Genomic DNA, 115,343 nt, shown 5'->3' with positions numbered 1-115,343 from the left:
GCTCTTGTAATCAAAGAGTTAAGTAAATTAACGACTGGAGCCTCACTTGCAAGCTCCCTTATTTTATCTTCTTCTAAGTCACTTAATTCATTTATGTCATTGGATAAATTATCAAAGTCTGAATCGATTCGATTTTGTAGTTGTTGTATTTCTGGTTCATGTGCAAGACATATTGAATAAAGTACTTTATTTTGCTGTAAATATTGCCTCACATCCATATCATATGGAGCACTAGTAACAAAATAAAGCTTTTCAACATCAGTTAAGATAAACCACTTTCTTTCTTTTAAAAAGTCTGTATCTAATGAGTATAAATCTGTTTCTAAAATAGCTAAATCGGTGTCTTCTTGTGTACAAATATTTACTCCCAGTAATTTAGAGTAAATATCAATAACAACATCTTCAGAAAGAGCACCCATATTTACTAATAACTGCTCTAACCTACCGCCATATTTTTTTTGATAAGTCACTGCTTTATCAATGTCAGAATCTTTTAGATTCGCTTCTGATAAAAGTGTTTTCAATTTATTCATCTATGAAAAATATCCGCATCATCACCTTCACCGCCTTCTTGACCGTCTCGACCATAAGAAGATAAAGAAAAAGGCTCACCACTGTTAGAGCTTCTAGAGTAATTATATGAATTACCCCAAGGATCTAATGGCACTTCTCTTGGTAAATAAGGGCCATCCCAACCACGTTTATTGGATGTTCTCAATTCTGAAAGTGATTCTGGATAGCTACCAATATCTAATCTGTAGGTATCTAACGACGTTTGTAACATTTGCATTTGAGCTTCAGCTGTTTTTATTTTTGAAGAGTCAACTTTTGAAAACATTGTAGGAGCAACTAAGGACATTAACAAACCTAATATTACAATCACAATCAATAGCTCAATCAGGGTGAATCCAGATTCTCGACTCTCCCTTTTCACTTTTCTAACTAAAAACATATATTCTCCAAAATACTTTGATAACATAAAAACCTTTGCAAAATAATAAAAAGCAACCTCCAATAAGTTACTTTTTATTTACATTGAAAGCTTACTTTAAAGCGGGATATAGCGCATTCTAACTTTAAAAAACTATAAATTAACACAGTCTTAAAATTAAAAATAAGTCTAGATAAAATTTGTATCTTATTTATAAGTTCTACAAATCTTCTGTTCAGTTAACCTATAAGTTAGCAACCGTAGCAAATGCCACTGCTGTATTATAAATAATCTGAGTGACCTGTGTCCAAAGAGTTAAGTTATCTTTGTACTCAGTGTCTAATGGAACAATAATCGTGTCACCTGCATTAAGCGATTCATTACTGTTGAACCAGAAGTTCTGTTTTGGCAACGACACTGAGCCATCAGCTTTAATAATATAAGTTCTATCTATATCACCTCGTTCCCTTGAACCGCCTGACATAGATAAATATTGGTCAAGGGTTAAACCTTCTTTAAATCTGTGACTGGCAGGATACTGAACTTCACCCATAACTGACACAATTTGATTCAAAGTTGGGACATATAACACATCTCTATCTTCAAGTTGAATATCCGCTTCTTCTATACCGACCAGGATGGCATTTATATCAACAACCAAGCGCCCTGAAGCTTGAAGCGTTTCTAAATCAGCCAGCATGAGCTGAGCATCAGCATAATTAATTAAAGTACCGTCTTTTGAAATGCCTCGACTAGCAATATCTCTTCTTAGTTGATCTGCTAATTTTTTGATTTCTAGCTGTTCTTGTTTTTTTATTGAATCTCTCACAAATACAGCCGCTGTAGGAAATGCAAAGTCCGTCAAACCACCCGCACGCTCCATAACATCAGCTAAAGATTCACCGCGACGTATATTGTATAAACCTGGAAATTTTACTTCACCACGAATTTCAATTGATTTTCTCTCTTGCCACTCAGGAGTGGTCAATACGACCAACATATCTCTCCCCTGCAAAGCGATATTATCCAATGGTGATTGACTCATTGCATTTGCAAGGTTTACATGAAGATGTTCAAGTTCTGATAAAGAGTCAGTATTATTTGTTCTAGTTAATTCAGCTCTATTTGTATACGCACCTTCGACTAACCCACCCGAAGCAATAACTAAATCACTAACTGTTCCATTAACTGGTAATGGATAAATCCCTGGGGTTTTTACTTTTCCAGAAACAGCTAAGACTCTAACTTTTTCATATGGACCTGTTTGCTGAGACAACTTACTAACTATTGGGAAGAGTAGCTCTTCACGACTCATAGACCCACTAAATTTGATTAGATCTTTATCTTCAAACAAATTTGATAGCATTTTACTAACTTCATTGCTAATTAGTTGCTCTTGTTCATCTAAATCATCTTTTGAACCAGGTATGACTACGCCACCAATAGAACCATGTTTGATAAGTGAGTTTTGATTGTTAACACTCATAGATTTAAAGCCAGCTTTAAATAGGTCTGAACCAATCAGAGAGTTACCACTTATAGATTTAATTTTGTTAGTACGCATTTTAACTAATTTATTTAATTCGTAGCGACTCACAGAAGAATCATCGAAATTAAATATAATAATTTTATCTCTTGGAGATAATATAAAATTGTGTGTCGGATCTTGTTGTGAAATGGCTTTTCCTGGAGAGAATTGTAATACTTCTATTTTACCTGACTCATTAATATCACGTATAATTAATGCATAACTTAAGTCAGCAGAAATGGCTAAGTCACCCCAAACACTTGGCAATAGGTCATCCACTTTTTGCCCTTGAAACCACTGATATTTACCAGGTCTGACGACAGCTCCCACAAGTGTTATCGCATCTTCATATTGCGTTGAAGCACTTTTAACTTTTATAAAATCACCAGCTTTGGCTATTTCACTCTTTGCTTTAACTGATGTCAGATCTAAATTAATTATTGTTTTTAGACCATTTGCATTATAACGCTCAATGCTACTCCGCTTTGGGTAAGCCCCAGGGTTAACACCGGCAGCCATTTTTACTACATCATCTATACTTTCATTGTTTCTGATTTCATAAATAGCAGGGCGTCTTATTTCACCATTAATACTTACTCGACCTCCAACAGAAGGAATAAACACTACATCTCCAGAACGAAGGTTTATGTCTTTTGATGCATCTCCTTTTAGTAATAAGTCGTATAAATCAAAAGTCCCGACTAATTTACTGTTTCGCCTGACTTGAATGTTTCGAAGACTACCAATTTCATTGACACCGCCACTAACAAATAGCGCCTGAGTTATAGTAGATAAACTTGAAACTGTATACGAACCAGGCTTATATGCGTCCCCTGCTATAAAAATTCGAATTGAACGTAATTCACCTAATGTGATATTGGATTCAATACCAATCATTTGTTTTTTTATTCGTTCACCTAAATATTCTCTTAACTCTGTAAATGTTAGCCCCACAACTGATATGGGACCAAGTTCAGGAAATTGAATATTTCCATCACGTCCAATCGTTAAAGTATATTCACGATTTTCTTTTCCGTATAACTGTACATTGATAGTATCTCCTGGCCCTACCATGTAGTCATTAGGTACTGGTAAGTCAGTTATAGGAGTAAACGTTGTAGGCTCTCCAGAAAATATGTCATAACCAAAATAGCTTAATTCATCATGATTAGCTTCTTCAAAATCTAATTCATTTCTCTGATTTTCTTTTCCTGTTACTTGTCTTTCTTCCATTGAAGTTTCATCAGGTAATTGACTAGTTTCATTCGCAGTTCCAACCAGTTGAGCTGGATCTATTCCATATTGCTTCGCAAGCCGTCCTTGCTCTGATGGTGATAAAGATTTAAATTGTTCTATCATTTGAGGTGAAGGAGTTACAGCTTGAATTGGCAAGCTTATAAATAATGCAGTACAAAAAACTACCAATGCGATTTGTTTTATATGTTGTAACACCTTGAATCTCCGAATAAAATCTTAAATTATCATTTATCTGTATTGTTCAATACTTCAAAATTATTTTTAAAGTGCAAATGCAGTTCAAATTGAGCGGCAATGACATTTAGAAGCAGTTTTAACTACAATGATTGACTCTAGGTTGTTGTCACTAAAGCTCACAATCACTTCAACACTACGTCTACTTCAAATGACTATCACATTGATCCACTTATAAAAACTATAAAAACCTTGACAAGTTCCGAATCAGTTTAGTTCAAAAATCAACCGCAGTTCTTATAGCATAAAAAAACTATCTATAGCCTAATTTAACATAATTTATGAAATTACTAGCCAGCAAAAGTCTCTATTGAAAATTAAATTAAATTAATGTTGTAAACACCCTTAGTTAAAGTGAAAAATAAAAAATCACACCAAGATGCAAGTCTTTCAAAGACTGATTTTTAGTCAGATTTACATTCATAAACTGCTTGCGAAATAATAAATTAAAAACCGACTAATGAACCGTTCTCAAATGCCAGAACAACCTAAACCCAAGGCTGTTAATTTTAACAAAGCTAAGAGAGTAAGTGAAAGGTTTTTAAAACAATAAATTTTAGCGGTTGAAAATAGAGATATTGGAAAAATATGAAGAAATTAATTCAAAAACTTTTTCATTAAAATAGCGGTTAAATAAAAAAAACAAAATCAGTATCTATCAAGATACTGATTTTTATCATTTAAATTTAAAGCTACTTTACTTCAGGCTTTGGTGGAAAGTTAACCATTACTTTTGAAATTGCGTCGTTCACTATTTGAACCCGCTCTTCGGGGGTATTTTTATTACGGATAGTGTCAGCCACACTGCCGCGCCATACTAGATTACCGGTTTTGTTATCCACTAAATCAATAATCAGCGTACCCACTTCATATTCACGCACTGTGGTTTGAGTGTTCATACCAGCTCCACCCCAACCGCCACGGCGGCCATAGTATGGATAGTAGCCATAGCTAGTATTGAAAGTATCGACATTAATTTTTTTGTCTACTTTGGTTAAGTAATTAACTAGCAGGTCTGCCTCAGCAACAGGTGCTTTAGATAAACCTTTCATACCAAGTTGAGAATTAACAGCCTCTCTAACACGTTGATCCATCAGACCATCTAAGTGATAACTTGTATCTTCGTTTTTCTTTTCTACCCATGAATAGGTTTTATATTGATCAAACGAAACAGCAGGATCGTAATCACTATTGGTTTTTAACGAGCTACAGGCACTTAATGCTATAACTGCAACGGCCACGAATAACTTTTTCATAATAACTCCGAATAACAAGCCAACAGGCTGTTTCTATTTAAAATAGTAAATCTAAAGATTTAAGTAGGTTAATAAATAGCTTACATAGCAAACCTCTAATCATCAACTATTTATAGTAACTAGCTGTGTTTATTCATCCTCTAACTAAAAGCATCATCTAACTCAAGAATCAGTAATATAAGCAAAAAGAGTATTTTTATCTTGTTACCCCTGTTCCCTTTAGCCAATAGAGTTAGTTTGCTAAACTGTTTATACTTCCAATTTTTGATAAATATGACTATTTCTATGCGAATCGATCCTAATGTTTCTTTAGTATACAGCACCGATGGTGGCAAAATTGATCAACCAAAGGCGACTGCTGAAATCCCCGAAGGTGATGGTATTGTTAGAATACATAAAGACAGCAAAGGCCGTAAAGGCAAAGGCGTAAGCGTTTTAAAAGGGCTTGGGCTTAATGAAAAAGAGTTAAAAGTATTAGCGCAAAAGCTTAAAAAGCAATGCGGATGTGGTGGGACTGTAAAAGATTTCGCTATAGAAGTGCAGACTGATGACCGCGAAAAAATTAAGTTATTGTTAGAAAAAATGAATTACACAGTAAAATTAGCAGGTGGTTAACCATTGCCTCTGACTACATAATGAATTTACGTTTCAATAAAGCCGATTGATCATTTAAATCTCAGTAATGCTTTAATAAAAGGATAAACAATGGATAGTTTACAAGGTCATCTGTTAATTGCTATGCCGTCTTTAGATGACTCTTTTTTTGAGCGTTCAGTTATTTATATCTGTGAACATAACGAAAAAGGCGCCATGGGTGTCATGATCAATCGCTCTACCAACATCGTTATTGATGAGCTTTTAGAACAAATTGGTTTAGCCAATAAAACGGAATTAAGTCTTGAATTAGAAGAGTCAGTACTTTTGGGTGGACCAGTGGATACCGATAGAGGCTTTGTACTGCATACTCCTCAGCAAGATTGGGTTAATAGTGAGTCAGTGAGTGAGTTTTGTATGTTAACAACCTCAAGGGACGTACTTAATTCTTTAGGCGGTAAAGATTCTCCAAAACAGTTTAAAGTTGCTCTAGGCTACGCAGGTTGGAGTAAGGATCAATTAGAAGATGAGCTTGCTGAAAATACTTGGCTCACCATCGAAGCCACACCTGAATTGGTATTTAATCAAGATATTGAACAGCTTTGGACAGAAGCGACTAAACAGTTAGGCTTTGACATTTGGCAAATATCATCTCAAGTAGGTCATTCATAATCTACCTTTCTTCACTCAAAAGTCTATTATTCACAGGTCTAAGATTCACCAAATTATTAATATTGTTTAGCTGTTTACATAACAGCTTATGCATCTATTCTAAAAATTAACTGAGTTTATAATGCAATCTAAAACAGTTCTGGGATTTGATTTCGGCACCAAGAGTATCGGTGCAGCTGTTGGGCAAGAAATTACAGCAAGCGCGACTCCAATAGGCGCGATTAAAGCGAATGATGGTATTCCGAAGTGGGAAGAAATCGAATCATTAATCAAAGAATGGCAACCCGACTTAGTTGTTGTAGGTCTTCCATTAAATATGGATGGAACCGAACAAGAAATGACTCAGCGCGCTCGAAAGTTTGCTAATCGAATAAGTGGACGCTTTGGCGTTAAGGTCGCTACGCAAGATGAAAGGCTAACAACTGCCGATGCTAAAGCCAGACTATTTGAACTAGGTGGTTTTAAAAAGCTAACAAAAGGTCAAGTTGATGCAGTCTCTGCAGTCCTTATTATCGAAAGCTATTTTGAAAACCAATTTTCATAAAATGCTAGGCAACAGCATCTAGACATAGGCTGTTAAATAGGAAATAGAAAAGGAGCCTAACCAGCTCCTTTTTATTTACTAGATTAACGGATATTTTAATAAACGATGAGTTTAATAACAGTTATACACTAATCATTATAAGTAAGGTTTAACGAGATTCGCCATCATGTTGATGTGGTCATCGTTATCATTCAAACATTCGATATAACGGAATTTTTTACCACCAGCATGTTCAAATACTTCGCGGTTCTCACCTTTAATCTCTTCTAATGTTTCTAAGCAATCGGCACTAAATGCCGGGCATATAACGGCAATATCAGTAATACCTTCACTAGCTAGCGATTCCATTGTGGCATCAGTATATGGTTGCAACCATTTAGCTTTGCCAAAGCGAGATTGGAATGTCATCACATACTCATCTTCTGACAGGCCCAATTTCTCAACCACAAGGCGAGTACTTTTAACGCAGAAGCAATAATACGGATCGCCCAAGTGCAGATTACGCTCTGGCATACCGTGATATGACAGTACCAATTTTTCAGGTTTACCATTGGCATCAAAGTCTGCTTGAATTGAATTAGCTATCGCATCAATAAAATCAGGTTCGTCGTGGTAAGTATTAATAAAATGCAGTGCTGGGATATAACGCCACTTACATAATTCTTTCGCTATTGAATCAAAAGCTGACCCCGTAGTTGGCGCAGCATACTGAGGATATAGCGGCAGAACGATAATTTTATCGATACCGTCTTTATGCATTTTTTGCAAAACACTCGGTGTTGAAGGGTTACCATAACGCATCGATAAATGCACAGAGGCATCAACATCGTGTTCTTTAAACAAGGCATCTAGCTTAGCTTGCTGGCGAAGACTGATGTCCATTAATGGCGAACCATCTTTAGTCCAAACTTCTTTGTACAATGCTGCTGATTTTGCAGGGCGAACTCTAAGAATGATCCCATGTAAAATTAGCATCCATATCAGCTTAGGGATCTCTACCACTCGACCATCAGCTAAGAACTCAGCTAAATAACGTCGTACAGCGGAAGGGGTTGGTTCGTCAGGTGTACCCAAGTTCATTAAAAGCACGCCAGTTTTACCGCGACTTTTATGACCGTCTTCTTTACTTAAACCAGAAAATTTATACAAAGCTGTCTCCGAAAAAGTGAAAAATGATGATGCTTTTACTCAGAAGATTCTAAGTAAGTAACGTCATCAAGTCGGCTGTTATCAGCACGAATCTATTGCAAGCTTATGCTTTATAGCAATATTACATTTATAGAATAGACTCTATCGCTTTTTTCAGTTCTTCGCTATCCGGTTTTACTCGAGAGTTGAATTGCTGCACAGTTTCACCGTCAGCAGTCACTAAGTATTTGTAAAAATTCCATTTAGGTGCTGCAGTTTTCTCACCTAAATAAGAAAATACCGAGTTGGCATCACTGCCTCTAACGGGTGAAGTAGACACCATGGTGAAGGTCACACCATAATTTAAGAAACAGACATCTGCTGTTTTTGCTTCGTCATCTTCTTCTTGAAAGAAATCATCAGATGGAAAACCGATAACCACTAAGTCGTCTTTATATTGTTGATGTAATGATTCAAGCGCTTTGAATTGTGGTGTAAAGCCACAGTTACTGGCAGTATTAACAATTAATACTGGCTTACCCGCAGTTAGCTCGCATAAATCTACAGTTTCTTCTGAATGGAGCTTTCTAGCTTCTACATCAAGATATTCTGGGCAACTATTTGCTAAAGCACTGCTTGAAAATGCACTAACAGTTAATCCAATTAGGCCTGCAGATAATATAAGCTTGTTCATTTTTGATTCCTTTCTAACATGTTTCTAAAAGTAAGTATCAGTTCTAGTTATTCATACTCGTGGCTAAATATTATTTAATCTAGTATTAATCTAGTTTTAATTCTATTGGCCACGAGTGAGAATACGCTGATTAATACTAATTAGATCAACCTGCGATAGCTTTTTTAGAAATAAAAGCCAACATTGATATTCATTCTAGAATGCCAATCAGTATTACCGTTATCAATACCGATGCCTTCTCCACCAGCAAACCACATATTTTTGCCTGCAATCCAATCAAGGTAGGTATAGAATTTTCCTGCTGTAACCATACAACCGGTGACGTTTTGGATTGAGTCATCCAGGCCATCACCTGAAGCCATCACATGACTGTAATCGTTATAACAATTCAACTGACTAACTGGTCCCCAATCAACATCAAATTGACGAGATACGTTTAACGTTACAACATCAGCTTTAGCAGCTATTTCAAATGGCGCGGCAAATGCGGCTAAAGTAATACGATTTGAATTTTCTAGATCATAATCATAATGAATATATTGGGTTTGTAATTGCCATTGTTGCCAATCTAACTGCCAATGTACGCCAGCGGTAACACTGGTAGTATCTTCGCCTTCTACAGCATTCTCAAAGCCTTCAGGCTTGTAATCTAAGTTGGCATATTGAAATGATGCACCAATTTTACTCTTAAATTCTTCACCAAAGCTTTTTTCAATTCGCAGGTTTAACTGCCCAGCTTCTTCATAGGGTGAATCTTCCGTGGTACCCACATCAAATGAATAACGATCGAAGCGGCTACCATCACCATATTCATCATTGGCAAAGTAAGCGGCATCGTAACGCCAGCCATTTCCTTCATATTGGTAATGAATACCTGCACCGTAATCATCTTCTAAACCCAAGTAATATGTCGCACCAAACCAAAAAGAATGCGATGCATAAGGCATGATGCCAAATGGCACTTGTGTAACACCGACTTGGACTTTTTGATTTTCATCAAACTGGTATCCCATGTAGGCATGGTGAACCACATCCATATATTCGTACCAGCGATATTGGGCTGAAGCGAATAATCCACTTTCAGATTTGTAATTTACATCTACTCTGAATAATTCAAACTCAAGGGTGCCGCCATCGTCATTGTAATCTTGCCAACCGTAATTAACTCTTACCGCCCCCCCAATATCGAGCTCATCACTGACACTTACGGCATTGGCCGAAAAAGACATAGCTGAAATGGCCGTTATTAGCGATGTTGCTATTAACGTTTTATTAAAAGAAAACATGATATTCCTAGGGGAAAGGTAGTTGGTCTTAAATTATAGCAAACTATCAGAACTGCGATGGTAAGCATTTGGTTAAAAATAGAAAAGCCAAAGCTTTTGCTTTGGCCTCCCACCAATTGTTACGAGCTAGTTAATATTAATTTAACCCACTGTAGTAAACAGGTTACATTAACTAAAGTTAATCCATATCTAAAGTGACACCATCCATCATGCCAGATGAATTAGCATCATTATTTTGTAATTTAATCATCAAGCGTAAGTCATTTGGCGAGTCAGCATGATGCAATGCATCAGCGTAGCTAATCTCTTTTTCAACGTATAAATCTAATAATGCTTGGTCAAAAGTCTGCATGCCCTGCTCTCGTGATTTACCCATTGTTTCTTTGAGTAAATGCAGTTCATTTTTGGCAATCAAACTGGCGATACGTGGGGTATTAATTAACACTTCAATGGCAGCTCGTCGACCTGAACCATCGGATTTAGGCACCAGTTGCTGCGCCACAATACCGCGAAGGTTTAACGATAAATCGAACAATAACTGGTTATGCTTACTTTCTGGAACAAGATGCATAATACGGTCTAATGCTTGGTTAGCGTTGTTAGCATGCAATGTTGCCATACATAAGTGACCCGTTTCAGCGAACGACAATGCAAACTCCATGGTCTCTTGAGTACGGATCTCACCAATCAAGATAACATCAGGCGCCTGACGTAATGAACTTTTTAGTGCTGCATCAAACGAATCGGTATCAATGCCGACTTCCCGCTGAGTAATAATACTCTTGCGATGATCATGAACAAATTCCACAGGATCTTCAATCGTGAGAATATGGCCACGGGCATGGGCATTTCGATAACCGACTAGTGATGCTAATGAGGTTGATTTACCGGTACCGGTACCACCAACCATGATGATTAAACCACGTTTACTCATCACCAAATCTTTAAGGATAGGCGGCAGTTTTAAGTCATCAACTTCAGGTATTTTGGTTTCAATGCGGCGCATAACACAACCCGGAGATTCGCGCTGCCAAAAGGCACTGACACGAAATCGGCCAAGCTCTTTTGCAGCAAAAGCAAAGTTACATTCACGGGATTCGTGAAATTCTTGCTTTTGAACGTCAGTCATCAATGACTCAACAAACTCTAACGATTGCTCAGGGCTAAAATTATTGTCTGACAACGGACGAAGTTCACCATCGATTTTGGCACTAGGTGGAAAACCTGCGGTGACAAATAAATCTGATGCTTTACGCTCAACCATTACCTTTAAAAAAGGACGAACATCCATCTTACTTTCCTTTAAAAGTTAGCTTGTTTATTTGAGCTTTTTGACATTGCATCATCACGACTAATAAGCCCGCGATTGACTAGATTCTGTAGGCACTGTTCAAGGGTTTGCATGCCATGTGACATACCGGTTTGAATAGCTGAATACATTTGCGCGACTTTATCTTCACGAATAAGGTTACGAATAGCCGGTGTTCCCATCATAATTTCATGTGCTGCAACTCGGCCGCCGCCCACCTTTTTAATCAAGGTCTGTGAAATAACAGCCTGTAAAGATTCAGATAACATGGTGCGAACCATGTCTTTTTCACCAGCTGGGAATACATCGACGATACGGTCAACAGTTTTAGCCGCTGAGGTGGTATGCAAGGTACCAAATACTAAGTGACCTGTTTCTGCCGCTGTCATTGCAAGACGAATAGTCTCAAGGTCACGCATTTCACCAACAAGAATAACGTCGGGATCTTCACGTAACGCACTTCGAAGTGCAGCATCGAAACTGTGAGTATGCTTATGTACTTCACGTTGGTTGACCAGACATTGTTTATTTTGATGGACGAATTCTATTGGGTCTTCAATGGTGAGAATATGGTCATGGCGTTCGTTATTAATATAATCAACCATGGCTGCTAATGTGGTCGACTTACCTGAACCCGTAGGACCTGTTACTAGAACTAAACCACGGGGAAAGCTAGAAATCTTTTTGAATATTTCAGGGGCACCTAATTGCTCAAGTGATAAGATATCACTTGGAATTGTACGAAAAACAGCACCGGCACCACGTGATTGGTTAAAAGCATTCACACGGAATCGAGCTAGATTAGGCACTTCAAACGAGAAATCGATTTCTAGATGTTCTTCGTAGTCCTTACGCTGCTTATCATTCATGATGTCATAGACCAAACCATGAACAGCTTGGTGATCTAACGCGGGTAAATTAATTTTTCTAACTTCACCATCAACTCGAATCATTGGAGAAACACCTGCTGAAAGGTGTAGATCCGATGCTTTATGTTTTACACTAAAGGCAAGTAACTCAGTTATTTCCATGGTTAATGACATCCAATTAAACAAATAAAAACAATATGACAACAATAGCAGACCGAATATCAATCGCCCAGAGCCAAATTGCACAAGCGGCGCATAATTGCTCACGTAACAGTGATGAAATAACCTTACTTGCAGTAAGCAAAACCAAACCTATATCTGCCATGATTGAGGCATATCAGGCTGGACAGCGCTGCTTTGGTGAAAATTACGTGCAAGAAGGTGAAGAAAAAGTTCTTTCATTAAAAGAACACTATTCTGATATTGAATGGCACTTCATTGGCCCATTACAGTCAAACAAGTCACGCATCATTGCAGAACACTTTGATTGGATGCACACTCTCAGTCGAGACAAAATTGCCAAACGTTTAAATGAACAAAGGCCATCAGATAAACAACCTCTACAAGTGTGTATTCAAGTGAATATTAGTGAGGAAGTATCAAAATCAGGGGCTTTGGTTGATGAAGTGGCAGCAATAGCTAAAACAATATCGGCTTTGCCAAATTTAAACCTGAGGGGCTTAATGGCAATACCAACCGCCACAACTGATATTACGATTCAACAGGCTGAATTCGCTAAGTTACAGCGTCTTTACTTGCTATTACAAAGTGATTATCCACAAATGGATACACTCTCCATGGGCATGAGTAATGATCTTAGTGTTGCCATTGAGCATGGTTCGACCATGGTAAGGATTGGTACGGCTATCTTTGGCGCTCGTGATTATCCATAATCTATTCTATTCACAACGACTCTATTGATTATCAAAGTACTAGTAACCTGCACATCGACTGTAATAATAATCATTATGATTTTAGCTTGAATTAACCTAGATTAACCAAGATATATCTAGGTTTACTTGTATAGGCTTACTTGTAAAGTGACCAAAGAGCCCAAATATTAATAGTTAGAAGTAATAGATTTTTAATAAACAAACTAAAAAGCCCCCTACATATCTGCCTGCATTAATAAATTGATGGGCAAAAATAAAAGTGACCCATAAAATGACTCAAGCAAAAGTATGTTTCATCGGTGCAGGCAATATGCCTCGTTCTATTATCAGTGGTTTAGTAGCCCATGGTTACCCAACTCATTTAGTTCATGCTACCAATCCAAGTGTTGGGAAATTAGATGCGTTAAAATCTGATTTTAATATTGGCATTTCACACGATAATATTGCTGCCGCAAATGACGCTGATGTCATCGTCCTGAGTGTTAAACCTCAGCTAATGCAAACAGTATGTGAGCAATTAAGTCACTTAGATTTATCTGATAAGTTATTAATCACTATCGCTGCAGGTATTCCAGTGGCGCGATATCAAGCGTTTTTCAAACAGCCAATAAAGCTTATTCGTACCATGCCAAATACACCGACTCAAATTGGTGTGGGTATGACTGGCATATACGCAGATGATTCAATTTCAGCAGACCATAAGCAAATCTGTGAAACCTTGATGAAAAGCGGCGGTGAAATTGTCTGGGTTAATACTGAAGATGAACTCAACCAAGTCATTGCTTTAGCAGGCAGTTCACCTGCATACTTTTTCTTATTTATTGAGTCAATGATTGCCCATGGTGTTAAAACAGGTATGGATGAGCAAACAGCAAGGGCGCTAGCTCAACAAGCCGCTTTAGGGGCGGCTCAAATGGTTATTCAAAACCCGCAACTTTCATTAGCTGAATTAAGAAACAATGTCACCTCAAAAGGTGGCACAACGGCTCAAGCAGTTGAGACCCTTGAGCAAGGTGATTTACGCGGTTTAGTCGACCAAGCTATGACAAACTGCATAAAACGAGCAGAAGAAATGGCAAAAACATTTTAAACAGACAATATTTAATGGAAAATACCCTGAACGAGTCTACTTTAAGTAATAAGTAAGATTACTGCTTTAAACTCGTTCTTTACTATTTTCGAATGTACTATTTTCACTTGTACTATTTTCACATTCAGACAATACGATAATTTTTGACCAACAAGGCAAACTAAATGAATGCATTATATTTCTTAATCGATACCGTTTTTGGTCTTTACCTCATGGTTGTTTTACTGCGTTTTTGGCTTCAATTAGCAAGAGCTGATTTTTATAATCCATTCAGCCAATTTGTTATCAAGGCGACTCAACCTATTATCGCGCCAATGCGTCGAGTTTTACCTTCGATGGGCAGTGTGGATACGGCCTCAATCGTATTGGCTTTCCTTGTAGTGTTAATCAAGTTCTCAATCTTGACGGCAATCACCCCCAATGGACAATTTGACCCATTAGTTTTAGGTCTGTTCTCTTTAGTTTCAGTGTTAAAAGAAGCTGGTTTTTTACTTTTCATGGTACTTATCCTTCGCGCACTGTTGAGTTGGTTTAACCAAGGTCACAACCCTATTGTCATGGTGTTAGATCAACTCACTGAGCCATTCCTGCGTCCGATACGTAGAATATTACCTCCTATGGGTGGTCTGGATTTATCAGTGATGTTGGTACTAATAGGCATGAACTTTCTCAATATTTTATTAGCGCAATACATTCCGTTTTGGACTCTGGTATAAAAACTTATTCTGTAAATACGTGATCTATACATACCTAGCCTATAAATAACGAGCAAATTAGATGCCTGCCATTATTCAGCAACAGCAAGATCTGTTGCTGAATCTTTATATTCAACCAAAAGCCAGTCGCGATAAGATTATTGGTTTGCATGGCGATGAATTAAAGATAGCCATTACAGCGCCGCCAATTGACGGTAAAGCCAATCTGCATTTAGTCAAATACCTTGCTAAGGCTTTTAAAGTTCCTAAAGCAAATATTGAAGTGCTTAAAGGGCTACAAGGCAGACATAAACACGTTAAGGTAGTATCACCGACCATTATTCCTAGCGAAATTTCAGCTTTGATGACTTAATAATCACCAAAAAATCAAGCTATTCACATCATATATCGTTACATAAAGCCGTTATTAACTTGCTTGATAACGGGTGATTTAACTCAAAATTCTCTATACTTAGCGATACACTCTATTAGTGAATCAACTCTTCAGTAAACTGACACTGATAATGAACGTGATTATCGAATGTTAAATGTCACTTACACTGAGAAGATCAAGGATTTAGATTATGTTTCGCACCCTTATATGTAGTTTTATTATTTTAATGAGTACCCTAACGACCGTTCAGGCAGAACAAAAACAAAAGGTCGGTAATTATGATATTCATTATATGGCGTTAAGCAGCACCTTTATCACACCCGCTATTGCCAAGACGTACGGTATTGAGCGCAGTAATTATAATGGTATTGTCAATATTGCCGTTTTAGATACGAGTCAAGAAGGTAACCCTGCAGTCGCTGTTGATATTTCTGGCGTGGCAAATAACTTACTTGATGCAAGAATGACATTGGACTTTAAAGAAATTCGTGAAGGTAAGTCGATTTATTACATCGCACAAGTACCCTATCGCGATGATCAAGAGATTAACTTTAATTTGACGATAAAGCACAGCAACAAACTAAATACTTCATTAAAGTTTAAGCAAAAGTTCTATGTTGAGTAATCTACTAGGCTACCTAAAACAAGTTATTTAAACTAAAAGACTGCTCCTAAAAAAAGCTAAACTCTTCAGGGTTTAGCTTTTTTGTTTCTACATTGCCCAATGCAGCACTGTTTTTTACTTTTAATCTGTTTATCGATTCTGTGCACAGGTATCATTAAGCCATTAGTTATTCGCTTTCTCTATTTCACTTGCTGTAAATGGCCTTATTTCAGCTATTTTAACAGCACTAATTGGCCGTCAGTGTTACGCCCAATTCAATACAAAAAGGTATTCCATGCAACAGATTGTTTTAGCCAGTGGCAACAAAGGTAAACTTAAAGAATTTGATCAAATGTTAGCCCAGTTTGATATTGAAATTTTACCGCAGAATCAATTTAACGTTCCGGAAGTGGCTGAAACAGGCACAACCTTTATCGAAAATGCCATCATTAAAGCACGCCATGCAGCAGAGATAACGGGTAAAGCAGCCATTGCTGATGACTCAGGATTAGAGGTCGATGCACTACAAGGGGCACCTGGCATATATTCAGCCCGTTATGGCGGAGAAGGCGCGAGCGAGAAAGATAACTATCTTAAACTATTGTCAGCTCTTAACGGTCAAACTGAACGTAAAGCTCGCTTTCAATGTGTTTTGGTTTATATGCGTCATGCAAAAGATCCCACTCCCATTGTTTGCCAAGCAGCTTGGGAAGGCACTATCGCTTTATCTCCTCAAGGTGAACAAGGTCATGGCTACGACCCTATATTTGTTCCGCACGGGTTTGATATCACAGCAGCAAATCTTTCAAGCGAACAGAAGAATCAATTAAGTCATCGTGGTTTAGCGCTCACTTTGCTTGTGGACGCCATGAAAGCCAAAGGGATTATCAAGTAACTATCATGCAATCAGTAAAATTATCACTACCGCCTCTGAGTCTATACATCCATATACCATGGTGCGTACAAAAATGCCCATATTGTGATTTCAACTCCCATGGTCAAAATGGTGAGTTGCCACAGCAGGCTTATGTCGATGCCCTTTTAGAAGATCTTCAACATGACCTGCATTATGTCCAAGGTCGTAAGATTCACAGTATTTTTATCGGTGGCGGCACGCCATCGTTATTTGAAGCCAAACAAATACAGCGAATTTTAGACGGTGCCAGAGCCCAAATAGGGTTTAAAGAAGATATTGAAATCACCATGGAAGCGAACCCTGGTACGTTAGAGCATGATGATTTTGCCGCTTACCGCGCAGCTGGCGTGACACGATTATCCATTGGGGTGCAGAGTTTTTCTAAAGATAAACTCAACCTGCTTGGCCGCATTCATGATCAAAATGAAGCCGTTACAGCAGCACAAACTGCCAGCAAAGCTGGTTATAACAGCTTTAATTTAGATTTGATGCACGGTTTACCTAATCAGTCTTTTGATGAAGCTATGTCAGATATTGATACTGCCGCAGGATTGATGCCACCACATCTATCCTGGTATCAGCTCACCATTGAACCTAATACGCTGTTTCACTCAAAGCCGCCACAATTGCCAGATGACGAAGATTTATGGCATATCTACGAACAAGGGCAAAAGAAACTAGCGGCTTTAGGTTATGTTCAATATGAAATATCTGCCTACGCAAAACCTGGTTATCAGTGTCAACATAACCTCAATTATTGGCAGTTTGGTGATTATTTAGGGATCGGTTGTGGCGCCCATGGCAAAATAACTCAGCCAGAAACGAATAAGATTGTTAGAACGGTAAAAATTAAGCACCCTAAGGGTTATCTAGCAACGTCAGATTACACCAGTGAAACCACTGAAGTGTTAGCTGAAGATCGCGCCCTTGAGTATTTAATGAATCGACTAAGGTTGATGACCCCTATTCCTAAGACTGAATTTGAACAACGCACTGGTTTATCAGTAAATGTACTTAACGATGGCATCGCTAAGTCGATAAAAAGAGGCTTATTAACTGAAAGCGAAACACATTGGCAATTAACCGACAAAGGCCATATGTTCGTAAATGACCTTTTATCGCAATTTTTAGATTAAATTTATTGATCGTTACTTAAAACCGTTGTTACTGAAATTAGCTGTTTTACAGCTAATAAATAAACAAGCCTAATCCGCTAACTTTATTTCCTCTAAAGTTAGTCTTAGGCTTTTTCTTACTCTTTAATAACTGCCCTTCCATATTTTCATCGGTCTTTCAGCAACATTTAATACACAATTGCTAACATTTCACTTTACACATTTATGTGCGTGTCTATTAGGATATCAATCGATATTCTCAACCATTAAATTGTGAGCGGAAAACACCTATGCTACTAAAAACAAAAACGACATTAATAGCCGTTGCATTAACCAGTTTATTATCTACCTCTGCCATTGCGCATGGTACAGATCACCAGCCTTTAAACAGTGCTGCAGAAACCACTAAAAAAGCGACTACAGAATCAGAAAAAGCTAATGAGCTTTTCGAAGCCATGTTCATGGAAAATGTGTTGGCCAGCCCGATTTCGCAAACCTATTTACGCATCAAAACCGATTATGATAAATGGGGTGATTTTAGTGATAAGGCTGATGATGAAGACTTAGCGAGAGCGAAAAAGCATTTAAAACAACTTGAAGGCCTTAATGTCGCTAACTTAGACAAGCAAACTGCACTTAGCTACAAATTAATGAAACAAGGCTTAGAGCAAGATATCGCTGATGATAAATGGCGTTACCATACTTATCCAGTAAACCAAATGTATGGCAGCCATTCATTTATTGCGACCTTTCTTATCAATCAACATCAAGTTGAAAGTGTTAGCGATGCACAAGCTTATATCAGCCGTTTAAACGGTGTAAAGCATGTAACCGAACAAGTGATTGAAGCATTAAAAGTTCGAGCCGATAAGAATATTATCGCCCCTAAATTCGTGTTCCCTTACGTTATTTCTGACAGTGAAAATATCATTGTTGGCGCACCATTTAGTGATACTGAAGAGCAAAGTACACTTTGGGGTGATATCAACCGTAAAGTCGATAAGCTCGATATCCCACAAGCACAAAAAGATACATTGCTTGCTGATGCTAAAAAAGCATTGATTGAAAGTGTAAAACCGGGTTACGAAAACCTGATTAGCTATTTACGTGAACTCGAAACTAAAGCTGACACCCGTGATGGGGTGTGGAAATTGCCTGAAGGTAATACATTTTTCAATATGCGTTTAAATCGCGTTACAACAACTGACATGACTTCTGAAACAATCCATAAGTTAGGTTTAGCTGAAGTCGAGCGTATTCAAAATGAAATGCGCGTCATTATGAAAAAAGTAAATTATAAAGGTAACTTACAAGAATTTATGGCTTTCATGCGTGATGATGAGCAGTTTTACTACCCTTCAACTGATGAAGGTAAAGCAAGATACTTAACTGAAGCTAAAGATTTGATCGACAATATGGAATCACGTTTAGACGAAGTGTTCTATATCAAACCCAAAGCTAAGCTTATCGTTAAGCAAGTTGAATCGTTCCGTGAAAAATCTGCTGGTAAAGCATTCTACGATCAACCAGCGCCAGATGGCTCTCGCCCAGGTACTTATTACGCTAACTTGTACGATATGAAAGCCATGCCAACCTATCAAATGGAAGCACTGGCTTACCATGAAGGTATTCCTGGTCACCATATGCAAATTGCCATAGCTCAAGAGCTTGAGGGCGTGCCTAAGTTTAGAAAATATGGTGGTTATACCGCTTATATTGAAGGCTGGGGTTTATATACTGAATACTTCCCTAAAGAAATGGGATTATATGCAGATCCTTACTCTGACTTTGGTCGTTTGGCGATGGAGTTATGGCGCGCTTGTCGTCTAGTTGTTGATACCGGGATTCATAGCCAAAAGTGGACTCGTGAACAAGGCATTCAATATTACGTAGACAACACGCCTAACGCTGAGTCTGACGCCGTTAAAATGGTAGAGCGTCATATTGTTATGCCAGGTCAAGCAACGGCTTATAAAGTCGGTATGATTAAGATTTTAGAGTTACGTGAAAATGCTAAAAAACAAATGGGTGATAAGTTTGATATCCGCCAATTCCACACACTAGTATTACAAAATGGTCCTGTACCGTTAGATGTACTAGAAGCTGAAATTAATAACTGGATTGAAGAAGCTAAGTAGCTCTCTAAGTAGTTAACCCCATTCAATCATTAACGCAATAAAAAGCCACTATTTTTATAGTGGCTTTTTATTGCTTGATTATTATTACCTATATTTCTTGTCTTAGAGTTAAATGAGTTTGAGGTGTAGGACTTAGAGGCGTAGAGTTTGGAGTTTGGAGTTTGGAGTTTGGAGTTTGGAGTTTGGAGTTTGGAGTTTGGAGTTTAGAGTTTAGAGTTTAGAGTTTAGAAAGTTTAAACAGGTGATTGAGTAATACAAAAAGCCAAACTGCAGATAAAAATAACCCCAGAACAAAGTCTGGGGTAAACCAATTAAAACTAGGATGATGGTTTCAAAGCCGGCATTGTTCTAATTTTAAAACCGTTGCCAGCACTGATTCAAAATTTGCGAAGTTGCTGATTTGCACATAAAGCTGAAAAGGGGTCATTTCTCAACAAGATGCGTGACTCAAATCATTCCGAATCAACTAGGATCTATTGTATTGATTTAAGAACAGAGTTCAAGAAGCATTTAAAGAACTGTTTTAAAAATTGAACAAAACCATGTCGAACAATTTTTAAACACAAACAATTAAATCACTGTTCTAAAACAATAAATAAAAAAGCCGAACATAAAGGTTCGGCTTTGTCTTGTATTTTGAACAATGTTTCCACATTTAGTTACTGATTTGGAAACACTTTTGAATGTTATTTACGTAATTTGTATAAATTATCGTACTTAGCATCCCAATATGGTGTTGTACCAATATGACCTTTAATAAAGTCAATAAAGGCACTCACTTTAGGAGCAAGATGCTTACGTCTTGGGTAAACCGCTTGTAATGGTAAGTTGTTCGTCAATTGCCAATCTGGCAACAACGGCACTAAAGTGCCTTGCTCAATTTCATCTTCCAGTAAGTAACTGGCTAAATATGCAATACCTAACCCGCTAACAGCTGCTGATTTTAATGCAGGTGCATTATCAACGCGGAAGTTACCAGAAACACCGATCTCACAATAGTCTTCGCCTTTCTTGAACTGCCACGTACTGTGCTCATGCCATTCACCTTGATAGACAAGACAGTTATGATCAACAAGTTGTTCGGGACGAGAAATCGTACCTCTTTGGGCAATGTACTCTGGAGAAGCAGCCAATAAGAACTGACACTTCATTAGCGGTCTAGCAACCATGCCTAATGGTAGTTGCTCTGACATCGTTAACAATAAATCTAAACCTTCACTTACCACATCGACTTTATGATCAAGCAGACTAACTTGCAGTTCAAGTTCTGGATGTTTAGCCATAAACTCTGGCAATGCAGGGATAATATGCATAGTACCAAATGACTGTGAAATACCGACTTTTAACACACCGCGAGTGGCATCATTAAGATTGTGCACACTTGCAACAGCTTGCTCTGCATCACGCAGTAACTCTTCACCTTGTATGTAAAGAAGGTTACCCGCTTCAGTTAAACTCAAACTACGTGTTGTACGTTGTATAAGTTGAACCCCAAGTTTATGTTCAAGATCAGCAACCTGAGTACTTACTTTGGACTTAGATATACTCAGTCTTCTTGCAGCAGCACTGAAACTTCCCGCCCTCGCAACATGAGTAAAAATAGCAATAGGTTCTAATAGTTCTAACATTGGAGTCGCCTTAAGCTGTTTACGACATTAAAAATAGTTTTTTAAGGTACAAATGAATGTCTCTTATTCTAGACAATAGATTATAAGAAACAGTCTTTGTGACAATGCCAAATACGTTGCATCGTGCCTCAAAAAAGAAAATAAATTTCGATAGTCCTTTATCCTGAATCGCCAATCAAAACTAAAACAACAAGTTAGTTGATTAAACGCATTCAGATTTATAATTTTAGAAGTATACCAAAATTTAGATAAATGGCTCTATATTTATAATTAACAATTTTTTTATCAGAACAAATCTATTGTTAATTGTCATATTTGCAGTTTTTTCTAAGCCTTAAACGAAAAAGCCCCTGTACAAAGTACAGGGGAAGGTCAGGTGCATTTTGACAATGCTAGGACGTACAAACTTGTTACTCATTAGCGATAAATTACTGTTAAACAAAGGTTAAGCTAAATACAGCCTTTGTTATGAATTTAAAAATATCGCTTTCCTAAAACTTACTCACTATCCGAAAGCGTTGCTAACTCATAAGTCGATAATTCTGGAATTGATTCTCGTAATTCACTCTCAAGTACCATTATCTCTTCAAAATCAGCACATACTTTTTCAGCTTTTGCTTCTATAGCATCTGATTGTTCTGATATCTGCATCTCGATATCTTCCCCGATAGTTTCCATTTTGCTCGAGAATGAAGCCATTTTCTCATCAAAACTTCCGCCCTCAGCTGACATCATCTCGGCGCCTAGCGCCATCATGAAGCTTCCCATCGAGTTTTTAATCATTTGTTCCATTTCTTGTTCAAACTCTTCATTGAATGCATTTTCTAAAGAGTCTTCTGTCGCACCGAGGTAAAACTTATCACCTTGTTGATATGCTGCTTGATCAACACGAGTTTGAATGCCAGCTAAAAGTTCGTCTAGTTTGGCACCAGTAGCATCACCAAATATTGGCGTTAACGCCATGCTCACGGCATCAGTGGCTAGGATTACGGCATCGTTTACCAGATCAATGATTTCAGGTATTTGTTGAGATACTTTTTCAGAGTAGTCAGAAAGTAATTCTGTTTGCTCATCATTTAATTCAACTTGCTTGCCATCAACATAGAGTTTTCCCAACTCAACTCGATATAACTCAGCGCCTTTTTCACTGAACGATAGTTTTTGAGGCTCGACAGTTACGTCATAATTTAACGCTACATTACATTGGTTATCTTCAATTGACAGCTTAGCCATTGCTGGAGACATTGCCCCTGCTGTAAAAATTAAACCTGTTAGTGCGATACTTTTCAATAAACCTTGTGTGTTCATTAGCTCTATCCTTGCTGGTTAAAGTTAAACAGATAATCAATGTATTACAGTCCAAATGATGACAACCTTTGATTACTGACTTTATGATTACTATCTTATTAAGATTCTTGATTAATAGATTGCACAAGCTATGCCATAAATGAATATGTGTTATATAACATAAGCTTAAATAGTTAATTACAATCTACAGTAAAAATAATTGACTCAGCTAATATCAACATTGAGTGAAAAAAACCACAAGTTGGTAATTTTCACCTACAGAGTTTTAACAATACAAACACTGGGACACTGTCGCTACATTTCGCAGGTATTAATCACCTAGGGCAAGAGTGAAACTAAAACAGGAGTAAGTAATGCGGAAGTTGAAGTAGAAGTAGAAGTAGAAGTAGAAGTAAGGAAAAGCCACTAATGATTGTTAGAAAATCAAGCAAGCCAACAGAGCATTGGCTTAATTTAGAATATTGAGCGACCTAATGATTGTGATAAATGTTCTAACATTTGAGTTCCCGCTAATGAATTACCATTATTATCAAGTTCAGGAGACCAAACACAAATAGACATATCGCCTGGGATCACGGCAATAATGCCGCCGCCGACACCACTTTTACCAGGCATACCGACACGATAAGCAAACTCTCCAGCGCCATCATATAAACCTGAAGTAGCCAGCAGTGCATTTAACTGTCTTGTTTGCACCGGGGTAACTATCTCTTCCCCTTCCAAGCTTTTACCGCGATTAGCCAAATAAAACATCGCTTTTGATAAGTCAGCACAATTCATTTTCAGTGAACAATAATGAAAGTAGCTCTTTAAAACAGTATCAACATCACCATTAAAGTTACCAAATGACTTCATCAAATAAGCAATAGAGGCATTACGGGCACTGAATTGAAACTCTGAATTGGCAACGTCATAATCAAAACGGACCTGATGATTTGCACTTAAGTTTCTTACCACTTCTAGCATATGGTGTTTGGGAGCACCCAAACGCGCTTGAATAAGATCGGCAATCACTAATGCACCTGCATTAATAAAAGGATTACGAGGAATACCTCGCTCAAGCTCTACTTGAACTAATGAGTTAAATGATTGGCCAGAAGGCTCTTTACCTACCCTGCTCCAAATCTCATCTTCGGAGTACAAACTTAGCGCTAAAGTCAGACTAAAAACTTTGGAAATACTTTGAATTGAAAACGGTTCTAAATAATCACCCGCGCCGATGGTTTGCCCGTCAGCAGTGGTCACGGCAATGGCTATTTTTTTGGGATCAACTCCTGCCAGTGCAGGAATGTAATCTGCCACTTTCCCAGAACCAATAAGTGGCCGAACTTTGTCGACCACTTCTTCAAGCAATATTTGCTCAGGCATTGGCTAAATTAGCCCCACCAGATGTCATATAAACCACTGATTTCTAGTTGAGGTACTTTCTTGGCTTCCCAGAAAGCTTTAACTGCTGCAACGTCTTCTTCGGTACATTTGCCGATATCTTGAGTTGCAATGATACCTTCCCACATTTTATGACCGCCGCCATGAAAACCAAGGTTACGAGGTTCAATCACTTGTGCAATAAATTCATCAATAGCGATATCGATATCAGCTTCAGAAATTGACTCTTCAAAAGTCCAGTTGATATCAAAACCAAATTCTTGGAATTCATCAACGCGTAGTTTTTTACGTAAACGGCGAGTACGAGTCTTAGCCATGGTTATTTCCTAGTTAGTTGAAAAGCATTTATTATTAACAAATATTTTTAGTAAATCATTTTTAGTGAAAATTATTCAGTACGCTCAAACATTAAATCCCAAACACCATGACCTAAACGATGGCCGCGTGCTTCAAACTTAGTTAAAGGGCGATGTTCTGGTCGTTCAACAACAGTATTGGTTGTTGATTGATTTTTATAACCTTCTGCAGCAGACATGACTTCTAGCATATGTTCACTGTAATTTTCCCAATCCGTTGCCATATGGAAAACACCACCAATCTTTAGCTTACGATGGATCAATTGCGCAAATGCAGCTTGAACGATACGACGCTTATGGTGACGAGTTTTATGCCATGGATCTGGAAAGAATAATTGAACTCTTGAAAGAGATCCATCAGCGATACTGTTCTCTAGTACTTCCATAGCATCATGGTGATATACACGTAAATTGGTAATTTCAGCTTCGCCAGCATCTACTAAACATGCGCCAACACCCGGTTTATGTACTTCAATACCGATGTAATTGAGTTCTGGAGCAGCTTTAGCCATTTCAACTAATGACGCGCCCATACCAAAACCAATCTCTAATACGGTATCAGCTTCACGCTTAAACACTTCTGCTAAATTAATTGCTTCCGGTGTGTAATCTAAACCCATTGCAGGCCAATGTGCTTCAATTGCGTTAGCTTGGCCTTTGGTTAAACGGCCTTCTCTTAATACAAAACTTCTGATTTTACGAATATATTTGCCATCTTCGTTAAATTCAGCGGTGGTAACGTCGCTCATTTCTGCCTCATCATTTGAATAGTGATTTAAATACAAACCATTCAAAGCTTAATCTTTGTTCCAATAATAGTCGGTAAGTATATCTTAAAATCAGAATGACTAAACTAATTATCAGTTAACAAGCTCTCTTGTTTAACGAATATTCTCCATATACACTGCGCTGATGAAAAAAGTTAACCCCTTTTCTGAGCGGATCACCGCTTGGTATGATTTACATGGTCGCAAGACTTTACCTTGGCAAATCAACAAAACCCCATACAGAGTGTGGATTTCAGAGATAATGTTGCAGCAAACTCAGGTTGCGACCGTTATTCCCTATTATGAAAAATTCATGCACAGCTTTCCGAGTATCGAAGCACTTGCCAACGCCAGCGAAGATGATGTATTGCACCATTGGACAGGCTTAGGCTATTACGCTCGCGCTCGAAATCTGCATAAAGCCGCCAAAACTATTTGCGAACAACATGATGGGCTTTTTCCAGAATCAATAGATGAAGTGATTGCTTTACCTGGCATTGGTCGCTCAACTGCTGGGGCCATTTTGTCATTGTCTTTAGGCCAGCATCATTCCATTTTAGATGGCAATGTTAAACGTGTACTGGCACGTCATGGGGCGATTGAAGGTTGGCCAGGACAAAAAGCAGTTGAACAACAGCTATGGCAATTAACAGATCTGTTAACCCCGCAACAAGATGTGGTTAAATTCAACCAAGCAATGATGGATATTGGCTCTGGGGTTTGTACACGCAGTAAACCTAATTGCGCCCAATGTCCTGTGGCAATTGACTGTAAAGCGCAGCTTGCTGGCAGACAAAAAGATTTTCCTGGTAAAAAACCTAAAAAAGCCACTCCAGCTAAAGAAGCATGGATGTTAGTGCTACATAGAAATGGTGAAGTCATTCTGAATAAAAGACCACCAGCAGGTATATGGGGTGGCTTATGGTGCTTTCCTCAATTTGATTCAGAAGATGCACTACAGGAACACATTAATGATGCAGGTATCAGCGATGAAACCAATATTGATAAGCCAGAATGGCTAGCAGGCTTTAGGCACACATTCAGTCACTTTCATTTAGATATTCAACCAATATTGATTAATCTTGCTGATAAGCAAGAATTAGCTCAAATTGACTCGAGTGTAATGGAACAAAATCAGACACTCTGGTATAACATACATCATCCCGCGAAAGTTGGATTAGCCGCAGCGACAGAGCGGATTTTATCTAACCTAGCCGCTCTTTTAGCAGCAGATCCCGTCAAGGAATCCCTTTAAGGAATAATCATGGCTCGTAATGTTAATTGCGTATATTTGAATAAAGAAGCTCCAGGTTTAGATTTTCAACTTTATCCTGGTGATCTTGGTAAGCGTATTTTTGATTCCGTCAGCAAAGAAGCTTGGACGCTTTGGCAGAAAAAGCAAACTATGCTGATCAATGAAAACAAGCTTAGTATGATGAATGTTGATGATCGTAAACTGCTTGAAGATAATATGGTGAACTTCTTATTTGAAGGTAAAGATGTTGTCGTTGAAGGTTACGTACCGCCAGCTGAAGACGAATAACCCCCTTTAGCGTTATTTAAAATTAGCCCACATAAAAATCACTCCTTCAACTGAGTTGGTTATCTAAAGTGGGCTTTTTTGTGTCTCAAATTCAAACCTAATTGAGAGGATTAATACAAGAATCCCTTAACTAAAGAGCTTCCTAACTACCGACCAATTCATTACAAGAATAAAGACTCAATAAAGTTCCCTTAACTTCAGCTAAATCTGTAATTCGTGAGCTATAAATCAAAAACAAAATATATCTATATTTCTGCTAGTTAGCTTATTTTTTTATCTTTTTTCAACTCGTATAATTCAAGCATATTTTATCATTGAGTGTAATTATGCTTAAGCCACTTATTTATTCAACTTTCGCCATCTCATTATTGCTTTCGAGCACTGTGGTTACAGCAGATCCTATGGGGATGAAACCTCAACCCGTCGCTGATGCGCCCTTAGGTTATATCATTCACAACCCATATGAGAATGCGCCACTTACTGCGCTAGTAACCTTAAATGGACATACCATTTCTAATGTAGATGTGACCGTTCACGCAAATGATGAAAACGGTGTCAGCATCAATTATCAAGTCGATGATATGAGAGTGATGAATGAAGGTGGCGTGCCTATCTTTGGGCTTTACCCAGCGTTCATGAATACCTTTACCGTAAAATGGACTGAAGACGGTAAACAGCAAAGCCACGACTATAAAATGTTAACCCCAGACATTGATATGGGCTTTTCAGAAAGTCAGTGGGCTAAAGCGCCTATTGTAGAAGTTGAACATGTGGATGCTGATTTCAAAGACCGATTATATTTTGTTAACTGGACTAATCCAGATGGAAAAACAGGCCAATTAGCCCACAACAATATAGAGGCTCCAGGGGCATTTTCATGGGACGGTAAACCGGGGTTTTTCATCATAGATACGGCGGGAGACATACGTTGGTATCTCAACCCTTATACCACCCATGATTCAAAAAGCTTTGATAACGCAGGCTATGCCATGGGCATGAACGTCACCAAAGACGGCAATATGGTGTGGGTACAAGGCCAAGGTTGGAAAAAAATGTCACTCATGGGAAGAATGATTTCTGAACATAGCCTGCCAGGTAATTTCATCGATGCTTCCCATGAAGGTATTGAAGGCGCTAATGGCAATGTATTTATCCGCGCCGCGGCAAAAGACTATCGACGAGCAGATGGAAAACTAGTGAATACCATTAGAGACCAAATCATTGAAGTCGATGATACTGGTAAGCTAGTCGATTACTGGGATCTTAATAATATACTAGATCCTTTGCGTGATGCCGCTTTACTGTCACTTGATGCTGGCGCAGTTTGCCTCAATATTAATGTAGATCAAGCGGGTCATCAGACCACGTTAGAAGATTTACAAAATGCACCATACGGTGATATCCATGGCGTTGAAACAGGACGTAATTGGATTCATGTCAATTCAATCGACTACGACCCAAAAGATGACAGCATCATTATTAGTTCTCGTCATCAATCCGCTGTTATTAAAATTGGTCGTGATAAACAAGTTAAATGGATTTTAGGCCCAGCTAAAGGTTGGAGTGAAAAGTTTCAAGACAAACTCTTAACCCCAGTGGACAACGCAGGCAACAACTTAAATTGTAATGAAAAAGGCCGCTGTTGGAACAGTGATTTTGACTTTTCTTACACTTCACATACTGCTTATCTCGTGCCAGAAAAAGGTACACTTACCGTATTTGATAATGGTGATGGTAGACACCTTGGTCAGCCAATGTTTGCTAATGAAAAGTATTCTCGCGCTGTTGAATACAAAATAGATGAAGCCAACAAAACGGTGAAACAAGTATGGCAATACGGCAAAGAGGAGTTAGGTTATGAAGGCTACTCACCAGTCACATCTATTGTTAAATATCAGCAAGATAAAGACAGTGTGATGAGTTATTTTGCCTCTGCTGGTCTTTTCGGTTTAGGTGGTGGTTACGGTAATTTAAAAATGGATGATACCACTGGGAAGGTTAAATCTATTTTAGTAGAACACCGCTATGGTGAAACAAAACCCGCTGTAAGGATCAATATTAACAGCCATGATATGTTTGCTACAGGTTACCGCGCCCAAGTAATACGCTTGAACGAAATGCTCAAATAGCGCGTATTAAAAGTACTGATACAAGAACTGATACAAGTTTTTATACAAGCACTGATAAAAAGCACTTATATAAATGCTGTAAGCCACCTTAGCCCTTTCATGTAGATTTGGGCTAAGGTGTTATATCCATAAGCTAATTGGTTTAGCAATTGTTTTTCAATGGTTACCACTCTCTTCTATCAACGCCTCTCCTCAAAATAATATCCAAATAAATCGATACTTTAGAAAAAACACCTAAATTAACACTGGTCAAAAAACGACTAATCGTTTACATTCAAGTAACAATGTAAGCGCTTACATGGCTATTGGAATGAGTGCTTACATAAGAGCTATTTGTGGAGCTTATATAAATAGTCTTTGTAAGCACGAATAGAATTAATGGTGACATTAGCTTCATCATCAAAGCACCACATTCGATAATTAGAAACGTTTATAAGCTCATCGGTAATAAGCACATAGATAATGAGCGCATAGAGAAGTAAGCAGATAGTTAAGTTGTAAAAATACCAAAAATTAAATTACAGCAATCAAGGTAGAGATAATGATTAAGGAAAAATCAGCGCAACTTACAACTCAAGTAACAGCAGCAACAACCGCACAGAAACTCACGTTAAAAGAAAAAGTCGGTTATGCCCTTGGGGATGTGGCATCTAACTTCTACTGGCGTGTATTCGATGTATTCTTATTTATATTCTATACCGATGTATTTGGTATCTCTGCTGCTGCTGTCGGCACCATGATGCTAGTAACTCGAATTATTGATGCTGTATCCGATCCGTTAATGGGCGCTCTCGCAGATAGAACTAAAACTCGTTTTGGTAAATTTCGCCCCTATCTCATCTTAGGCATTATTCCCATTGCAGCAGCAGGTGTACTCACCTTCACGGTGCCAGATTTAGGCGATGATGGTAAATTGATTTGGGCTTACGGTACCTATATTTTCATGATGCTGGCTTACACCTTTATTAATGTCCCTTATGGTGCATTACTCGGTGTTGTTACCAGTGATAGCCAAGAAAGAACCACCTTAACCAGTTTCAGGTTTATTGGTGCTTTTTCTGGCGGCACTTTAGTTGCTTATATGACGCCTGAATTAGTCACATACCTTGGCGCAGGCAATGAAGCATTAGGTTGGCAACTCACCATGGCCTGTTATGGACTTATTTCTGCAGTGCTGTTTTGCCTTACTTTTTTTGCCACTAAAGAACGAATAGCGCCACCAGCGAATCAAAAAACATCAATCAAACAAGACATCATCGATTTAACCAACAACAAACCTTGGTTAATTCTGTTCTCTTTAGCATTAATCATCATGTTCACGATTACGCTTCGAGCTAGTACGGGAACATTTTACTTTAAATACTACGTAAACCGCGAAGATCTCATCGGTACGTTTACTGCGGTATATATGATCTCACTTGCAATAGGAGCAGCATCTACCCCACTACTCAGTCGATATTTTGATAAACGCACTTTACTTATCACCTTAATGACCCTTGTTGCCATGCTTTCTGCTGGTTTTTATTTTATACCAGCAAATAACCTCACATTGATGTTTGTCATGCAGGCATTAATTGGGTTTTGTTTAGGCCCTAAATCCCCCTTAGTATTTTCGATGTATGCCGATACTGCGGATTATTCACAGTACAAAAATGGTCGAAGAGCAACCGCAATGATTTTCTCTGCAGCGGCATTTTCACAGAAATTAGGCGGCGCTTTTGCTGGCGCGATGATCGGTTGGATACTTTCATCGATGGGTTATGTGGCAAATCAGCAACAGTCACCAGACTCATTAATGGGAATTCTATTACTTAATACCGTCATCCCTGCGGTGTTTGCAATATTAGCTGTCTGGGTTGTTAAGCATTACAGCTTAGATGAGCAAAAGATGCGTGAGATAAACCAATCTCTTTATAAATCTCAGTCAGAAAACCAGTAATTCAGGAATTAAAATAGTGATTACTTACAATCATAAAAATGGCAACGTTAGCTTGCATACTCCAACGAATATGCCAAAAGCATGTGGTTTTTTATGGAATAAAAACATGATGATTCAAATGAATTGTCGTGGTTTTGCAACAGCGCAATTTATGCAGCCCGAGCCGGCAAAATATGCCCATGGCCCAGCGTTAGAAGCCAAAACCTTTATGCAGCCTGAACATGCCTATTTTAGCCATCATCCAGGACGGTTCTTTTATATAAAGGATAACCTCACAGATGAGCTTTTCTCACTGCCCTATGAACCAGTTAAACAAGTGCCCTCAACTTTTGAGTTCATCGCTAGCCAACATCAAGTCAGTTGGGAAGTTGAACACCTCAACTTACGTTGTAAGTTAAGCTTAACCTTGGCGACAGAAGACACCGCTGAACTTTGGCAACTGTCAGTTGAGAACCTACTTCAAACGAAGCGAGACATTAGCGTCTATAGCTACTTTCCTGTGGGCTATATGTCTTGGATGAATCAATCGGCAAAGTTTGAAAGTACACTTAATGCCATCTTGTGCCATTCAATCACCCCATACCAAAAAGTTGATCAGTATTTTGTTCAACAAGACTTTAAAGATACTACGGTATTTTTAAGTGACGTTGCGCCAGATAGCTATGAAACAAGGCAAAGTGTTTTTGAAGGCGAAGGCGGGTTACACAATCCCACGGGGATCAGTAATAACCGCTTAGAAAATAAGCCTGCACATTATCAAACACCTGCTGCAATTATGCAGTTTAACCGTCAACTTGAACCCAATGGCGAAGTGACCCATAACGCTAACCAAGCTGCAGAATTTAAGTTTGTTTTTGCACCAGTAAAAGATACGCAAGAAGCCAATGAATTAAAAAATCGTTATTTAGCCCACTCTCTGCAATTTACTGAAGTTCAAAATGATTACAAACATTACCTTAATCGAGAAAATGGCTGTTTAAGCCTGTCATCTTCAAACCCTAAACTTGATAACTTCATCAATCATTGGCTACCAAGACAGGTGTTTTATCATGGGGATGTTAATCGATTAAGTACTGATCCGCAGACAAGAAACTATCTGCAAGATGCCATGGGGATGATTTATATCAACCCTAACAAGGCAAAAATAGCTTTCGAAACAGCGTTAGCACAACAGCATCATAATGGGGAAATGCCTGATGGTATTTTATTGCACCCAGAGTCTGAACTTAAATATATTAACCAAATTCCCCACACAGATCATTGTGTTTGGTTAGTGATTTGTATTGAGGCTTACTTAAATGAAACTGCTGACTTTGAGTTTTTAAATCAATCTATCGGATTTTCAGATAGTGAAGATAAACTCTCTGTTATGGAACACATCAATTTAGCGCTTGAGTTTCTATATTCTCAACGTGATCACCGAGGTCTAAACTTTATCAACCAAGGCGATTGGTGCGATCCGATGAATATGGTGGGTTATAAAGGTATTGGCGTATCAAGTTGGCTGACGTTAGCAAGTGCTTACACCATGAAGTTGTGGGCAGGAATTTGTCAACAAATGGCTAATGATTGTCATGCAGCCTCTAGTACATCAAATAACGCCGTTAAATTCATCAAACTTGCAGCTGAGTTGAACGATGCTGTCATCGAGCATTGTTGGGATGGAGAATGGTTTGCTCGGGGCATTACTGATGCAGGTAATTGTTTTGGTGTAAGTTCTGATATTGAAGGTCGTATTTATCTCAACCCACAAAGTTTTGCCATGCTTTCAGGGGCGACTGATAATGAAAAATGGTCGCTGATGCAACCCCAAATTAAGCAACAACTGCAGACCCCGTATGGAATGATGATGTTAGCACCCGCTTATACTCATATGCATGAAGACGTTGGCAGACTTACCCAAAAGTTTCCCGGTACAGGGGAAAATGGCTCGGTATATAATCATGCTGGTGCATTTTATATTTATGCCTTATTTGAACGGGGCGAAACTGAGCAAGCATTCGAGCTTTTACAAACCATGATAGCTGCAGAGGATATTCAAAATGAACTTACTCGTGGCCAACTGCCCATCTTTATCCCTAATTATTATCGCGGTGCATATTTCCAATACCCTGACGAAGCAGGTAAATCGAGCCAGCTATTTAATACGGGAACAGTGGCCTGGGTCTACCGCATTATTATTGAACAACTTTGCGGTTTAAAAGGCTGTAAACAAGGTTTAAAGATACAACCACAACTGCCTAAGCAATGGCCTAGTCTAGACGTCAGCCGACAGTTCAGAGGCGCGACGCTCGATATTTCAATCAAGAGAAGCAAAGATGTGAACTGTCAGCACGTTTTAATTGATGGGGAAGTATTAGAAGCAAACAATGCTGGTGAGCATATTATGTCTATTAGTCCAAATAAAACGTATCAAGAGACGAATATTGAGCAAGTGTCTACAACCTATAAAGTGCCTAAAACCTATAAAGTAATAGTATTGTTTCCTGAAAATTAGTCATAGTGGTTACATTTGCCCTTTCGAGCATAGCTAAACCGTGTGAATATGTTTATTAACCTAATAGATATGAGTCTTAAAACCGTCAGATAAGACATCAAACCCAAGGAGTGTTTTGGACAATGGACTGCACTAATAACAGCATAACCGCGAAGGCTACGACTTCAATGAAAGGGCTAATAATTCCTAGCGTAATGGCATTAAGTTTTACGTTTATGGCTACAGTTGCGTTTTCTGCAACAGATGAAGTGATAAATAAGACAGCTGTTCAAACAGCTAATGAGTTCACTGAACATGTTCATAACCCTATAGAAGTGAACTATGCAAACCAAGCTATTACCCTTGATGGTATGCCAGACGAGCTAGATTGGCAGCAAGCTAAATGGCACCCCATTGATCAAATGATTATTGGCGATGATGTCACTGCCGATGATTTTAGTGGTCAATATAAATTATTGTGGCGTGAGAATAAGTTATATCTACTCACAGAAATCATTGATGATGTGCTATTTGACCAAACAGCTGATCCGACCGTGCTTTATTGGGATGACGATACCGTTGAAGTTTTTTTAGACGAAGATGCATCAGGTGGCAATCATCAATATAGTCATAATGCTTTTGCATATCATGTGGCATTGGACCGACAAGTCGCTGATTTTACAACTCAGAAAAAAGCCGCCACCTTTAATGAACACATCACCACGGTGTGGTCTAGAGATCCTATTAACCCTAAAAAGATGTATTGGGAAATGGCCATTAATATATTCCCTGATAGCTACGATGACAGTTTAAGTGCTTTTGATGAAAAACAAGTAGCTCCAGTAACATTACAAACCAATAAGAAAATGGGCTTCATGTTGGCTTATTGCGATAATGATGGTGCTAAAACCAGAGAAAACTTTATCGGCTCACATCCTATCAAACCACTTGATGGTGATATGAATCGTGGCTATAAACATGCAGATGTATTTGGTAGTATTATTTTAAAAGCGCCAAAGTGATATCCCCCTCTATTTAGCGACTAGACTAACATTCACGTAAAAATACTAACTAAAAAAACGCCGTGAATAATCAACATTATCCACGGTGTTTCTAGTTTCAGAGTTTACGATTGCGCTAACAAATAGATTTTTATCGCTTAATACCTTCAATCACCAGATCTAAGCTCACATTTGCCGATGCTGGACCTAAGTCCATTTTGATACCAAAGTCTTTCATAGCGAACTCTGCAGAGCCACTAAAGCCTGCTCGGTAACCACCCCATGGATCTTTACCTTCACCAATAAACTCGGCTTCAATCACAACGGGTTTAGTCACGCCATTTAACGTGAAGTTACCATTGACCAAAATTTTCCCGTCACCTTTATCTTCAACACTAGTAGATGTGTATTGGGCTTCTGGGAATTTAGATGTATTTAAAAAGTCACTACCACGAAGATGCTTATCACGTTCAGCGTGATTTGAATCCACACTGGTGGTGTTGATTTTTACATTAATATTGGTGTCGGCAATTTTGGCAGCATCGTAGTTAAACTCACCACTAAAGTCATTAAAACGTCCTGCTACAAAGCTATAGCCTAGATGATTTACTTTAAATTGAATCGATGCATGAGCACCTTGGGTATCAATTGTATAATCTGCAGCGTTTGCCGCTAGCGGTAACAGCATTGCACCGCCGATGACTGAAGATAATACTGTAGCTAATAATTGCTTTTTCATTGGTTAGTCCCTTATGGATAAACTTACTATCGTTAATATGTCCCTACTCACTTTTTTATGCCAGTTTCGCAAGTATCACCCCTAAAAACTGCAACTCATTCGCAAGTAATCGTTAAATTGGTATCATTATTTTTTTACTGGTTTTAGCATTCTTTTTAAGGTGCCATCTTTATCAATCAATTGATGCTTAATAGCACCCGCGGCATGAATGACCACCAATGCTATTAATGTATAAGCTGCGTATTGGTGGACTAAGCCGGCAACATCCTCCTGATTCTCAATAAAGCTGCCTAGTGAAGGCACTTCGAACCAATCAAACACCAAAATACCTCGTCCATCTGCCGTTGAGATAAGAAATCCTGTCACCATTATTCCTATCATTAGTAGATATAGAATACGATGAGCCCATTTCGCAGCGGTTTGCTCCCACGCTTTATGGCTAGATTCAGCTTCCGGTTTGGTCGTTAACAAACGCCAAGCTAACCTAAATAAAGTGAGCATCAATAATAAAATGCCGATGCTTTTATGTATGTCTGGTGCAGTTTTATACCAACTGCTGTAATAAGTGAGGTCAACCATCCAAAAACCTAACCCAAATAAACCGATAATGGTTAATGCGCTTAGCCAGTGAAGGCTAATACTGACTAAACCATAGCCTTTGTTTGTGTCTACTAACATCAAATTTCCTTTTCACATTCTATGCAAACCATCATAGTCATTAAAAAACAAAAGAATATCGCTAAAAATAGCTAAAACCATTCGATTAAATAGAACCATTACCTGGTTCAGTATTAGAATCAGCTTGAAGATCTATCTATAAGCTCAAAAATAACTAAAACCTGACATAAATCCAGTCCCACAGACCATTTTCAAAGCCATCGAACCAACAAAAATAGCAGTTCCAATGAAAAGCAGACATAAATAGGCATTAGTTAAGCTAAAAAATGCTCATTTAGACCATTTACTAGCCGAACAATTAAAATCATTTAAAAAAGCACTTGCACGATTATAACCATCGCTATACTATGTGCGCACTCCAAACGAGACAGGCACTAGCTACCGAGTTAGCACCTAGTTTGAAGTAGTAAACTAACACTTAGTTAGTCGCCCGAATAGCTCAGTCGGTAGAGCAGAGGATTGAAAATCCTCGTGTCCCTGGTTCGATTCCGGGTTCGGGCACCATATTTATATTAATAGTATTTACTATTAAGCAAGATAAGCCGGCATAGCTCAGTTGGTAGAGCAACTGACTTGTAATCAGTAGGTCCCGAGTTCGACTCTTGGTGCCGGCACCATATAACAGACAAACCACTCAGTGAGTGGTTTTTTTGTCAGTAACAAACTAACGATAGTTAGTCGCCCGAATAGCTCAGTCGGTAGAGCAGAGGATTGAAAATCCTCGTGTCCCTGGTTCGATTCCGGGTTCGGGCACCATATTTACATTAATAGTGTTAACTATTAAGCAAGATCAGCCGGCATAGCTCAGTTGGTAGAGCAACTGACTTGTAATCAGTAGGTCCCGAGTTCGACTCTTGGTGCCGGCACCATACAAACAAAAAAGCCACTCAATGAGTGGCTTTTTTGTGTCTGTATTCCTCGTCCTGATATCTGTTTAGACTTTTAGGACGAGACACTGAATAAAGTAAATTGCCTGGGGTTTACTCGGCAATTTTGTATTATTGAATACTCTATTTATGCAAATAACATTCGCCACCATATACCAGGCAAACTGGTAAAACCTGTGGTATAGAATTTAAGCTCTCCTTCTTTAAACACCATAATGGTTGGCGTCACTCGAATAGACCAATTTTGAGCAAGAAGACCTTCACTATCGTTAATCGTGTCAAACGAATAGTCTTTGTGCTGCAAGTATTGCTTCATTTGCTCATCAGTACCTGAATTCATCGCAACGGTAACCGTTGGATAATAGGCAGACATCGTATCGACAACTGGGCTAACAAAATTGCACACCGGACACCATGAGCCCCAAAAGTAAACGAGTACAGCGTCATTTTGGCTCATAGCTAGCACATCAACCATTTCGTTATTCAAGCTTAACGCTTTCATGTCCGGTAGGTTATCCCTTTCGATATCCTTGCCACGCCAAACATCGACAAGTCCGGTTATTACGATAGCAAACGCCATGAACAACATGACCTGTTTTAACCAGCCCATCACTTTTTTAAACCATGACACTTTTACTTTATCCATATTTCGACTCTCTAATTGAATAGCCCATTGTCGCGCTATTCAATTCACTGACTTATTCTTAGTTAACTTAAGTGCCTGATGCTCTATCAATAGCTGCCAACACTTGCTCACTGGTTAGAATCACAGGTAATTTAATACCTTGTGGCGCATTAGGTCCGTAAACCACATTAAATGGCACCCCGAACCGATTATGACTTTGTAAATAACCAGTAATGGGCTTTGACGGTGTTGTCCAGTCTCCTTCGATCAAGAACATATGATCTTGTTTTAAGGCACTGTAAACTGGGTCTTGTAGCACCACGCCAACTTTATTGGCTTTACAGGTTATGCACCAATCAGCGGTCACATCCACAAACACCGTTTTCCCCTCTGCGACTTTTGCAGCTATGAGCTGTTGATCAAGTGGTGTCCACGCTAAATCCGTCGGTAAAGGTTGTGACCAGTCATCAGAAGTCGAAAATGCGCCAATGGCCGCCAATATCAGGCTGACACTGAAGCTAGCGATAACCGCTGAAATACCATAATGCTTAGCCATTAACACAAAGAAAATGATGACTAACACAATTGCGGCAATCCATAATGGCAATACAGCAACAAAGCTTGATAACAAGCTGATTAACCACAAACTTGTCAGTAATAACAGCACTGAGAACACCACTTTAACGGTATTCATCCAACGGCCTGGTTTAGGGAAGTAACTGGCAATTTGAGGAAATGCAGCCACCAGCAACCAAGGTAATGCCATCCCTAATGCAAGGAAGGTAAATATCACCAATAAGCTCACCACATCAGCGCCCAGTGCAAATGCTACAGCCGTGCCTAAGAAGGGGGCACTGCATGGCGTTGCAAGCAAAGTGGCAAACATGCCTTGTAAAAAGTGACCTCGATGATCATTCCCACCCGTCGTAGCCAGTTTTGTTTGAAAGCTGGATGGTAGATTTATTTCAAATGCGCCTAACATATTTAGGGCAAAAATCGAGGTGACCAGCACCATAAAGCCGATAAACCACGGATTTTGAAATTGCACGCCCCAACCAATAGCTTGGCCAGTAAACTTAAGCGTGAGAATAAATGCAGCTAATAACCAAAACGACACAATGATGCCCATTGCAGAGGCTATAAACTGTTGTCTAATTTGCTTTTTCTGTAAATCTGGTGCTGCAATAACACTACTGAGCTTCATGCCTAATACTGGTAGCACACACGGCATGACATTTAAAATAAGCCCGCCGAGTAAGGCAAACAGCATCATAGTAATGAGTGAACTGGCATTTTTTTCAACAAATGTTGGGGTGACATCCGCTGAATACTCAAGTGCGCGATTAGCATCACCAATGGTGACATTTAAGGGTTTGTTGAGAATATCTGGCTCGCCCAACCAACTTGTGACATCAAAAATAACCACGAGCTCTTTTTGGCCATCACCTTTATCAGCAACATTAATAGTGGATATCTTAAAAGTACTGTCAGGTGCACCGTCAATAATGACCGTTGCTTGCTGCCAGTTTGTATCAGCTAAAGTCACTTGCAGTAGTTTTTGTTCAGTATCAAAACCAATACTGACAGCGTTAGCGTCAAGATTATCTGCCTTATCTACAGTCACCTTTTGCGGCACTGAAGATATCGCTTTATTAAAAGTAAACATCGCCTCGGTATCAGCACGTAATTCACTTGGCACAAATTCAAGGTCAAACTGATAATCGGTCAATACGCATATTGTGGTACACGACGACAGAGTAAATTTACCACTTAGATGTGTTTTAGAGTCAATATCATCGACTTTCAATGATAACGGGAATATTGCCTCTCCTTGATAGCCTATGGTTTGCAGCCCTAATAACGAAAAAGATTCTGGCATTGGCCATTGCCAATCCACGTCGGCTAGATTAGTTGAGCCTTCCCAATTGATTTTTGGCGCGATTCCACCTTCGCCAGGCGTTCTCCAATAAGTTTTCCAATCATCGTCTAGCTGCACTTCAAGCGTGGCTGGTAAGGTATTAGTTTGCGGGTTAACTTCACCCGTCAACATAAAGCGTACTTTAACCGGTGGGTGGTTTTCATTAGTTAACCACCCTGTTGTCGCAGCGGTGGCAGATAAACTGATACTGATTGAAATCAATACCATCAATGATTGTAAAAATGATTTAAAAACCTTCAACAGATTCTCCTGACACATAACAATGGGTAAAATTTAAGTCTCTTTTAAGCGCTCTTTTAGGCGGGTTTACCGAGCGAATTAACGAGCTCTTTTCCGAGTCACTTAACGGGCTCAATTCTAAGCAACTTATCGGGAAAAATAACAGGCTCAATTGGTTTGATAAATCAGTATATAAGAAAAATACCGATTATACCGTCAGCTTGGATTGCAACATAAGACCGGAGTTCTTCAAAAATAGTTCACTGATTTAGCTGACTTATTCAAAAATTGTTTCTACAAGCAAGTTCAAAACGTCAACCTCTTAAATGTTTCATCATTCCCCCTCAAATTCATCAACCAAACCACTCATCCCTCGTAACAAGTGCAATGTGAAGAAATTGACATAATCTGAAACAGGTTAAATGTAGACATACGTTTGAATGATTGTTTTAATCAAATAAGTGCCTTTGTTGTATTTAAGGTTAATGCCAGTTCTAATCGTGATAGTGGCTATCAAGATTAATTGTGTTAACACTTAAATTGAGGCGCAAGGAAAGCAAGACTCACTCATCAATGTAAATTGATGAGACAACAATAATAAGGATAATTATTTTGATAAAAATAATGCACATGAATAAGATCATGCTGGCTTTTGGCATTGCGTCATCAGTCTTTGTAGCCGGTTGTGGTAACGATACAGATTATTCAAAAACGCCTGAAGTCATTCCAGAACCTGAAGTCACTCCCCCGCTTCAAGCCTTTGCCCCAGATGGTAAACTGAGTGCCCAAATCCGTCGTACCACTTATGGTGTACCGCATATTACAGCTGATAATCTTGAAAGCTTAGGATTTGGCAGCGGCTATGCTCAAGCTCAAGATAACTTATGTGTGCTGGCTGATGGTTTTGTAAAAGCAAACTCTGAACGCTCTATGTATTTTGGCCCCCATGCCTCAATTGATTTTGCAACAGGCTTACCGACCTCAGAAGACAATGGCAATCTGGTATCTGACTTTGCTTATAAAGCATTAAAAATTCGTCAAATGGCTGAAGAGCAATATCCACAATTCAGCTATAACTCACGGGCATTAATGGATGGATTCAGTGCGGGTTATAACCAGTATTTAGCCGATGTAGAAGCGGGTGAGCAAACTTCAGAACCTTTTTGTGCTGGCCAACCTTGGGTTAAACCCATTGAAGGCGTGGATATCGCCAATTACCTTTTCTCTATCGCATTGTTACCCGGCGCAGCTAACTTCCTCGACCTTATTTTCTACGCAAATCCAGGTGACGGTGAAGAGTATCTACCACGCATAGTTGGCCCTGCACCTTCAATGGCGCAAACCGCTTTTATTCAAGATGTAAATACCAAGCTGCTTGCCAGAGCTAATACCATTACTACACCCGAAACCAACCCACGTAACTTAGGGTCTAATGGTTGGGGTTTAGGTAAAGATAAAACTGAAAACGGTAAAGGGATGTTGCTGGGTAACCCGCATTTCCCCCATACGGGTAACTTACGTTTTTGGCAGTCTCATGTGACTATTCCTGGCCATTTAGATGTCATGGGTGGCTCACTCGTGGGCATGCCTGGGCTGATTAACATTGGTTTTAATAAAGACCTTGCTTGGACACATACCTTCTCAACGGCAGAACACTTCATTATGTACAATCTTGAAATGGTCAGCGGCGATCGTATGCAGTATATGTATGATGGAAAGCCATTACCCATCACCAAAGAAACTGTACAGATTTTGGTTAATGGCGGCCCCGCTGGCATGTTAATCGCCGAGAAAGATATTTATACCACCATTAAAGGCCCTATGGTTGAAGCGCCTGCCGCCTTAGCTCCGTTTGGTTGGGATGATGGCCAAGCCTTTATGATTCAAGATGCCAATATGGCAACCAAAGATCCTGTCGATCATTGGTTCGCGATGAATCAAGCCTCAAATAAAGATGAATTCCAACAAGCTTTTAAAAACTATGATGGGGTTATCTTTAACAATACGATGTATGCAGATAAAGAAGGTAACGCCTTTTATATTGATGATTCTACGGTACCTGGCTTAACCGATTTTGCAGTGGTTCAATTAAAAACCAATCCTGCAATCATTGCCGCCAAAGCACAAGCAGGTTTCACTATTTTACCGGGCAATACCTCACTGTTTCATTTTGATGGTCCGACCCCTTATGACCGTGCACCCAAGCTTGAACGTAGTGACTTTGTGCAAAACTCAAATAACTCATTTTGGTCAACCAACTTAGCAGCGCCACTTGAAGGCTACTCGCCTATGTATGGCGCCGAGCGTGGTCAGCAATCACTGCGTACTCGAATGGCTCTGACCATGATGGAAGATGCTGCTGGTGATGATGGTAAGTTCTCTATCGACGAGTTAGAGGCTGCGGCATTATCTAATCGTATTTACCTAAACGAGCTTATCTTTAGTGACTTAATCGCTCAATGTGAAGCACAAGGCGATACTCCAGTAATGGTGAATGCAAGCTTATCGAAAGATATCAGTGCTGCATGTAGTACGTTAAAAGCATGGAATGGTCAGCAAGACAATGACAGTGTTGGCGGCGCGTTAATTCGTGAGTTTGCTCATTTATTTGATCAAAATACTATGCTAACTGTGCCGTTTGATGCATCAATGGCCGCTAAAACGCCACATACGTTAGTCACCGATGGGAGTGCATTAGTTGCGTTAGCGCATGCTGCTCTTAACGTTGAAGCTGCAGGATTTAGTGTCGATACCCCTATGGGAATGGTGCAGTTTGTCGAAAAGTCATTACCTGACGGCAGCGCATCAGGTACTAAGCTTCCTTGGCCTGGTAGTCATAATGCTGAAGGTGGATTTAATGTCTTTTCAACTAGTTTATCGGGCGATGACACCTTAATTCCGCAGCATAAATATGCGCCAATAATGGATGCTGTGACGGGTCAGAATATGTCTTCAGGCTTAACCGCTGAAGGTTATCAAATCCGTTATGGTTCTAGCTGGATGATGGCAGTCAGCTTTACTGATGATGGCCCTGTCGCAAAAGGCATTTTAACTTACTCAGAATCGAGCAACATACTGAGCCCTTCTTTTGCAGATCAAAGCATATTGTACTCAACAGAAAAACAATTCCGTCCATTATTGTTTACTGAAGATGCTATTTCAGCAGCAGTTGAATCAACGCTTGAAATTAGTATGCAAAAAGGCGAATAGCTCTCATACATAACAACATAAGCCCGTTAATAGCGGGCTTTTTATTAAGGTTGAAAATATTACAAGCTGTTAAACTTTAGCGCCCACTTAATTAAGCATTCCGCAATAAATACCCAGCAAATCAACAATAAAGCAACCAATAACCACTAAAAACAAACATCAAAGCAAAGCAAGAACGAATGCGTTAACACCCGCTTTACACTCACCGTTAAAGATTGAAACACGGCCTTAGAGCTGTATAAAATCTTTATTAGCTTCCAGTTAAAGGAGGCATATATTAATAATAATGGGGTTTTAAAATGAAAGTGTTAAAAACAGCAGCTGCTATTGCAGTCAGCGTAGCTTTGCTTACGGGTTGTAACGACGAAACTAATAATTACTACCCAGAAGAACCAACACCAGAAACGACTAATGTAAAAATTGGTACTTATAATTTATCATTCGACCGCAGCAGCTACGCTGCACTTGTTGAAGAAATGAGAATTACAGCGGCCGATCAAGATGCATTAATGGAAAAGTGGTTCTCAGGAACGCTTACTGACGATGAAAAAGCGGTAGCAGAGAAAATCATTCAAATCCGTAACGTCGCAGCAATCATTCAAACAGAACGTCCCGCTGTTTTATTAATGGCTGAGTTCAACAACGATGGCACTGGTGAAGATAACGAAGCGATTCAAGGCTTTCGTTTAAACTATCTCTCAGTACCGCAAAATGCTTTAGGTTCGACCTCTGACGAAGTGGAATTACTTGAACCGATTCAATTTGGTTATACTGAAAACTTCGCTACTAACACTGGTCTTTTAAGTGAATTCGACTTAGATCGTAACGGTACGATTGCACTACCAGGTGATGCTTGGGGCTTTGGTTTCTACCATGGTCAATATGCCTTTGGTTTATTATCTCAATACCCAATTGATACAGCTAACATCCGTACTTTCCAAGATTTCAAATGGAAAGATATGCCAGGTGAAGCAAATCCAGTAATCAATAATTGTGAAGATGAAAACAATCCTATTCCTGAAGGAATGACTTGTGGTGATGAATGGTACAGCGCTGAAGCTTGGGCTGAAAAACCACTTTCATCTAAAAACCATGTAGATGCGCCGATCATCATTCCTACTGCGAATGGCGACAAGGTTGTGCACTTATTATTATCTCACCCAACTCCGCCAATTTTTGACACCATAACTGAAAACAACAAGTTACTAAACCGTGCAGAAATCAAATTCTGGGATGACTATATTTCTGGCAATGGTTCATATATTTATGATGATGCAGGTATTAAAGGTGGCATTAAAGCTGACTCATCATTTGTGATTTTAGGTGATTTAAATGCTGACCCAGAAAGTGGTGACGGCTATTTAGATACCATCAAAGACCTAATGTATAACGACCAAGTTAATCAACTAGCGACCCATGGTGTTTATGCGCCGTCTAGCTTAGGTGGTCCAGAATGTCTTGCTACAGGTGAATGCCGAGCAGAGAACTGGGGCACAACTTACCCAGATGTTGTCACTAGCACATCTGGTTTACGTTTAGATCATGTGATCCCTTCACATGACCTGAATATCACCGACTCGGGCGTATTCTGGCCAGCAACATTCGAAGATGGTCGTTTAATGATGAACGATGATCGTGTGGGTTCTTGGGGCGGCGGCGGAAAGTCTGTTTCTTCAGATCACCGTTTAGTATGGGTTAACGTAGAACTTTAATAAGCTGACTTAATCTAATACAAGCTTATTAATCAAAAAGCCCGCAAATGCGGGCTTTTTATTCTTTATCAATAGCTTATATATGCTTAATTTATACCTATTAATAGTTTCTATTTATTGCCTCTATTCATTACAAATAGTCTGAATCTATTTCGAATTGCAGCTTCTCTAACTCATCCAATATCCGCAAGAATTTTTTACCAAATTCAGTGACGTGATATTCAACTTTAGGCGGTATCTCATTAAAGGTAATGCGCTCTAATATACCAAATTCAATATTACGCTTCAGACATTCGTTGAGCACCTTAGTCGTTAACCCTTCAACATTACTCACCATCGCGCCAGGACGATTTATACCGTGTGCCAATAGTTGGTAGATAGTCAGTGACCACTTACACCCATATATCGCTTCAACCATTCTGGCCGATCTTTCAGGAGCTGATTTCTTGGTAAATAACGGTTGTTTTGTTTTCATCACTCTATCCAACATCGATATCTATTTTTAATTAGGGAATATCACTGTTTCACGATTTTCAAGCCACAAAGGATGCTTGGTCATCACCTTACTGAACATTTTACTTTGCAGGTAACGATTCAACCATACTCGTACATTGGGATATGGCGCTTGCAAATACCATTGACGCTCTACGCGCGCAAATTGTCTAATAAACGGTAGTAATGCAATATCAGCTAAACTCTCACGATCCGCAAACAAAAATTCATGCTGAGACAACAATTGCTCGAGTTGTTGCACGTAGGCCTCACAAGCTTGACGACACTCTGTGATATTTGATTCGCTGTATCGTTTTGCGCATTTGTAATTTTCAAGACACGACTTGAACTCACTGTCGAACCGATAGATTAATGCCAGTATATTCTTAAATGTCTCTTCATCAGCAGCAAACAATAAATCATCTGGATCACTGCGGCTTAATGCCCACAACATCACTTCATAGCTTTCTTCAATAACTTGACCTTCAAGTGTCACGATTACCGGTACTGTTCCCTTCGGCGAAGCCGTTAACATTTCAGCGGGTTTATCGCTCAAAACCAGATCTCGCAGTAAAATAGGCTGTTGTGACTTATAAATAGCAATTCTTGCACGCATGGCAAAAGGACAGTTTCTTAAAGAATAGAGTACAGGTAAATCTATGATTTCATTCATCGTTATGCGCTTTTTCCAACTCATTACATGCAGGGTCACTAATTAATTATCTACTTTAACCATATTCACGAGTAAAATATACGGGTAACATCCCTGCATTAAATTTAACGGAGCAAGTCCAGAACCATGAAATCTAAGATTGAATTATTAGCGCCAGGCGGTGATGTCGAGGCAATTAAAGCCGCTATTATTGCAGGTGCAGATGCTGTTTATTGCGGCTTAGATACCTTTAACGCTCGTAATCGCGCCGCTAATATGTCTTTTGATCAATTGGTTGGCATTATTCGACTTGCTCATCAGTATGACTGCAAAATTTTCTTAACCCTTAACATCGTTATTCTTGAACAAGAGTTTAAGACATTAATGAAGTTGCTGAATAAACTGGTTAATACCACTTTAGACGGTGTTATCGTTCAAGATATCGGCTTACTGTACGTACTAAGAAAGCATTTTCCGACCTTAGATATTCATGCTTCTACGCAGCTAACCACCCACAATGCCGGGCAAATCCCCTTTTTAAGGCACTTAGGCGCAACTCGAGTCAATTTATCTCGTGAGCTTAATTTACGTGAAATAACCTCTCTTGCAGAAGTCGCTCGCGAACATGACACTTTACTAGAAGTATTCGTTCATGGTTCATTATGCGTCGCATTCTCAGGCTTATGTTACTCAACTTCAGCCAGTGCTGGTAATTCAGGCAACCGTGGTCGTTGCAGCCAAGCCTGTCGTGAAGAGTATGAAACCACTGAATCCGGTAATAACTTTCCGCTGAACATTAAAGACAACTCAGCCTTTTTTGACTTACCTGCATTAATTGAAGCTGGCGTTTACTCTTTTAAAGTTGAAGGACGCATTAAAGGCGCAAGTTACGTTCACACTGTGATTGATAGTTTCCGTAAACAGATTGATGGATACATTGAAACGGGCGAATTAACCCAAGATGGCGAACGCTTATATAAAGTCTTTAACCGTGACTTTAGTAACGCATTTTTACGTGGTGACTTAAACCAATCAATGTTTATTGATAACCCACGGGATAACTCTAAAAACCATTTAGTGGATCAACTGAAAGCTGAAAAAGGCGAGTCTATTTCAGTAGTACAAATTCACGATGCACAGCAACAATTGCAACTAGACAAGCAAGAAATTAATGCCTCTGTCGACGATAAAATTGCCCATTTGAGTATTGAAAAAATTAAGCTCACTTTATCTTTTGCCAGTGAAGAAGGTAAGCCGTTAAGCCTCAATGTTACGACTCAACAAGCCAGTAGTAAGCTTGCTTTGGCAGAACAAGAAACCATGGAGCTTTACTCAAGCAGCAGTATGTTGCCAAGTGAAAAGCTCAGTGTTGATCAAGAAGCCATTGAAAAGCGTTTTAAAAATATTAATAACGCCAATTATGAGCTTGTAAGCTTAGATTGCAGCGACTTAAGTAATAATTTAAGTATCCCTTACCGTGAAATCACCACTCTCAAAAATGCGCTATTAGCTTATTTAAATGAGGGGATTGAAGTTATTCCTACGGTTGAACTGCCAAAACTTGAACGTCATCCTAAAGTGGATTCTCAAACGGCTGATCAAAACGTTCAGCCAAAGTTATCTATTCTAATCAGTGATGAAGCAGATATTGCGCTTGCACAAGAAACTGATGCGGATATCTATTTCAAGTTACCAGATGCTTACAAGCGTGGTTGTACTCAATACGTTGATTTTTTCAAACAAAATCCACGTTTAATCCCATGGTTCCCGCCTGTACTGATTGGTAAGGATTACGATGCCGCACTGAATATATTGCAGCAAGTAAAGCCTGAACTCATCGTGACCAATAACACGGGTATTGCATACCATGCTCAAAAGCTAGGCGTAAAATGGATTGCTGGGCCATTCTTAAATACCACAAACTCTTATGTTTTATTGGCACTACAAGAAGGCTTTGATTGTAGCGGCGCATTTATTTCAAATGAAATTAACCGCCAACAAATTAAGCAAATAGCACGACCTAAAAACTTCAAAATGCTCTACAGCATTTATCATCCCATTTTATTAATGGCTAGCAGACAGTGCTTCTTCCAGCAAAGTGTTGGCTGTGAAAAACCGCGTATTGATAATGGCTGTATGCTGTCTTGTGATAAGTCCACCAGCATTACGAATTTGAAAGGTGACTCTTTTGCTATTGATAAGCAAAAAGCCGGTTACCCAAGTATCTATAACCAAGACCAGTTTTTGAATATGGATATCATTGATGATTTAGCAGACTTGTTTGATGGCTTTATGATTGATTTAACCAACATTGGTGCTGGCGATAGAGTGTCACCAGACAAGGTTGCGTTGATAAAACAGTTTGAGCAGTTATTACAAGGTAATAAAGCCGTTAAAACTGACTTAGCAGCCATGGTGCCAGAATCAACTGTTGAGCAATACATTAACGGTTTGTAATCTATATATTCGCTAGTGCTGAGCTCTCAGCGCTAGCGAGTCATTTCATTAACCCTTACAAAGCAACTTATCTATTTTTATCGACTAATTCGCTACTTTTACCTACCTCTTACCTTTATTGCTTTACCTCTACTGCTAGCACTATCAATACCGAAAAGTTATAATCTCGCGCTTACCTCACCCATTTCAATCTAGGAGTCATTTTTGGCACACACTTACATCCCGCTCGATATGTACAAACGCAAGTGGATTTTTAATCATAAAGATTTACCTGTTGATGATGCAGACAAGGCGTTAATCAAACCCTTAACGGACAAAAGTGCAATGACGGTTTGGAATCAATGGATTAGTAATAAGTGTAATCGTGCTGAATTGTTTTCTAAAGGTGACTGGGCTGCTAAGCAAGATGCTTGGAAAATCACTGAGCACTGGCAGTCAGCATGGGATTCTGAAGATAATACTTTACCTGAACCGATTGCCGAGTTTATTGACTGGAGTGACGATACCCAAGTTTTCTTCTGTTATGAAAAGTACCAGATAATCGAAACGACTTGGGCGGTATTTGCCCAAAACTGGAAAGCATTTTTGTTTTTTGATGACGGTCCAATTTTGATGTCACCTAAGAAGAAACAAGCAATCATGTTTGAGCAAAATGGACAATACAAGCTAGGGATGCGCACTTAATCTTTATTGAACCGAAAAATAGCAAATGACTATTTAGCCTCGATAAATCGACATAATTATAATATGAGTTCCCTATGAAACTATTTTCAACCGTGGCATTAACAGCCGCGTTAATCGTACCTCAAGTTGCACAAGCCAAAACGGTTTCAGGCATTCAACTGGCTGATGATCTGACTATTGCAGAGCAACAACTCAGCTTAAATGGCGCAGGTGTTCGCAGTAAGTTCTTTATGGATTTATATGTTGGCAGTTTATATGTACCAGAACCCGCAACCAACCTAGACCAGGTGCTGGCTCAACCTCTTGCAGTGATAAGACTCAATATCACTTCAGGTATGATTACCTCTGATAAGATGACAGATGCCATTGTTGAAGGGTTTGAAGCTGCTACAGGTGACAATACTGCGCCAATCCAAGCCAATATAGATGAGTTTATGGGTCTATTTACGGAAGAAGTCAGTAAAGGCGATCAATTCACTTTTGTGACGCATAAAGGCGCTGGTGTAACCAGCTTTAAAAATGATGAAGAACAAGCCACCATTGAAGGTGAAGTGTTTAGACAGGCTTTAATCAAGATTTGGTTAGGCGATGACCCTGCTCAAAAAAGCTTACGCAAAGACATGCTTGCTAAGTAATATTGATAATTAGTTAACGACGGATGTCATTACAAACATTAAAAAAGCGACCTCATGGTCGCTTTTTTAGTCTTAACTCATTTGATTTTAAAACTTAATATCAAACGCTAAACCAATCGCTGCTTGGTTTTCAATTTCATCAGTCACTTTAGGTTCACTTAGCTCCATTTCCCCTGCAAAGAAATAGCCGCCATAAGCATTAATTGTCACTTTCTTACTGATGTTCCAACCTGCGCGAATAAAAGAAACCCACTCTTCAACTTCAATGGTTTGTTCTGCATCAGAAATTAAGAAACGTTCAGATCTTCTTGAAGTTCCTAAACCAAAGTTCCATTTATCATTGTGCTCATAAGCGAGTTCTAAACCGGCTGGGCCGCTGAATCCAGCTTGAAATGGGTTACTCAACGTTAGCTTGTCGGTGATTTTCCATCTAACAGCTAAGTAAGGTACGGTTTTTACTTCTGAAATATCATTTAAGTAAGCAACACCAAAACCTAGCATATTACCAGACTCGAAACGGTACATTGCAGAGCCCACAACACCGTAACTTTGCGCATCTGATGATGATGCCGTGTTAGCGTAAGCATATTGCAGTTTTGGCGCTATCAAGAACATCCAGTTGTCATTAGGGCGATAGCTTAATGATAAGCCCGCGCTGTATTTGTTAATTGAGCTCCATGGAGTCACTTGGCTGTCTAAAAGACCAGTCGTCACTTTTTTAAAGCCATAATCTAAATTGTCATAGCCTATGTTCGCCCCAATAGACCATTCTTTACCAAGCGGCATCATGGCTGAAAGCTTCATGCGCCATACATCACGTTGCAGCTCGGCATCAGTATTATCGATTTGAGCCGCTTCAGTTGATGTACGAGATACATGGAATTTAAATGGAGAGTAATCGTATGCAGATACTGAACTGGCAAGGAATGTCCCTGCAACTGCAGCTAACTTGGCGGCTTTAGCCATTGTTTTCACATTGAGCAAACAAGAAGACTGTAGGGAAATATTGTGCGCTGAGTTTGTTGATTCAGTCGCAAGTAACAAGCTTGAATTCGATTTCATTTACAGCTTCCTTTCTCATTATTATATTGGCCAGAAATTATCAGGTATAAATCTTAACGTCTATACTATTATTGTATCAAATTGGATCACAAATTCAGTATATTACAGATCTTAGTCCATCATTTATTTCTTGTTCAACAAAGTAATTATGCATCCTGCAGCACTTATTTATTAAATGGTTTATTTTTTATGGGCGCACAAAAACATCTTCACAGTTTCTTCAATATATTGCGCCCGTCGCGGCAGTAAATCTGCAACATCAAGCCCTAGTTCTAGGCGTAATTTCAGCTCACCAAATAACATTAAGCATAACCTTACAGCGCTGTCGTGTGGATGAGGAAAATAGAACTCATCATGTTGATTTACTGTCGTCAAATAATCAGCCAGCAAAGCTAGCAGGTGTTTAGGGCCGGCATCGAAATACAATTTCGACAACTCTGGATGAGTATCAGCATGAGCAAGACAAGTTTTAAACACTGCCAAGACTTCCTCACTAACGATTAAATCACTAAATTGCTGAGCAAACATGGTAATGGTTTGCTCTACGTTTACAGCATCATCCAACAAGTTGCCAGTTAGCTGATGCACCACACATTTAGATTCAATCGCAGCTACAAATAACTCGTCTTTAGAGCCAAAATGAGAATAAACCGTCTGCTTAGAGACTTCAGCTTTTTTAGCGACCAAGTCCATACTGGTGTTCGGAAAGCCCTGAACACAAAACAGCTCAATTGCCGCATGTAAAATTTGCATGCGTTTTTGTTCACTGCGCGTTTTTGGCGCACCGTGAACACAAGGTGTAGGATCTTGGACATTGCTCATAATTAAATCTTCTTATTTTTATGCTTACATTTGCGCTTCTTAGCAACAGTGACTTAACACTCAATCACATTTAATCACAAATTAGACTGGACAGTCTAGTTTTATAGAAATAAACTAATTACAAAATAGACTATACAGTCTAGTTTATTATCACTGCATTATTAGATGCACTCAAATTTTAAGTACGATTAAGTATTGATTTAATTGAGATTAAGGAAGTTGCGACAGCAATAGGATGTTGAGTATGAATAAAGTGACAGCACTGCGCTCGGTTAATATATTGCCAATTATCATTGGCTTGCTCTTTTTAAGTGCTTGTACTGAGCAGCAAGTCACTGCATCAGCAAAAATCACAGTACCCAATGTGATAACACAGCCTCTTAATGAAACACCGCATTATCTGCATCAACAAAGGTATACCGGTATTGTCCGTTCAGCGGATACCACGGGAATAGGCTTTGAACTTGCTGGTAAGCTCAGTAATATCTATGTCGATAGCGGCGATAAAGTCACTAAAGGCCAAAAACTTGCCCGTTTAAACACCCAGCTATTACAAGCAGAGCAACAACAACTCTCCGCTTCACTGCAACAAACCCAAGCAGATTTAGATTTAGCCCAGAGTAACTTTAACCGTTCAATTGAGCTGAAGAAAAAACAGTATGTGTCTCAACAACAATTTGATGAGAACCAACAGCAGGTTTCAAGCCTACAAGCCAATCAAAAACGTCTGCAAGCATCTTTATATGCAACTGAACTCAAGCTTGAAAAATCCGTTCTTGTGGCTCCTTTTGATGGCACCATCAGTAAACGACAACATAACTTAGGCGAAGTGATTGCCTTAGGTAGCCCAGTATTTACCCTCATTGGTACCAGCCAGCAACAAGCTTATATTGGGGTGCCAATTGATGTGGCTCAGACATTATCAACTCATCAAAAAGTCGATATTACCATTGGACGTTCAAGCATTAAAGGCAATATTGCCGGCATTAGTGCTGAAATTGATGCTGTAACACGTACGGTTCAATTACGGATAATTTTACCCAGTGACGCTTTAACTACCTCAATTATTAATGGTGAAATTGCTTACCTTGAATACCAACAACAAGTTAATACAAAAGGCTACTGGGTACCGATATCTTCATTAACCGATGGCATGAGGGGTTTATGGAATGTATTTGTTGTCAGCAAAAATGCCGAAGGCTTAGCTAAAATTGAACGCCGCGATATCGATATTATCTACACCAACGAACAACAAGCTTTCATCAATGGCGCAATCAAAAATAACGATGTCATCGTCACTCAAGGTCTACACAAATTGGTTGTAGGTCAAGTGGTTAATCCCAGCTCTGAAGCTGTGGCGAGGTCATTATGATTAAGGCGTTTGTTGAAAATGGCAGACTCGCCAGTTTAATGATTGCACTGTTATTGGTGGCAGGGCTTGGCGCCATTAGCAGTTTACCACGCACAGAAGACCCAACTATTACCAACCGTTTTGCTTCTGTTGTGACCCAATACCCTGGTGCTTCAGCTGAACGAGTCGAAGCATTAGTTACTGAAGTGTTAGAAAATGAATTACGCAGCTTAGAAGAATTAAAGCTGGTGCAATCTACCTCTAGACCGGGTATTTCAGTGATTCAGTTAGAGCTAAAAGACACCATAACGGACACTGCACCAGTGTGGTCAAGAGCGCGAGATTTAATTTCAGACAGCGAATACAAACTGCCCCAACCTGCCAAAAACAGTATCTTGGATGACCAAACTGGTTACGCTAACACTGCTATTTTAGGCTTGGTATGGAATAGCGACACGCCTGTGCGTATTGACGTACTAAAGCGTTACGCTAAAGAGTTACAGAGTAAATTACGCATATTAAATGGCACCGATTTCGTCAATTTAGCCGGAACGCCGGATGAAGAAATCTTAGTAAAACTTGATGGCAATAAAATCAGCCAACTCAAATTAACCCCTGCAAGTATTGCAGCAATCTTATCTAATGCTGACAGTAAAATATCGGCTGGTGAAATCAATAATGCTACGTTTAAAGCCTTAATTGAAGTCTCAGGTGAGCTTGATTCCATTACCCGTGTCAAACAAGTTCCGCTTAAAATCGACACTGATGGACGAATTATTCGTCTAGGTGACGTTGCTGATATTAGTCGCCAACCTAAAACTCCCGCCACCAGTATCGCCCTGATTAATGGCGCTGAAGGCGTGATGGTATCGGCCAGAATGCTGGAAGATAACCGTGTGGATAAATGGCAAGCTCAGGTCAGTAAAGTTGTTGATGACTTTAGTGCTAACCTACCCGCCAATATCGAAGTTCAATGGCTGTTTGATCAACAAGGCTATACCAGTGTCCGTTTAGGTGATTTGGTCATTAATTTGATCCAAGGTTTCATTATCATTCTATTTGTACTGATGCTGACTTTAGGCTTAAGAAACGCGGTCATAGTGTCATTGTCACTGCCATTAACCGCCTTATTTACCCTTGCCTGTATGAAGTATACCGGCCTGCCAATCCACCAAATGTCGGTAACAGGTCTAGTCGTCGCGCTAGGGATTATGGTGGATAACGCCATTGTGATTGTTGATGCTATTGCACAGCGTCGTAAACAAGGCTTAAGTAAACTCGAAGCAGTCAGTAGAACCTTGCATCACCTGTGGTTGCCACTGGCAGGTTCAACCATTACCACCATGTTAGCCTTCGCCCCAATTGTATTAATGCCTGGCGCTGCGGGTGAATTTGTTGGTGGTATCGCCATTTCAGTGATGTTCGCTTTACTGGGTTCTTACTTAATTTCCCACACTATTATTGCGGGCTTAGCAGGACGTTTTAGCCAAGACAATGAATCGATGGCTTGGTATCAAAAAGGCATGGAATTCCCGCGTCTTAGCCATGCTTTTCAAAGCAGTTTACGTATGGGATTAAAGCGACCACTTATCACCGCCGTGCTCATTGGTATATTACCCCTTGTTGGTTTTTTTGCTTCCACCAAAATGACTGAACAGTTTTTCCCGCCATCAGATCGCGATATGTTTCAAATTGAAGTGTACCTCGCATCCCATGTGAGTTTAGAAAATACCCGCCAGCAAGTCACATTAATTGATAAGCGCTTGAGTGCGATTGAAGATGTTGAAATGAGTACCTGGGTCATCGGTGGCAACACGCCTTCGTTTTACTACAACCTCACTCAACGTCAACAAGGCGCAGCAAACTATGCCCAAGCGATGGTGAAAGTCACTGACTTTGACGCTGCAAACCGTTTGATAAAGTCATTGCAAATAGAGTTTGATCAAGACTTCCCACAAGCACAAATTTTAGTAAGAAAGCTAGAACAAGGCCCGCCATTCAATGCACCCGTTGAACTGAGAATATATGGCCCATCACTTGATACGTTAAACCATATCGGTGAGCAAGCCCGCGGCTTATTAATGCAAACCAATGATGTCATTCATACTCGTGCCACCCTGAGTGCTGGCTCACCAAAAGTGTGGATGCAAGTCAATGAAGACGCCAGCTTAATGAGTGGTTTGAGCCTAACCGATATTGCTAAACAAATTGAAATGTCCACCACCGGAATTATCGGTGGCAGTATATTGGAGCAAACAGAATCCTTACCGGTTCGGGTGCGTTTAGCCGATACCTCCAGAGAACAAGCGACTCGGTTATCAGAGCTCAATTTAGTCTCTACTGATGGCGCTATCATTCCTTTGTCCGCAATATCTCAAAATGAGATTAATGTCAGCCGCGGCGGAATTCCAAGACGAAATGGTGAACGGGTTAACACCATTGAAGCTTATATTGTCAGTGGCGTTCTACCGGGGAAAGTACTCAATGAAGTGAAAGATAAATTGAATCAAATTGAGCTGCCTGCGGGTTACCATTTAGAAATCGGCGGTGAAAGTGCTAAGCGAAACGAAGCCGTAGGCAATCTATTGTCTAACATCGTTGTGGTAGTGACCTTATTACTGGCAACCGTGGTGCTATCTTTTAATTCATTCAGATTAACCGCTATTATTTTATTAAGCGCATTTCAATCTGCTGGTCTTGGCCTTTTAGCTGTTTACGCCTTTGGTTATCCGTTTGGTTTTACCGTAATTATTGGCTTACTGGGTTTGATGGGACTGGCAATAAACGCTGCAATTGTCATTTTGGCAGAACTCGAAGATATGCCTGAAGCAAGACAAGGGAGTCTTGATACCATTATCAACATTGTCAGTGGCTGTGGCAGACATATTGGCTCTACTACCATCACCACCATTGGCGGCTTCTTACCACTTATCATTGCAGGTGGAGGTTTCTGGCCACCTTTTGCCATTGCTATCGCCGGTGGCACATTATTGACTACCCTGCTTTCATTGATTTGGGTACCCACTATGTATCTGTTATTAATGAAAACAAGGAAAGCAAACACCGCAGTATTGTCACCATTAACAGCATAGTGTTTTTCGCTATTTAAAATAATAAAAGCGGCGCATTCATGCGCCGCTTTTTATTTAGGAAGTGTTTAATTTTTAAAGAGAAAAATAATAGTAAAATAATAATAAAACAATGATCTCAATCAAGTCAAAAAGTGAGCTATTCTAATAGATTGTCATTATCTTTTGTAAGGAAGCAATATAATGAATTATCGAAGTTGGTCTATCACCAAGCAAATTGCTTATTTCTCTCTCGTTCTTTCTATTGTCGTATTTAGCATTATTTCATCTGTGTCATATTACAGCTCATCAAATGTGCTTAAAACTAAAGCCGTTGATGCGATGAACGAGCAAATGCAAAGTAATGCCGACTTGATTGAATTACAGTATGTCAGCTTATTAAACCTTGCCCGTCGAAATGCAGATATTTTACGTGCAATGTACCCTGGAGAATTCTATAAACCTGATCGTACAGTTAAGATCTTCAGTAAGCCCACACCCGCCCTCGTCCATGAAAAAGAACAAATCAACGCCTCAAAAAGTAAAGTCGATCGTTTCTCTAATTTAACCGGTGGCACCGCAACCCTATTTGTTAAAGATGGCGATGATTTTTTACGGATTTCAACATCGGTAAAAAAACAAGATGGTAAAAGAGCACTGGTGACCTATTTAGGTAAAGAACACCCTGGTTATCAAGCATTGATCAAGGGCGAGAGCTACGAAGGTTACGCCAAGTTATTTGGCAAAGATTACATGACCGTATATCGCCCATTAAAAAATGATAGTGGCGCAGTGATTGGTATTCTCTATATTGGATTTGATATTTCATCTTCAATAGCTGAACTACAAAAAACCATTAACCATTTAACCATTGAAGAAACGGGTTATTTTATGATGGTCAGAAATACAGATAACCGCATCATTTCACACCCTAATTATGAAGTCGGTAAACTGGTAACAGCAGATTTAATCGGCGGTATCGATCCTAGTCAATTTATTGGTAAGCACTTCAGCGGCGAATTTGAAGACAGCCAACAAGACAGCATTTACACCAACAGCATTGCAATCCCAGGGTGGAACTGGACCTTAATCGGATTAACCAAAGTATCCGAGTTAAACAATGAAAGCCTCGAATTGCTTTATATCACAATCGGTGTGGCAATATTTGGCATTATACTGATTAGTAGCCTGTTATCGTTATTACTCATAAAAGCCCTTGCTCCATTGCAAAAATTACAAAAACAATTACAGGCACTAGGTGAAGGTGATTTATTACAAGAGTTTGAAGTCAGTAATCCTAACAGTAATAATGAAATTGATCGCATTACCTTAAGCGCGGCTAATATGTCCAACAACCTTAAAGAGTTAATTGACTCATTACTGCACTCAGTTGAAAGCTTGCAACAACAAGCGCTTGAAGCACAACAGATGGCGACTTTAAATGGTGATGAGTCCCAAGCCTTGATGATGCAAACCAATCAAATTGCCACCGCAATTGAAGAAATGTCAGCATCTATACGCGACGTAGCCCATCATTCAAGTGAAGGCGCACTTAAAAGCCAGCAAGTCGATGAAGCATCACGTAGTGGTCATCAGCAACTTAGTGTTGTTGTTGAATCACTCAAAACCCTAAGCAATCAACTCACGGATAGTCAGCACAACATTGAAAATGTCAGTAAAGAAAGTGAGGCGATAAACACAGTCACAGAAGTGATAAACGGTATTGCCGATCAAACCAATCTACTGGCATTAAATGCCGCCATTGAAGCCGCCAGAGCCGGCGAACAAGGACGCGGCTTTGCCGTGGTAGCGGATGAGGTTCGATCCCTTGCTCAGCGCACTCAAAGTTCGATATCTGAAATTAGTAAAACCATTGCACAGTTGCAATCAATGGTCAAAGTCACCGCCCAACAAATGGCTGACAGCCACGAATTAGGTTCAAAATCTGCAGACCAAGGTAATCAGAGTAGTGAGCAACTAAGCCAAATAACTACTAGCATTGGTGAGCTAGCCACATTTACCAGCAGCATTGCTAGCGCTACAGAGCAGCAGAGCGCAGTGGCAGACGAAGTTACCCGAAACCTGCATGAGATATCAGCCTTGGCCAATGAAGGCCAAAATCGAGCAGGAGAAACCCTAGAAGCCGCAAAAGGCCTCACAACAATTGCAGGTGAGCTTAAAAGCAAGATTAACTTCTTTAAGGTTTAGCCAAGGGCTTTAAAAGGGGCTTTAAAAAGGACTGTAAAAAGGACGCCCAAACGGGCAATGAAAGGGATAAAAAACTAAAATAAAGCTTAAACAGCACTAATTTAAAAGGTATAAGTAAATCATTACTTGTACCTTTTTTATGCCTTTAATTTAACAGTTTACACTTTGGTTAATAATCAACTATTTGTAAACGGTTCTTCACTGTTAAACTTAACCACCACACACTAATAAGGCCGTTATAACAAAATCCATATAGCAAGGCCCATATAACAAGACCCATATAACAAGAGCCATATAACAAGAGCATCATAACAAGATAGGGATAATCATGAAAAAAAGCGTCGTATTGTCACTCATAGGATCACACAGCCTCGTTCTCGCTATCGGTTTTGCTGCAGGTATCTATTATTTACCTATTTTGACGGCGCCCAAATCACCAGAGACTGCGTCAATTCAAACTCTCGCAAAACAGCATTTATTTGAAACAACATTTTCAACTGAAAGACAGGATAGCGATTTACTGCATTGGGGAGAGGGTCAGGTGTTTATTAGCCAGAATGACATTAGCTTTATTGGTAATCTATCACCAGGACCCGATTTCAAACTGTATTTATCAAAAACATTTATTGAAACAGAAGCAGACTTCAAACGAGAGAAAACCAACCTGCTTCAAGTGGGTGATATCAACACCTTTGAGAATTTTATCGTCCCGATCACTGACGATGTAAAAGTAGCAGAATTCAATACCGTCATAGTGTGGTGTGAAAGCTTCGGGCAATTTATTACCTCAGCTCGCTATCAATAACGACACTATTCAATAACTGCAATTTATAACCATAATTTAATACCCTAATACCAAGCCATAATTTAATACCATAAATGACAGCCAATAAAAAACCCTGCACGTTGGCAGGGTTTTATATTTTACAACTTAAAACACTTACTTATTTTTAGCTTCAGACTCGTTAATACGATCTAAATTCTCAGTGTTTTCAAGCCAAAGCGCATTAATGATGCCAAAAGCACAGGCGAGTAATACACCTAAAATCCAAGCGAAATACCACATAATGGCTCCTTAATTAATAAAGTGATGCTTTGTTCTTTTCAATGAACTCGCGGTTAAGGCGACCAAACATCTTGTAATATGTCCAAGCGGTATAACTTAGTATTATTGGTACAAAGATTATTGCAGCCCAAGTCATTACATTCAGCGTGATTTCACTCGCAGTAGAATCCCACATAGTTAAGCTCACATTTGGATCAAGCGATGAAGGCATAACGAATGGGAACATTGCTGCACCACATGTCAAAATAACACCTGTAATCGCTAATGAGCTAAATAAGAATGCAAAACCACTACGGTTAAACTGACTCGCTAGTATCACTAGAACAGGCATCAACAAACCTAATGCTGGGAACAACATAGTGATTGGATACTTATCGTAGTTAACTAACCAAGCACCAGCTTCAATAGCCACGGTCTTAGTTGTTGGGTTTGAAGCACCAGCAGTATCGATTGCAGATGTAATCACATAACCGTCAATACCATTCATTAACCAAACACCCGCTGCAGCAAACAATACAGTGACTAGCAGACCACAAATTTGTGCAGCTTTAACAGCACGAACACGTAGCTCACCTTCGGTCTTCATTTGTAACCATGAAGCACCTTGCATCATGAACATGATTGCAGCGATTAAGCCGGCTAATAAACCAAATGGGTTTAATAAACCAATTAGACCACCGTGGTAAGTTGCACGTAGAAATTGGTCAAACTCAAAAGGCACGCCTTGAAGTAAGTTACCAAACGCAACACCAATGATGAGTGGCGGAACAAAACCACCGACAAATAGAGCCCAATCCCATGACTTGCGCCATCTTGGATCTTCAATTTTCGAGCGGTAATCAAAACCAACTGGACGCATGAATAAGGCAAATAACACCAACATCATTGCGACATAAAAGCCCGAGAAAGACACAGCATAAACCATTGGCCAAGCAGCGAACAAGGCGCCACCTGCGGTAATTAACCAAACTTGGTTACCATCCCAATGCGGTGCAATCGAGTTAATCATAATACGGCGTTCAGTGTCGTCTTTACCAATGATTGGTAATAACGCACCCACACCCATATCAAAACCGTCAGTAACAGCAAACCCAACTAGCAATACGCCAATCAGAGCCCACCAGATAAATCTTAACGTTTCATAATCAAACATAATCAGCTCCTCAGATTAAGCATCTAGATTTTCAAAATGGTATCGACCAGTCTTAAGGCTTGATGGGCCAAGACGAGCAAACTTAAACATTAAGAATAGTTCAATCACTAACAGTATTGAGTAGAACACTGTGATTGAAATGATACTGAACCAAAGATCAGCTGGTGTTAAAGTTGAAGCCGACATAAAGGTCGGTAGCACTTCTGAAATGGTCCAAGGTTGACGACCATACTCAGCCACAAACCAACCACATTCAATTGCAATCCAAGGTAATGGCAAGCTGTATAATGCTGCACGTAATACCCATGGTTTTTCTTCAATCTTATGGCGCGTGCTTTGCCAAAATGCTGCAGCAAAGACAAACAACATAATCATACCCGCAGCAACCATGATACGGAATGACCAGAACATTGGTGCTACGTTAGGGATTGAGTCTTTCGCAGCTGCTTTAATTTGCTCTTCTGTCGCATCAACCACATTTTCAGTGTAACGCTTCAGTAATAGGCCATAACCTAAATCGCCTTTAGTCGCTTCAAAGTTGGCGCGTAGCTCAGGGCTTTCGTCACCCGCTTTAAGCTGCTCAAGGAATGAATAAGCAATCATACCGTTACGGATACGCACTTCATGCTCATCGATAAGATCGATAATCCCTGTAACTTGCTCATCTAATGAACGCGTCGCAATGATACCCATTGCAAATGGAATTTTAATTGCGAAATCAGTTTCCATTTTTTCTTGATTCGGGAAACCGACTGCTGTAAATGCTGCTGGGGCTGGCTCAGTGTGCCATTCAGCTTCAATTGCAGCTAACTTAACCCGTTGTACTTCACCGACCTTATAACCAGACTCATCGCCTAACACGATTACTGATAAGATTGACGCCATACCAAAACTTGCAGCAATCGCAAACGAGCGACGAGCAAACGGTAAGTCACGACCTTTAAGGATGTAGTAAGAACTAATGGCAAGTACGAACATTGCGCCAGCAACATAACCTGATGCTACAGTATGAACAAATTTAACCTGTGCTACTGGGTTAAAGACCACTTCAGCAAAGCTGGTCATTTCCATACGCATTGTTTCGTAGTTAAATACTGAACCGACAGGGTTTTGCATCCAACCGTTTGCAATCAGGATCCATAAAGCAGACATGTTAGAAGCAATAGCCACTAACCAAGTTACCGCTAAATGTTGACGCTTACTAAAGCGATCCCAACCAAAGAAGAACATACCCACTAGAGTAGATTCTAAGAAGAAAGCCATTAAGCCTTCAATCGCTAGCGGCGCACCAAAAATATCACCCACATAATGTGAGAAATAAGCCCAGTTAGTCCCGAATTGGAATTCCATTGCTAAACCGGTGGTAACACCCAAAGCAAAGTTAATACCAAATAACTTACCCCAGAACTTGGTCATATCTTTATAAATTTGGTTATTAGTCATCACATAAAGCGATTCCATAATAGCCAAAATAAAAGCTAAACCTAGCGTTAAAGGAACAAAAAGAAAATGGTACATGGCTGTAAGCGCGAACTGAAACCTAGACAGTTCTACAACCTCTTCAATAATCATTGGTGACTCCTTACTCAGTACATCCAAATGTCATGACGACTCCCATCAATCACAACAAGTGCCATTGCAGGAAATAAATATTAATCTAAAGTAACGCTTAAAAAACAAGTTAAACAATTGTTAAATTTGGGCGTTACTATAACTCAATTTCGTTGTTAGTTTATCTCGCCTTAACATCGCATTAGTGAGATGCGTATCACACTAACCCTACAAAGGTGACGCTAGGCACAATAACCAAAGTTTACTTCACTAATTAATCACTTAAATACAATAGCTTAGGTCAAATAATTAATGTTGCACACCCCCATTTTATATCATTTAAAATTGGCTCAAATCAATCAAACTTACCTTCTTTAAGCACCTTTTGATTGGTTTTGTGTATCGGTGCAAACTACCCTGTTTTACATATTGACTACCAAAAATATTTCTGCTAGGGATTTGTTTACATATTTGTAAAATATCTCTTTCTAAACTACGATTTACTAATTCATGCTACCTCAAGCGATAAATCTAAAATTTAACATTTAAAGCAATAGATATACTAACCGTAAAAACAAAGCAAAAATAATACAAACCCTTGTTTTAAAATAAAAAATACAGATAAAATCTTTAATAGTAAAATTATTTCAATAAAATTAGATTAATTAAACTAATGCTAAAGATTAATTTTACTCGTTTGAGTTAAAAAATGAACAGCTGTATCATTCGTCCTGTGTTGAGAGAAGGTCGATTGGACTTGAACAGAATGGATTTCGAGTTACATCCCCAACTCTACTAATTATTTCTTATATTACTGAGTGGAGATTCAAAAATGACTAAATTATTTAATCGCGTAATCAACAGCTACAAAAGTATCTTTGTTGAAATGCAAAAGTCATACTAAAACTAATATGTTGTTGCTGGCATGATGACCTAATCACTTAGGGAAATGTAAGCAGCAATAAAACCAAAGACGTATTGAGTATGCATTGGCTTGCTAAATTCGTTGGACGTTTACCTTTGATGTTTTGTTAGCGCAAAACAGCTCTTGAAACATAGAGCGATAACAAGCCCTTTAGGATTTATTCTAAGGGGTTTTTTATTATCTTTTTATTAGCTCTTTATTAGCTGATTAGCTTTTGATATAAAGATTGAAGCAAAATATTTACCGTCAATTTTTGATACGTCTTACCACGTCCTTTTGATCACCAATCAGCTTTCCCCAGCTTATATTCGTAATAAACTTATGTTTGTAATAAATCGCTATACGCTAATTAAGACCATATTGTCGGCTAACGCCGAGTCGCAATCGGCATATTCTTGCTAAGCATTATAAAAACGTCAATGACGCTATTTCACTTTCGTCGGCGATAAGGGATTGCCACAACCCAGGTCATTAAAAATTATGTTTACTCTAGCTCAAGTTATTTATATTCTGATGCTTAAGCATTAAGAATAAGAATAAAAATATTACTCGTTGTAACCCTTTCACTTACCCAAGGTGATCGAATTAATTGCAAGGATGAAATTAATGACCAATAAATCAAGCAGCGAACTCGTTATTCGCCGGCTATACCAAGTCACCCAAGATCACAGTAAAGGCTTTGAATATCAGCTAATCGAGCTATTAAAGATGGGGCTAGAACGGTTTGATTTATGTATTGGGATTTTATCTAAAATTGATCAAGACCAATATGTGGTTAAATACTGCGTTACCCCAGATGAAGTGCCTTTAAACCCTGAAGACTGCTTTGACTTAGATTCGACATACTGCAGTATTACCTGTAATGCAAAAGGTCCTGTGGGTATTGAACACATGGGTGAAAACGATATTTTCGCTGTACACCCTGCATATAAGGCATTTGGACTTGAATCCTATATTGGTATACCCATCCGCTTAAACGGCGAACTCTATGGCACCCTTAATTTCTCCAGCCCAACACCCTACCCAAGAATGTTTCGCGACGTTGATATTGATGCTTTGCAGTTAATGGCATCTTGGGTTGAAGTCGAGTTAATTCGCCGAGAACAAGAAGCCCAGCTCCAAGCACTTAATAAAGAACTGCATCACTTAGCCAATTACGACAGCTTGACCAATATCCCTAATCGACGTGGAATGCATCAAACACTGCAAAAAGACCTAAACAGGCTAAGTCGTACTCAAGGCAAAGGCACTATTGCGTTAATCGATATTGATCGCTTTAAACTGCTTAATGATACTTTGGGTCATCAAAAAGGTGATGATGTATTAGTGGAAGTCGCGCAAAAAATTGCTCAATCACTTCGAGATTATGATTTAGTCGCCCGATTTGGCGGTGAAGAATTCTTAATTTGGCTACCAGACACTAATCAAGAACAATGTGCCATTGTCTGCCAACGGATCATGCACGACATAGGCACTATCGCTATCGCAGCTAACCCGATTACCGTTTCAATTGGTGCTTGTCATTTTAGTTTTGATAATTACAAAGCTGATGATATTACTCAGCTGATTGGAGATATTATTTCTGAAGCTGACACAGTACTTTATGACGCTAAAGCCCAAGGACGTAATAGATTGAATAGCGTGACTAAAGTTTTATCAGCTAATTAGCTAATTTTATGGTGATTGAGGCCATTGTATTTCCAAACTCTGTTTGGATTAACATCGTGGGTTTTCCACTTACACCTGATTTTGATATCTGAATTTTATTCTGTGTTTCCAAACTCTGTTTGGATTAACGTCGTGGCGCTTCGCCCACACCAGACCAAAAGGGTATCAACAGCAATACCCTCTATACTCTTTATTAAAGAATTAGGCCCCGCTGCCCCGTCGAAAAATGCTGAAAAGCGCATAATTTTCGATGGGGATTGATCCAGCTTTTGACTTCGTCTGTTGCTAACTTCGGTCATTGTCGAAAAGCCCTAACGCTTCCGATAGGCCATCCCTGGCCTAACGAAAGCTAACTTGGCATCCATGCCAAGCTCACGGCCTTTTCTCGATGATCTCAATTCAAATTGAGCCTTTTAGCAGATTAGGTTGTTGGTCTTTTTAGCTTTTTTTAATCGCCACAAATACAGTCAAATCGAAGAGGTAATAATCCCAGTGTAGATGCAGCAGCGAGCTTCCAAAACATGGATGTTTTGGCAGAGCTTACAGGGACGTACTTGCAGCGTCTCGCAGCTGTATCTGCACATAAGCCTGCGGCAGGCAATGGATTAGATTGAAGTGATGCGTTTCGATAAATTAGCCAATAAAAACTAAGCAAAACATTGGATTAAGATCGTCTGTTATATTAAAGTAAGACAACTTAAGGACAGAGTTAGGCAACCTCGAACACAAGCATCTAGCACGTCATTTAGGGAAGAAAAACCATTCAATGATATGTGCCTTCAACTCTCTTATAAAGTTTACTCTGACCCAATAATTACGTAAACCCTCGGTTTCACATTGATTTAAACGTGATTGATTCAAGGTATTGAAACTGATAAGTTACTAAAAATATTAATAATTAAAGAATTTTCGCGAATGAAATATCGAAGAGTACCTAAGGGTATTTATCTGAATTCTCGCTAATACTAAAATGTTAAGTGCCTTTGCACATGGAGAGTCTGATGAACGATGTCGTATCATTTGCTGACGAAAGTGGAATTTCAAAAGGATCTCCCTGTTATACAATTGGTATTTTAAATATTCCAAGTGATTATTTAGACCAATTCAACTTTCATATTGAAGAAATCTATAAATCTAGTGGGATGCAAGGTGAAATAAAATGGGAAAAAGTAAGAAAAAGTTCAGGGCAAATTAATTTATGCTTAAATATTCTAAGATTTATTCTAAATAGTCCATGTACTTTTCATGCCATTGCAGTTTCAAAAGCACCTTATAATAAATGGCATAAAGATGAAGAAGCCGCTTTTTACACAACATATAACCAACTTCTGAATCAAAGTAGTAAAGGTTTAAATGCTAACTTTAAAGTTTATATAGACCAGAAAAGTACAAAATATCCTAAACAAGATGAAGTCATGCAAATTATTACTAATCATATGCTTGCAAAGTTACCAACGACCTCAAAAATTGAACATGTAACAATGCAAAACTCAAAGCTTCATTGGGGGTTACAGGCTGTAGATATCTTAACTGGAGCTGTTAATACTGGTTATCTTTTATATTTCAACTCTAAAGCTGAAATGCAAATGGCAAAAAAGATTGCTGTGTTTCGAATGGCTGCAATTTTAGGTTGGGATCAATTGGCATATGATACTAGACCAAATAAAATGTTTAACATTTGGCATTTTCCAATACAAACGAGGGCTATTCCTGCAACTAAAGATATAGTCCCAAATTTTTCAGTACCAAACATTAGTAGAGCAGAATACGAAGTAATAACCGGCACTTAACAAGAGTTCAAGACGTCAACCTTAGTATTTAGCTAGGCTCAAGGCTCTAAATCATTTCTGTCCAGAAATGAGTTAGCAATACTCTCTACACAAATCCCATCCAATAAAAAGGCGACCAAATGGTCGCCTTTTTGCTGTTAACTCAATCTAGGTTAAGTGAAGCTTAACCTAACTTCACTCGTGCGTTACGGAACATACGCATCCATGGGCTATCTTCGCTCCAATCATCTGGGTGCCAAGAGTTGGCAACAGTTCTGAATACTCGCTCTGGATGCGGCATCATAATCGTCACTCGGCCATCTGTAGTGGTTAATGCTGATATTGCATTTGGCGAACCATTGGGGTTTTGTGGGTATTGGGTGGCAATAGCGCCATTACCATCAACGTAACGCAGTGCTACAGTCCCTGTTGCTTCAGCGGCGGCTAATGCTTCAACTGATTTAAACTCTGCGCGGCCTTCACCATGTGACACAGCTATTGGCATACGTGAACCTTGCATACCTTCAAAGAAGATTGATGGGCTCTTTTGTACTTCAACCAAACTCGCACGTGCTTCAAAGCGCTCTGAACGGTTACGGACAAAGTGTGGCCAATGCTCACTTCCTGGAATGATTTCTTTCAGGTTAGATAACATCTGACAACCGTTACATACACCTAATGCTAAAGTGCCATCACGTTCAAAGAACTGTGAAAACTCATTACGGGCACGGTCATTAAACAGTATCGATTTAGCCCAACCTTCACCTGCGCCCAGAACATCACCGTAAGAGAAACCACCACAAGCTACTAGGCCTTGGAATTCTTCTAGGTTAATGCGGCCCGATAAGATGTCAGACATATGCACGTCGCGGCTTTCAAAACCTGCGCGGTCAAATGCGGCTGCCATTTCAACGTGCGAGTTAACCCCTTGCTCACGAATAATCGCCATCTTAGGTGCAACACCTTTTAAGATAAATGGTGCGGCAACGTCTTCGCTTGGGTTAAAGCGTAAATCAACCGTTAGACCTGGGTCATTGGCTTGCTGCTTAAGTTCAAACTCTTCTTTAGCACATTCAGGGTTGTCACGTAATGCCTGCATGCGATATGTGGTTTCAGACCACATGGTGCGCAGTGCTACGCGGCAGTCAGCAAAGACTGCTCGTTCAGCGTCAACAATAGTGATTTGATCATCTTGGGTTAGCTTGGCAACATATTGGCAAGACACACCTACTGCAGCGAACTGAGCTTGAATATTAGCTGAGTCAGCTTTAGATACCTGAATAACCGCACCTAATTCTTCATTAAACAAACGCTCAAGGTCTGTGCCTTTAAGCGCTGCTAAATCGATATTAAGACCGGTATTACCCGCAAATGCCATTTCCACTAGTGTAGTGAATAAACCACCATCACTGCGGTCATGGTAAGCAATAACTTTTTGCTCAGCCACTAACGGCTGAATCACTTCAAAGAATCCACGAAGGCTTGCGGCATCATCTAAGTCTGGCGCTACGGCACCTAACTGGCTGTAAACTTGCGCTAAACAAGAACCGCCTAAACGATTTTGACCTTTGGCTAAATCAATCAGTAACAGTTCTGTATCACCTTTATCAGTGCGAAGCTCTGGCGTCACTGTATTACGAATGTCTTTTACTACACCAAATGCAGTGATAACCAGTGACATTGGTGAAGTAACGGCTTTATCTTCGCCTGCTTCATTCCACGCTGTCTTCATCGACATTGAGTCTTTACCCACTGGGATAGTTAACTCAAGTTCAGGACAAAGCTCTTCACCGACCGCTTTTACAGCTTCGTAAAGACCGGCATCTTCACCAGGGTGACCTGCTGCAGACATCCAGTTAGCAGATAATTTAATATGCTTGAATGAACCAATATCAGTACCAGCAATGTTTAAGATTGATTCGGCAACGGCCATACGAGCTGAAGCGCCAAAATCAAGTAATGCTAATGGTGTACGTTCACCAATAGACATGGCCTCACCGGCGTAGCTGTCATAACTTGCTGCAGTTACTGCGCAATCGGCAACAGGTACCTGCCAAGGGCCAACCATTTGGTCACGGTTAACTAAACCGGTTACCGAGCGGTCACCAATGGTAATAAGGAAAGACTTATCAGCCACGGTTGGTAAATGTAAGATGCGCGATACCGCTTCTTTAATATCGATACCAGCCATATCAAATGCAGGAAAATCTGCATTGATTGAAACCACATCGCGGCTCATTTTAGGTGCTTTACCTAATAAAACCTCAAGCGGTAAATCAATTGGCTTGTTGTCAAAGTGGCTATCTTCAAGAGTAAGGTGCTGCTCTTCAGTTGCTTCACCTACCACAGAAAACGGCGCGCGTTCACGCTCACAGATTTTCTTGAAGGTTTCTAAGTTTTCAGGTGCCACTGACATAACGTAACGTTCTTGAGATTCGTTACACCAGATCTCAAGTGGGCTCATGCCCGGCTCATCTGATGGCACGTTACGTAAATTAAACAGTGCGCCTCTGTCGGCATCATTCACAAGTTCAGGGAAGGCATTTGATAAACCGCCCGCGCCCACATCGTGAATAAACTGAATTGGGTTGTCATCACCCATCTGCCAACAGCGGTCGATCACTTCCTGACAACGACGTTCCATTTCTGGGTTTTCACGTTGTACTGAAGCAAAATCTAAATCTTCGCTTGATTGACCTGATGCCATTGATGAAGCAGCGCCGCCGCCTAAACCAATGTTCATTGCAGGGCCACCAAGTACAATTAGCTTAGCGCCAACGGTAATTTCGCCTTTTTGAACATGATCTTCACGAATATTACCTAGACCACCAGCTAACATAATTGGCTTATGGTAACCGCGTACTTCAACGCCGTTATGGCTTGATACTTCTTGCTCGTAAGTTCGGAAATAACCGACTAATGCAGGACGACCAAACTCGTTATTAAATGCTGCGCCGCCTAATGGGCCTTCAGTCATGATTTCAAGTGGCGTTACAATACGGCTAGGTTTGCCATAGTCGCCTTCCCATGGCTGCACAAAACCAGGGATTTTAAGGTTTGATACGCTAAAGCCAGTTAAACCCGCTTTAGGTTTTGAACCACGACCGGTTGCGCCTTCATCACGAATTTCTCCGCCTGAACCTGTCGCAGCACCTGGATATGGGCTAATCGCAGTAGGATGGTTATGGGTTTCAACCTTCATCAAGATATGCATTGGCTCAGTGTGATAGTTATACACACCATCTTGATCGGGGAAGAATCGACCCGCAACGCTGCCTGTCATTACCGCGGCATTATCTTTATAAGCCGATAATACGTTGTCAGGGGTCACAGCCATGGTGTTCTTAATCATTTTAAATAATGATTTAGGCTGAACTTCACCATCGATAGTCCAATCAGCATTAAAAATCTTATGACGACAATGCTCTGAGTTTGCCTGGGCAAACATCATTAGCTCGATGTCGTTTGGATTACGGTTTAAGCGCACGAAGTTATCAACTAAATAATCGATTTCATCTTCTGCTAGCGCTAAGCCTAATTGGCCGTTAGCCACTTCAAGGGCGCGGCGACCTTCAGCTAAAATATTAATACTTTTGAAAGGCAACGGCTCAGTGCGTTCAAACAACACTGATGCAGCGGCAAACTCAGGTAAAATCACTTCAACCATACGGTCGTGGATTAAGCCTTTCACTTGCTCTAGCTGCTGCGCTGTTAACGATGCGCCTGAAACATAGTAGGCAATACCGCGTTCTAGACGTTTTACTTTGCCTAGACCACAATTTTTAGCGATGTCAGTTGCTTTAGATGACCAAGGAGAAATCGTTCCAGGGCGAGGTGTCACGAATATCAATGACCCTTCTGGAGCATGAGATTCAATTGCAGGTCCGTAAGTTAAAATGGTTTCAAGTTGCTGATATTCTTTATCATCAAGCTTGTCACTTAAATCGGCTAAATGGACATACTCAGCGTAGATTTGCTCAACAGGAAGGGCTGCTGTTTCACAGGCCTCCATAAGCTTTTGAACTCTAAAAGCTGAAAGTGCTGGGGCTCCGCGAATGATCTCAATCACGTCAATTCACCTTATTAATTATAATGGCAGGGTAAGAATTGGCGCTATTATAGGGAAACACTCTCTATAAATCACCCACCAAGGCACGCCAGAACAGTGTTTCCCGTTAACGAAAACAATCAAATAAATCCGACAATTTAACTATTGAATATTTCAGCAATTTTAAATTTTTTAAATATTTTTTTTAATTCAATTTATCTAATGAATTCAACTGTATAATTTAAACCTCTTAAGTCGATTCCTAGGTGAAATACAAAACTACTGCTAAAGTATCAATAGCTGTGACAATTTATTAAGTTGCTATACGCTTTTGTTTACTGGCTTATTTCAACCCTTGTTGTGCCTACTCCTAATAAACTACTGATGGATATGACGAAACTTTTAGCGATTATTTCACTTAGCTTACTACTGACAGCTTGTAAACAAGCCAGTTTTGAAGCCACTGAATTTGTTGAAAACACCCCTACTCGTACCGTTTTAAAGGTAGGGACACTTTACGGCTCGCAAACCTACCTCACCTCAGATCAGGGTGAAAGTGGTTTTGATTATGAAATGGCCGCTAAGTTTGCTAAGCACCTTGATGTGCCATTAGAAATGATCCCATACACCAATAGGCAACAATTATTTGAAGCGCTGCGAAACAATGACATTGATATCGTTGCGGCTGCGATTACCACCACCCAAAACCGTCGAGAACAATTTCTTCTTGGACCGACCTTATATGAAGTCAATCAAGTGCTGGTATATAAGTCAGGATCAGTTAAACCTCGAAACCTCGATAACTTACTCGGCGACATCAGCGTTATTGCTGAATCTTTTGCGGTCGACACCTTATTCAAACTCAAACAATCACACCCGAACCTTAAATGGCAGCAAGTTTACGACAAAGATAATGAAGAGCTATTTTCATTAGTCGCTGCTGGCGAGTTGCTATATACCATTGCTGATTCAAATAGCCTGTTAATCAATCAACGTTACTTACCTGAACTACGGGAAGGAATGGTACTGAATGAGAAAACGGATGTAGTGTGGTTATTGCAACCCACTGGCAGTGATGTGCTAATGGGCTCGTTACTCTCTTTCTGGCATCAACAAAAACGTAATGGCACCCTGGAGCATTTAAACGAAAAGTACTTTGGCCACGTTAAGCGTTTTGATTATGTCGATACCCGCGCATTTATTCGCGCGATTGATAATGTGCTACCTGAGTACCAAGCCTTATTTGAAAAACACGCTGGTGAATTAGATTGGCGTAAACTCGCTGCGGCGGGTTATCAAGAGTCTCATTGGAACCCTAAAGCCCGTTCTCCAACAGGTGTGCGCGGCATGATGATGTTAACTCAACCTACAGCAAGCTCTGTTGGGGTAGATAACAGACTCGACGCCGAACAAAGTATTCGTGGTGGCGCCATTTATCTACAAAAAATGATCGACCGCCTACCTGACTCTATTCCTGATAGTCAGCGGATCTGGTTTGCGCTTGCGTCATACAATGTGGGTTTAGGCCATGTAGAAGATGCCCGAAAAATCACCCAAGGTATGGGTAAAGATCCAAGTGCATGGCGTGATGTAAAACAGGTATTACCGTTACTTCAACAACGGAAATATTATAAAGGCACCCGCTATGGTTACGCCCGCGGCAGTGAAGCTGTACATTACGTGGATAATATTCGTCGCTACTATGACACTCTAGTATGGGTCGATAACCAAAGTAGGCAAATGGAATCCATTGATGAAAATCTTGAGGAGGAAATTGCTGAAAATACTGATGAATTAATTGATGATATCGATAACCCTGAGAATATTGTGCAGTCAGCAGCGCAATAGAACATCAAAGGTGAACATCAAAGGTGAACATTAAAGGTGAACGAATAACTGTAATGTTTATCTGCCATTATCTATCGAAATTGTATCATTATTTATATCTTACTGAAGATATCTCCACTAAATTGACACTCTGTGGTATAACCATTCCAACAAGCATATTACCTCAGTTAATACGCAGATTATCTTGCTAAAAAATTCTAGAAAAAGAGTAGGTAAAATATGAGAAAAAATATCAATAATAATGCTCGTCGCCGCAACAGCATTAAGCTTAAACACCGTAGAATGCTAAATCGCCAAAAGTTATTTTTTGCCTTTTTACAACCTGTAGCCTAATTGCTGCATTTATCATTAACGTTGCAGTTGTTGTAATTTTTTAAGTGCTTTTTTTTCTTCTCTTCGACGTTTAAAAAAGGCACTTAATTGAGATGCACATTCATCGGCTAATACACCCGATGTCACTTCAAGCTGATGATTAAAATCGTCATGCTGAACTAAGTTAACCACACTCCCCGCCGCCCCTGTTTTTAAATCGTCTGCGCCAAATACCACTCGCTGAATACGGCTATGCACCATAGCGCCAGCACACATTGAGCACGGCTCTAACGTGACATACAAGGTTGTATTTAACATCCTATAGTTTTCTAACGCTTGTCCAGCTGCGCGAATGCACTCAATTTCGGCATGAGCTGTTGGGTTATGCTCGGTAATACTCAAATTAAAACCACTGGCAATCAGCTGATCATCTTTAACCAACACAGCACCAACAGGCACTTCGCCTTTAGCTTCAGCTAACGTGGCTTGCTCCATAGCCACTCGCATCCACTTTTCATCCATAGCTTGCTGGGCAGTAGTCAGCTCGGTTTCAATTAATTGACCCAATTGATTAATCTGCTTATTTACCCGCTTATTCACTTGTTCAGTGCTAGGCTCAGTTTCAGGCTTGGTTTCAAGATCTGCATCAATGATAGGATCTGCAATGTCAGTAGATGTTGGCATGGGGGCTCGATAATTCATAAAGCTTTAGTTATAAAAAACAGTTGTAAAAAACAGTTGTAAAAAACAGTCGCGGTAAAAATACCAGTAAAACAGTTCTATTAAGCTAGATAGTTTAAAACAAAAAAGGCGCCTAAGCGCCTTTTTGTTTATTCAGCAATATCTAAATGGGTTATTCCCATTCAATTGTTGCAGGTGGCTTACCTGAAATATCATAAACCACACGAGAAATACCATCGATTTCATTAATGATGCGGTTAGATACTCGACCTAAGAAGTCATATGGTAAATGTGCCCAATGCGCTGTCATAAAGTCGATAGTTTCAACTGCGCGCAGCGACACTACCCAATCATATTTTCGACCATCGCCCATAACTCCAACCGAACGTACAGGTAGGAACACGGTAAATGCTTGGCTTACTTTGTTATAAAGGTCAGCTTTATGCAGTTCTTCAATGAAGATAGCATCCGCTAAACGCAGTAAGTCACAGTATTCTTTTTTAACTTCACCAAGTACACGCACACCTAGACCCGGTCCAGGGAACGGATGACGGTAAAGCATGTCGTATGGCAGACCAAGCTCTAAACCAATCTTACGGACTTCATCTTTAAATAACTCACGTAATGGTTCAACTAAGCCCATTTCCATATCATCTGGCAATCCGCCAACATTATGGTGAGACTTAATCACATGGGCTTTGCCTGTTGCGCTGCCTGCAGATTCAATCACATCAGGATAAATAGTCCCTTGTGCTAACCATTTTGCATTTGCGCATTTCTTTGACTCTTCATCGAAAATCTCGACGAATACACGACCAATGATTTTACGTTTAGCTTCAGGTTCTGCTTCGCCAGCCATTTGCTCTAAGAAACGGTGCTCTGCATTAACGTGAACAATGTTCAGTCCGAAATGATCGCCAAACATGTCCATCACTTGCTCTGCTTCGTTTAAACGCAGCAGACCGTTATCAACAAATACACAGGTCAGCTTGTCACCAATGGCGCGGTGCAGCAGCATTGCCACAACAGATGAATCAACACCACCTGATAAACCTAAAATAACTTCATCGTCGCCGATTTGTTTTTTAAGTTTTTCGATAGCATCTTCAATGATTGATGACGGTTTCCAATTCGCAGGACAACCACAAATCTCTAAAGCGAAATGCTCAAGCATGCGTTTACCCTGGCGAGTATGGGTCACTTCAGGGTGGAATTGCACGCCGTAGAATTTCTTATCTTCATTGGCCATAGCAGCAAATGGACAAGTTTCAGTTTTAGCGACAGTGACAAAGCCTTCTGGAATTTCAGACACTTTGTCGCCGTGGCTCATCCATACGTCAAGTAATGGCTTGCCTGTTTCGCTGATGGCATCTTCAATGCTTTTGAATAATGCTGATTCAGTTTGCACTTCAACTTGTGCATAACCAAATTCACCTTCACCGACACCTTGAATCACTTTACCGCCAAGCTGTTCAGACATGGTTTGCATGCCGTAACAAATACCTAAAACAGGTACGCCAGCATTGAACACATATTCTGAAGCGCGAGGTGAGTTATCTGCAGTCACACTTTCAGGGCCACCGGCTAAGATAATGCCGTTGGGAGCAAAACTTTTAATTTGCTCTTCAGATACATCCCAAGCCCAAAGCTCACAATAAACACCGATTTCACGAATACGGCGGGCGATTAACTGCGTGTATTGCGATCCAAAATCTAGGATCAGGATTTTATGCTCATGAATGTTGCTCATGGGATACCTTATATCTGGTTTTTCTAGAGTAGGTTTGCTTCAATCTCAAATGCATAATTTCAAATGCATAATGAAATTGAAAAAAAGGCGCTCTAATAAATGAGCGCCTTATTAATTATTAAGTGCCGCTACGATAGTTCGGCGCTTCTTTACTGATGGTGACATCGTGCACATGAGACTCGCCCATGCCTGCTGAAGTAATTCTAACGAACTCAGCTTTTTCATTTAATTCTTTAATGGTTGCACAACCAGTCAGACCCATACATGAACGTAAGCCGCCCATATGCTGGTGAATAATCTCTTTCAACTTGCCTTTGTAAGCAACGCGACCTTCAATACCTTCTGGTACTAATTTGTCAGCAGCATTGTCACTTTGGAAATAACGGTCAGATGAACCTTGAGTTTGGGTCATTGCGCCTAATGAACCCATGCCGCGGTATGACTTATAAGCACGGCCATTGTATAGCTCAGTTTCGCCCGGCGCTTCATCAGTACCAGCAAACATTGAACCTGCCATGATGCAAGATGCACCAGCTGCTAATGCTTTAGCTAAATCACCTGAAAAACGGATGCCTCCATCAGCGATAACTGGGATATCAAGATGTTTGATAGCCGCTGCTGCATCAGATACCGCTGTGATTTGTGGTACACCAACACCAGTAACGATACGAGTCGTACAGATTGACCCAGGGCCGATACCGACTTTAACCGCATCAACACCAGCATCAACTAAGGCTAATGCGCCTTCTGCTGTTGCAACGTTACCACCAACGATTTGTAAGTCAGGGAATGCTGCACGTGTATCACGAATACGTTGTAATACACCTTCTGAGTGACCATGAGATGAGTCAATCAATAATACGTCAACACCAGCTTTAACCAATGCTGCTACACGCTCTTCGTTACCAGCGCCTGCACCTACGGCTGCGCCAACACGTAAACGACCTAACTCGTCTTTACATGCATTTGGTTTACGTTCAGCTTTTTGGAAATCTTTAACAGTGATAAGACCTTTAAGCTTGAAGTTATCATCAACGACCAGTACTTTCTCAACACGGTGAGAATGCATGAGTTTTTGTACTTCATCTAACTTAGTCCCTTCAGGTACAGTAACTAAGCGATCTTTAGGGGTCATAACTTGGTCAACAGTACGGCTCCAGTTGGTCACAAAGCGTACATCGCGGCCGGTAATAATACCGACTAGTTCGTTTGCTTCATTAATCACTGGGTAACCCGCAAAACCATTGCGCTCAGTCAACACTTTAAGGTCGGCAAGAGTCGTTTGTGGGGTTACTGTTACTGGCTGCTGAACAATGCCCGCTTCGTAAATTTTAACTTTACGAACTTCTTCAGCTTGCTGTTCAATCGTCATATTTTTATGAATAAAACCTAAACCACCTTCTTGAGCCATCGCGATCGCTAAGCGAGCTTCAGTTACGGTATCCATAGCTGCAGAGACAATTGGGGTGTTTAATTCTATTTTTCTAGTCAGACGAGTTTTCAGAATAGCGGTGTTTGGGAGGACGGTTGAGTGAGCAGGCACTAGTAATACATCATCAAATGTTAGTGCGTCATTTCTTAATCTTAACATGCAACATCTCCCAGAAATTGTAGGGTTTAGAAGGGGTAAATATTGCGGCGGGATTATACCTTGCATATTTAGGTTGGTAAATGGAAAATAGTGAAAAAATCCTATTGGGTGGCCGAATTTGATGAAAAGCTCGAAAAATAATGTTTACTCTGTTTCGCGATTAAACGGTGAAGTCCGCCAGCTGCTTGAAGGAGAGCTCGGAAAGGTCTGGTTAGAGGCCGAAATCTCGAACTTTGTTTCCCCAAATTCAGGTCATTGGTATATGACCTTAAAAGACAGTCGCTCGCAAATTCGTTGTGCGATGTTCAAAGGCCGAAATCAGTCCGTCCCGTTCAAACCAGTTAACGGTCAACAAGTGCTAGTTAAAGGTGCGATTAGTGTTTATGAGCCCCGCGGCGATTATCAATTATTATTAGAGTCAATGTTACCTGCGGGTGATGGTTTACTTGCACAGCAATATGAGGCGCTTAAACTCAAATTAGCGGCGGAAGGCTTATTTGCAACAGAAACTAAGCGCCCTTTACCGAAAAATATCCAAAGAATAGGTGTTATTACTTCTGCTACAGGCGCTGCCATTCGCGATGTGGTTCATGTGCTTTCTAGGCGTGATCCATCTATCGAAGTGGTGATTTACCCCACTCAAGTACAAGGTGCTACTGCCAGTAAATTAATTATCGATGCGATAACTACCGCCAATAAACGCCTTGAGGTTGATGTAATACTCCTAACTCGCGGTGGTGGTTCACTGGAAGATTTATGGTGCTTTAACGATGAAGACTTAGCCCACGCTATTTATAACAGTGCATTGCCCGTAGTGAGCGCGGTAGGTCATGAAATTGATACCACCATCAGTGACTATGTTGCTGATGTAAGAGCGCCTACGCCATCGGCAGGGGCTGAGTTGTTATCCGATGACAAAGGCAATAAAAGCCAAAAATTGACTGCGACTTTCGCGCGTTTAAGACAAGCTTACCGTCATTACATATTGCATCAAAGCACCCAACTTGCTGAATTAAGCCACCAGCTGCAAAGACAAGATCCTAAAAGGCAGCTACAACAGCTTGAACAACGTTTTGATGAAATGCAGTTAAAGCTTGAATCTGCTCTACAACACAAAATGGCTAAAGCAGAACTGAGACAACAGCAGTTAAAAGGCCGATTGCAACGACAATCTCCAGCCCACAAGCTCACCCTAGAACAAAATAAAATGACTTATTTAAGTAGCCGCTTAAATGATGCCATGAAGCACTCGCTTAATAATGCCAGCAAGCAACTCAGTTACAGTGCCCATAAACTTGAAACCGTCAGTCCTCTAGCCACCTTAAGCCGTGGTTACAGTATAACGAAAGACAAGAATGGTAATGTGATTGAGCAAGCTGACCAAGTGAGCTCAGGTGATCTACTCGTTACTCAGCTACATCATGGTGAAATTAAATCATTAGCTAAGTGATTGGCTAAATAAATGCTTAAGTAACTTTCATTAAGCAAAATGAATAACCTCAGCGACTCTGTTTGATAGTACAAGTCGTTGAGGCATATGAAAGCCCTTGGGGTTAAAAAAGTCGCTAAGCTTAAAAAGAGCAACTGAAGTTAATCAGGTCATGAGGTAGCACTTTTTATTAGTTAACAATTTGCATTAGTTAACACTTTCTTGCTCATAATTTCGTCTCATGAATAGCAAAGCTAAACCTAGGATTAACATCACACCAGACGTACTACCGCCACTGACTATCACTTCAGTTTCGATGATTTCTTCTTCAATATAAACCGCATCTCTGTCGCTACTTTCTAATGGCAGTGCATATAAGCTATCAACATCTTCACTACTAATCGTTGCAACGATATCTTCATAACCCACTTCATATAAATCAATCAGTACGTCGTAATAATCGGTTTTGTAACCTTGTGCCAAGGTAGTAAGTACTTCAAAACTGTCATCTTCTGCTTCACCATAAATAGTAAAAATATCAGTGGAGTAAAAATGCTCCCACGGCCCACCATTACGGCTTAAATAAAGTTCGCCATAAACGTCTGCAGGCTCTCCAACACTAAATCCATATACATCGGCATCGAATGTCACCGTGAATGTTTGATAAAAACCATCTTCATCAAAATCATCATATAAATGACTGTATGCCTCATAAATTGAGAAATCCCGCAATCCTGGCTGGATGTATATCAACGAGGCATTGCCATCACCGCCACCTTGAGTTGAAGCAGCGTTTAAACCACTGACTCGCTGATCTATTCGCTGATCTACAGTTTGCTTTTTTAACAATTCAAGATGTTGTGAACGCGATAGCTTCACCGTTGGCGTTAACTGCTTGGTGCTATTATGCAAAGCTTCAATGCGCTGCCTTGTTGCTTGCATGGCTGTTGATGAAACCGTCGGCGATAAAGTAGTTGCTGAAAATCTAGTTGTTGATAAATGATTGCTCGATTTAACGTTTAACGACTCAGCACTTTCAAGTTGACGGCCTACGCTACTCACAACCGTTTTAGTTGTCTGTTCATCTGCTGAAATATCTGCGGCTTGCGCCTTTTCGCTTAATGTAACGCAAGCCAATAGGCTCATACATACGATAGTAATAGCGCCTAAAGGCCATTTTTTAGTGGGTAATGTCATCATAATCCGTCCTTGCTGAAACAGCGCTTGAGTTAATACTTCAACTAACCAAACCGTAGATAGTTTGTAATAGAAGTCTGGCGTTAATGACTGTATTAAAAGCCATTGAAAATGAATGCAAGCTGAACACGTTCAGGTTCAATTCATAAATACCAATGGATAATGACGCTCAAGCAGTTTGTAATGTACGAGGAATTAACCATCTTGTTAGTGAACAACTATTTCTATATTCCAGCGGATCTTTTACACTGATGACTGATTTCAAAGATAAATATTGAATTGGACTTGGCAAATGAGCAAAGTAACAACGAAATTAATAGTTCCTGTGTTGGCATTAATATTGAGTTTACTCAATATTGGCTTAATTCAGGCTGCATCAATTTCGGGGAGTTGGGGTCATGCAGGCACCAACAAATCATTTAGCCAGACGCCAAATCAAAATCAACGTAGTCAATCGAAAAAGCTCGCGGTAAATAGTTCACAACAAGCAGCGCAGTTAGCCAAAAGACAATATTCGGCTAAAGTGCTTTCTGTGCAATCAACCTCAATTAATGGCTCTCCTGGGTATCGCGTCAAACTGCTTTCAAGTAAAGGTATGGTGTTTTATGCCTTGGTTAATGCGCGAACGGGATCAGTGTCTAGGAACTAATGCTTTATAAGCGACCGTTTTAGAGGCTGAACTTTTATCAGCGAGATATAAGAGGCTAGGCATGAGAATACTATTGGTTGAAGACGATTTAGGATTACAACGTAATCTAAGTGAACATTTACAAGCTGCAAATTACAGCGTGGATATTTCATCTGATGGTGAAGATGGCTTATTTCAAGCGATGGAGCATCAATATGATGCTGCCATTATTGATGTGGGTTTACCTAAGATTGATGGGCTGAGTTTAATCACTCAACTACGCGATAAGCAAATTGATTACCCCATTTTAATATTAACAGCCCGAGATGGTTGGCAAGACAAAGTGCTAGGGCTAGATTCAGGTGCTGATGATTACCTGACAAAACCTTTTCAGCCAGAAGAATTAGTCGCTCGCCTTAATGCGTTAATACGTCGCTCTGCTGGGCAAGCAAGCCCTGTCATCACCAATGGTCCGTTTAGTCTCAACACTCGAACGCTGGCACTATCACATTTAGAGCAATCGGTTATTTTAAGCAGCTCAGAATTCAAATTGTTCGAATATTTTATGATGCATCAGGGTGAAGTCATCTCTAAACCGACTTTAATTGAACATATTTATGATCAAGATTTCGACTTAGATTCAAATGTAATTGAAGTCTTTATTCGCCGACTACGTAAAAAACTCGATCCTGATAATCAATATAAATTAATTGAAACCTTACGTGGTCAAGGTTATCGATTACGTCTGTTAGATAATTAGCATTAACAATGAAAAAGCCTTTCACTAATCTCAACTTCAACGCTTTTAACTCCTTAAAAGTAAGGTTAATGCTGAGTGGCTTATTACTAATATTGGTGTTATTACCCTTGATCGGTGCAGCTGTCAATAACGCCTTTAAGCATCAAATAACTCAATCAATCAATAATCAATTAAGAGCTTACGTTTATTCAGTACTCGCTGTAGCTGAAGTCAAAGATGACAGTGTGGTCATGCCTAATTACATACTTGAAAATCAATTCAATATTGTCGGCTCAGGTTTATATGCACTTATCACCACTGAGAATAAACTGGTTTGGTCGTCAGAATCCTTTTTAGGTTTGTCATTTCCAACACTGCCAGAGCCCACTATGGGTGAAGGCGTATTATCACTGACTAACTTTGATGATGCCGCTGATAACAAACAAAACGAACATGTGGTGTTTAGCTTTAGCGTCAGTTTTGAAACCGATTCAACCCCTTTACCGATCACCGTGCATATCATAAAAGATGATGCCGATTTCCAGCGGCAAATAAGCGAGTTCAGCGCCACTCTCTGGACTTGGTTAGTGGTGTTAATGCTGGTTTTAGCTTTAATACAAGCCATTTGGTTATTGTGGACTTTAAGGCCATTAAATCGCTTTACTCAAGAATTAAGCCTTGTAGAACAAGGGCAACAAACCCACATTGAACAAAACTACCCTATTGAGCTTAATGCCGTAGCAAAGCAGCTCAATGTGTTATTAAAAACAGAGCAACAACAAAGACAACGTTATAAAAATGCCCTGTCAGATCTTGCCCATAGCTTAAAAACCCCTTTAGCAGTATTACAAAGCCAGCGTGATTTAAGTGATGATTCAAAAGAACAGGCCGCCAACATCAACAGCATCATTAGCTATCAGCTCAATAAAGCCAAAGTTAGCGGCAACAAAGCGTGGCATTTAGGAATAGAAGTCGATGATGTCGCCAGTAAGTTAGTCCGCACCTTGAGCAAAATTTACCAAGACCAAAAGTTAGATATTGATTATCAAGCACAACCCAATATTTTATTTAAAGGCGAAGAAGCCGATTTAAGTGAAATGCTCGGTAACCTTTTAGATAACGCCTGTAAAGCGGCAAAATCTCAAGTGTGCCTGAGCGTTGAACAAACAGATAATCGATTACATTTCATTATTGAAGATGATGGTAAAGGCCTAACTGTTGAACAACAGCAAAGTATTTTTGAGCGTGGAATGAGAGCTGATACCTACCAACAAGGACACGGTATTGGCTTAGCCATAGTGCGTGATATTGTGGAAAGTTATCAAGGTGAGTTAGCTGTTGAACAATCAAGTACCTTTGGCGGCGCCAAATTTACCATTACCTTTAAAGACTAATTTAACACCATCATGATCGACTGTTTCAATCTATTATTAACGACTATTTCAACTATCGAATCAAAAGCTACTAGCATCAAAATTACTTCTGCTTAAAATAAATTAATCCCTCGCTTTCATCTTGTGTTCATTTTCACTTTGTTATTCTAACCCTAACATTCAAAAACTGCCTTTTTGAAAGGGGTTGGAGACAATATGAAACGACTTAATCAAGCACTGAGCAACACACCCAGCATTATGTTTATCAAAACAAGCTTACTTGCCGTGTGTATGATGCTGACACCAACAGCACTCGCAACCACCAATTCGTCTAACAATGGTTACGACCAGTCTGATGCTTCATCAATAGTAGAAAATGTAAGCTTATCTGAGGCACAGTTAGCTCAAATGCTAGCACCAATCGCTTTATACCCAGATAGTCTGTTAACGCACATCCTCATAGCTGCTACGTACCCTTTAGAAGTTGTACAAGCACGTCGCTGGGAGCAACAACACAGTCAGCTTGATAGCGAACAAAAAATGCAACAAGCACAGCAACAAGATTGGGATCCTAGTGTCATGGCATTAGTTGCCTTTCCTACTGTGCTTGAAAAGCTAAATGAAGATATTGAGTGGACACAGGAACTAGGTGAAGCATTCCTGCAAGATGAAGAAACAGTACTTGCCAGCATTCAAACCTTACGCCATCAAGCTGATGAAGCCAATAGTTTCGATGACATGGACAACATGACGGTCACTCGCGTTGAGAAACAAATCATCATTGAGCCAGCCCGAACAGAAGTGGTGTACGTACCTTATTATGACCCAAGAATTGTTTACGGTAACTGGCGCTGGCATGCATACCCACCCGTTTATTGGCACTATCCTGCATACGCCCATTATCGCCCACATCGCCCTATTTATTGGGGGCCAAGTGTTTATATCAACTTTAATTATTTCTTTGGGGCGGTGCATTGGTCCCATCGACGCGTGGTAGTAGTCAATCATCACAAAAGTCATTACTACCGTAAGCCACATAAAATAGCTTATAGCCAAGGTTCACAGCGCTGGAAACATAAACCCGCTCACCGTCGCGGCGTGGCTTATAAAGCACCAAGAGTGAGTCATAAATATGACCGTGCGCGTTATAACAAAACCCATAAGGTGGCTCATTCAAACAATGTGAATAAACGCAGTAACAGCTCAAAGCATAATGCTAAACCAACGCAATTTAATAAGCACAAGTCTGCTCATATTGCTAATCAGCAGCGTGTAAATAAAGCATTAAAAACTAATAATAACCAACGAAATAAAGCATTGAGAACAAGCAACAAAGCAGATTTAACAGGTTCGAATAGACACTATTCCAACAAAAAACAAAACGCTGTTAATAAGCAGAACTCAGTAGATAAAACTCGTAATACAACGTCAACTAGAACAACGACTCATAAGGTCAATAAAAGTTATTCGACAAACAAGCAAGCAGCTAATACTCAAGTCACGAAAAGACAAACAGCAAATAGGCAAGTAAGTAGCAGACAAGCGATTAGCTCACAGGCAACAAACAGGCAGGCTAATAAAAGCCAAACTGCACGGGCAAATAACACTCGCGCAAATACTCAAACAGCAAGGGCACAGCAACGTTCAAGCAAGCCGTCAAATTACAACCGAACTAGCAATCGTTCGAGTAGCCATAAATCGTCGACAAAACAGCGTATCAAGTAGCAGTGAGAGAGTGTCTAACCGAACGTTAAAGAGTCACTACGTTAGAAACTAAAAAGCCTGAATGATGTTTATCATTCAGGCTTTTTCAATTCTATTATTTACTAGTCTAAAGGTTTCTTTTTACGAGTAGTAATATGGCTCATAGCGCGTTTACGGCGACGCTCCTGGCTTACAGTTAGCTTTTCATATCGGCCTTCAAATGGGTTAGCTCCTTCTTGGAAGCGCATTTGAATTGGCGTACCAACCACTTTCAATGAACGACGGAAATAGTTCATCATATAGCGTTTGTAAGAGTCTGGTAACTTGTTTACTTGGTTACCATGCACCACAACAATTGGTGGGTTATAACCACCGGCATGGGCATACTTAAGCTTCACTCGGCGACCATGAACTAGTGGTGGCTGATGATCATCTTGTGACATTTGCATCACGCGAGTCAGCATCGATGTGCTTACACGGCGCGTTGCACTGTCATACGCTTCTTCAACAGACTCGTATAAATGACCAACACCTGTACCGTGAAGAGCAGAAATAAAGTGAATACGGGCAAAGTCGATGAAACCTAAACGACGATCTAATTCGCTTTTTACGTTATCTTTAAATGCTTGGTCAAGGCCATCCCATTTATTAACAGCAATGACAATCGCACGACCAGCGTTAAGCACAAAACCTAACAAACCTAAATCTTGCTCGGTAATACCGTCTTGAGCGTCAATGATTAACAATACCACGTTAGAATCTTCAACAGCTTTCAGTGTTTTAATCACTGAGAACTTCTCGATAACTTCACTGACTTTCGCGCGGCGACGAACACCTGCTGTATCAATCAGAACGTATTGACGGCCTTCACGTTCCATTGGAATGTAAATACTGTCACGAGTGGTACCTGGTGCATCGTAAACAACAACACGTTCTTCACCTAAAATACGGTTTGTAAGTGTTGATTTACCTACGTTAGGCTTACCAATAATGGCAAGCTTAATTGGCAGGTTTTGTAAGCGTTCTTGTTCAGCTTCAGCTTCTTCTTCGGTGTATTCGCGAACATCTTCATCTTCTTCGCCTTCCTCTTTACGAGTAATACCCATCGCTTCAGCATAAGGAGCAAGTGAGTATTCAATCATATTGGTAACACCGCGACCTTGCGCTGCTGCCATTTGATATACTTCACCTAAGCCTAATGACCAAAATTCTGCACAAGCAGAATCGGCATCGATACCATCAACCTTGTTGGCAACAACAAAGGTGACTTTATCGCGGCTTCGCAAATGTTCTGAAATTGCTAAATCGGCGGCCGTTAAACCAGCACGAGCATCCGTTAAAAATAGCACCACATCAGCTTCTTCAATCGCAGCTAGCGACTGTTCTGCCATCTTGGTTTCAATCCCTTCTTCAGTGCCATCGATACCACCAGTATCGACCACAATGAATTCATAACCAGCTAAAAACGCACGTCCATATTTACGGTCACGAGTTAAACCAGGAAAATCGGCGACGAGCGCATCTCTTGTGCGAGTAAGACGATTAAATAAAGTTGACTTACCAACATTTGGTCGCCCGACAAGGGCCACTACAGGGATCATGATTTTGCCTCTAAAAACTAAAATAAAAAGCCCCCGGAACACACTTCCAGGGGCTCTAATACGGTTTGTTTCTTAGTTTATGGCAGTACAACAGTCGCGAGCTTTCCGCTACGCCCTTGCACATAAACTTTATCATCAACCACTACAGGTTGTGAGAATAAACCATCACTATCGACCTCAATACGCCCAGCGACTTCGCCGGTGCTGCGGTCAATAAAATGCAGGTAACCTTCAAAATCACCTACAACGATATAAGAACCAATAACGGCTGGTGAAGTTAAACTACGATTCATTAACGTAGAGTTACTCCAAAGTTCTAGGCCATTACGTCTGTCTACTGAATACACTCGGCTGTGGTCGTCAACTAAATATAGTCCAACGCCAGCGGTAGCTAATTCATTAAAGCTAGAATATTTACGCGTCCAAACAACACGACCCGTTCTTAGCTCCATAGACACTAAGTTACCATTGTAACTTACCGCGTATAAATTATCGCCCAAAATTAACGGTGTCATGTCCACATCGGCCATACGAGTAAACTCATTACCGCCAGTAGGTGTGAACACGGCTTGTTCCCAAGCGACTTGACCGTTATTTTTTACAATGACAGCAATCTTACCATCAGCTGTACCTAAGAAAAAACCACCTGAATCATAAGCTGCCGAACTAGTGCCGCGCAGAGTCAGATTAGGAAGTTGCATTTCATGAGTCCACTGCTTAGTGCCATCATCAATATCAAATGCTTCAAAGTTACCATCACTGGTATGTACGCCAACAGAATCTTCTGACACAGTTGGTAAAGATAATAATTCACCGCTTGCAACTGTGGACCAAATGGTTTCACCTGTTTTTGCATCTAATGCAACAAGCAAACCTGATTCACCACCAATAAACACTTTATTGCGGCCAGCAGTAACACCAGCTGCAATACGAATGTCTTTGGTTTTAGCAAGTGCTGAATCTTTAAACTCAGCAGCCAAATCTTTACGCCAAGCTACTTTGCCAGTTTCTTGATCAAAAGCGACAACCTCACCATTACGATCAGCAGCATAGATGTGCCCATAACGGATAGCAGGTTTTAGTTGAGAATAATAATCGCCGACGCCTCCGCCAACGTTAACATTCCAATCTACTGTTGGAAAAACAGTCGCTTGAATTTCAGTAAGTTCTGTTACAACTTCTTCTTCATTATCATTTGAAGAACAAGCAGATAGCATTGCAACGCTCAAGCCCGCAGCTAGCAAAGTTTTGCATAAAGACTTCATTCGGCTAATTCCTTATGCCTTGTTTAAATTGTCTAGCTTCATTTGTAATGCAGGACTCGTTAACGCGCCGCCGTTATCAACAGCTGCTTGGTAAGCTGAGCGTGCTTTATCCATGTCGCCTTGACGCACAAGTAGGTCGCCTTTAAATTCGTCACGTTGAGCATTAAATGCTTCATCGGTGATTTGATCTAGTGTCGCAATTGCAGTACCTAAGTTACCCTGTTCAGCTTGAACACGAGATAAACGCAGTGTAGCTAAAGACGCTAAAGATGCACCAGGATTAGCTGAAATGATTTTGGTAAAAGCGATTTCAGCTTTATCTAAATCACCGGCTTCAACAGCTGCTTTGGCTGACATTAATTCAAGCAAGGCTTGATAACCTTTTTGATCGTGTTGAGCACCAAACTCAGTAATAGCAGCTTGTACTGCTGCACTATCACTGTTGTTTGCAACGATACCTTGGAATGCTTCTGATGCCGCTTCTGATTTCTCAATTTTTACGTCAGAATAATAGTTCCAACCGTATAGTCCACCTAGACCAACTACTGCGCCCACAATGATAGAGCTTCCGTAATCTTTCCAGAACTGCTTAATAGCATCGACTTGTTGTTCTTCTGTGCTATAAATTTCCACGCGGCACTTCCCCTTTCTATTCAGTTCTGTTTTTGTATTAGCTAAACGCTAATATTAAAATAATGATTTAATAGTGGTCGCCAAATCGTCTCGGGCAACCAAAAGTTGTTCGTTCTTATTTCTCAATGGCTTAACAGCGACTTGGTTATTGGCAATTTCGTTTTCACCAATGATAAGCGCATACTCAGCACCACTCTTGTCAGCACGTTTCATCTGCTTTTTAAAGTTACCGCCGCCACAATGACTCATGACTTTAAGCTGTGGCAGGCTTTGACGCAACTCTTGAGCAATTTTAATTGCTTCAACGAGGCAATTTTCGCCCATAGCGGCTACATACACATCAACCACTGGTGCAACATCTTTATCTAAACCTAGCGTTTCGAGTAGTAATACAATACGTTCAAGACCCATTGCAAAACCCACAGCAGGGGTATCTTTACCACCAAGCTGTCCAACAAGACCGTCATAGCGACCACCTGCTAGCACAGTACCTTGAGAGCCTAAGCTATCTGTAACCCACTCAAAAACAGTGCGGTTATAGTAATCTAAACCACGCACAAGACGAGGATTAATTGTGTATTGGATGCCGACAGCGTCTAAGAGTTCACATAAGGTAGAAAAATGTGTTTTTGATTCTTCACCCAAATAGTCCATTAATGCTGGAGCATCAGTTAGGATAGCTTGAACTTGTGGCGATTTAGAATCTAGCACGCGTAGTGGATTTGAATACATACGGCGCTGTGAGTCTTCATCTAGCTGTTCTTTATGCTGCTCTAGAAATGCAATTAATGCATCACGGTATGCAGCACGTTCAGCAGGATCACCTAAAGTATTGAGTTCCAGTTTAACGTGGTCTTGAATACCAAATGAATCCCATAACCTTGCAGATAACATCAGCACTTCAGCATCGGTATCAGCAGTCGGGATACCATATACTTCAACACCAAATTGGTGGAATTGACGGTAACGACCTTTTTGAGGACGTTCATGACGGAACATAGGTCCCATGTACCACAAGCGTTGCTCTTGGTTATACAGTAAACCGTGTTCGTTGCCTGCACGCACAGTTGAAGCTGTACCTTCAGGACGTAAGGTTAAACTGTCTTCATTACGGTCCGCAAAGGTATACATTTCTTTTTCAACAATATCGGTAACTTCACCAATAGAGCGTTTAAAAAGATCAGTACTTTCAACAATAGGAGTACGGATTTCGCTGTAACCATAAGCACTAACCGTTGAGCGAATAACCGCTTCAACTTGCTGCCATAAAGGACTTTGAGTTGGCAGAATGTCGTTCATTCCACGAATTGCTTGGATCTGTTTTGCCACGTTTAATTCGCCTAATTTTAGCTAAATTAATTAATCTAATGCCTTACACAAAAATACACCTACCACTGCTGGTAAGGTGCATTTTTAATCTAAGGCAAACTTATTCTGTTGCGTCTTTGATATCGATTCTGTTTTGCATTATCGCTGCTTTTGCACGAATTTTTGCTTCTAGTGCATCCACTAAGTCATTGTTATCAAATCGCTCTTTTTGACGTTTACCGTCATCATAGTAACCACTTTTACCATGACTGCCTGTTAAGCCAATATCTGAAACTAACGCTTCACCAGGACCATTAACCACACAACCAATAATAGAAACATCCATTGGTGTAGTAATATCCTCAAGGCGCATTTCCAGTGCATTAACGGTATTAATAACATCGAACTCTTGTCTTGAACAAGATGGACATGCAATAAAGTTAATTCCGCGGCTACGTATGCGTAATGACTTTAAGATATCAAAACCGACTTTAATTTCTTCGACTGGATCAGCCGCTAACGAGATACGTAATGTATCGCCAATACCATCAGCTAACAGCATACCTAGACCTACTGCAGACTTGACCGAACCCGCTCGAGCGCCACCAGCTTCAGTAATACCTAGATGCAAAGGCTGTATTATTTGCTTCGCTAACAAGCGGTATGATTCAACCGCAAGAAAGACATCTGAAGCTTTAACACTGACTTTGAATTGGTCAAAGTTAAGACGGTCTAAAATATCCACGTGACGCATTGCTGATTCAAGTAATGCCTCAGGTGTTGGCTCATGATATTTGTCCATTAAGTCTTTCTCTAATGAACCGCCGTTAACACCAATTCTAATTGGAATATTTTTATCGCGAGCACATTCAACCACACTGCGAATACGTTCTTCATTACCAATATTACCTGGATTAATACGCAGGCAATCGACACCGTATTCAGCAACTTTAAGTGCGATACGGTAATCAAAATGGATATCGGCAACCAGTGGAACGCTTACGCGTTGCTTGATCAATTTAAACGCTTCTGCGGCATCCATGGTAGGCACTGAAACGCGCACAATATCAGCACCGACTTTTTCAAGCGCTAATATTTGTGCAACTGTGGCGTCGACGTCAGTGGTTTTGGTATTTGTCATCGACTGCACCGCAATTGGCGCACCATCACCGATCGGAACATCTCCCACATAAATGCGGCTAGAAGGACGGCGAATAATTGGAGATTCGTTATACATAATCAGTTGCTCTACTGCTTACCAAAAAATTTAGCTAACGTTACGCTTTAGGTAGCGTTAACTTGGCCACACGATTAGAAAACTCAGCTAAGCTGACATCTTCATTGTTAAAACTAATAGTGACGACTTGCGGCGCGCCTAATACGACTTTGAACGGCGCCCAACCAGTAACTTCTACAGAACTTTCAGAACCTTTCACACCATCAACTAGGGTCTTGCCCTTAGCATCAATAATGTTAACCCAGCAATCACCGCTGAAATTAAGCGATATTTTATCGTTACCGATTAAGGCTGCTGAATTAGTCGCATTAGTTTGTACGTTATTTGCCAAATCTACTGTTGATTCTATCTCAGACTGCGATGAAACAACTTGTGATGAATCATTAGATTGAGTTTCAGATGGCTCAGTCATTGAAGGAGCAGTTGTTGAAGGCTCTGTCGTGGAAGGAGCGGTATAAGCCAGCTTAGGATCGATTTCTGGTTCTAATAAATCTTCAGTTTGTACTGGCGTTTTAGCTTCAGCTAGCTCTTCCGCTGTCGGCTTTGATAAATCAATCGTCATTAATAACGAGTCTTTTTGAATCCACCACACCAACAATAAACCCAGTAATGCAAAAACAATCAAATAAGTCACTAATGTTAGACGGCTATCTCGAGCGTCGCGGGACGTTTTACGAGAAAAGCTCTGCATTACAGCCGTTTCGTCAGGCAATTGCTGCGCTAAACATTGTTGAATAGCAACAACATCAGCTTCAACATATTTAGCAAAGTTCTTAGCATAGCCACGGGCATACGTCGCAGAAGATATATTATCGAAATTATCATTTTCAATATCTTCAATAACACTAGGACGTAAATGTAGTTGTATTGCAACCGCCTCGATCGACACGCCCTTTTTCTCACGCGCAGTGCGCAATAGCATGCCAGCTGTAGCAACAGCCTCTAATGATTCGCTTTGTTCTGCATCTTTGGCAGCTTCGTTATTTTTATTTGTCATTTAATGCAAATTTGCCCTGTATTCTTTTGCTTGTTCTGAAGCAGGATATTTGGCAATTAACGTAATTCCGTAGCGTTTTACCGCTTCCTCATCCGCCAACTCGTGCGAAATCTTAATACCTAATGCTAAGCTCTCAGGTGTTTGCTGTGCCACTCGATGAAAGCGATCTAAATTGATCTTAGCCGTATCATAATCATTTTCTGATATGGCAAGTTCAATCAGTTCTTTCAAAGTTGACTGTCTTCTTGGATCATAACGCAAAGCAGTTTCAAAGTACTGCTTTGCTTTATCAGCATCTCCTGCTGATAAACTGCACACGCCCAAATTTTCATAACTTGAGGCTGTGCGAGTATATTCTTTACTTTCAATCGCCGCTAATAACATCGATTCTGCTTGTGGGTATTTCTGCTTTTGACATAAAAACACCCCAAAGTTATTCATCGCATCACCAGTAGCATCATTGGTATCAATCGCTTTACGATAAGATTCTTCAGTTCGCACATCATCACCCACTGTCTGGTAATAAAATGCCATTGCTGTATGAACTGAACTTAACTGCGGCGCATAATCAACAGCACGGTTTAAGTTAAATTTAGCCTGTTCGATATTGCCACGATTTAAATAAGTTAGCCCCAACTGCATTCTTTCTCTCGCTGCGGCTTCTTTATCTAATGTTCTTTCTGCTACCGGAATATCAGTTCCAGTATAAGTTCGTTCTGTCACACAACCGATTAAAGGCAATGCCAGCGTAGCTACAATTAAAAACTTTGGCAATCCATGCATATTACAACGCCTATTAATCTATAAAACAAAGAGTTAATCCATTGTGACCGAAATCTGATTTTGTTGCATTTGTTTTTTTGCTAAACGCTTAGTTCGGTCACGAATATCACCCGCTAATTGCCCACAAGCGGCATCAATATCATCACCACGGGTTTTACGAACGATAACGGTTAAGCCATATTCCATTAATACTTTTGAGAATCGGTCAATTCTAGAATTAGAAGAGCGACCGTATGGAGAACCTGGATAAGGGTTAAATGGAATTAAGTTAATTTTACACGGTGTATCTTTCATTAACTTGGCTAATTCGTGTGCTTGGTCAGTACTATCATTAATATGATCAAGCATGACGTATTCCACTGTAACACGTCCACGGTTTGCATTGGACTTTTCTAAGTAACGGCGAATACCTGCTAAGAACTCTTCTAGAGGATACTTTTTGTTTACCGGCACCAATACATCACGTAATTCATCATTGGGCGCATGAATACTTACAGCTAGCGCAACATCAATAGCATCACCTAGCTTGTCTAATGCAGGTACGACACCTGAAGTAGATAATGTGACACGACGTTTTGAAAGACTAAAACCAAAATCATCTAACATGATGTCCATTGCTGGAATCACATTGGCTAAATTTAATAACGGCTCTCCCATTCCCATCATCACAACGTTGGTAATAGGACGGTCACCAGTATCTTTATGGAAACCTAAAAATTCAGATACGCGCCAAACTTGCCCGATGATCTCAGATACCGTTAAATTACGGTTGAAACCTTGCTGACCTGTTGAACAGAAAGTACATTCCAGTGCACAGCCAACTTGTGATGATACACATAAGGTCGCTCTGTCTTCTTCTGGAATGTAAACCGTTTCAACTTCCTGGCCTTGACCAACATTAATAGCGAACTTAATGGTGCCATCTTCTGACTTTTGAAAACTGGCAATTTCTGGTGCAACAATTTCACATTTACGGGCTAATTTACCGCGTAATACTTTGTTAATGTTGTTCATTTCTTCGAAGTCATTAACACCAAAGTGATAAAGCCATTTCATCAACTGATCGGCGCGGAACGGTTTTTCGCCCATGTCTGCGAATAACGCTCTCATCGATTTACGATCAAGATCTAATAAATTGATCTTTTTTTCACTCATGCTGTGTAACCTCAAAAACCTAAAACGTACGTGCGGGCGGCGAATTATACAGATCCTAACAAATTTTGGCTATAGAACTAGCAACAAAGCTAATAGACTATGCTAGAATTTCCTTGGACTACTTTTGGTCTGCCTTTTGGAAGTGTAATTCCACCCTTATGATAACTCTTATCATTATAGTATTTATCGCCATTACAATCTCTTTTCTTTGTAGTGTATTTGAAGCGGTTCTACTGTCTGTCACACCTAGTTATATTGCCAACTTAGCAAAAACTAACCCTAAAGCTGCAAAACGGCTTGATAAACAGAAACAAAATGTGGAATCACCACTGGTTTCAATCCTGACATTAAACACCATTGCTCATACTGTGGGTGCTGCAGTTGCTGGTGCACAAGCCGCAAAAGTATTTGGTGATGACATGCTAGGCGTGTTCTCCGCTGTGCTTACGTTTCTTATTTTGTTCTTCTCTGAAATTATTCCTAAAACTATAGGTGCAAACAATTGGCGAGCACTTGCCGCCCCAGTTTCGCTTATTTTGGTATGGATGGAACGTGCGACTAAACCATTAATTTGGATGTCTTCAAAAGTCACTAAATTAATGGGCAAAGGTGACGAGGGTCAGTATATTCGTCAAGAAATGAGTGCGATGGCTGAAATAGGCCGACAATCTGGCGAACTCGATAAGCAAGAATCTGCGATTTTGACGCAAATGCTATCAGTAAAAGAAATGCCTGTTTCAGCGATTATGACGCCAAGAACAGTCATGTTTAAATTACCAGTGACCCTTGCACAAAGTGAATTTGTAAAACTGTACTTATCAAAACCTTTTACACGAATTCCGGTGTACGAAGACGATCCTGATAATATTATTGGTTATGTTAATCGCAATAATATTATTCAAGCGGAGCGTTATACGCCCAAAGAATCAATTGGTGTATTAAAGAAAAACCTTTTGGTTATTCCTGAGACGGCAAAAATCTTACCCATTTTTGAATTGATGATTAAACGAAACACTAAAATCGCCATGATTGTTGATGAATACGGTTCGGGCGAAGGCATTGTGACATTAGAAGATATTGTTGAATCGTTACTTGGTTTAGAAATTGTCGACTCTAATGATCCTGTAACTGACATGCAGCAACTTGCGCGTAAATTGTGGAGTTCACGTATGAAGCATAAAGGTATTGTCTTATCAGATGACGGCGAGTTTACTAAACACATTCAAACGCCTCCAAAGTAACAACAGTTAGTCATAAATGCTTATTTAAACAAGGGAGCTAAGCTCCCTTTTTTAGCTTTGAATATAAACAATATTTAACGCTATATATTAACAACAACTTAAGTACACTATAGCTTGCAGTATTCGCTTAAGCACAAATCTCGCAGAATGAAGACCTTGAGTCTTATCTGTCGTTAGAGGAAACGATGTCAAATAATTACCGCCTAACCCTTGCTCATATCAACGACACGCATTCTAATTTTGAGCCAAGTGCGATTAAGTTTACGCTAACGAACGAAAATCAAACATATACAGCCGCGACCTCAACGGGTGGCTATGCCCGCTTAAGCCATCAAATCGAAGCGGCAAGGCATCAAGCAAAACAAGATAAAGACGCATTTCTTTTTTTACATGGCGGCGATAGTTTCCAGGGAACACTATATTTTCGGGAGTTTAAGGGTTCTGCCAATGCTCACTTATTAAATATGCTAAAACCAGATGCTATGGTGCTCGGTAACCATGAAATAGATGCTGGCAACAGCCCTGTTTTAGCCTTTTTAAACCGCATCGAATTTCCAGTTTTAGCTGGCAATATGGATCTTAGTCAAGAGCTCACCGAAAAAGAAGGCCGCCTCAGTAACCATCCAATGTTGTATGACTACGACAACGATACAAACTGTGCCAAAGTGCTGATTAAGCCCTTTCATGATACTCAAATAGCCATCATTGGAATCACCCTAGATCAAATGGCACTTATCGCGCGACCAGATCCTGATACCCATTTTATTAATGCTATTGAAACAACAGACAACACGATTAAGCAACTGCATCAACAAGGCATAAAGCACATTATTGTGTTGAGCCACCTTGGTTATGATCAAGACAAAGAACTGGCAGAAAAAGTGAATGGCATAAGTGTCATTGTTGGCGGTCACTCTCACACTTTACAAGGCAGTTTTGACGATTTAGGCTTGAGTCATACCGCTTATGCAGAAAGGGTTAATGGCACACCTATTATCCATGCGAGTAAGTATGCCGAAGTATTCGGTCTTGCTGAAATGACTTTCGATGATACTGGCGTTTGCACATCAATTAGTGGTGATAACTACTTTATGATAGATGATGAAATTAGCATCTCATTTAATAATAAAGGCAAAGTAATTGCTAAAGATGAAGTTGAAGCTCTACCATCAACCGCGCAAGCTAATGCTATTATTGCCAAGTTAAAAGCACACCCATCAATACGTGATGGACAATTTTGCGATGCTGTTCATCAAACCATAATGAGCCAATATCGCCCAGCATTAACGGCATTAGAAGAACAAGTGCTAGGACATATTCCTAGAGATTTTATTCATACACGCCTGCCAAGTAAAGATTTCCCCCATGGCAGTGAAATCGCTCCTTGGGTATGTCGAAGTATGTACAAAGCCACTAAAACCTCAGAACCTGAATTAGATTTTGCATTACATAATGCCGGCGGGGTTAGGCAGTCCCTTAGTAAAGGGCAATTGTCTGTGGCTGATGTACTAGGACGCATTCTGCCTTTTGAGCTGCCGCTAGTGAAATACCAAATTCAAGGTAAGTTCTTATATGAGGTTTTAGAGTCTTCGATAAATTCCGCAACCAATAACGGCATAATAGGAACAGGGGCAGGGAGTTTCCCCTATGCTTATGGCATAAGGTATTACTACGATGGAACCTTACCTATCAATCAACGCATCACCGCTATTGAAGAATCCCACGCTGGTCAATGGTCGCTGATTGATCCTGAAAAGCTCTATATCGGGGTATCTTCAGCTTATACCGCCTCAGGTAAAGAAGGTTACGACGCTCTACTAAAAGCACATTGGCAACAAGATATGCAAACAATGACCTTACCAGAAGCCTTTGTTGATTTTGTTAGCCAACATAGCAACTTGATTGAGAACCCATTACAACCCAATGTGTATTACATTAGCCACCGATAATATTTGCTAAAAAAATTATCGGTTATGCTAATGTTGTATTCACAAATCTGCAGCGGATCACAGACCCTGTGTAAGCTTCGTGATTTAATAAAGCATCTTTATGTAGATTCATGATTTGAATCATTGCAAAATTTAGCCTAATCAAATAGGAAACATATTCATGAAAGCAAAACTGATTAAATTAGCTGCAGCAGCAACACTAGCATTAGGCGTATCTTCAGCATGGGCTGCAGGTATTATGCATCAAGGCGAAGTTCTTGAAACAATGAACAGCGGCGGCTACACCTATATTCAAGTTAAAGCAGAAGACAAAACATTCTGGGCTGCAGGACCTCAAGTAGAAGTTGCTAAAGGCGATACTGTTAGCATGTCAGAGCAAATGTGGATGCAGGACTTTACCAGCAGCACACTGAACAAAACTTTTGATGAATTATTATTTGTTGGCAAAATCGATAAAAAATAACTCTCTTTAGCAACCAATAAACGCATAATCGGCTAATTATCATTGGCCGATTTTTTTATCTTAATTTAAGTAAACATGACTCAAACCACTCAATACTCAATTATCCCATTCGACTCAACACTGGCTAAACAGGTGAGTCTGCTAGTTCATCAAAGTGTTAGAACCATTTCACATCCGAGATACAAGCAAGCTCAACTAACCGCCTGGTCAACTGCACCACGCTCTGAGAAACATTGGCAATATAGATTACAACGAAGTCAAAGTTGGTTAATGGTCGATACCAATAAATTATTTACCAGCAATAACGACTCCAGCACAAAACAACCTTTGGTCATTGGGGTGATTAATGTTGAGACTCAGTTTAATACCAGAGGATATATAGACAGTTTATATATTGCGCCTGATTATCAAAGACAAGGCGTCGGCATCGCTCTCTATGCGACCTTAGAGCACTGGGTACTTAAACAAGGATATAGAGAACTTAGTGTTGACGCTTCATACTTATCTAAAGGATTTTTCCTTAAGCAAGGTTTTACACTGATACAACCCAGCTACCAAATGACCAAACAACAAGTCATTAATAGTTTTTATTTGGTTAAGCCACTCAACTAGCTTAGGTTTAAACTAGCTTTAGTTTTGATTTTGATTAGCCATACTTTACCAAGAATCAGATATACTCAGGATGTTATTTCTTCAAAAGCGGTTGCAACATCTCTTCTAAACCGTTTAATTTCACTTCATACATCAGTGCCATTTGCTCCCCAAGTTTGCCCTCTGGGAATCCTTTACTGTGAAACCACACTAAATAGGGTTCCGGTAATTCCAACAGTTTTCGGCCTGCATACTTTCCAAAAGGCATGGTTTGATTTACCGCTTCCAGTAATAATTGTTCATTCATTGGATAAAATCTTCTCTAAAATCACTATTTGTTGTCCAAATCAAATATAACATTTTGGAATATAAATTAAATAAAAAGCTGATTCTTGTTATGACTAATCGCTTTCCCGAGCAAGAGGCTTGATCTTTAAATGGCCTCAAGTAACCCCAACCTTTAATAAGTAACTAAAATAGTTACTAAAGGTTTTCTTTTATCAGCACTATTTCAAACTAGTCAAAAAGCTGCCGTTTAACCCATTATTGTCAAAATAAAATGTCTCGTCAAAGCTGTACATATCGTCAATTTATAGGTTATTGACGCGTTACATAAGTCGACATAAAGTTAATAACAATAACGTAAGGTGTTGCATGCAACAGTCCGTTTAAATCTGAATTATCAGGGGATGTTTTCATGATTATCTTAGTCGGTGGCGAAAAAGGGGGGAGCGGCAAAAGCTGTTTAGCCCAGAATATAGCGGTGTTTCTCGCAAAAGAAGCAAACGCCAGTATAATTATGGTTGATTGCGATCCACAAAGAACGTCATCGGATTGGATCCAGGCACGCAATAATAATCCTGATTTACCTGCCATTAACTGCGTCCAGTTATACGGAAAAATCCGTAACGACTTGCTCAGTCTGGAACAACATTATGACTATGTGATTGTCGATTGCGGTGGCCAAGACAACCTCGCTTTACGGGCAACGCTGTCAGTAGCATCCCATGCATTGATGCCACTAAGACCTAAACGCAGAGATTTAAAAACAGTGAGCCACATGGATGATATTGTCGCTACCTGTAAAATGATTAATCCCAAAATGAAAGCCTCATTTGTTGTAACCCAATGCCCTAGCCTGCCTAACCAAGCCAGTAGAATTATTGAAGCTAAAGATGTCTGCAAAACCTATGACATTAACGTCCTAGAATCGATTACATACAGCCGTAATATCTATGATGACAGTGAAGAATCAGGCTTGTCAGTCATCGAAATAGACCCTTCAGGTAAAGCAGCAAACGAAATTCGTAACATTGCCTGTGAATTACTCGAAGTAGAAAGTGCCCAACAAATAATTCAACAACGACATGATACTGCCAATGTCACATCATTAAGGGGGAATCATGGGGCTAGCCGACCTGAAGAAAAACGTTACGCCATGTAGCGCTAATTTTTCGCCTCAAATGACAGTGGATGATTTTATTGAAGCTGCAAATCACTATGCCATGGGTAAACCACAGCGTTTAAGTGATTGTGAGCATCTTGGTTCCAATCAACAAGCGATGCAACAACTGTTTGAATTGCAAAAACCAGCTGAAGCGAATGAACCTTTAAATGAGAAGCCAAAACCATTTAGACGCTCAACATTTACCTTAAGCGAAGCCGCGATAGAGCAATTAACCCAATTGAGCGAAAGTAGCGAGATAGCTAAATCAAAACTCATTCGTATACTTATTAAGCAACATTTTTCATTGTCACAACAAGAGCAACAGTACATAGAACAAAGGATAAAAGTAAGATAACTCTCAATAATAATATTTAGACTCCCCCTCTTTACTGGCAGCAACGAAAGTTGTTTGCCAGTTTTTTTATTTCAAAAAATATCAGCACTTGAATTTGGCTTATTCTTACCCAATAACATAATGACTATCTAATATTGACTAGGAAAGGCTAATGTTTGCAGTATTTTTACTGGTAGCAATCGCAGTAATCGCCATCGTATATATCGTGACTAAGCCACAACGTACCGCAAAACGCCGACAAAGTGTGACTGCAACGCCTTTCCCTAAAGCATGGCGTAAAATACTTAAGTACCGTATTCCTTACTTTAAAGCTCTTCCTACTGACTTGCAGCTGCAACTTAAAAACCATATTCAAGTATTTATCGATGAGAAACAGTTTGTCGGCTGTGATGGCTTTGAGATTACCGATGAAGTAAAAGTCACCATTGCTGCCCAAGCTTGTTTATTATTGCTTAATCGTAAAACCGACTTTTATCCTAAGTTAAAACAAATTCTGGTCTATCCATACGCCTTTATCGTGCAAAAAAATAATACCGACTTTGCCGGTGTGGCATCAACGAAACACAATGTGTTGTTAGGTGAATCTTGGGGCAATGGTAAAATAATCCTATCTTGGAAAAGCACCCTAGATGGCGCGGCAGATCCGTTCGATGGTCAAAATGTGGTAATTCATGAATTTGCTCATCAGCTAGACCAAGAAAATGGTAATGCCAATGGCGCGCCGACACTAAGGGACATTACCGACTATAAAACATGGTCAACCACACTAGGTCGTGAGTTCGAGTCATTACAATATTGCGCCCAGCAACATTTACCTTCATTATTTAACTATTATGGCGCTACCAATCCTGCTGAATTTTTTGCCGTGATAAGTGAGACTTTCTTTGAAAAGCCTGTAGAATTTTACCAACAGCACAATTTGCTTTATAAAGAACTGAGCCAGTTTTACCAATTAGACCCGATTAATTGGCACTAAAATTGGCGCTAAGCGCCTAGATATAAGTTCATAGTTACAAGCGTCTAATTACAAGATTCTTATTACAGTTAGCCGCTTTAGCATCAATAAATTTATTAACCATTTTCGGCATTTAAAGCAGAAATCATTACACAAGGAATTTTCATGCATAAAGCGATTCTGACATTTTTATTAACCAGCAGTTTATGGGTCATGTCTTCGATTCAAGTATCAGCTCAAGACAGCATCTCAGACGAGTCAAAGCGACAAGCTGATACCTTACTTGATCAATTGCACCAAGATGCCAGTGAAGCTAACTGGGACGGCTATTTCTCTCTTTATGATCAACAAGCTGTTTTCCTAGGAACAGATGCCAGTGAGCGTTGGGATATGCAGCAATTTGAAGGTTATGCCAGACCGACTGATGGTTGGCATTACGAGGTAACTTCACGAGAATTACTGCAGTTTGATAACACCATCGTTTTTGATGAATTACTTGAAAGTGCCAGTTATGGATTATGTCGTGGAACAGGAGCGCTGCAACTCACAGATAATGGTTGGAAGATTGTTCAATATCATTTAAGTATCGCAGTACCAAACGAGAACGCTAAAGCCGTGGCCCTGTTAATCGGCGCGGATAAATAACTTAACTAAGTTATTTTCAACCCCCCTTTCAATGACGTTGAACTTTCAGTTTAATACCTGCCAGTAGATTACCTCAAGCCAGTTAATCACAGTTGGCCTGTTTAATTTGGGCATTGAGCTCAGTATTTATTATCTTTTGTATAGCCTCTTTAAGCCACCGAGGACCATAGTCGGACATGTCATTATGCTTTGCATTCGCAATGGTAATAACACAATGCCCTAAAAGTGTTTGTTCGGCCTTATTAGGTAGCACACCCTGATCAGCAGGAAAGTCACTTGCTCTAATTGATAACACGCTAATATTTTCATCTCTTGGCAAAGGGACACGACGATGATCTAAGGTGATGATACGAGTAATATAACCATTGTCTTCGTCTTGGTTATTTGCAAGCCAAGCAGAAATATCACCACCGTTTGAATGGCCTATCAAGGTAACATCATTAAAATTGAATTGAGCAACAATGAGATTTTTTAGCTCTTTTGCGGCTTTAAAATATTCATGCACGAACTCAAGTGTTTCTGCTCCTCTTTGCCAGTTTTCGGCGCGTGTTTGATATAAATCACCAGTAACAGAAAGCGCAGGATCACCTGGCAACTCATGACGTATGGCAATGACTAAATATCCACTTTGCTGGAGTTCATTAGCAATAAACCCATAGTCAGTGTGAAGTAAGCCATAACCTGAACTTAATATTGCAACTTTGCATTGAGATTCACTAGAGCAATTAGCGGTTACCGGAGGTAAATATAACTCAACAGGTATATGGCGCTGCCTTTCACTATCGAAAACAGTAAGTGATCCTGGTGCTATTGATGAGGCAGGAGCTATTGATGATGCAGGAGCTATTGATGATGCAGGTAAAGGCGTTTCAGTTTCAATTACCTCATTGGCTAATAAGCTCGTTGAATAGCAAATTAAGCATGTAAATATCACAGCAACAAACAAGTCTATCAAAGACACCTTTTTCGATTTATCCATTTCAACACTTTGTTGCACAATGTTGCTCCTTACATGTTTAAAGTACATAAATTCAATCACCCAAATTAACTTACCGTCAAACCAAAGCATAAATTCGCAAGCTGAGTTAAATGATTAACGCTATCAAAGTCTTGTTGAGTAAAGTTTCGTTCAGATGAGTGTTTATCGGCATAGAACAAGCCTATCACTTTATTATTGACAACAATCGGCGCAATAATAAATCCATGCGCCAACTGATTAAAATCATACTCACCTTGCAAGTATCCCAGTTGATGAGATTTTAACGTTTGAACCCATTCTGACTGTTTGGTTTCAATACAGTCTAGAAATGGATTTTGTGAGCCACTCATTTCAACCAAAAGCTGTTGCTTAAACCGCTCAGCGCCATCACCTATAACGATTCTAGGCGAAAGTAACTTACGATTGGGCGATAACAACATAACAGCGCAACGATCTACACCCACGCCCTCTAATATGCCGTCCAATGTGGTTTGCACGACTTGATTAAAGTCAGCCTTTTTAATTGCGTGCTCAGTTAATTCTCGTAACTTTTTAAGCAATGTTATGAGATCCGTTTCCCGATATACCGCAGGCTGCTCAGGCTCATCGAGGTTTTTTATAATCGCAGCGGTTTCAGGTAGATAATTAACTAACACTTTTGCGCCGTAAGCTTCTGCCAACTTAACCGTTGCATCAGCACACCGTGATAGTAGGTGTTTATATTGGGCTAAACTTACCCCTTGAATTTCGGCTGCAGAAACCAATAAATCATTAAGGCTATCAACATCAACATGCTCTTGTGCAAGCGCATCAGTAATCTGATTGGATAAATAAATGCTGCGAATTTCAGGCATACGCTCATCAGGGTGCGAGAGTGATGTGGTAAGTACATCCCCAAGCCCCCAAGCTCTAGCAATATTTAACGTTAGCTGGTTAAAAGAGGTTCCCAATTGCTCCCTAACTATTGCTTTTTCTGCAGTAAGGGAATCGCATTGTTGTAAAGCTTGATCAAGCGGTTCAACGGTATGACCGCCTATACTCCAAAATGCACTTTCACCAATGCGGTACAATAGCGCCGCAATAAACACTTCTTCACGCAACGCTTCATCGTAATCCTTCAACATTAATCGCGAAATCATCGCAGCTTGAAATGAGTGTGCCATCAATTTAATCAGACGTTGATAAACTGACTCTGAAAGATTGTGACTTTCCAGTAAACTAGTAAGGAGTTTGGCTGTAATACAAATATTACGAATGGTATCAAAACCCAGCATAACGGCAGCTCTGCTAACCGTACTGACATGGCTGGTGCCCTTGTTATATGTGGCGCTATTGGCCACCCTTAAAATTCGAGTCGTCAGCGCATTATCATGCATGACACTGCGGCCTAGAGAGGCGAGTGAAGAAACATCATCTTTGGCGAGTTTCTCTAAATCTCGAATAGTAGAACATAGAGCAGGCATTTCTTGATCACTAATACGCTTAGTCCAGTAATCAACGCCTTTTGTTATAGGTAATTGCGGCTTCAAGACGTTCTCAATTAGGTATATAAGACACTTTTATTACTATAACGTTTTACTAACAACTCACGCTATTTTTTTGCAAAAAAAAACGGCTCCGAAGAGCCGCAACACAAGCGATTGGTTGAAAACTTACTGGGTAGGAAGTAAAAATCCTCGCATTAAGAACGACAACTAGCTCGCACTAAAATTCAAAATACTGGATAAAAACCCGATGGAACCTGTAGGTGAGCTACATCGGGGGACATCAGCTGCAAAGCAGCTCAACTGTTACAAAAGTGAGGTTAAAACTGTTCTTCTTTGGTAGAAGCAGTCAATGCCGTTACTGAAGAATTACCGCCTTAAATACAGGTCGTGATTTATCAAAGAAACCTGTGCCCACTTCTTGTTGATGCGACATGAATATATAACCTTTCTCAGCCGCTTTAAATTCAACTTCTTGTACTTTCTCAACGTAGTGCTTCAAACCTTCACCACGAGCATAGTCATAGGTTAATTAGTCGGTATCAATAAAACCCTAATGCAATACCAAGCGTTAATTTTAAACTGTAAATATGTAAAAGTACTTGTGACTCAACTTCGCTTTAGGCTGTTAATAACTCATACCCTGGCAATGTTAAGAAGTCGACCAGCTCATCAGAAGTCGTAATGTCTTCAAATAATCTCGCCGCTTTTGTAAATTGACCTTGTGTAAATCTTTCTTTTCCTAATTCATTTTCAACGTTAACTAATTCCTCAACTAACATTGACTTAAACAAGTCTTTAGTGACTAACTTGCCATTTGATAATGACTTTTCATGTTGAATCCATTGCCAAATAGATGTTCTAGAGATTTCTGCGGTAGCTGCATCTTCCATCAATCCATAGATAGGAACGCAACCATTACCTTGTATCCATGCTTCGATATATTGCACTGCGATACGAATGTTTAAACGCATGCCTTCTTCTGTGCGCTCACCGTCACAAGGTGTTAGTAACTCTGCAGCTAAAATAGGCGCATCAACATCACGAGTAATATGTAGTTGGTTAGTACCAGCGCCGATATAATCATTGAATATGGACATTGCAGTATCAGCGAGTCCAGGATGAGCAACCCATGTACCATCATGGCCATTGCGGGCTTCAAGCTCTTTATCCCCTTTCACTTTTTGCAAAATCTTTTCGTTATCTTCCGCTGTTTTAGCTGGAATAAGTGCCGCCATACCGCCCATAGCTAGCGCACCACGTCTGTGACATGTTTTAACTAACAGTCTTGAATATGCACTGAGAAATGGCGTATCCATGGTGACAGCTTGGCGATCTGGTAATACTCGATCAGCATGCTTATTTAAGGTTTTGATATAGCTAAAGATGTAATCCCAGCGACCACAATTTAATGCCACAATATTTGAACGTAATTCATATAAAATCTCGTCCATTTCGAACACTGCAGGCAATGTTTCAATAAGGCAGGTACATTTAATCGTGCCAGGTTTTAAGCAAAAACGTTCTTCAACGAATGCAAACACTTTTGCCCACCAGCGTGCTTCAACATGACTTTCAAGCTTAGGAAGATAAAAGTAAGGTCCACTGCCATTAGCGAGTAATTGGTGGTAGTTATGGTAGAAATACATCGCAAAATCGAAAAGCCCACCAGGAATAGACTCGCCTTTAAACTCAACATGTTTTTCTTTAAGGTGTAATCCACGAACTCGGCAAATAAGTACTGCAGGATCTTCATCTAAACTGTAATGCTTACCTGTGGTTTCTGCAGTGAAGCTAATATCACCTCGAACCGCATCACGTAAGTTTATTTGTCCTTGAACAACTTTCTCCCAGCTAGGAGCCAGTGAATCTTCAAAATCTGCCATGAACACTTTCACGTTCGCATTCAAAGCATTAATAATCATTTTACGGTCGACAGGACCTGTAATTTCAACTCTGCGGTCGGTAAGGTCTTCCGGGATACCTCTAACGGACCATTCACCATCTCGAATTGCACGAGTTTCAGGTAAGAAGTCTGGAAGCTCACCATTATCTATACGCTGCTGCTTTAACTGTCGCTGCTTAAGTAATACTGGAACCTCTTGTGCAAACTCACCACAGAGACTTGCAAGTAATGACAGTGCACCATCATTAAAAATAACATCTTGTCCAGGGACCTCTGGGCCAATTAATGCAAGCTCTGCACTTGTAGGTAAATCAGTTGCAGCACTTGGCTGTGATTTAGCATATTTAGCCACTAATTGTTCTGCTGTCATATATAGCCCCTTAAGCGATAATTCGTTTCAAAAGATGAGTTATGGAAATTTAATGTTTCTCTATTTAATAAAGAACTGATTCCGCATCTCTTAAAACAAACCAACTATTTTTTAACCATCAAATGTTTGTTTCGTACTAAAACCTAACCAGAAACGTTTGCATTTGCAACTGCTTTAAACTTGAAAAAACAGATGCGAGAAGGTGAGGTAAATTGGTAAAACCAAAACAAATAGCACTATAAGTATATGATTTTAAGAGTACTATTCAAAAAATGCTTTTTAACGAAATGTTAATTGGTAAATTGTCTTACAAATTTACCAACGAGGCAAAAGAGTAAACTTAAGCGTTATTAAATTACACATTGGATAATTATATTTACATCATTTTTATCACTCTATACTAAAGTAGAAACGACCATTCGTTTTGAACTAACCTAAGAGTAAAGAAAGTAAGCGCATTAAAATCATAAACTTAACTAACTGCAATACAAACCCAAATTAAAACGTACGTTTTAATCTTACGTTTACGTAAACGCAACTATCACTTTAGAATATTTACTCTAGGCGCGAACCGATGTAACCCGATCAACATCATAAAAAATCATGGTTTAGTTGAAAAAAAGTATATTTATTTTATTAAAAGTTATAAAAACACGAATTTTTATATTTTTGACTGGCATGGGCGATAAACCTCACCAAGGAGCGCCCAGAAAAATCTAATCCTTTGTTAGCAGTAGTCGAATAGAGAATGAACCTAAAGCAATGTTGAAGCGTCGAGAGTCATTTATGTTGAAGATTAGGGTTCAGGCTGATTGATCATCACTATATATACTAGCCAGTTGAACTGTACTAATCACTCAACAGGCTGTTGGCTTCAAGAAAGTGGTGCGCAACGATGACTTTAGTTTTTATAAGATGAATTTAAGTATAGGTAGCTCACATCGCCGTGATTGACGCTTTGCAGTACTAGGAATAAGCAATTAAACGTTGAGAGGATTGAGTAGACCATACGGCAAGCTTACTGTTGAGGTTGAGGTTGAGGTTGAGGTTGATGAGTATGTTCAAACGCTCCCTAAAGCCAAAGAAACAATAAGTGAAGCAATAGATTTTATATAGAAGTTTTAGATAGATGTAACAGATAAGTACAAGAATGAGAAAAGTGATCTAATAGAAGCCTGATGTGGTCAAGTAAAGCTGTACACAGTAAGGGGCAATTTCTTATGAGAGGTTGTAACAGATTAAGTGTACCTACCGAGTTATTAAGAACACACTTTATTACGCCCTTCAGATTTGGCACGGTACAATTCCACATCCGCCTTTTTAAGTAGTGGATCGACACTGAGATCATTTGAGGTTATTTCACTCACACCGAAACTTGCAGTCACCGCAAACTCATGTCCAGAAAACCGCGTGTTCATCGACTCTATTTCACTGCGAATTCGTTCCGCTAATTCTACCGCTGTAGCTTTCGGCAAAAATGGCATAAATATAGCAAATTCTTCACCGCCCATTCGGCAAACGATATCAGTATCTCGGCTCTCTGTAGTTAATATTTCGGCTACCTTCTTCAACACCCAGTCACCTGTTGCATGACCATAGCTGTCATTAATATTTTTAAAGAAATCTAAATCCATCACTAAGACGCTATATTCCCCACCTCGAGCTTGTACCTGAATAAATTCATTCTCGGCTTGCTCTTGCCCTGTACCACGATTAAAAATCCCAGTCAGTGAATCCACTTGAGCTTGTTTTCTAAACTGATTTCTTTGCATCCAGGCTGTTGCAAGCAACAAACTTAAAAAAGCCACGGTTCCGCTTAAAACAGTGGAGAACATAAAAGAAGAACTTTTCTCGTTATTCATAATGCTACGCTGTTTAGCTACCATTTCATGATCTTGCACCAGTTTGTTTAATTCACGGCTTTTTTCAGCACTATCAAACTTAGCCATTTGATAAGCTGTTTCTCTTACTTTTTTATCATTGATTAACTGAACACTAATCGCATGTGCCTGAACCTGATATTGATATGCTTCTTTAAATTGGCCACGTTTACTGGCAATCATTGATAACACATTATAAGCCTGTTCCTTAACTTCATAATTAACAGGTTCATTGGGTAGTTCGTTTACTAGGTTAGCGTACAAAATTGCCTGTTGGTAATCTTGCAGATTAAAATACACTTCACTCAGCAAGGCATGAATATTGTTAATTTCAAGCTCAAATTTAAACGGTTGGTAACCTTCCAAGGCCAAGAGAAGGTATGCTTCTGCAGTTTGAAAACGGCCAAATTTAAATTCAACAACACCTTTACCTTTAATTGACATTGCTTCAATTAAGGGCAAGTTGTTTGCCTTACAATAACTTTTGGTATCGTCATACAATTGTAATTTTTTTTCGTAAGGCTCTATATTTAATGATGAATGAGCAGCTGCAAATAAAAGCATGGTATAACATTGCGATTGCGCATCTTTACCTTTGTTTAAATCAAAAACAATTTCACTGAGCCTTGTTACCTCATCATATGCTTCTAAATCAAGATAGGTATTCATTAGCCTGACGTACGCACTAATTTTGATATTATCATCTTCAAATGTTTCAACTCGAGCGAGGCTTTTTTCTAGTAAGCCAAAAGCGTCACCATAACGCTTTAATGCGATACTTGCTGTGATTTTATAACTGTAAATTTTGGTTAGTTGCTCGTCATTTGGCTCAAATAATAACGCTTTGTCTAACAGCATTATTGTCTTTTTATATTGACCGGATAAAAGGTGGGAAATAGATTTTAGTGTATAGAGTTTAACTTGTTGATTGCTATTAAATTGGCTGGAAATAGCTAAAAGTTCATCAAGCTGAATATTTGAATGAACAACATTTTGCACCAATGATTGCTCAAGGCTATCTAATTTATCATCAATTTCATCAGCACAAAGCTTCTCACTATTAAATATAGCAAGAATAAAAATTGACAAGCAATAAAATAGCCTAATAAATATCTTAACCATCAATAATTATAATTAACTACGAAAGATGGTGAATAAGTAAAAAAGATTTCATATCAGCATCACCAGCTAACGTTTTAACTTGCTTCTTATCTCCAGACATCACAGCTTCAATCTCTTGGTTAGATAAACCATTAGCAGCCATAACGCCACGAGGGTCTTTCTTGTATGCTTCTAATAATTTAGCATCTGAACCTAATTGAGTAAAAAATGTTGTTAATGTTGACATTATATTTCCTAATAATTATTTAAAGGGTGTGTTTATCCAATATCACTCTCGGTGATACCTAGCTTCGCTAACATCATAGTATTAAATTTGAGTGGTTGTGATGGTGGAATAAGTAACGTACTGATCATAGTCAGCTCAGCTGTGGGTAAGTCTTGTAAACGTATACGTTCTATTCTTGGTGATTGAAATGGTAAATTGGCAGCTTCATAAATAACCACTTGGTGATCTTGGGGATACCACTGTGATAAATGATCAACCAAAATTTCTAAACGTCGCAGGTTAGTATCAAATTCAGTTAAGGTATGCTCGCCTGCTATAGATATCTGCCAAAGTAATAAATTGGTGGTAGGATCAGGCGTATGCTGATAAAGCATAAATTGTGTTGCTTCATAACTTTGATGTCCTGATGTCCCAGGATCTATTCCCAAGTCAGCCCATAAACATGCTTCAGCAGAAATACCTGGGAGCATATTGGCATCGTACCCTTCAGCTATGGCTTGTTTAATTGCTATGTGTGATATACAAGAAAATACCCCTGGGTGCCCATATAACGCGACCACAACCTGCAAGCCTAAACGCACCTGAGTCAAAATCGTTTCCACCATATCAGCATAAGTATTACGTCTGCTTTTTACCTCATCACCTTGCGCATAATGGCACTGCAGTGACATATGATTGCTATTTAAACTGCTTATCCAGCGTTCAGAAAAACCGTCAGGCACAATAGAGAACACGATATCTGCATTTTCTAAATAACTTTGGCTCAACTTATTGATATGACCAGCGAGTTGTAATCCCGTGCCAACAAAAACTAAACGTCCCGCTTTTACTGATTCAAGTTGAGGTTGTGACATCGTTTAAAATTTCTTATAGGCAAATGAATGAATGTTATTCCAAAAATAATCATCAGCCTTTGTTAGGCAAAAAATTATTGATAATCAATCTTATTTAATTACATCTAGATTTACCATACTTATCTACATTTAGGTAACAAAAGCACAACTCACTTCAAGTTAAATCGTCAAATAATCTGAACTAACTTACTGGTTATTGTGTCCTAAGTCCCATTGAATAGAGAATGAAGTATCAATAGCCACTTGTCAGCATAGGGAGGCCTTGGGTATGATGTCGTCAGATTTTTAGGAAATAGCGCAGACAATGATAAATAAAAAACAAAGTCTTACCCTTATAGGCGCAGTTGCGCTTTCAGTATCGTTAAGTGCATGTAGCGTTTTTGACTACTTAATTTACAAACCTGATATAGCCCAAGGTAACTACATGGAGCTACAACAGGTTGAAAAACTGCGTGTCGATATGACCAAAGAGCAGGCAGAATATATCTTAGGCCGCCCAGTACTTCGCGATAGTTTCGCCGATAACATTTGGTATTATGTGTATCACTTCAAGAGTGGACGTAATGCGGAAGTCACTCACAAAGAATTAATTTTGTACTTTGATGGCGATTTACTGACAAGAGTAGAAGGTGATTACAAGATTAATGACGATTTTGATACACCGCTAAATGAAGGCGCTTTACCGACTGTATCGCCTTCAGTTATTGAGCCGCTATTGCCAGAGCAAGAGCCTGATGCGATCAGAAAAAACCCTAAACCATTTATTGAAGAAGAGCGTTTAGAAACAGAAAATGATGTCCCGCAGCAGGACAGTCAATAAGCTGATTAGTTTCTTCAAATAAAAAAGGAAAGAATAATGATATTCTTTCCTTTTTTTATGTCCATTTGCCAGCGATGGTATTTTCATTCGTGACTAGCGTCGTGCTATTACCTATTAGAGCAATGCAAACTCAAGTAATAACTCACTAATACTGTTTCACTTAAGTACTGTTTCACTTTAATACTATGTCACTTTCGCGCCAGTAATCTTATTGCTTCGGCCTTCTTCTTTGGCTTTTTCTGCACGTTTACGGCGAACATCTTTAGGATCTGCAATCAGCGGACGATAAATTTCAATACGCTGACCTTGAACTAACTCTTCATCATGTTTTGCTTGGCGGCTAAAAACACCTAGTTTGACTTTTTCTAGATCGATTTCAGGGAAAAAGCTGACGATATTGCTTTGTTTAACCGCCTCAATGAAGCTCGTTCCAGGCGTCACATTAATGGTAATGATTTTTTGCTGTGTAGGCAGTGCATAAATCACATCAACCGCAAACGTTTCAACTTCATTTGTCATTGTAAATAACCTTAGCTCTTTCAGTGAATGCCGTGACCATGGAATTCATAAGATCTTTAAACACCTTACCAAACGCTAAATCTGCTAATGGATTTGAAAACTCAAAATTTAAATCAAACTCCACTTTGCAAGCATCATCAGTTAGCGCGGTAAAATGCCAAATACCATCTAAATTTTTAAATGGACCATTTTCAAGCCTTAACTCAATTGTTTTACCAGGGACGACTTGATTACGGGTAGTGAAGGTTTTACGGATACCCGCTTTGGATACATCAACAGATGCAACCATCGTCTTACCATCAAACTCTAACACTTTGCCACCAACACAGCCGGGTAAAAATGCATGATACGACTCAACGTCATTAACGAGATCATACATCTGCATTGCACTAAATCGAACCAGTACACTTTTTGAAATTTTTGGCATGAAAAACAACACTCATATAAACAATAGGTCGATTTTAACATGCTCCCACGAAAACGCATCCATTACAGCTTGATGAATATACTCGCATCTTTAAGCGGTTTGGGTATAATCCATTGATTAGATTATTATCTCCCCAATCTCTGCCAAATGTGAACAAATAGCAGAGTTTTTAAATGGGATAACAGCGGGTATAACACGCGATTATGGTAAAAAAGAATTCAAAAAACTCAAAGAATCCGCCCGCTCAGATTACACGTAATAAGCGCGCGACCTTTGAATTTAAAATCGAAGAAAAAGTCGAAGCCGGTTTAGAGCTACAAGGTTGGGAAGTTAAGTCTTTACGAATGGGTAAAGTCACCTTAGCGGATTGTTATGTTTTCATTAAAAATGGTGAAGCATTTATGCATGGCTGTACTATTCAGCCACTTAATACCGCAACCACCCATGTAGTATGCGATCCTGTTCGTACTAAAAAATTACTCTTGAAGCGCAGCGAAATTGATAAACTTGAAGGCTTAATTGAGCGTCAAGGCTACACCTTAGTACCACTTTCTCTTTACTGGCGTAAAAGAGCCTGGGTAAAAGTAGAGATTGGTCTAGGTAAAGGTAAAAAAGATCATGATAAGCGCCAGGATACTAAAGAACGTGAATGGAAAGTTGAACAATCACGGGTCATGAAAAAGAGTCGACTGGACGGATAATGAACAAACGATTGTTAATTGGTGAAATGCATTAGGTATTTTTGTGTTTACCCGATACAATCAACGGACTTTGGGGGCGATTCTGGATTCGACAGGATTCACGAAACCCTGGGAGCATGTCGAGGGGCGGTTGGCCTCGTAAAAAGCCGCACTGTTATAGTTGCTAACGACTCTAACTACTCTCTAGCAGCTTAGGCTAGCTAGCCATCTTACCCACGTCTCTCAAATGGGCAGGGATTCAAGATGGTCATATTACATTTGATAGCGAGGGAACTCCGTCCGAGGGTGAACCGCGAAATAGTATCGGACTCGCCAATTGCAATCCTGTCTTTCGGAGTGTACTTGGTTAATCAATAGAGAGACTAAACATGTAGCGCCTTGGATGTAGGCTTTCTGGACGCGGGTTCAAATCCCGCCGCCTCCACCAAATTCTAAAAAGACCACCTAGCAATAGGTGGTCTTTTTTTGCCTAAAATCAAGTCGCTATTAAAAATAACAGCCCGATGCTAGACAGAGCCACATGGTTCCTCCATTGCAATCACCTCTGACACCAGTTGTCCAAATAGCGTTTGAATCTCTTCAGTTACTTCAATAGAAGGGATGTAAGGTAGCAAGTCTGCAGACTGTCCTGTTATGACTTCATAAAAAACTAACGAGGTCAGAAATCGACCTAAGTAAGCGGCATGATTTCCATCATTATGATGAAGTGCTAACCCTGGCCGAATTTGTAATACTCTTTTCCACACTAAAGGCACTGGTGCAAGGCAGGTATCCTGAAGTGAGGCTATGGCTTTGTGAATACCCAGAACATAATCCCCTTCTGCAATATTGCCTTTTTGCGCATGTTCAGGAAACAGTATCGGTGTCACTCCTAACGACTTTGCCTTATCCAACCACTTTTGCGCTGCTATAGTCGGATAACTAGCGGTTTGTGATTGAGAGTACTTTTGAGCTTGAAAAATTGCGTGTGTCCAATTTCCCTCCTCTAATCTTTCTTGCGCTGAATCTTTAGCGTAAGAGTCCACTAGATAGCCACCACCATAAACGACCACTTCTGTCTCTGATTGTGGTTTACCTGTTTTTATTAAGTTACTAATTAAACCAGACAAGCCTGCTACATGACTGTTTCCATATAAAATTATACGGTACTGAGCTGTATTCTGATTATTAGGTACTGGTAAATTGTGGTCTAAAACTGCTTGATTAGCGCTACCTCCTTGAGTTATTTCATTCTTAACAATAGCAACCGTTGGACTATCTTGGTTACAACCCGAATTGGCTATCAGTACGATTAAAACCAACACGGTTGTTGAGCTAAACTTAAAGGCTTCCTTTATAGATGTCATACAAAACCTCCGATAGATAACTACTCTCGTGGCTTACATTAGCCATACTTGAAAAGCTAACAGGCTTGAAACAGTTATCCCATTGCGTTGTCGCGGTTCCAGAACTTGTCGATGTGACCCCTGTATTTTCGGTGATAGTCGAAGTTTCAGCGCAGCCATTAATAAGCCGCCAATGATTTAATGTATTCCCAACCGATGTTATGTCTCCAAAAGCTCTACCTTCCATTGGCACATCAGTATCAGATGGGCTGTGAAAATGATGTAGTGCTATGGCTGTCGATGTAGGACACTCCTCAAATTCACCTCTAAATTGACCCGCTAACGAAATAACAGCGGTTAGCTTTTCAGGTATTTGACAGGCCAACTTATAAGCCATAAAGCCGCCAGCAGAATAACCCATGATGTAAACTTTGTCTGACGTCACATTGTATCTAGCAGTTAATTCATCGAGTAAATCACTCACATAATTCACGTCTATATTACTAGCTTGAACATCATTTAAACTGCTCCATCCCCAGGTTCCTCCAGCCCCTCCTTGTGGAGCAACAGATAACCAAGAAGCGGTGTTAGCTAACATTTTTCCGTCAAAAAGCTGTATCACTTTATTAGGATGCCCAGGTGCACCATGAAGAAATATAGCAATCGCAGTTGGAACTCCTGTCGGCTGGTAAACAACCGCCTCTCGATTTTGAAATGAAAGACAACTTGCCCCCTCTAATAAGGCTTGCCCAACACAAGTCTCAGTTTGCTTTGCTGGTTTAGTGGCAGGCTTCGAATCAGACCCGCCACCACAGCCAAGCAGCCCTATTAAGGATATTGAAAGAACGATAATTGTTTTTGAAAAATATGAGCATCCTTGTTGAATAGAAAAGGGGTTGGGTAATATTGAGAGTCGGTGATGTTTTGATTTTAGCGCTGTCATTCTTATATCCTTTAAATTACTGTAATCTAATAAACAGTCTCAACGCCTTGGTTTATTTGCTTAATCGAGTGATGATTTTTTTATAATAAAATGATAATGGATAGAAAGAACACAAGGGAAATATGGTTTACTACTTTGATAGTATTGAAGTTAACACTGAAAAAGTCACTTTGATAAAAAATGGTTTATTGATTAATATTGAACCTAAATTATTTACGTTGTTAATATTTTTCTGCCAAAATAGCCATCGAGCATTATCTCGAGATGAGTTAATTAACACAGTATGGGAAGGAAGAGTTGTTTCTGAAGCTGCAGTTAACAGAGCTGTGGGTCAATTAAGAAAAATCATAGAACAAGATACTGCAAAACCCGTATATCTTAAAACTGTCAGTAAAGTGGGATATCAATTTGTTGCTGACGTTAAGCAAACATACCCTCAAACAGCAGTTAAAATTGAGAATGAATCTTCAGTAAATTTAGCTCTATCATCAACCAACGCATCAAAAAGTGATAATAAATTGACTTTAAGTCATCGATTTATTCTCAGTGCGTCTTTTCTCATTCTAGTGAGTTTATCAATCGTTTTTGTCTTTACAAAATCACATATTACTGAGAATGCACATTCTGTTGAAGTGACTAAACAAAGTCCTATAACAACAACGAATAACAGCACCTTCAACCCATATTTTGACCCTTTAACTCAAGACACGTTTGTTTTATATAAACCTGACCCTCAGTCCTTTGCCCAAATTAAAAAGCTTGATTCACAAGGTCAATCATTTCCAATCACTGACGATAGTTATTACTACACAGATGTGATTCCTCATGATGACACTAACCTGCTGGCAGCAAGACTAAACAACCTCAATGAGAGAAAATGTGAAATTGTTTTAATTAATATCGCATCTCAATTAACCCAAAAAATCACTGATTGCGGTCAATCAATCATTAATAACTTGGTATTTAATAGCAATACAAATACTGTTTACTATCGCTACCGTAGCAAGGTAAGCCATCCGTATTCAATATATTCAATTTCGCTTTCCAGTTTCAGGGTTCAACAATTAGCGATACCCGGCGCAACAGGTAACGGGTTAGGTTATACAGCATTTGAGCTTTCACCTAACAAACAACAGATAGCGATGATTGAATACAAGAGTGAAGAGACGGATCAACTACAGCTTTATGATTTAAATACTCAAGAAGTAATTCAGCACCAAAATGTGCCAAAAGGTATCCGGTCGATTATTTGGTGGCGTTCAAAGCAGCTATTAGCCAGTAACTCAGAGGGCTTATTAAATATTAATTTATCGCAGCAACTAACCACTATGGTGAAATCCACTACAGGCTTTGGCAGGCTTTCTATAAAAAGTGAACACGCATTATTATTTGAAAAAAGTGATACACAATCAAATCTAGTAAACATTGATTTAAGCCATTTAAATCAAATCATGTTAACAAACTTGGTTGGTATGAATGGTAAGGCAGCTATTGCCAACACTTCTGAGCGCATCATCTTTTTCAGCAAAACGCCGCTAACCTCTAAGTTACTCATCCGTGACGTCAATGGAGGAATTATTGATACTCATTTCCCTGAAAAAATCAGGCAT

The 115,343-nt window shown here is 39.7% G+C and carries 94 protein-coding genes, 4 tRNA genes, 1 other RNA gene and 1 pseudogene (2 of these 100 cut by a window edge); 50 read left to right on the top strand and 50 right to left on the bottom strand.

The window, feature by feature from the left end; translation table 11 throughout:
* From FPK91_RS19700 to FPK91_RS19685, 4 genes are all read right to left on the bottom strand, one after another.
* On the bottom strand, window positions 1-533 hold the 5' end (the start) of the coding sequence (locus FPK91_RS19700; protein ID WP_144213620.1) for a GspE/PulE family protein. The gene continues 1,126 nt to the left of window position 1, outside the view; 533 of the gene's 1,659 nt are visible here — the first part of the coding sequence; the start codon lies at window positions 531-533; the stop codon falls past the left edge of the window.
* On the bottom strand, window positions 530-952 hold the full coding sequence (gspG, locus tag FPK91_RS19695) for a type II secretion system major pseudopilin GspG (RefSeq protein WP_144213618.1): 423 nt from the start codon (window positions 950-952) through the stop codon (window positions 530-532). The genes FPK91_RS19700 and gspG overlap by 4 nt, the downstream gene beginning before the upstream one ends.
* A gap of 223 nt (window positions 953-1,175) precedes the next feature.
* Window positions 1,176-3,911, bottom strand: a complete 2,736-nt coding sequence (locus tag FPK91_RS19690; protein WP_405127325.1) for an SLBB domain-containing protein — start codon at window positions 3,909-3,911, stop codon at window positions 1,176-1,178.
* Window positions 3,912-4,642: 731 nt separating this feature from the next.
* On the bottom strand, window positions 4,643-5,206 hold the full coding sequence (locus tag FPK91_RS19685; protein WP_144213616.1) for a DUF4136 domain-containing protein: 564 nt from the start codon (window positions 5,204-5,206) through the stop codon (window positions 4,643-4,645).
* Window positions 5,207-5,491: 285 nt separating this feature from the next.
* On the opposite strand from FPK91_RS19685, the gene yciH reads away from it, so the two are divergent.
* The 3 genes from yciH (at window position 5,492) to ruvX (ending at window position 7,016) form a co-directional block, all read left to right on the top strand.
* Window positions 5,492-5,821, top strand: a complete 330-nt coding sequence (gene yciH, locus FPK91_RS19680) for a stress response translation initiation inhibitor YciH (RefSeq protein WP_144214611.1) — start codon at window positions 5,492-5,494, stop codon at window positions 5,819-5,821.
* A 90-nt stretch (window positions 5,822-5,911) separates the two neighbouring features.
* A complete protein-coding gene (locus tag FPK91_RS19675) occupies window positions 5,912-6,472 on the top strand; it encodes a YqgE/AlgH family protein (protein WP_144213614.1) in 561 nt (186 codons plus the stop codon).
* Window positions 6,473-6,593: 121 nt separating this feature from the next.
* Window positions 6,594-7,016: a Holliday junction resolvase RuvX gene (gene ruvX / locus FPK91_RS19670; RefSeq protein WP_144213612.1), complete on the top strand. Its 423-nt coding sequence runs from the start codon at window positions 6,594-6,596 to the stop codon at window positions 7,014-7,016.
* Window positions 7,017-7,151: 135 nt separating this feature from the next.
* Here the strand turns inward: ruvX and hemH are convergent, their stop codons facing one another.
* The 5 genes from hemH to FPK91_RS19645 all read right to left on the bottom strand — a co-directional run bounded on the left by hemH (window position 7,152) and on the right by FPK91_RS19645 (window position 12,464).
* Window positions 7,152-8,165: a ferrochelatase gene (gene hemH / locus FPK91_RS19665; protein WP_144213610.1), complete on the bottom strand. Its 1,014-nt coding sequence runs from the start codon at window positions 8,163-8,165 to the stop codon at window positions 7,152-7,154.
* A gap of 127 nt (window positions 8,166-8,292) precedes the next feature.
* Complete coding sequence (locus FPK91_RS19660) at window positions 8,293-8,838, bottom strand: glutathione peroxidase (RefSeq protein WP_144213608.1); 546 nt, start codon at window positions 8,836-8,838, stop codon at window positions 8,293-8,295.
* A gap of 164 nt (window positions 8,839-9,002) precedes the next feature.
* On the bottom strand, window positions 9,003-10,124 hold the full coding sequence (locus FPK91_RS19655; RefSeq protein WP_144213606.1) for a hypothetical protein: 1,122 nt from the start codon (window positions 10,122-10,124) through the stop codon (window positions 9,003-9,005).
* A gap of 178 nt (window positions 10,125-10,302) precedes the next feature.
* Window positions 10,303-11,415, bottom strand: coding sequence for a PilT/PilU family type 4a pilus ATPase (locus tag FPK91_RS19650; protein WP_144213604.1), 1,113 nt, complete (start codon window positions 11,413-11,415; stop codon window positions 10,303-10,305).
* Window positions 11,416-11,426: 11 nt separating this feature from the next.
* Entirely contained in the window at window positions 11,427-12,464 is a 1,038-nt protein-coding gene (locus tag FPK91_RS19645; protein WP_144213602.1) for a type IV pilus twitching motility protein PilT, read from the bottom strand.
* Between the two features lie 35 nt (window positions 12,465-12,499).
* On the opposite strand from FPK91_RS19645, the gene FPK91_RS19640 reads away from it, so the two are divergent.
* The 8 genes from FPK91_RS19640 (at window position 12,500) to FPK91_RS19605 (ending at window position 20,147) form a co-directional block, all read left to right on the top strand.
* Window positions 12,500-13,195 carry a YggS family pyridoxal phosphate-dependent enzyme gene (locus FPK91_RS19640; RefSeq protein ID WP_144213600.1) on the top strand — a complete coding sequence of 232 codons (696 nt, stop codon included), beginning with the start codon at window positions 12,500-12,502 and terminating at the stop codon, window positions 13,193-13,195.
* A 271-nt stretch (window positions 13,196-13,466) separates the two neighbouring features.
* Window positions 13,467-14,285 (top strand): pyrroline-5-carboxylate reductase, encoded by an 819-nt coding sequence (gene proC / locus FPK91_RS19635; protein WP_144213598.1) that lies wholly within the window; start codon window positions 13,467-13,469, stop codon window positions 14,283-14,285.
* Window positions 14,286-14,449: 164 nt separating this feature from the next.
* The gene (locus tag FPK91_RS19630; protein WP_144213596.1) at window positions 14,450-15,001 is read left to right on the top strand and encodes a YggT family protein; all 552 of its coding nucleotides are present in this window, start codon (window positions 14,450-14,452) and stop codon (window positions 14,999-15,001) included.
* Window positions 15,002-15,062: 61 nt separating this feature from the next.
* A complete protein-coding gene (gene yggU / locus FPK91_RS19625) occupies window positions 15,063-15,353 on the top strand; it encodes a DUF167 family protein YggU (protein ID WP_144213594.1) in 291 nt (96 codons plus the stop codon).
* 211 nt (window positions 15,354-15,564) lie between these two features.
* On the top strand, window positions 15,565-15,999 hold the full coding sequence (locus FPK91_RS19620; protein ID WP_144213592.1) for a DUF4426 domain-containing protein: 435 nt from the start codon (window positions 15,565-15,567) through the stop codon (window positions 15,997-15,999).
* Window positions 16,000-16,273: 274 nt separating this feature from the next.
* Window positions 16,274-16,873 (top strand): RdgB/HAM1 family non-canonical purine NTP pyrophosphatase, encoded by a 600-nt coding sequence (gene rdgB, locus FPK91_RS19615; protein WP_144213590.1) that lies wholly within the window; start codon window positions 16,274-16,276, stop codon window positions 16,871-16,873.
* Window positions 16,874-16,878: 5 nt separating this feature from the next.
* A complete protein-coding gene (hemW, locus tag FPK91_RS19610) occupies window positions 16,879-18,030 on the top strand; it encodes a radical SAM family heme chaperone HemW (RefSeq protein ID WP_144213588.1) in 1,152 nt (383 codons plus the stop codon).
* 269 nt (window positions 18,031-18,299) lie between these two features.
* Window positions 18,300-20,147, top strand: a complete 1,848-nt coding sequence (locus FPK91_RS19605; protein ID WP_144213586.1) for a DUF885 domain-containing protein — start codon at window positions 18,300-18,302, stop codon at window positions 20,145-20,147.
* 686 nt (window positions 20,148-20,833) lie between these two features.
* On the opposite strand, the gene FPK91_RS19600 is transcribed toward FPK91_RS19605, so the two are convergent.
* The 5 genes from FPK91_RS19600 to trmB form a co-directional block, all read right to left on the bottom strand.
* Window positions 20,834-21,775 carry a LysR family transcriptional regulator gene (locus tag FPK91_RS19600; RefSeq protein ID WP_144213584.1) on the bottom strand — a complete coding sequence of 314 codons (942 nt, stop codon included), beginning with the start codon at window positions 21,773-21,775 and terminating at the stop codon, window positions 20,834-20,836.
* A 498-nt stretch (window positions 21,776-22,273) separates the two neighbouring features.
* Window positions 22,274-23,083 carry a YggN family protein gene (locus FPK91_RS19595; RefSeq protein ID WP_144213582.1) on the bottom strand — a complete coding sequence of 270 codons (810 nt, stop codon included), beginning with the start codon at window positions 23,081-23,083 and terminating at the stop codon, window positions 22,274-22,276.
* Between the two features lie 453 nt (window positions 23,084-23,536).
* Window positions 23,537-24,451, bottom strand: a complete 915-nt coding sequence (glsB, locus tag FPK91_RS19590; protein ID WP_144213580.1) for a glutaminase B — start codon at window positions 24,449-24,451, stop codon at window positions 23,537-23,539.
* Window positions 24,452-24,459: 8 nt separating this feature from the next.
* The gene (locus tag FPK91_RS19585) at window positions 24,460-24,786 is read right to left on the bottom strand and encodes a 50S ribosome-binding protein YggL (protein WP_144213578.1); all 327 of its coding nucleotides are present in this window, start codon (window positions 24,784-24,786) and stop codon (window positions 24,460-24,462) included.
* Window positions 24,787-24,857: 71 nt separating this feature from the next.
* Complete coding sequence (trmB, locus tag FPK91_RS19580; RefSeq protein WP_144213576.1) at window positions 24,858-25,574, bottom strand: tRNA (guanosine(46)-N7)-methyltransferase TrmB; 717 nt, start codon at window positions 25,572-25,574, stop codon at window positions 24,858-24,860.
* A 163-nt stretch (window positions 25,575-25,737) separates the two neighbouring features.
* On the opposite strand from trmB, the gene mutY reads away from it, so the two are divergent.
* The 6 genes from mutY to FPK91_RS19550 all read left to right on the top strand — a co-directional run bounded on the left by mutY (window position 25,738) and on the right by FPK91_RS19550 (window position 34,701).
* Window positions 25,738-26,847: an A/G-specific adenine glycosylase gene (mutY, locus tag FPK91_RS19575; protein ID WP_144213574.1), complete on the top strand. Its 1,110-nt coding sequence runs from the start codon at window positions 25,738-25,740 to the stop codon at window positions 26,845-26,847.
* Between the two features lie 9 nt (window positions 26,848-26,856).
* Complete coding sequence (locus FPK91_RS19570; RefSeq protein WP_144213572.1) at window positions 26,857-27,135, top strand: oxidative damage protection protein; 279 nt, start codon at window positions 26,857-26,859, stop codon at window positions 27,133-27,135.
* A gap of 326 nt (window positions 27,136-27,461) precedes the next feature.
* Window positions 27,462-29,264: an aryl-sulfate sulfotransferase gene (locus FPK91_RS19565; RefSeq protein WP_144213570.1), complete on the top strand. Its 1,803-nt coding sequence runs from the start codon at window positions 27,462-27,464 to the stop codon at window positions 29,262-29,264.
* 541 nt (window positions 29,265-29,805) lie between these two features.
* A complete protein-coding gene (locus FPK91_RS19560) occupies window positions 29,806-31,203 on the top strand; it encodes an MFS transporter (RefSeq protein WP_144213567.1) in 1,398 nt (465 codons plus the stop codon).
* Window positions 31,204-31,219: 16 nt separating this feature from the next.
* Window positions 31,220-33,700, top strand: coding sequence for a GH36-type glycosyl hydrolase domain-containing protein (locus FPK91_RS19555; protein ID WP_227006631.1), 2,481 nt, complete (start codon window positions 31,220-31,222; stop codon window positions 33,698-33,700).
* Window positions 33,701-33,867: 167 nt separating this feature from the next.
* On the top strand, window positions 33,868-34,701 hold the full coding sequence (locus tag FPK91_RS19550) for a sugar-binding protein (RefSeq protein WP_158638102.1): 834 nt from the start codon (window positions 33,868-33,870) through the stop codon (window positions 34,699-34,701).
* Window positions 34,702-34,831: 130 nt separating this feature from the next.
* On the opposite strand, the gene FPK91_RS19545 is transcribed toward FPK91_RS19550, so the two are convergent.
* On the bottom strand, window positions 34,832-35,419 hold the full coding sequence (locus FPK91_RS19545) for a YceI family protein (RefSeq protein WP_144213563.1): 588 nt from the start codon (window positions 35,417-35,419) through the stop codon (window positions 34,832-34,834).
* Window positions 35,420-35,545: 126 nt separating this feature from the next.
* The gene (locus tag FPK91_RS19540; RefSeq protein WP_144213561.1) at window positions 35,546-36,097 is read right to left on the bottom strand and encodes a cytochrome b; all 552 of its coding nucleotides are present in this window, start codon (window positions 36,095-36,097) and stop codon (window positions 35,546-35,548) included.
* Window positions 36,098-36,525: 428 nt separating this feature from the next.
* Here FPK91_RS19540 and FPK91_RS19535 point away from each other — a divergent pair.
* The 4 genes from FPK91_RS19535 to FPK91_RS19520 all read left to right on the top strand — a co-directional run bounded on the left by FPK91_RS19535 (window position 36,526) and on the right by FPK91_RS19520 (window position 36,966).
* Window positions 36,526-36,601, top strand: a tRNA-Phe gene (locus FPK91_RS19535).
* 37 nt (window positions 36,602-36,638) lie between these two features.
* Window positions 36,639-36,714: transfer RNA gene (locus tag FPK91_RS19530), tRNA-Thr, on the top strand.
* A gap of 63 nt (window positions 36,715-36,777) precedes the next feature.
* A tRNA-Phe gene (locus FPK91_RS19525) sits at window positions 36,778-36,853 on the top strand.
* A 37-nt stretch (window positions 36,854-36,890) separates the two neighbouring features.
* Window positions 36,891-36,966 (top strand) — tRNA-Thr (locus tag FPK91_RS19520).
* Window positions 36,967-37,111: 145 nt separating this feature from the next.
* Here FPK91_RS19520 and FPK91_RS19515 read toward each other — a convergent pair.
* Both FPK91_RS19515 and FPK91_RS19510 read right to left on the bottom strand, forming a co-directional pair.
* A complete protein-coding gene (locus FPK91_RS19515; RefSeq protein ID WP_227006630.1) occupies window positions 37,112-37,630 on the bottom strand; it encodes a protein disulfide oxidoreductase in 519 nt (172 codons plus the stop codon).
* A gap of 67 nt (window positions 37,631-37,697) precedes the next feature.
* Complete coding sequence (locus FPK91_RS19510) at window positions 37,698-39,788, bottom strand: protein-disulfide reductase DsbD family protein (RefSeq protein WP_405127324.1); 2,091 nt, start codon at window positions 39,786-39,788, stop codon at window positions 37,698-37,700.
* A 603-nt stretch (window positions 39,789-40,391) separates the two neighbouring features.
* Here FPK91_RS19510 and FPK91_RS19505 point away from each other — a divergent pair.
* Together FPK91_RS19505 and FPK91_RS19500 are read left to right on the top strand one after the other, a co-directional pair.
* Window positions 40,392-42,977 (top strand): acylase, encoded by a 2,586-nt coding sequence (locus FPK91_RS19505; RefSeq protein ID WP_144213559.1) that lies wholly within the window; start codon window positions 40,392-40,394, stop codon window positions 42,975-42,977.
* Between the two features lie 299 nt (window positions 42,978-43,276).
* The gene (locus tag FPK91_RS19500; RefSeq protein ID WP_144213557.1) at window positions 43,277-44,689 is read left to right on the top strand and encodes an endonuclease/exonuclease/phosphatase family protein; all 1,413 of its coding nucleotides are present in this window, start codon (window positions 43,277-43,279) and stop codon (window positions 44,687-44,689) included.
* A gap of 130 nt (window positions 44,690-44,819) precedes the next feature.
* Here the strand turns inward: FPK91_RS19500 and FPK91_RS19495 are convergent, their stop codons facing one another.
* Complete coding sequence (locus tag FPK91_RS19495) at window positions 44,820-45,164, bottom strand: winged helix-turn-helix transcriptional regulator (RefSeq protein ID WP_144213555.1); 345 nt, start codon at window positions 45,162-45,164, stop codon at window positions 44,820-44,822.
* A gap of 27 nt (window positions 45,165-45,191) precedes the next feature.
* Entirely contained in the window at window positions 45,192-45,854 is a 663-nt protein-coding gene (locus FPK91_RS19490) for a glutathione S-transferase (protein ID WP_144213553.1), read from the bottom strand.
* Between the two features lie 126 nt (window positions 45,855-45,980).
* On the opposite strand from FPK91_RS19490, the gene FPK91_RS19485 reads away from it, so the two are divergent.
* From FPK91_RS19485 to FPK91_RS19475, 3 genes are all read left to right on the top strand, one after another.
* Window positions 45,981-48,290, top strand: a complete 2,310-nt coding sequence (locus FPK91_RS19485) for a peptidase U32 family protein (RefSeq protein WP_144213551.1) — start codon at window positions 45,981-45,983, stop codon at window positions 48,288-48,290.
* Between the two features lie 204 nt (window positions 48,291-48,494).
* Window positions 48,495-48,974, top strand: coding sequence for a DUF2947 domain-containing protein (locus FPK91_RS19480; RefSeq protein WP_144213549.1), 480 nt, complete (start codon window positions 48,495-48,497; stop codon window positions 48,972-48,974).
* 74 nt (window positions 48,975-49,048) lie between these two features.
* Window positions 49,049-49,609 carry a chalcone isomerase family protein gene (locus FPK91_RS19475; protein WP_144213547.1) on the top strand — a complete coding sequence of 187 codons (561 nt, stop codon included), beginning with the start codon at window positions 49,049-49,051 and terminating at the stop codon, window positions 49,607-49,609.
* 87 nt (window positions 49,610-49,696) lie between these two features.
* Here FPK91_RS19475 and FPK91_RS19470 read toward each other — a convergent pair whose 3' ends face one another.
* Both FPK91_RS19470 and FPK91_RS19465 read right to left on the bottom strand, forming a co-directional pair.
* Entirely contained in the window at window positions 49,697-50,671 is a 975-nt protein-coding gene (locus tag FPK91_RS19470) for a DUF6268 family outer membrane beta-barrel protein (protein ID WP_227006629.1), read from the bottom strand.
* A gap of 180 nt (window positions 50,672-50,851) precedes the next feature.
* The gene (locus FPK91_RS19465) at window positions 50,852-51,493 is read right to left on the bottom strand and encodes a TetR/AcrR family transcriptional regulator (RefSeq protein WP_144213544.1); all 642 of its coding nucleotides are present in this window, start codon (window positions 51,491-51,493) and stop codon (window positions 50,852-50,854) included.
* Window positions 51,494-51,737: 244 nt separating this feature from the next.
* Here FPK91_RS19465 and FPK91_RS19460 point away from each other — a divergent pair, with 244 nt between their 5' ends.
* From FPK91_RS19460 to FPK91_RS19445, 4 genes are all read left to right on the top strand, one after another.
* Complete coding sequence (locus FPK91_RS19460) at window positions 51,738-52,865, top strand: efflux RND transporter periplasmic adaptor subunit (RefSeq protein WP_144213542.1); 1,128 nt, start codon at window positions 51,738-51,740, stop codon at window positions 52,863-52,865.
* On the top strand, window positions 52,862-55,936 hold the full coding sequence (locus FPK91_RS19455) for an efflux RND transporter permease subunit (RefSeq protein WP_144213540.1): 3,075 nt from the start codon (window positions 52,862-52,864) through the stop codon (window positions 55,934-55,936). The genes FPK91_RS19460 and FPK91_RS19455 overlap by 4 nt, the downstream gene beginning before the upstream one ends.
* Before the next feature lie 180 nt (window positions 55,937-56,116).
* Window positions 56,117-58,120, top strand: a complete 2,004-nt coding sequence (locus tag FPK91_RS19450; protein ID WP_144213538.1) for a methyl-accepting chemotaxis protein — start codon at window positions 56,117-56,119, stop codon at window positions 58,118-58,120.
* Window positions 58,121-58,448: 328 nt separating this feature from the next.
* Window positions 58,449-58,925, top strand: a complete 477-nt coding sequence (locus tag FPK91_RS19445) for a DM13 domain-containing protein (RefSeq protein WP_144213536.1) — start codon at window positions 58,449-58,451, stop codon at window positions 58,923-58,925.
* Window positions 58,926-59,060: 135 nt separating this feature from the next.
* On the opposite strand, the gene cydX is transcribed toward FPK91_RS19445, so the two are convergent.
* Genes cydX through FPK91_RS19430 form a run of 3 tightly spaced genes read right to left on the bottom strand, consistent with a single transcriptional unit; the run spans window position 59,061 to window position 61,911 of the window.
* Complete coding sequence (gene cydX, locus FPK91_RS19440; protein ID WP_076540142.1) at window positions 59,061-59,186, bottom strand: cytochrome bd-I oxidase subunit CydX; 126 nt, start codon at window positions 59,184-59,186, stop codon at window positions 59,061-59,063.
* Window positions 59,187-59,199: 13 nt separating this feature from the next.
* Window positions 59,200-60,339, bottom strand: a complete 1,140-nt coding sequence (cydB, locus tag FPK91_RS19435; RefSeq protein ID WP_144213534.1) for a cytochrome d ubiquinol oxidase subunit II — start codon at window positions 60,337-60,339, stop codon at window positions 59,200-59,202.
* 15 nt (window positions 60,340-60,354) lie between these two features.
* On the bottom strand, window positions 60,355-61,911 hold the full coding sequence (locus FPK91_RS19430) for a cytochrome ubiquinol oxidase subunit I (RefSeq protein WP_144213532.1): 1,557 nt from the start codon (window positions 61,909-61,911) through the stop codon (window positions 60,355-60,357).
* Between the two features lie 1,510 nt (window positions 61,912-63,421).
* On the opposite strand from FPK91_RS19430, the gene FPK91_RS19425 reads away from it, so the two are divergent.
* Both FPK91_RS19425 and FPK91_RS19420 read left to right on the top strand, forming a co-directional pair.
* A complete protein-coding gene (locus tag FPK91_RS19425) occupies window positions 63,422-64,483 on the top strand; it encodes a sensor domain-containing diguanylate cyclase (protein ID WP_144213530.1) in 1,062 nt (353 codons plus the stop codon).
* 1,001 nt (window positions 64,484-65,484) lie between these two features.
* A complete protein-coding gene (locus FPK91_RS19420; RefSeq protein ID WP_144213528.1) occupies window positions 65,485-66,273 on the top strand; it encodes a DUF3800 domain-containing protein in 789 nt (262 codons plus the stop codon).
* A 163-nt stretch (window positions 66,274-66,436) separates the two neighbouring features.
* Here FPK91_RS19420 and purL read toward each other — a convergent pair whose 3' ends face one another.
* A complete protein-coding gene (gene purL / locus FPK91_RS19415; protein WP_144214601.1) occupies window positions 66,437-70,318 on the bottom strand; it encodes a phosphoribosylformylglycinamidine synthase in 3,882 nt (1,293 codons plus the stop codon).
* A 372-nt stretch (window positions 70,319-70,690) separates the two neighbouring features.
* On the opposite strand from purL, the gene mltF reads away from it, so the two are divergent.
* A complete protein-coding gene (gene mltF, locus FPK91_RS19410) occupies window positions 70,691-72,148 on the top strand; it encodes a membrane-bound lytic murein transglycosylase MltF (protein WP_144213526.1) in 1,458 nt (485 codons plus the stop codon).
* Window positions 72,149-72,496: 348 nt separating this feature from the next.
* Here mltF and tadA read toward each other — a convergent pair whose 3' ends face one another.
* From tadA to guaB, 3 genes are all read right to left on the bottom strand, one after another.
* Window positions 72,497-72,982, bottom strand: a complete 486-nt coding sequence (tadA, locus tag FPK91_RS19405) for a tRNA adenosine(34) deaminase TadA (RefSeq protein WP_227006781.1) — start codon at window positions 72,980-72,982, stop codon at window positions 72,497-72,499.
* A gap of 331 nt (window positions 72,983-73,313) precedes the next feature.
* Window positions 73,314-74,891: a glutamine-hydrolyzing GMP synthase gene (gene guaA / locus FPK91_RS19400; protein ID WP_144213523.1), complete on the bottom strand. Its 1,578-nt coding sequence runs from the start codon at window positions 74,889-74,891 to the stop codon at window positions 73,314-73,316.
* 118 nt (window positions 74,892-75,009) lie between these two features.
* A complete protein-coding gene (gene guaB, locus FPK91_RS19395) occupies window positions 75,010-76,482 on the bottom strand; it encodes an IMP dehydrogenase (RefSeq protein WP_144213521.1) in 1,473 nt (490 codons plus the stop codon).
* Between the two features lie 121 nt (window positions 76,483-76,603).
* On the opposite strand from guaB, the gene xseA reads away from it, so the two are divergent.
* The gene (xseA, locus tag FPK91_RS19390) at window positions 76,604-77,932 is read left to right on the top strand and encodes an exodeoxyribonuclease VII large subunit (RefSeq protein ID WP_144213519.1); all 1,329 of its coding nucleotides are present in this window, start codon (window positions 76,604-76,606) and stop codon (window positions 77,930-77,932) included.
* Window positions 77,933-78,118: 186 nt separating this feature from the next.
* On the opposite strand, the gene FPK91_RS21020 is transcribed toward xseA, so the two are convergent.
* Window positions 78,119-79,111, bottom strand: a complete 993-nt coding sequence (locus tag FPK91_RS21020; protein WP_227006628.1) for a choice-of-anchor H family protein — start codon at window positions 79,109-79,111, stop codon at window positions 78,119-78,121.
* Between the two features lie 289 nt (window positions 79,112-79,400).
* Here FPK91_RS21020 and FPK91_RS19380 point away from each other — a divergent pair, with 289 nt between their 5' ends.
* The 4 genes from FPK91_RS19380 to FPK91_RS19365 all read left to right on the top strand — a co-directional run bounded on the left by FPK91_RS19380 (window position 79,401) and on the right by FPK91_RS19365 (window position 83,573).
* The gene (locus FPK91_RS19380; RefSeq protein WP_144213517.1) at window positions 79,401-79,757 is read left to right on the top strand and encodes a PepSY domain-containing protein; all 357 of its coding nucleotides are present in this window, start codon (window positions 79,401-79,403) and stop codon (window positions 79,755-79,757) included.
* A 61-nt stretch (window positions 79,758-79,818) separates the two neighbouring features.
* A complete protein-coding gene (locus tag FPK91_RS19375; RefSeq protein WP_144213515.1) occupies window positions 79,819-80,496 on the top strand; it encodes a response regulator transcription factor in 678 nt (225 codons plus the stop codon).
* Between the two features lie 8 nt (window positions 80,497-80,504).
* Window positions 80,505-81,869, top strand: a complete 1,365-nt coding sequence (locus FPK91_RS19370; RefSeq protein ID WP_144213513.1) for an ATP-binding protein — start codon at window positions 80,505-80,507, stop codon at window positions 81,867-81,869.
* 195 nt (window positions 81,870-82,064) lie between these two features.
* The gene (locus tag FPK91_RS19365; RefSeq protein WP_227006627.1) at window positions 82,065-83,573 is read left to right on the top strand and encodes a DUF3300 domain-containing protein; all 1,509 of its coding nucleotides are present in this window, start codon (window positions 82,065-82,067) and stop codon (window positions 83,571-83,573) included.
* 101 nt (window positions 83,574-83,674) lie between these two features.
* Here the strand turns inward: FPK91_RS19365 and der are convergent, their stop codons facing one another.
* The 8 genes from der to FPK91_RS19325 all read right to left on the bottom strand — a co-directional run bounded on the left by der (window position 83,675) and on the right by FPK91_RS19325 (window position 92,531).
* Window positions 83,675-85,153, bottom strand: a complete 1,479-nt coding sequence (gene der, locus FPK91_RS19360; RefSeq protein WP_144213511.1) for a ribosome biogenesis GTPase Der — start codon at window positions 85,151-85,153, stop codon at window positions 83,675-83,677.
* Between the two features lie 77 nt (window positions 85,154-85,230).
* On the bottom strand, window positions 85,231-86,418 hold the full coding sequence (gene bamB, locus FPK91_RS19355) for an outer membrane protein assembly factor BamB (RefSeq protein ID WP_144213509.1): 1,188 nt from the start codon (window positions 86,416-86,418) through the stop codon (window positions 85,231-85,233).
* Window positions 86,419-86,430: 12 nt separating this feature from the next.
* Window positions 86,431-87,051 (bottom strand): tetratricopeptide repeat protein, encoded by a 621-nt coding sequence (locus tag FPK91_RS19350; protein WP_144213507.1) that lies wholly within the window; start codon window positions 87,049-87,051, stop codon window positions 86,431-86,433.
* A gap of 54 nt (window positions 87,052-87,105) precedes the next feature.
* A complete protein-coding gene (gene hisS, locus FPK91_RS19345) occupies window positions 87,106-88,380 on the bottom strand; it encodes a histidine--tRNA ligase (protein WP_144213505.1) in 1,275 nt (424 codons plus the stop codon).
* A 100-nt stretch (window positions 88,381-88,480) separates the two neighbouring features.
* The gene (gene ispG, locus FPK91_RS19340; RefSeq protein ID WP_144213503.1) at window positions 88,481-89,596 is read right to left on the bottom strand and encodes a flavodoxin-dependent (E)-4-hydroxy-3-methylbut-2-enyl-diphosphate synthase; all 1,116 of its coding nucleotides are present in this window, start codon (window positions 89,594-89,596) and stop codon (window positions 88,481-88,483) included.
* A 40-nt stretch (window positions 89,597-89,636) separates the two neighbouring features.
* On the bottom strand, window positions 89,637-90,593 hold the full coding sequence (locus tag FPK91_RS19335; protein ID WP_144213501.1) for a RodZ domain-containing protein: 957 nt from the start codon (window positions 90,591-90,593) through the stop codon (window positions 89,637-89,639).
* On the bottom strand, window positions 90,594-91,376 hold the full coding sequence (pilW, locus tag FPK91_RS19330; protein WP_144213499.1) for a type IV pilus biogenesis/stability protein PilW: 783 nt from the start codon (window positions 91,374-91,376) through the stop codon (window positions 90,594-90,596).
* Between the two features lie 33 nt (window positions 91,377-91,409).
* A complete protein-coding gene (locus FPK91_RS19325; protein WP_144213497.1) occupies window positions 91,410-92,531 on the bottom strand; it encodes a bifunctional tRNA (adenosine(37)-C2)-methyltransferase TrmG/ribosomal RNA large subunit methyltransferase RlmN in 1,122 nt (373 codons plus the stop codon).
* Window positions 92,532-92,689: 158 nt separating this feature from the next.
* Here FPK91_RS19325 and FPK91_RS19320 point away from each other — a divergent pair, with 158 nt between their 5' ends.
* The 4 genes from FPK91_RS19320 (at window position 92,690) to FPK91_RS19305 (ending at window position 96,796) form a co-directional block, all read left to right on the top strand.
* Window positions 92,690-93,772: a CNNM domain-containing protein gene (locus tag FPK91_RS19320; protein WP_144213495.1), complete on the top strand. Its 1,083-nt coding sequence runs from the start codon at window positions 92,690-92,692 to the stop codon at window positions 93,770-93,772.
* Window positions 93,773-93,957: 185 nt separating this feature from the next.
* Entirely contained in the window at window positions 93,958-95,721 is a 1,764-nt protein-coding gene (locus tag FPK91_RS19315) for a bifunctional metallophosphatase/5'-nucleotidase (RefSeq protein ID WP_144213492.1), read from the top strand.
* A gap of 160 nt (window positions 95,722-95,881) precedes the next feature.
* A complete protein-coding gene (locus FPK91_RS19310) occupies window positions 95,882-96,184 on the top strand; it encodes an NrfJ (RefSeq protein WP_144213490.1) in 303 nt (100 codons plus the stop codon).
* Window positions 96,185-96,259: 75 nt separating this feature from the next.
* Window positions 96,260-96,796 (top strand): GNAT family N-acetyltransferase, encoded by a 537-nt coding sequence (locus FPK91_RS19305; protein ID WP_144213488.1) that lies wholly within the window; start codon window positions 96,260-96,262, stop codon window positions 96,794-96,796.
* 73 nt (window positions 96,797-96,869) lie between these two features.
* On the opposite strand, the gene FPK91_RS19300 is transcribed toward FPK91_RS19305, so the two are convergent.
* The gene (locus FPK91_RS19300) at window positions 96,870-97,082 is read right to left on the bottom strand and encodes a DUF3820 family protein (protein WP_144213486.1); all 213 of its coding nucleotides are present in this window, start codon (window positions 97,080-97,082) and stop codon (window positions 96,870-96,872) included.
* A gap of 390 nt (window positions 97,083-97,472) precedes the next feature.
* On the opposite strand from FPK91_RS19300, the gene FPK91_RS19295 reads away from it, so the two are divergent.
* From FPK91_RS19295 to FPK91_RS19280, 4 genes are all read left to right on the top strand, one after another.
* Entirely contained in the window at window positions 97,473-98,219 is a 747-nt protein-coding gene (locus tag FPK91_RS19295; protein ID WP_144213484.1) for an AAA family ATPase, read from the top strand.
* On the top strand, window positions 98,179-98,577 hold the full coding sequence (locus FPK91_RS19290) for a CopG family transcriptional regulator (protein WP_144213482.1): 399 nt from the start codon (window positions 98,179-98,181) through the stop codon (window positions 98,575-98,577). Before FPK91_RS19295 ends, FPK91_RS19290 begins: the two co-directional genes overlap by 41 nt.
* A 151-nt stretch (window positions 98,578-98,728) precedes the next feature.
* Window positions 98,729-99,553 (top strand): M90 family metallopeptidase, encoded by an 825-nt coding sequence (locus tag FPK91_RS19285; RefSeq protein WP_144213479.1) that lies wholly within the window; start codon window positions 98,729-98,731, stop codon window positions 99,551-99,553.
* A 144-nt stretch (window positions 99,554-99,697) separates the two neighbouring features.
* Window positions 99,698-100,177, top strand: a complete 480-nt coding sequence (locus FPK91_RS19280; RefSeq protein ID WP_144213478.1) for a nuclear transport factor 2 family protein — start codon at window positions 99,698-99,700, stop codon at window positions 100,175-100,177.
* 82 nt (window positions 100,178-100,259) lie between these two features.
* Here FPK91_RS19280 and FPK91_RS19275 read toward each other — a convergent pair whose 3' ends face one another.
* From FPK91_RS19275 to FPK91_RS19245, 7 genes and pseudogenes are all read right to left on the bottom strand, one after another.
* On the bottom strand, window positions 100,260-101,174 hold the full coding sequence (locus tag FPK91_RS19275; protein ID WP_227006626.1) for an alpha/beta hydrolase: 915 nt from the start codon (window positions 101,172-101,174) through the stop codon (window positions 100,260-100,262).
* 47 nt (window positions 101,175-101,221) lie between these two features.
* Window positions 101,222-102,685, bottom strand: coding sequence for an HDOD domain-containing protein (locus FPK91_RS19270; RefSeq protein WP_405127323.1), 1,464 nt, complete (start codon window positions 102,683-102,685; stop codon window positions 101,222-101,224).
* Window positions 102,686-102,960: 275 nt separating this feature from the next.
* Window positions 102,961-103,172, bottom strand: a pseudogene (locus tag FPK91_RS19265) (isocitrate lyase); the annotation flags it as partial.
* An 88-nt stretch (window positions 103,173-103,260) separates the two neighbouring features.
* Window positions 103,261-104,916: a malate synthase A gene (gene aceB, locus FPK91_RS19260; RefSeq protein WP_144213476.1), complete on the bottom strand. Its 1,656-nt coding sequence runs from the start codon at window positions 104,914-104,916 to the stop codon at window positions 103,261-103,263.
* A 1,259-nt stretch (window positions 104,917-106,175) separates the two neighbouring features.
* The gene (locus FPK91_RS19255; protein ID WP_158638101.1) at window positions 106,176-107,885 is read right to left on the bottom strand and encodes a GGDEF domain-containing protein; all 1,710 of its coding nucleotides are present in this window, start codon (window positions 107,883-107,885) and stop codon (window positions 106,176-106,178) included.
* Between the two features lie 49 nt (window positions 107,886-107,934).
* Window positions 107,935-108,144, bottom strand: coding sequence for a hypothetical protein (locus FPK91_RS19250; protein ID WP_144213471.1), 210 nt, complete (start codon window positions 108,142-108,144; stop codon window positions 107,935-107,937).
* Window positions 108,145-108,176: 32 nt separating this feature from the next.
* Entirely contained in the window at window positions 108,177-108,998 is an 822-nt protein-coding gene (locus tag FPK91_RS19245) for an SAM-dependent methyltransferase (RefSeq protein WP_144213469.1), read from the bottom strand.
* 304 nt (window positions 108,999-109,302) lie between these two features.
* Here FPK91_RS19245 and FPK91_RS19240 point away from each other — a divergent pair, with 304 nt between their 5' ends.
* Window positions 109,303-109,818 (top strand): outer membrane protein assembly factor BamE, encoded by a 516-nt coding sequence (locus FPK91_RS19240; RefSeq protein WP_144213467.1) that lies wholly within the window; start codon window positions 109,303-109,305, stop codon window positions 109,816-109,818.
* Window positions 109,819-110,001: 183 nt separating this feature from the next.
* Here FPK91_RS19240 and FPK91_RS19235 read toward each other — a convergent pair whose 3' ends face one another.
* The gene (locus tag FPK91_RS19235; RefSeq protein ID WP_144213466.1) at window positions 110,002-110,337 is read right to left on the bottom strand and encodes an RnfH family protein; all 336 of its coding nucleotides are present in this window, start codon (window positions 110,335-110,337) and stop codon (window positions 110,002-110,004) included.
* Window positions 110,327-110,764 (bottom strand): type II toxin-antitoxin system RatA family toxin, encoded by a 438-nt coding sequence (locus FPK91_RS19230; protein ID WP_144213464.1) that lies wholly within the window; start codon window positions 110,762-110,764, stop codon window positions 110,327-110,329. Before FPK91_RS19230 ends, FPK91_RS19235 begins: the two co-directional genes overlap by 11 nt.
* A gap of 203 nt (window positions 110,765-110,967) precedes the next feature.
* Between FPK91_RS19230 and smpB the strand changes: the two genes are divergently transcribed.
* Both smpB and ssrA read left to right on the top strand, forming a co-directional pair.
* Entirely contained in the window at window positions 110,968-111,465 is a 498-nt protein-coding gene (smpB, locus tag FPK91_RS19225) for an SsrA-binding protein SmpB (protein WP_144213462.1), read from the top strand.
* 72 nt (window positions 111,466-111,537) lie between these two features.
* Window positions 111,538-111,892: a transfer-messenger RNA gene (ssrA, locus tag FPK91_RS19220) on the top strand.
* 79 nt (window positions 111,893-111,971) lie between these two features.
* Here the strand turns inward: ssrA and FPK91_RS19215 are convergent.
* Both FPK91_RS19215 and FPK91_RS19210 read right to left on the bottom strand, forming a co-directional pair.
* Window positions 111,972-112,811 (bottom strand): hypothetical protein, encoded by an 840-nt coding sequence (locus FPK91_RS19215; RefSeq protein WP_144213460.1) that lies wholly within the window; start codon window positions 112,809-112,811, stop codon window positions 111,972-111,974.
* Complete coding sequence (locus tag FPK91_RS19210) at window positions 112,786-113,733, bottom strand: alpha/beta hydrolase family esterase (protein ID WP_144213458.1); 948 nt, start codon at window positions 113,731-113,733, stop codon at window positions 112,786-112,788. Before FPK91_RS19210 ends, FPK91_RS19215 begins: the two co-directional genes overlap by 26 nt.
* A 122-nt stretch (window positions 113,734-113,855) precedes the next feature.
* Between FPK91_RS19210 and FPK91_RS19205 the strand changes: the two genes are divergently transcribed.
* Window positions 113,856-115,343: the 5' portion of a winged helix-turn-helix domain-containing protein gene (locus FPK91_RS19205; protein ID WP_144213456.1), read on the top strand. Its footprint extends 591 nt past the window's final position; 1,488 of the gene's 2,079 nt are visible here — the first part of the coding sequence; its start codon is at window positions 113,856-113,858; the stop codon falls past the right edge of the window.

The sequence above is a fragment of the Shewanella donghaensis genome, from assembly GCF_007567505.1.
Classification (GTDB): domain Bacteria; phylum Pseudomonadota; class Gammaproteobacteria; order Enterobacterales; family Shewanellaceae; genus Shewanella; species Shewanella donghaensis.
Note: the sequence above shows the minus strand (reverse complement) of the source record. Positions and strands in the feature narration are given on the sequence as shown.

Excerpts from the sequence above, each read along its gene's own strand:
- gspG (WP_144213618.1), bottom strand. The coding sequence starts at position 952 with ATGTTTTTAGTTAGAAAAGTGAAAAGGGAGAGTCGAGAATCTGGATTC.
- FPK91_RS19685 (WP_144213616.1), bottom strand. The coding sequence starts at position 5,206 with ATGAAAAAGTTATTCGTGGCCGTTGCAGTTATAGCATTAAGTGCCTGT.
- yciH (WP_144214611.1), top strand. The coding sequence starts at position 5,492 with ATGCGAATCGATCCTAATGTTTCTTTAGTATACAGCACCGATGGTGGC.
- FPK91_RS19675 (WP_144213614.1), top strand. The coding sequence starts at position 5,912 with ATGGATAGTTTACAAGGTCATCTGTTAATTGCTATGCCGTCTTTAGAT.
- ruvX (WP_144213612.1), top strand. The coding sequence starts at position 6,594 with ATGCAATCTAAAACAGTTCTGGGATTTGATTTCGGCACCAAGAGTATC.
- FPK91_RS19660 (WP_144213608.1), bottom strand. The coding sequence starts at position 8,838 with ATGAACAAGCTTATATTATCTGCAGGCCTAATTGGATTAACTGTTAGT.
- FPK91_RS19655 (WP_144213606.1), bottom strand. The coding sequence starts at position 10,124 with ATGTTTTCTTTTAATAAAACGTTAATAGCAACATCGCTAATAACGGCC.
- FPK91_RS19650 (WP_144213604.1), bottom strand. The coding sequence starts at position 11,415 with ATGGATGTTCGTCCTTTTTTAAAGGTAATGGTTGAGCGTAAAGCATCA.
- FPK91_RS19645 (WP_144213602.1), bottom strand. The coding sequence starts at position 12,464 with ATGGAAATAACTGAGTTACTTGCCTTTAGTGTAAAACATAAAGCATCG.
- FPK91_RS19640 (WP_144213600.1), top strand. The coding sequence starts at position 12,500 with ATGACAACAATAGCAGACCGAATATCAATCGCCCAGAGCCAAATTGCA.
- proC (WP_144213598.1), top strand. The coding sequence starts at position 13,467 with ATGACTCAAGCAAAAGTATGTTTCATCGGTGCAGGCAATATGCCTCGT.
- FPK91_RS19630 (WP_144213596.1), top strand. The coding sequence starts at position 14,450 with ATGAATGCATTATATTTCTTAATCGATACCGTTTTTGGTCTTTACCTC.
- yggU (WP_144213594.1), top strand. The coding sequence starts at position 15,063 with ATGCCTGCCATTATTCAGCAACAGCAAGATCTGTTGCTGAATCTTTAT.
- FPK91_RS19620 (WP_144213592.1), top strand. The coding sequence starts at position 15,565 with ATGTTTCGCACCCTTATATGTAGTTTTATTATTTTAATGAGTACCCTA.
- rdgB (WP_144213590.1), top strand. The coding sequence starts at position 16,274 with ATGCAACAGATTGTTTTAGCCAGTGGCAACAAAGGTAAACTTAAAGAA.
- hemW (WP_144213588.1), top strand. The coding sequence starts at position 16,879 with ATGCAATCAGTAAAATTATCACTACCGCCTCTGAGTCTATACATCCAT.
- FPK91_RS19605 (WP_144213586.1), top strand. The coding sequence starts at position 18,300 with ATGCTACTAAAAACAAAAACGACATTAATAGCCGTTGCATTAACCAGT.
- FPK91_RS19600 (WP_144213584.1), bottom strand. The coding sequence starts at position 21,775 with ATGTTAGAACTATTAGAACCTATTGCTATTTTTACTCATGTTGCGAGG.
- FPK91_RS19595 (WP_144213582.1), bottom strand. The coding sequence starts at position 23,083 with ATGAACACACAAGGTTTATTGAAAAGTATCGCACTAACAGGTTTAATT.
- glsB (WP_144213580.1), bottom strand. The coding sequence starts at position 24,451 with ATGCCTGAGCAAATATTGCTTGAAGAAGTGGTCGACAAAGTTCGGCCA.
- FPK91_RS19585 (WP_144213578.1), bottom strand. The coding sequence starts at position 24,786 with ATGGCTAAGACTCGTACTCGCCGTTTACGTAAAAAACTACGCGTTGAT.
- trmB (WP_144213576.1), bottom strand. The coding sequence starts at position 25,574 with ATGAGCGACGTTACCACCGCTGAATTTAACGAAGATGGCAAATATATT.
- mutY (WP_144213574.1), top strand. The coding sequence starts at position 25,738 with ATGAAAAAAGTTAACCCCTTTTCTGAGCGGATCACCGCTTGGTATGAT.
- FPK91_RS19570 (WP_144213572.1), top strand. The coding sequence starts at position 26,857 with ATGGCTCGTAATGTTAATTGCGTATATTTGAATAAAGAAGCTCCAGGT.
- FPK91_RS19565 (WP_144213570.1), top strand. The coding sequence starts at position 27,462 with ATGCTTAAGCCACTTATTTATTCAACTTTCGCCATCTCATTATTGCTT.
- FPK91_RS19560 (WP_144213567.1), top strand. The coding sequence starts at position 29,806 with ATGATTAAGGAAAAATCAGCGCAACTTACAACTCAAGTAACAGCAGCA.
- FPK91_RS19550 (WP_158638102.1), top strand. The coding sequence starts at position 33,868 with ATGAAAGGGCTAATAATTCCTAGCGTAATGGCATTAAGTTTTACGTTT.
- FPK91_RS19545 (WP_144213563.1), bottom strand. The coding sequence starts at position 35,419 with ATGAAAAAGCAATTATTAGCTACAGTATTATCTTCAGTCATCGGCGGT.
- FPK91_RS19540 (WP_144213561.1), bottom strand. The coding sequence starts at position 36,097 with ATGTTAGTAGACACAAACAAAGGCTATGGTTTAGTCAGTATTAGCCTT.
- FPK91_RS19515 (WP_227006630.1), bottom strand. The coding sequence starts at position 37,630 with ATGGATAAAGTAAAAGTGTCATGGTTTAAAAAAGTGATGGGCTGGTTA.
- FPK91_RS19505 (WP_144213559.1), top strand. The coding sequence starts at position 40,392 with ATGCACATGAATAAGATCATGCTGGCTTTTGGCATTGCGTCATCAGTC.
- FPK91_RS19500 (WP_144213557.1), top strand. The coding sequence starts at position 43,277 with ATGAAAGTGTTAAAAACAGCAGCTGCTATTGCAGTCAGCGTAGCTTTG.
- FPK91_RS19495 (WP_144213555.1), bottom strand. The coding sequence starts at position 45,164 with ATGAAAACAAAACAACCGTTATTTACCAAGAAATCAGCTCCTGAAAGA.
- FPK91_RS19490 (WP_144213553.1), bottom strand. The coding sequence starts at position 45,854 with ATGAATGAAATCATAGATTTACCTGTACTCTATTCTTTAAGAAACTGT.
- FPK91_RS19485 (WP_144213551.1), top strand. The coding sequence starts at position 45,981 with ATGAAATCTAAGATTGAATTATTAGCGCCAGGCGGTGATGTCGAGGCA.
- FPK91_RS19475 (WP_144213547.1), top strand. The coding sequence starts at position 49,049 with ATGAAACTATTTTCAACCGTGGCATTAACAGCCGCGTTAATCGTACCT.
- FPK91_RS19470 (WP_227006629.1), bottom strand. The coding sequence starts at position 50,671 with ATGAAATCGAATTCAAGCTTGTTACTTGCGACTGAATCAACAAACTCA.
- FPK91_RS19465 (WP_144213544.1), bottom strand. The coding sequence starts at position 51,493 with ATGAGCAATGTCCAAGATCCTACACCTTGTGTTCACGGTGCGCCAAAA.
- FPK91_RS19460 (WP_144213542.1), top strand. The coding sequence starts at position 51,738 with ATGAATAAAGTGACAGCACTGCGCTCGGTTAATATATTGCCAATTATC.
- FPK91_RS19455 (WP_144213540.1), top strand. The coding sequence starts at position 52,862 with ATGATTAAGGCGTTTGTTGAAAATGGCAGACTCGCCAGTTTAATGATT.
- FPK91_RS19450 (WP_144213538.1), top strand. The coding sequence starts at position 56,117 with ATGAATTATCGAAGTTGGTCTATCACCAAGCAAATTGCTTATTTCTCT.
- FPK91_RS19445 (WP_144213536.1), top strand. The coding sequence starts at position 58,449 with ATGAAAAAAAGCGTCGTATTGTCACTCATAGGATCACACAGCCTCGTT.
- cydX (WP_076540142.1), bottom strand. The coding sequence starts at position 59,186 with ATGTGGTATTTCGCTTGGATTTTAGGTGTATTACTCGCCTGTGCTTTT.
- cydB (WP_144213534.1), bottom strand. The coding sequence starts at position 60,339 with ATGTTTGATTATGAAACGTTAAGATTTATCTGGTGGGCTCTGATTGGC.
- FPK91_RS19430 (WP_144213532.1), bottom strand. The coding sequence starts at position 61,911 with ATGATTATTGAAGAGGTTGTAGAACTGTCTAGGTTTCAGTTCGCGCTT.
- FPK91_RS19425 (WP_144213530.1), top strand. The coding sequence starts at position 63,422 with ATGACCAATAAATCAAGCAGCGAACTCGTTATTCGCCGGCTATACCAA.
- FPK91_RS19420 (WP_144213528.1), top strand. The coding sequence starts at position 65,485 with ATGAACGATGTCGTATCATTTGCTGACGAAAGTGGAATTTCAAAAGGA.
- mltF (WP_144213526.1), top strand. The coding sequence starts at position 70,691 with ATGACGAAACTTTTAGCGATTATTTCACTTAGCTTACTACTGACAGCT.
- tadA (WP_227006781.1), bottom strand. The coding sequence starts at position 72,982 with ATGGATGAAAAGTGGATGCGAGTGGCTATGGAGCAAGCCACGTTAGCT.
- guaA (WP_144213523.1), bottom strand. The coding sequence starts at position 74,891 with ATGAGCAACATTCATGAGCATAAAATCCTGATCCTAGATTTTGGATCG.
- guaB (WP_144213521.1), bottom strand. The coding sequence starts at position 76,482 with ATGTTAAGATTAAGAAATGACGCACTAACATTTGATGATGTATTACTA.
- xseA (WP_144213519.1), top strand. The coding sequence starts at position 76,604 with ATGAAAAGCTCGAAAAATAATGTTTACTCTGTTTCGCGATTAAACGGT.
- FPK91_RS21020 (WP_227006628.1), bottom strand. The coding sequence starts at position 79,111 with ATGATGACATTACCCACTAAAAAATGGCCTTTAGGCGCTATTACTATC.
- FPK91_RS19380 (WP_144213517.1), top strand. The coding sequence starts at position 79,401 with ATGAGCAAAGTAACAACGAAATTAATAGTTCCTGTGTTGGCATTAATA.
- FPK91_RS19375 (WP_144213515.1), top strand. The coding sequence starts at position 79,819 with ATGAGAATACTATTGGTTGAAGACGATTTAGGATTACAACGTAATCTA.
- FPK91_RS19370 (WP_144213513.1), top strand. The coding sequence starts at position 80,505 with ATGAAAAAGCCTTTCACTAATCTCAACTTCAACGCTTTTAACTCCTTA.
- FPK91_RS19365 (WP_227006627.1), top strand. The coding sequence starts at position 82,065 with ATGAAACGACTTAATCAAGCACTGAGCAACACACCCAGCATTATGTTT.
- der (WP_144213511.1), bottom strand. The coding sequence starts at position 85,153 with ATGATCCCTGTAGTGGCCCTTGTCGGGCGACCAAATGTTGGTAAGTCA.
- bamB (WP_144213509.1), bottom strand. The coding sequence starts at position 86,418 with ATGAAGTCTTTATGCAAAACTTTGCTAGCTGCGGGCTTGAGCGTTGCA.
- ispG (WP_144213503.1), bottom strand. The coding sequence starts at position 89,596 with ATGTATAACGAATCTCCAATTATTCGCCGTCCTTCTAGCCGCATTTAT.
- FPK91_RS19335 (WP_144213501.1), bottom strand. The coding sequence starts at position 90,593 with ATGACAAATAAAAATAACGAAGCTGCCAAAGATGCAGAACAAAGCGAA.
- pilW (WP_144213499.1), bottom strand. The coding sequence starts at position 91,376 with ATGCATGGATTGCCAAAGTTTTTAATTGTAGCTACGCTGGCATTGCCT.
- FPK91_RS19325 (WP_144213497.1), bottom strand. The coding sequence starts at position 92,531 with ATGAGTGAAAAAAAGATCAATTTATTAGATCTTGATCGTAAATCGATG.
- FPK91_RS19320 (WP_144213495.1), top strand. The coding sequence starts at position 92,690 with ATGATAACTCTTATCATTATAGTATTTATCGCCATTACAATCTCTTTT.
- FPK91_RS19315 (WP_144213492.1), top strand. The coding sequence starts at position 93,958 with ATGTCAAATAATTACCGCCTAACCCTTGCTCATATCAACGACACGCAT.
- FPK91_RS19310 (WP_144213490.1), top strand. The coding sequence starts at position 95,882 with ATGAAAGCAAAACTGATTAAATTAGCTGCAGCAGCAACACTAGCATTA.
- FPK91_RS19305 (WP_144213488.1), top strand. The coding sequence starts at position 96,260 with ATGACTCAAACCACTCAATACTCAATTATCCCATTCGACTCAACACTG.
- FPK91_RS19300 (WP_144213486.1), bottom strand. The coding sequence starts at position 97,082 with ATGAATGAACAATTATTACTGGAAGCGGTAAATCAAACCATGCCTTTT.
- FPK91_RS19295 (WP_144213484.1), top strand. The coding sequence starts at position 97,473 with ATGATTATCTTAGTCGGTGGCGAAAAAGGGGGGAGCGGCAAAAGCTGT.
- FPK91_RS19290 (WP_144213482.1), top strand. The coding sequence starts at position 98,179 with ATGGGGCTAGCCGACCTGAAGAAAAACGTTACGCCATGTAGCGCTAAT.
- FPK91_RS19285 (WP_144213479.1), top strand. The coding sequence starts at position 98,729 with ATGTTTGCAGTATTTTTACTGGTAGCAATCGCAGTAATCGCCATCGTA.
- FPK91_RS19280 (WP_144213478.1), top strand. The coding sequence starts at position 99,698 with ATGCATAAAGCGATTCTGACATTTTTATTAACCAGCAGTTTATGGGTC.
- aceB (WP_144213476.1), bottom strand. The coding sequence starts at position 104,916 with ATGACAGCAGAACAATTAGTGGCTAAATATGCTAAATCACAGCCAAGT.
- FPK91_RS19250 (WP_144213471.1), bottom strand. The coding sequence starts at position 108,144 with ATGTCAACATTAACAACATTTTTTACTCAATTAGGTTCAGATGCTAAA.
- FPK91_RS19245 (WP_144213469.1), bottom strand. The coding sequence starts at position 108,998 with ATGTCACAACCTCAACTTGAATCAGTAAAAGCGGGACGTTTAGTTTTT.
- FPK91_RS19240 (WP_144213467.1), top strand. The coding sequence starts at position 109,303 with ATGATAAATAAAAAACAAAGTCTTACCCTTATAGGCGCAGTTGCGCTT.
- FPK91_RS19235 (WP_144213466.1), bottom strand. The coding sequence starts at position 110,337 with ATGACAAATGAAGTTGAAACGTTTGCGGTTGATGTGATTTATGCACTG.
- FPK91_RS19230 (WP_144213464.1), bottom strand. The coding sequence starts at position 110,764 with ATGCCAAAAATTTCAAAAAGTGTACTGGTTCGATTTAGTGCAATGCAG.
- smpB (WP_144213462.1), top strand. The coding sequence starts at position 110,968 with ATGGTAAAAAAGAATTCAAAAAACTCAAAGAATCCGCCCGCTCAGATT.
- FPK91_RS19215 (WP_144213460.1), bottom strand. The coding sequence starts at position 112,811 with ATGACATCTATAAAGGAAGCCTTTAAGTTTAGCTCAACAACCGTGTTG.
- FPK91_RS19210 (WP_144213458.1), bottom strand. The coding sequence starts at position 113,733 with ATGACAGCGCTAAAATCAAAACATCACCGACTCTCAATATTACCCAAC.